91 protein-coding genes and 1 pseudogene (2 of these 92 only partly in view) are annotated in these 115,343 nt (G+C 60.3%); 45 read left to right on the top strand and 47 right to left on the bottom strand.

Features of this window, described 5'->3' with window-relative positions; genetic code table 11:
* The 4 genes from IPM54_05650 to IPM54_05635 form a co-directional block, all read right to left on the bottom strand.
* A protein-coding gene (locus IPM54_05650; GenBank protein MBK9259303.1) for a hypothetical protein crosses the window boundary here: on the bottom strand, window positions 1-1,122 show its 5' portion. 258 nt of this gene lie to the left of the window's left edge; the window shows 1,122 of its 1,380 coding nt (coding positions 1-1,122); it begins with the start codon at window positions 1,120-1,122; its stop codon lies off the left edge, out of view.
* 23 nt (window positions 1,123-1,145) lie between these two features.
* The gene (locus IPM54_05645) at window positions 1,146-2,225 is read right to left on the bottom strand and encodes a DUF1704 domain-containing protein (GenBank protein MBK9259302.1); all 1,080 of its coding nucleotides are present in this window, start codon (window positions 2,223-2,225) and stop codon (window positions 1,146-1,148) included.
* 10 nt (window positions 2,226-2,235) lie between these two features.
* The gene (locus IPM54_05640) at window positions 2,236-3,558 is read right to left on the bottom strand and encodes a PhoH family protein (protein ID MBK9259301.1); all 1,323 of its coding nucleotides are present in this window, start codon (window positions 3,556-3,558) and stop codon (window positions 2,236-2,238) included.
* Between the two features lie 223 nt (window positions 3,559-3,781).
* A complete protein-coding gene (locus IPM54_05635) occupies window positions 3,782-4,828 on the bottom strand; it encodes a hypothetical protein (GenBank protein MBK9259300.1) in 1,047 nt (348 codons plus the stop codon).
* Between the two features lie 25 nt (window positions 4,829-4,853).
* Here IPM54_05635 and IPM54_05630 point away from each other — a divergent pair, with 25 nt between their 5' ends.
* Window positions 4,854-5,486, top strand: a complete 633-nt coding sequence (locus IPM54_05630) for a hypothetical protein (GenBank protein MBK9259299.1) — start codon at window positions 4,854-4,856, stop codon at window positions 5,484-5,486.
* 59 nt (window positions 5,487-5,545) lie between these two features.
* Here the strand turns inward: IPM54_05630 and IPM54_05625 are convergent, their stop codons facing one another.
* Window positions 5,546-6,907: a sigma-54-dependent Fis family transcriptional regulator gene (locus IPM54_05625; GenBank protein MBK9259298.1), complete on the bottom strand. Its 1,362-nt coding sequence runs from the start codon at window positions 6,905-6,907 to the stop codon at window positions 5,546-5,548.
* 558 nt (window positions 6,908-7,465) lie between these two features.
* Between IPM54_05625 and IPM54_05620 the strand changes: the two genes are divergently transcribed.
* The 5 genes from IPM54_05620 to IPM54_05600 all read left to right on the top strand — a co-directional run bounded on the left by IPM54_05620 (window position 7,466) and on the right by IPM54_05600 (window position 12,406).
* Window positions 7,466-8,701, top strand: a complete 1,236-nt coding sequence (locus IPM54_05620) for an aminotransferase class I/II-fold pyridoxal phosphate-dependent enzyme (GenBank protein ID MBK9259297.1) — start codon at window positions 7,466-7,468, stop codon at window positions 8,699-8,701.
* 284 nt (window positions 8,702-8,985) lie between these two features.
* On the top strand, window positions 8,986-9,801 hold the full coding sequence (locus IPM54_05615) for a hypothetical protein (protein ID MBK9259296.1): 816 nt from the start codon (window positions 8,986-8,988) through the stop codon (window positions 9,799-9,801).
* A gap of 85 nt (window positions 9,802-9,886) precedes the next feature.
* Entirely contained in the window at window positions 9,887-10,504 is a 618-nt protein-coding gene (locus IPM54_05610; GenBank protein MBK9259295.1) for an OmpH family outer membrane protein, read from the top strand.
* Window positions 10,501-10,971: a 3-hydroxyacyl-ACP dehydratase FabZ gene (gene fabZ / locus IPM54_05605; GenBank protein ID MBK9259294.1), complete on the top strand. Its 471-nt coding sequence runs from the start codon at window positions 10,501-10,503 to the stop codon at window positions 10,969-10,971. The genes IPM54_05610 and fabZ overlap by 4 nt, the downstream gene beginning before the upstream one ends.
* 16 nt (window positions 10,972-10,987) lie before the next feature.
* Complete coding sequence (locus IPM54_05600) at window positions 10,988-12,406, top strand: SAM-dependent DNA methyltransferase (GenBank protein ID MBK9259293.1); 1,419 nt, start codon at window positions 10,988-10,990, stop codon at window positions 12,404-12,406.
* Window positions 12,407-12,496: 90 nt separating this feature from the next.
* Here the strand turns inward: IPM54_05600 and IPM54_05595 are convergent, their stop codons facing one another.
* Both IPM54_05595 and IPM54_05590 read right to left on the bottom strand, forming a co-directional pair.
* Window positions 12,497-13,228 carry an SIMPL domain-containing protein gene (locus IPM54_05595; GenBank protein ID MBK9259292.1) on the bottom strand — a complete coding sequence of 244 codons (732 nt, stop codon included), beginning with the start codon at window positions 13,226-13,228 and terminating at the stop codon, window positions 12,497-12,499.
* Between the two features lie 182 nt (window positions 13,229-13,410).
* The gene (locus IPM54_05590; protein MBK9259291.1) at window positions 13,411-15,420 is read right to left on the bottom strand and encodes a DUF4139 domain-containing protein; all 2,010 of its coding nucleotides are present in this window, start codon (window positions 15,418-15,420) and stop codon (window positions 13,411-13,413) included.
* Between the two features lie 645 nt (window positions 15,421-16,065).
* Here IPM54_05590 and IPM54_05585 point away from each other — a divergent pair.
* A complete protein-coding gene (locus tag IPM54_05585) occupies window positions 16,066-17,886 on the top strand; it encodes an AAA family ATPase (protein ID MBK9259290.1) in 1,821 nt (606 codons plus the stop codon).
* Window positions 17,887-17,899: 13 nt separating this feature from the next.
* Here IPM54_05585 and IPM54_05580 read toward each other — a convergent pair whose 3' ends face one another.
* A complete protein-coding gene (locus IPM54_05580) occupies window positions 17,900-19,309 on the bottom strand; it encodes a serine/threonine protein kinase (protein MBK9259289.1) in 1,410 nt (469 codons plus the stop codon).
* Window positions 19,310-19,709: 400 nt separating this feature from the next.
* On the opposite strand from IPM54_05580, the gene IPM54_05575 reads away from it, so the two are divergent.
* Window positions 19,710-20,522, top strand: a complete 813-nt coding sequence (locus IPM54_05575; protein ID MBK9259288.1) for a hypothetical protein — start codon at window positions 19,710-19,712, stop codon at window positions 20,520-20,522.
* On the top strand, window positions 20,519-24,574 hold the full coding sequence (locus IPM54_05570) for a protein kinase (protein ID MBK9259287.1): 4,056 nt from the start codon (window positions 20,519-20,521) through the stop codon (window positions 24,572-24,574). The genes IPM54_05575 and IPM54_05570 overlap by 4 nt, the downstream gene beginning before the upstream one ends.
* Window positions 24,575-24,599: 25 nt before the next feature.
* Here IPM54_05570 and IPM54_05565 read toward each other — a convergent pair whose 3' ends face one another.
* The gene (locus IPM54_05565; GenBank protein MBK9259286.1) at window positions 24,600-25,652 is read right to left on the bottom strand and encodes an AraC family transcriptional regulator; all 1,053 of its coding nucleotides are present in this window, start codon (window positions 25,650-25,652) and stop codon (window positions 24,600-24,602) included.
* A gap of 204 nt (window positions 25,653-25,856) precedes the next feature.
* On the opposite strand from IPM54_05565, the gene IPM54_05560 reads away from it, so the two are divergent.
* The 3 genes from IPM54_05560 to IPM54_05550 all read left to right on the top strand — a co-directional run bounded on the left by IPM54_05560 (window position 25,857) and on the right by IPM54_05550 (window position 27,915).
* Window positions 25,857-26,342 (top strand): hypothetical protein, encoded by a 486-nt coding sequence (locus IPM54_05560; protein ID MBK9259285.1) that lies wholly within the window; start codon window positions 25,857-25,859, stop codon window positions 26,340-26,342.
* 132 nt (window positions 26,343-26,474) lie between these two features.
* Entirely contained in the window at window positions 26,475-27,398 is a 924-nt protein-coding gene (locus IPM54_05555) for a hypothetical protein (protein ID MBK9259284.1), read from the top strand.
* Between the two features lie 4 nt (window positions 27,399-27,402).
* Entirely contained in the window at window positions 27,403-27,915 is a 513-nt protein-coding gene (locus IPM54_05550; GenBank protein ID MBK9259283.1) for a hypothetical protein, read from the top strand.
* 369 nt (window positions 27,916-28,284) lie between these two features.
* Here the strand turns inward: IPM54_05550 and IPM54_05545 are convergent, their stop codons facing one another.
* The 6 genes and pseudogenes from IPM54_05545 to IPM54_05520 all read right to left on the bottom strand — a co-directional run bounded on the left by IPM54_05545 (window position 28,285) and on the right by IPM54_05520 (window position 35,942).
* Window positions 28,285-28,980: a hypothetical protein gene (locus IPM54_05545; protein MBK9259282.1), complete on the bottom strand. Its 696-nt coding sequence runs from the start codon at window positions 28,978-28,980 to the stop codon at window positions 28,285-28,287.
* 188 nt (window positions 28,981-29,168) lie between these two features.
* Complete coding sequence (locus tag IPM54_05540) at window positions 29,169-29,702, bottom strand: hypothetical protein (protein MBK9259281.1); 534 nt, start codon at window positions 29,700-29,702, stop codon at window positions 29,169-29,171.
* 63 nt (window positions 29,703-29,765) lie between these two features.
* Window positions 29,766-30,215: pseudogene (locus IPM54_05535) on the bottom strand (DUF1801 domain-containing protein).
* A 596-nt stretch (window positions 30,216-30,811) separates the two neighbouring features.
* Window positions 30,812-31,906, bottom strand: coding sequence for a hypothetical protein (locus IPM54_05530; GenBank protein ID MBK9259280.1), 1,095 nt, complete (start codon window positions 31,904-31,906; stop codon window positions 30,812-30,814).
* Between the two features lie 261 nt (window positions 31,907-32,167).
* The gene (locus tag IPM54_05525) at window positions 32,168-33,385 is read right to left on the bottom strand and encodes a cytochrome-c peroxidase (protein ID MBK9259279.1); all 1,218 of its coding nucleotides are present in this window, start codon (window positions 33,383-33,385) and stop codon (window positions 32,168-32,170) included.
* 256 nt (window positions 33,386-33,641) lie between these two features.
* Window positions 33,642-35,942 (bottom strand): hypothetical protein, encoded by a 2,301-nt coding sequence (locus IPM54_05520; GenBank protein MBK9259278.1) that lies wholly within the window; start codon window positions 35,940-35,942, stop codon window positions 33,642-33,644.
* Window positions 35,943-36,230: 288 nt separating this feature from the next.
* Here IPM54_05520 and IPM54_05515 point away from each other — a divergent pair, with 288 nt between their 5' ends.
* The 3 genes from IPM54_05515 to IPM54_05505 all read left to right on the top strand — a co-directional run bounded on the left by IPM54_05515 (window position 36,231) and on the right by IPM54_05505 (window position 38,066).
* Window positions 36,231-36,884 carry an STAS domain-containing protein gene (locus IPM54_05515; GenBank protein ID MBK9259277.1) on the top strand — a complete coding sequence of 218 codons (654 nt, stop codon included), beginning with the start codon at window positions 36,231-36,233 and terminating at the stop codon, window positions 36,882-36,884.
* Window positions 36,881-37,279 (top strand): STAS/SEC14 domain-containing protein, encoded by a 399-nt coding sequence (locus IPM54_05510; protein ID MBK9259276.1) that lies wholly within the window; start codon window positions 36,881-36,883, stop codon window positions 37,277-37,279. Before IPM54_05515 ends, IPM54_05510 begins: the two co-directional genes overlap by 4 nt.
* Before the next feature lie 70 nt (window positions 37,280-37,349).
* Entirely contained in the window at window positions 37,350-38,066 is a 717-nt protein-coding gene (locus IPM54_05505) for a hypothetical protein (GenBank protein MBK9259275.1), read from the top strand.
* A 16-nt stretch (window positions 38,067-38,082) separates the two neighbouring features.
* Here the strand turns inward: IPM54_05505 and IPM54_05500 are convergent, their stop codons facing one another.
* From IPM54_05500 to IPM54_05480, 5 genes are all read right to left on the bottom strand, one after another.
* Window positions 38,083-39,969, bottom strand: a complete 1,887-nt coding sequence (locus IPM54_05500) for an AAA family ATPase (protein MBK9259274.1) — start codon at window positions 39,967-39,969, stop codon at window positions 38,083-38,085.
* A gap of 123 nt (window positions 39,970-40,092) precedes the next feature.
* On the bottom strand, window positions 40,093-41,427 hold the full coding sequence (locus IPM54_05495; GenBank protein MBK9259273.1) for a hypothetical protein: 1,335 nt from the start codon (window positions 41,425-41,427) through the stop codon (window positions 40,093-40,095).
* A gap of 206 nt (window positions 41,428-41,633) precedes the next feature.
* Window positions 41,634-42,203, bottom strand: a complete 570-nt coding sequence (locus IPM54_05490; protein MBK9259272.1) for a hypothetical protein — start codon at window positions 42,201-42,203, stop codon at window positions 41,634-41,636.
* Entirely contained in the window at window positions 42,200-43,405 is a 1,206-nt protein-coding gene (locus IPM54_05485) for an AHH domain-containing protein (protein MBK9259271.1), read from the bottom strand. The genes IPM54_05490 and IPM54_05485 overlap by 4 nt, the downstream gene beginning before the upstream one ends.
* A 178-nt stretch (window positions 43,406-43,583) precedes the next feature.
* Window positions 43,584-44,351: a hypothetical protein gene (locus IPM54_05480; protein MBK9259270.1), complete on the bottom strand. Its 768-nt coding sequence runs from the start codon at window positions 44,349-44,351 to the stop codon at window positions 43,584-43,586.
* A gap of 346 nt (window positions 44,352-44,697) precedes the next feature.
* Between IPM54_05480 and IPM54_05475 the strand changes: the two genes are divergently transcribed.
* Genes IPM54_05475 through IPM54_05465 form a run of 3 tightly spaced genes read left to right on the top strand, consistent with a single transcriptional unit; the run spans window position 44,698 to window position 45,891 of the window.
* The gene (locus tag IPM54_05475) at window positions 44,698-44,871 is read left to right on the top strand and encodes a hypothetical protein (protein ID MBK9259269.1); all 174 of its coding nucleotides are present in this window, start codon (window positions 44,698-44,700) and stop codon (window positions 44,869-44,871) included.
* Window positions 44,872-44,880: 9 nt separating this feature from the next.
* The gene (locus IPM54_05470) at window positions 44,881-45,183 is read left to right on the top strand and encodes a type II toxin-antitoxin system MqsR family toxin (protein MBK9259268.1); all 303 of its coding nucleotides are present in this window, start codon (window positions 44,881-44,883) and stop codon (window positions 45,181-45,183) included.
* A gap of 3 nt (window positions 45,184-45,186) precedes the next feature.
* Window positions 45,187-45,891: a type II toxin-antitoxin system MqsA family antitoxin gene (locus IPM54_05465; protein MBK9259267.1), complete on the top strand. Its 705-nt coding sequence runs from the start codon at window positions 45,187-45,189 to the stop codon at window positions 45,889-45,891.
* A 27-nt stretch (window positions 45,892-45,918) separates the two neighbouring features.
* Here the strand turns inward: IPM54_05465 and IPM54_05460 are convergent, their stop codons facing one another.
* Genes IPM54_05460 through IPM54_05450 form a run of 3 tightly spaced genes read right to left on the bottom strand, consistent with a single transcriptional unit; the run spans window position 45,919 to window position 49,615 of the window.
* Window positions 45,919-48,219, bottom strand: a complete 2,301-nt coding sequence (locus IPM54_05460; GenBank protein ID MBK9259266.1) for a hypothetical protein — start codon at window positions 48,217-48,219, stop codon at window positions 45,919-45,921.
* Window positions 48,216-48,986 (bottom strand): DUF4159 domain-containing protein, encoded by a 771-nt coding sequence (locus IPM54_05455; GenBank protein MBK9259265.1) that lies wholly within the window; start codon window positions 48,984-48,986, stop codon window positions 48,216-48,218. Before IPM54_05455 ends, IPM54_05460 begins: the two co-directional genes overlap by 4 nt.
* A complete protein-coding gene (locus IPM54_05450; GenBank protein MBK9259264.1) occupies window positions 48,986-49,615 on the bottom strand; it encodes a hypothetical protein in 630 nt (209 codons plus the stop codon). Before IPM54_05450 ends, IPM54_05455 begins: the two co-directional genes overlap by 1 nt.
* Window positions 49,616-49,734: 119 nt before the next feature.
* On the opposite strand from IPM54_05450, the gene IPM54_05445 reads away from it, so the two are divergent.
* Window positions 49,735-50,274, top strand: a complete 540-nt coding sequence (locus IPM54_05445) for an N-acetyltransferase (GenBank protein ID MBK9259263.1) — start codon at window positions 49,735-49,737, stop codon at window positions 50,272-50,274.
* Between the two features lie 15 nt (window positions 50,275-50,289).
* Here the strand turns inward: IPM54_05445 and IPM54_05440 are convergent, their stop codons facing one another.
* From IPM54_05440 to IPM54_05430, 3 genes are all read right to left on the bottom strand, one after another.
* Entirely contained in the window at window positions 50,290-51,558 is a 1,269-nt protein-coding gene (locus IPM54_05440; protein ID MBK9259262.1) for a hypothetical protein, read from the bottom strand.
* Window positions 51,555-52,970: a hypothetical protein gene (locus IPM54_05435; GenBank protein ID MBK9259261.1), complete on the bottom strand. Its 1,416-nt coding sequence runs from the start codon at window positions 52,968-52,970 to the stop codon at window positions 51,555-51,557. The genes IPM54_05440 and IPM54_05435 overlap by 4 nt, the downstream gene beginning before the upstream one ends.
* Before the next feature lie 372 nt (window positions 52,971-53,342).
* Entirely contained in the window at window positions 53,343-55,229 is a 1,887-nt protein-coding gene (locus IPM54_05430) for an acyl-CoA dehydrogenase family protein (GenBank protein MBK9259260.1), read from the bottom strand.
* Window positions 55,230-55,395: 166 nt separating this feature from the next.
* Here IPM54_05430 and IPM54_05425 point away from each other — a divergent pair, with 166 nt between their 5' ends.
* Window positions 55,396-56,616 (top strand): GNAT family N-acetyltransferase, encoded by a 1,221-nt coding sequence (locus tag IPM54_05425; GenBank protein ID MBK9259259.1) that lies wholly within the window; start codon window positions 55,396-55,398, stop codon window positions 56,614-56,616.
* A gap of 16 nt (window positions 56,617-56,632) precedes the next feature.
* On the opposite strand, the gene IPM54_05420 is transcribed toward IPM54_05425, so the two are convergent.
* From IPM54_05420 to typA, 4 genes are all read right to left on the bottom strand, one after another.
* Window positions 56,633-58,099, bottom strand: coding sequence for an alpha/beta fold hydrolase (locus tag IPM54_05420; protein ID MBK9259258.1), 1,467 nt, complete (start codon window positions 58,097-58,099; stop codon window positions 56,633-56,635).
* Between the two features lie 46 nt (window positions 58,100-58,145).
* Complete coding sequence (locus tag IPM54_05415) at window positions 58,146-61,706, bottom strand: AAA family ATPase (protein ID MBK9259257.1); 3,561 nt, start codon at window positions 61,704-61,706, stop codon at window positions 58,146-58,148.
* A complete protein-coding gene (locus IPM54_05410) occupies window positions 61,703-62,950 on the bottom strand; it encodes a DNA repair exonuclease (GenBank protein ID MBK9259256.1) in 1,248 nt (415 codons plus the stop codon). Before IPM54_05410 ends, IPM54_05415 begins: the two co-directional genes overlap by 4 nt.
* Before the next feature lie 423 nt (window positions 62,951-63,373).
* Window positions 63,374-65,215 (bottom strand): translational GTPase TypA, encoded by a 1,842-nt coding sequence (gene typA, locus IPM54_05405; GenBank protein ID MBK9259255.1) that lies wholly within the window; start codon window positions 65,213-65,215, stop codon window positions 63,374-63,376.
* A gap of 113 nt (window positions 65,216-65,328) precedes the next feature.
* Here typA and IPM54_05400 point away from each other — a divergent pair, with 113 nt between their 5' ends.
* From IPM54_05400 to IPM54_05390, 3 genes are all read left to right on the top strand, one after another.
* Window positions 65,329-65,772 (top strand): hotdog fold thioesterase, encoded by a 444-nt coding sequence (locus tag IPM54_05400; GenBank protein MBK9259254.1) that lies wholly within the window; start codon window positions 65,329-65,331, stop codon window positions 65,770-65,772.
* A gap of 46 nt (window positions 65,773-65,818) precedes the next feature.
* The gene (locus IPM54_05395) at window positions 65,819-66,649 is read left to right on the top strand and encodes a hypothetical protein (protein ID MBK9259253.1); all 831 of its coding nucleotides are present in this window, start codon (window positions 65,819-65,821) and stop codon (window positions 66,647-66,649) included.
* 260 nt (window positions 66,650-66,909) lie between these two features.
* Window positions 66,910-68,586: a DnaJ domain-containing protein gene (locus tag IPM54_05390; protein MBK9259252.1), complete on the top strand. Its 1,677-nt coding sequence runs from the start codon at window positions 66,910-66,912 to the stop codon at window positions 68,584-68,586.
* Between the two features lie 7 nt (window positions 68,587-68,593).
* Here the strand turns inward: IPM54_05390 and IPM54_05385 are convergent, their stop codons facing one another.
* On the bottom strand, window positions 68,594-70,318 hold the full coding sequence (locus tag IPM54_05385; protein ID MBK9259251.1) for a hypothetical protein: 1,725 nt from the start codon (window positions 70,316-70,318) through the stop codon (window positions 68,594-68,596).
* Window positions 70,319-70,810: 492 nt separating this feature from the next.
* Between IPM54_05385 and IPM54_05380 the strand changes: the two genes are divergently transcribed.
* Window positions 70,811-71,584 carry a sigma-70 family RNA polymerase sigma factor gene (locus IPM54_05380; GenBank protein MBK9259250.1) on the top strand — a complete coding sequence of 258 codons (774 nt, stop codon included), beginning with the start codon at window positions 70,811-70,813 and terminating at the stop codon, window positions 71,582-71,584.
* A gap of 36 nt (window positions 71,585-71,620) precedes the next feature.
* Here IPM54_05380 and IPM54_05375 read toward each other — a convergent pair whose 3' ends face one another.
* A complete protein-coding gene (locus IPM54_05375) occupies window positions 71,621-72,454 on the bottom strand; it encodes an MBL fold metallo-hydrolase (protein MBK9259249.1) in 834 nt (277 codons plus the stop codon).
* A gap of 175 nt (window positions 72,455-72,629) precedes the next feature.
* Here IPM54_05375 and IPM54_05370 point away from each other — a divergent pair, with 175 nt between their 5' ends.
* A complete protein-coding gene (locus tag IPM54_05370) occupies window positions 72,630-73,172 on the top strand; it encodes a YdcF family protein (GenBank protein ID MBK9259248.1) in 543 nt (180 codons plus the stop codon).
* A 19-nt stretch (window positions 73,173-73,191) separates the two neighbouring features.
* Window positions 73,192-75,528 carry a peptidylprolyl isomerase gene (locus IPM54_05365; GenBank protein ID MBK9259247.1) on the top strand — a complete coding sequence of 779 codons (2,337 nt, stop codon included), beginning with the start codon at window positions 73,192-73,194 and terminating at the stop codon, window positions 75,526-75,528.
* Between the two features lie 208 nt (window positions 75,529-75,736).
* Here IPM54_05365 and ppk1 read toward each other — a convergent pair whose 3' ends face one another.
* The gene (ppk1, locus tag IPM54_05360; protein ID MBK9259246.1) at window positions 75,737-78,103 is read right to left on the bottom strand and encodes a polyphosphate kinase 1; all 2,367 of its coding nucleotides are present in this window, start codon (window positions 78,101-78,103) and stop codon (window positions 75,737-75,739) included.
* Here ppk1 and IPM54_05355 point away from each other — a divergent pair.
* The 3 genes from IPM54_05355 (at window position 78,102) to IPM54_05345 (ending at window position 80,987) form a co-directional block, all read left to right on the top strand.
* Window positions 78,102-79,001 carry a pantoate--beta-alanine ligase gene (locus IPM54_05355; protein ID MBK9259245.1) on the top strand — a complete coding sequence of 300 codons (900 nt, stop codon included), beginning with the start codon at window positions 78,102-78,104 and terminating at the stop codon, window positions 78,999-79,001. The two genes, ppk1 and IPM54_05355, sit on opposite strands and share 2 nt — an antisense overlap.
* Window positions 78,994-79,659: a dTMP kinase gene (tmk, locus tag IPM54_05350; GenBank protein ID MBK9259244.1), complete on the top strand. Its 666-nt coding sequence runs from the start codon at window positions 78,994-78,996 to the stop codon at window positions 79,657-79,659. Before IPM54_05355 ends, tmk begins: the two co-directional genes overlap by 8 nt.
* Before the next feature lie 218 nt (window positions 79,660-79,877).
* Window positions 79,878-80,987: a VWA domain-containing protein gene (locus IPM54_05345; protein MBK9259243.1), complete on the top strand. Its 1,110-nt coding sequence runs from the start codon at window positions 79,878-79,880 to the stop codon at window positions 80,985-80,987.
* On the opposite strand, the gene IPM54_05340 is transcribed toward IPM54_05345, so the two are convergent.
* The gene (locus IPM54_05340) at window positions 80,988-82,223 is read right to left on the bottom strand and encodes a hypothetical protein (GenBank protein ID MBK9259242.1); all 1,236 of its coding nucleotides are present in this window, start codon (window positions 82,221-82,223) and stop codon (window positions 80,988-80,990) included.
* 113 nt (window positions 82,224-82,336) lie between these two features.
* Between IPM54_05340 and IPM54_05335 the strand changes: the two genes are divergently transcribed.
* Window positions 82,337-82,552 (top strand): DUF465 domain-containing protein, encoded by a 216-nt coding sequence (locus IPM54_05335; protein MBK9259241.1) that lies wholly within the window; start codon window positions 82,337-82,339, stop codon window positions 82,550-82,552.
* A 25-nt stretch (window positions 82,553-82,577) separates the two neighbouring features.
* Here the strand turns inward: IPM54_05335 and IPM54_05330 are convergent, their stop codons facing one another.
* Both IPM54_05330 and IPM54_05325 read right to left on the bottom strand, forming a co-directional pair.
* Window positions 82,578-83,144 carry a hypothetical protein gene (locus tag IPM54_05330; protein MBK9259240.1) on the bottom strand — a complete coding sequence of 189 codons (567 nt, stop codon included), beginning with the start codon at window positions 83,142-83,144 and terminating at the stop codon, window positions 82,578-82,580.
* A gap of 48 nt (window positions 83,145-83,192) precedes the next feature.
* A complete protein-coding gene (locus IPM54_05325; GenBank protein MBK9259239.1) occupies window positions 83,193-84,614 on the bottom strand; it encodes a metallophosphoesterase in 1,422 nt (473 codons plus the stop codon).
* Window positions 84,615-84,672: 58 nt separating this feature from the next.
* Here IPM54_05325 and IPM54_05320 point away from each other — a divergent pair, with 58 nt between their 5' ends.
* Window positions 84,673-86,658: a serine/threonine protein kinase gene (locus tag IPM54_05320; GenBank protein ID MBK9259238.1), complete on the top strand. Its 1,986-nt coding sequence runs from the start codon at window positions 84,673-84,675 to the stop codon at window positions 86,656-86,658.
* Here IPM54_05320 and IPM54_05315 read toward each other — a convergent pair.
* Complete coding sequence (locus IPM54_05315) at window positions 86,645-87,295, bottom strand: methyltransferase domain-containing protein (GenBank protein ID MBK9259237.1); 651 nt, start codon at window positions 87,293-87,295, stop codon at window positions 86,645-86,647. The two genes, IPM54_05320 and IPM54_05315, sit on opposite strands and share 14 nt — an antisense overlap.
* Window positions 87,296-87,459: 164 nt before the next feature.
* Here IPM54_05315 and IPM54_05310 point away from each other — a divergent pair, with 164 nt between their 5' ends.
* Window positions 87,460-89,517 (top strand): hypothetical protein, encoded by a 2,058-nt coding sequence (locus IPM54_05310; protein ID MBK9259236.1) that lies wholly within the window; start codon window positions 87,460-87,462, stop codon window positions 89,515-89,517.
* A 3-nt stretch (window positions 89,518-89,520) separates the two neighbouring features.
* Here the strand turns inward: IPM54_05310 and IPM54_05305 are convergent, their stop codons facing one another.
* Entirely contained in the window at window positions 89,521-90,147 is a 627-nt protein-coding gene (locus IPM54_05305; protein MBK9259235.1) for a hypothetical protein, read from the bottom strand.
* Window positions 90,148-90,265: 118 nt separating this feature from the next.
* Between IPM54_05305 and IPM54_05300 the strand changes: the two genes are divergently transcribed.
* The 8 genes from IPM54_05300 to IPM54_05265 all read left to right on the top strand — a co-directional run bounded on the left by IPM54_05300 (window position 90,266) and on the right by IPM54_05265 (window position 101,730).
* A complete protein-coding gene (locus IPM54_05300) occupies window positions 90,266-91,204 on the top strand; it encodes an aldo/keto reductase (protein MBK9259234.1) in 939 nt (312 codons plus the stop codon).
* Between the two features lie 49 nt (window positions 91,205-91,253).
* Window positions 91,254-92,093, top strand: a complete 840-nt coding sequence (locus tag IPM54_05295) for a 3'(2'),5'-bisphosphate nucleotidase CysQ (protein MBK9259233.1) — start codon at window positions 91,254-91,256, stop codon at window positions 92,091-92,093.
* A gap of 14 nt (window positions 92,094-92,107) precedes the next feature.
* Window positions 92,108-93,256, top strand: a complete 1,149-nt coding sequence (locus IPM54_05290) for an FAD-binding oxidoreductase (GenBank protein MBK9259232.1) — start codon at window positions 92,108-92,110, stop codon at window positions 93,254-93,256.
* A 333-nt stretch (window positions 93,257-93,589) separates the two neighbouring features.
* Window positions 93,590-95,365, top strand: a complete 1,776-nt coding sequence (locus IPM54_05285; GenBank protein MBK9259231.1) for a hypothetical protein — start codon at window positions 93,590-93,592, stop codon at window positions 95,363-95,365.
* 187 nt (window positions 95,366-95,552) lie between these two features.
* Window positions 95,553-97,493, top strand: a complete 1,941-nt coding sequence (locus IPM54_05280) for a sigma 54-interacting transcriptional regulator (GenBank protein ID MBK9259230.1) — start codon at window positions 95,553-95,555, stop codon at window positions 97,491-97,493.
* Between the two features lie 194 nt (window positions 97,494-97,687).
* Window positions 97,688-98,311, top strand: a complete 624-nt coding sequence (locus IPM54_05275) for a hypothetical protein (GenBank protein ID MBK9259229.1) — start codon at window positions 97,688-97,690, stop codon at window positions 98,309-98,311.
* A gap of 156 nt (window positions 98,312-98,467) precedes the next feature.
* Window positions 98,468-100,432, top strand: a complete 1,965-nt coding sequence (locus tag IPM54_05270) for an enoyl-CoA hydratase/isomerase family protein (GenBank protein MBK9259228.1) — start codon at window positions 98,468-98,470, stop codon at window positions 100,430-100,432.
* Between the two features lie 14 nt (window positions 100,433-100,446).
* Window positions 100,447-101,730 (top strand): thiolase family protein, encoded by a 1,284-nt coding sequence (locus IPM54_05265; GenBank protein MBK9259227.1) that lies wholly within the window; start codon window positions 100,447-100,449, stop codon window positions 101,728-101,730.
* A 160-nt stretch (window positions 101,731-101,890) separates the two neighbouring features.
* On the opposite strand, the gene IPM54_05260 is transcribed toward IPM54_05265, so the two are convergent.
* Window positions 101,891-102,709, bottom strand: a complete 819-nt coding sequence (locus IPM54_05260) for a hypothetical protein (GenBank protein MBK9259226.1) — start codon at window positions 102,707-102,709, stop codon at window positions 101,891-101,893.
* A 23-nt stretch (window positions 102,710-102,732) separates the two neighbouring features.
* Complete coding sequence (locus tag IPM54_05255; GenBank protein ID MBK9259225.1) at window positions 102,733-103,707, bottom strand: hypothetical protein; 975 nt, start codon at window positions 103,705-103,707, stop codon at window positions 102,733-102,735.
* 175 nt (window positions 103,708-103,882) lie between these two features.
* Between IPM54_05255 and IPM54_05250 the strand changes: the two genes are divergently transcribed.
* Window positions 103,883-104,770, top strand: a complete 888-nt coding sequence (locus IPM54_05250) for a CAP domain-containing protein (GenBank protein MBK9259224.1) — start codon at window positions 103,883-103,885, stop codon at window positions 104,768-104,770.
* 6 nt (window positions 104,771-104,776) lie between these two features.
* Here the strand turns inward: IPM54_05250 and IPM54_05245 are convergent, their stop codons facing one another.
* Entirely contained in the window at window positions 104,777-106,609 is a 1,833-nt protein-coding gene (locus IPM54_05245) for a B12-binding domain-containing radical SAM protein (protein MBK9259223.1), read from the bottom strand.
* Between the two features lie 122 nt (window positions 106,610-106,731).
* Between IPM54_05245 and IPM54_05240 the strand changes: the two genes are divergently transcribed.
* Window positions 106,732-107,160, top strand: coding sequence for a zf-TFIIB domain-containing protein (locus IPM54_05240; protein ID MBK9259222.1), 429 nt, complete (start codon window positions 106,732-106,734; stop codon window positions 107,158-107,160).
* A 119-nt stretch (window positions 107,161-107,279) separates the two neighbouring features.
* Here IPM54_05240 and IPM54_05235 read toward each other — a convergent pair whose 3' ends face one another.
* Window positions 107,280-108,359 carry a VWA domain-containing protein gene (locus IPM54_05235; GenBank protein MBK9259221.1) on the bottom strand — a complete coding sequence of 360 codons (1,080 nt, stop codon included), beginning with the start codon at window positions 108,357-108,359 and terminating at the stop codon, window positions 107,280-107,282.
* A gap of 375 nt (window positions 108,360-108,734) precedes the next feature.
* Between IPM54_05235 and IPM54_05230 the strand changes: the two genes are divergently transcribed.
* Together IPM54_05230 and IPM54_05225 are read left to right on the top strand one after the other, a co-directional pair.
* Complete coding sequence (locus IPM54_05230) at window positions 108,735-109,718, top strand: ATP-binding cassette domain-containing protein (protein MBK9259220.1); 984 nt, start codon at window positions 108,735-108,737, stop codon at window positions 109,716-109,718.
* 4 nt (window positions 109,719-109,722) lie between these two features.
* Window positions 109,723-110,475 carry an ABC transporter permease gene (locus IPM54_05225; protein MBK9259219.1) on the top strand — a complete coding sequence of 251 codons (753 nt, stop codon included), beginning with the start codon at window positions 109,723-109,725 and terminating at the stop codon, window positions 110,473-110,475.
* Window positions 110,476-110,478: 3 nt separating this feature from the next.
* Here IPM54_05225 and IPM54_05220 read toward each other — a convergent pair whose 3' ends face one another.
* The 5 genes from IPM54_05220 to IPM54_05200 form a co-directional block, all read right to left on the bottom strand.
* Window positions 110,479-111,636 (bottom strand): 5-(carboxyamino)imidazole ribonucleotide synthase, encoded by a 1,158-nt coding sequence (locus IPM54_05220; GenBank protein ID MBK9259218.1) that lies wholly within the window; start codon window positions 111,634-111,636, stop codon window positions 110,479-110,481.
* Window positions 111,637-111,638: 2 nt separating this feature from the next.
* Window positions 111,639-112,127: a 5-(carboxyamino)imidazole ribonucleotide mutase gene (gene purE, locus IPM54_05215; protein ID MBK9259217.1), complete on the bottom strand. Its 489-nt coding sequence runs from the start codon at window positions 112,125-112,127 to the stop codon at window positions 111,639-111,641.
* A gap of 134 nt (window positions 112,128-112,261) precedes the next feature.
* Window positions 112,262-112,864 carry a hypothetical protein gene (locus IPM54_05210; protein MBK9259216.1) on the bottom strand — a complete coding sequence of 201 codons (603 nt, stop codon included), beginning with the start codon at window positions 112,862-112,864 and terminating at the stop codon, window positions 112,262-112,264.
* A gap of 336 nt (window positions 112,865-113,200) precedes the next feature.
* Window positions 113,201-114,079: an alpha/beta hydrolase gene (locus IPM54_05205; GenBank protein MBK9259215.1), complete on the bottom strand. Its 879-nt coding sequence runs from the start codon at window positions 114,077-114,079 to the stop codon at window positions 113,201-113,203.
* Window positions 114,080-114,253: 174 nt separating this feature from the next.
* Window positions 114,254-114,817 (bottom strand): peroxiredoxin, encoded by a 564-nt coding sequence (locus tag IPM54_05200; protein ID MBK9259214.1) that lies wholly within the window; start codon window positions 114,815-114,817, stop codon window positions 114,254-114,256.
* 133 nt (window positions 114,818-114,950) lie between these two features.
* On the opposite strand from IPM54_05200, the gene IPM54_05195 reads away from it, so the two are divergent.
* Window positions 114,951-115,343, top strand: partial view of a bifunctional salicylyl-CoA 5-hydroxylase/oxidoreductase gene (locus IPM54_05195; GenBank protein MBK9259213.1) — the start only. The gene runs 1,842 nt beyond the window's last position; 393 of the gene's 2,235 nt are visible here — the first part of the coding sequence; it begins with the start codon at window positions 114,951-114,953; the stop codon falls past the right edge of the window.

The raw sequence follows: 115,343 nt of genomic DNA, 5'->3' as shown, positions 1-115,343 counted from the left end.
ATCGTAAAACTCGCCCGTCAAGTACACGTCGCCGGCAGGGCCAGTGGCGATCCCATACGCAGCATCGCTGCTTTGCTTGCCAAATAAGCGACTCGCCAAGTGCTGGCCCGAACCGCTGACGGCCAAGAAAAACGTATTGGTATCGTATAAGTCGGTCGCTATGAGGTTGTCTCCTCCCAGGTTGACGGTCCCTTCGACCTGGCCCGTCGCGACGATGTCCGGACTTTTCGAATGCATGGCGACGGCATACACGGCATCCTGATAACCGGTCCCGCCCACCGTGCGATTCCACGTCGCTTTGCCGGTATCATCGTATGCCGCCAAAAACCCGTCCTGATAACCATCGGCAACGAGGTCGGGCAATCCGGTCATGGCGAGCTTTTCAGCGAAAACACCGCCAATGGCAATGACGTCTTCGACATCGTGCACCGCCACATCCGAAATGGAGACGAAGTTTTCACTCAGGAGCACGTCGGACCATACGGGTTCGCCATTTCCATCGATACGCAGAATGAATGCATCCGTCGACGTGTCGATGACCTCGCCAAGGCCCAAATCGAGCTTGCCCCCCGTGTCACCCACAATGACGGCGCCGCCATCCGGCGTCGCAGCAAGCGCCACCGGACGCTGCTGTCCTTCGCCGCCAAAACTTCGAGACCAAACGGGGTTTCCTTCTGGATCGAGCTTCAGGACGAACACATCCGTAGCAAGCGGCGATAACGTTCCGACTCCAAAATCGACCGGCCAATTGAACGTGCCGACGACGAGCACGGATCCATCGGGGAGCGCTGCAACATCGGTCGCAGCTTCGGCGAATTCATCGCCAAAACTTCGACTGTAAACGTGTTTGCCCTGGCCATCGTATTTTACGACAAACGCTTGGTAATTATCGTTGGGGCTCGAAAGCTTGCCGCCTCCGAAGTCGACTTCGCCATAATAACGGCCGGCCATGACGACCCCGCCATCAGCAAAGGCCGCAAGACCAACGGCTTCGGAATTGCTGCTGCGGCCCGCACGACGCACCCATGTGGAAGGTTCGAGTTGACTCGGCTGGGTAACTTCAGACCCGCAACCGCCAAGAACCACCAACGAACCAAGGAAAAAAGCTCGGGAAAGAGACATACGCACCTCGTTTCCCTGTCATTTTAATGCATTTCGTTTACCCATGGACGCAAAATGTCGGCCGCGTCGACGGATACTCGGCCCGCTCCGAGCACGTCGTCGAGCGTCGGATCCGCGGCGAGCGCCGAGGCGACGCGTAAAAATGCCGGCACATAGACCACTTCGCGCCCGAGCCCACCGCCACGAAAGACCCGCGCCGTAATGCGCAGCGCATCCGGAATGCTCGCCCCAAGGCGCATCAACGTGCGCGCCGTTTCCACGAAATCGGCATCGTCTTCGAGCATCCGGCACGCGCTGTGGCGCCATGCGAGCTCGCGACGACGACGCGGGCCCAAAACGCCCGCCTGCCGCTCGAACCACAATGCCCGCCCTTCTTGATCGTCGATCCCAAACCTCGTACCCAGCGCAAAAATCCCGATGCGCTGAGCGTTCGCACGGCACCGCGGTACGACGTGGCCCTCGATTTCATGCAAAACCGTGCGCTCGACGTCGTCGACGGTCAGCATGCGATCGGCACCAATTTGCACGAATCCTTCACCGGTCGCCGCCAAAGCAGAAGAATCCCGCACCACGACGACGCGGAACGGAAGCTTGCGCGCCCCGATTTCCGCTCGCAAACGCACGAGCAGCGAACGCGGATCGCTTGGATCGTCACTCCGAAATAGGTCGGCTTTCCGAGGCAACCGTTCATCGAATGGTTCGGAAAGCCAGTCCTTCACGAGCGCATCGGCACCATCGTCGAATGCATCGCGCCAGGAAAAACGCTTTCGAGCCAATTCGCGGAAATGTCGCGTGCCCACGGCCGCACAAACGGCAGCTTCGTCCGCCAATTCTCGAGCTCGGTCGGCATGAATGGCCCCGAACGGTCCTTCGCCCAAAAGCCATTCGGCTAGCCGCTCGAGCGATCGAATGAGCTCGCCGAGGTCCTGCAAGGCCGGAAAGGAAAATCGCGGAGCGCAGGGATCGCCCGCGCTCCACTTCGCTTCGAGACGGCACAACTCGGCGGGAAGATCAATGGGGGTCGTTGCGTAAATCATTCGGACGCGCGCCGATGCTTCACGCAACGTTTTTTCAGCCTGCGATGTCCATGCAGGCGGCCTCATTTATCGCCTCTCAGAGCAAATTCGCCGCTAGCTCCGCCAGCTCGCTGCGTTCGCCCTTGGCCAATACCACGTGCCCCGCAAGGCCCACAGGCTTGAATCGATCGGCCACTACGCTGAGCCCATTGGACATGGAATCGACGTAGGGATTGTCGATTTGATGGGGATCACCCGTCAGCACGACCTTCGTTCCTTCGCCTGCCCGCGTGATGATCGTCTTGACCTCGTGCGGCGTGAGGTTCTGCGCCTCGTCCACGATGAGATATTGATTGGGCAAGCTGCGTCCACGAATGTACGTAATCGGCTCGACCTGGAGCACTCCACTTTCGAGAAGCTGCGTGAACCCGCGGCTGTCACGCGCCTTTCCGCTCGCCGAATTCGAAAACAAGAATTCGAGATTGTCGAAAATAGGCTGCATCCAAGGGTTCAGCTTCTCATCGACGTCACCCGGCAAGAAACCAATGTCCCGGCCAAGCGGAATGATCGGGCGGCTCACGAGCAGACGCGTATACACGCCATCGTCCACGGTGCGACGAAGCCCGGCCGCGAGCGCCAAGAGCGTCTTGCCCGTTCCAGCTTTGCCCACGAGCGTCACGAGACGAACGGTGTCGTCGAGGAGCAGATCGAGCGCATACGCTTGCTCCTTGTTGCGCGGACGCACGCCCATCACGCCATCACGCGAGACGCGCAGGGCGATCACCTGCTTTCGCTGCGCATCGTAACGACCGAGCGCAGTGTGGGCGGGGTTTGCCTCATCACGGAGCAGCACACCGGCGTTCGGGCTCAACGTGACGTGCTCGGGCAACGCGACAAACCCTTGCTGGAAAAACGTGTCGACGTCGGCGCCCGTCACAGGGACGTCGATGATCGGCGGCTGGTCCTCGGGATCGGGAGCTCGCTGGCTCTCGTATGTTTCACTCGTCACACCGAGCGCATCGGCCCTGATGCGCAGGTTCGTGTCCATCGTGACGAACACCGTGGGCTTGGACTTGTCCTTGTCCCGCACGTCGATGGCCGTTTGCAGAATCGCCAAGTCTTGCGAGCGCGGTTCGAGGCCCACGAGCAAGTTGGGGCGCTTTTCGGGGATCGCGATGCGCAACGTGCCGCCATGTTCGAGCGAAACGCCGGCGCTGAGGGCACCGGCGGAGCTGCGGAGGCCGTCGAGCAGCCGCGCGATCATGCGGGCGCTGCGACCACGTTCGGTGCCTTCGCGCTTGAACTTGTCGATCTCCTCGATGGCGTAGATGGGGATGACGAGATCGTTGTCCTCGAATTTGAAAATGGCGTGAGGATCGTGCAGGAGGACGTTGGCGTCGAGAACGTAGTTTTTCCGCATGTTCGAGCTTCGCTGATGGATGACGCTAGGAGGTGAAAAGCAGCCCAAGGGCGTAGCGTCGGGTGGCGCTGCGCGCAAGCGAGCCGTCTGGGCTGAAGCGCTCGTATAGAAAGTGGTTGGCACCTTCCCGTGGCTGGCACCTTTGCGTCGCGTTCGAAACGTGGTTGGCACCTTCGAGCAGCCGGTTGGTTTGTGCCAAGTAACAGAAAAACCCCTCGTTCGCTCAAACCAAACGCACGTAGCGCCCGTGACGAATGAGCGGCTCGCCATCGAGATCGACATCGGCTTCGGCGACGGCAAACGGCAGTTGTCCGTGCGAGCTCCAATGCGCTCCGGTGCGCGACGGCAGTGGATCACCAAGGCACAAGTGCACGCCGGGCATGACTTCGTCGTAGAGGAACTCCCCGAGCGGGGAAGCCACACCGATGTTTGCCCCGAGGCGGATGAGGCCGACGCGATCGTGGCCCATACCATCGGTCAGGAACTTCTTGACGTACGATTCGAGCGCAGCATCACGGCACTCGACGGACTTGACCCGTCCCGCTTCGAGCGTGAGGCGAATGGGACGATTCGAGAGTGAACCGAGTCGACTTCCGAGGCCGCCACCCATCGATGCATCGACGACGTACGTTCCCGTGACGGATGCCGGGGACGATACGAGCGCACCATAAGGAACGTTGAGCCACTGGCCTCGAGGGAGCGGGCTGCCCATGGCAAACCAGCGCAAATGCGGCGCCATTTCGACCTCCATCAACGTCCCCGCCGGCGTGCGAACTTGCAGGCGTGACTGCGGGCGGAGCGCCCCACGAAGCGACGCGAGCAAGTCGAAAATTCGTTGCGGATTCGTCACCAAACTGCCGATGAACGCCCGCCTGCTCGTGCCCACGATGTGCACGTGCCGAGCTCGCGCGCCCGTCGCTGCCGTAACGAACGCATGACGTGCATCGTACTCGCCGTCTTCGTTTGTCGTGACAAATACAGTTGCATCGGCCGATGCTGCCGCTTCGAGGGCTTCTTGCGGGCAGCGTGACCAAGGTCGGGGAGCAATCACCTCCGCGTCGACCCGGACAACCCGCGCCCCACGCTCGAGCGCCGCGAGCTCGAACGCACTGGCGATGGCATCGTTTGCCCGATCGTGCACGATCGCCACGCGCTCGTTGCGGTCGAGCTGCACGAGCTCGTCGAGCACGCGTTGCGCGGGTGTCGACAAACCTGCATCGATGGCGGATGCAGCCGCCGTCGATAGCGACCGTGGTGCACGTGTGGGCAACGGGGGCGACGAGCCTACGAAAGTCGTGCGCGGCTCGACCGAAGGTGGTGATGGTGACCCCAAAGCGCGAGGCGGCAGCGGTGTTTGTCCGGCCGCTACATCGTGTGGAGCTGGCGGCGGAATCGACGAACGAGGCACGCGCACGGGCGCAACCGCCGCACCGGTCGGAGAGGTCGACGGCACGGGAGTGGGCCTGCGAAACGCGTGCATCGCAGGCGGCGTGGGCCTGCGCGTCGCAGACGGAGGCAGCGGCGTCGTGCGCCCGTCGGCGCTCGGAGGCACCGTGGATCTGCGCGAACCGGGCGATGCCGATGGTGGCAGCGGCGTCATACGGTTGTCCGGCGGCGGTATCGTGGACTTGCGCGAAGTCGGCGACGCCGATGGCGGCTGCGGTGTCATGCGGTTGTCCGGCGGCGGCATCGTGGGTGTTCGACGCGACGAAGGCAGCAGCGTCGAACGAGACGCGCCCGCATCGTCTTCGCTGTTGCCGAAGGTTTCCCCACTCCTCGGCTCGAGCGCCGGCGTATTCAAAGACGAGCGCCGTGAAGGTCCTCGCGCTGCACCGAGCGGCGTGGAAGCATCCGGCGGACTTTTCCCCATTGTCACGAAGTTGACGTTAGTCGACTTTTCGCAACGTGTCAGGTGTTCTCGATATTGAACGTCGGTTCAGTCTCAGGCGACGTCTGCGGTGGTACTGAACGTGCCAATGCACCCACGTCACAGATCGATTTGGTATTCTTTGATTTTGTACAGCAAGGCGCGATGGCTGATCTCGAGCACTTCGGCCGCTCGCGTACGATTTCCCTTGGTTTTTTGCAGCGCTCTGCGAATCAAGATCTCTTCGATGACCCGCGACGTTTTCTTGATCGAAAGCTCTCCGCTCGTCAATTGAAGCTGCACTGGATCCCGCGCATCACGGATTCGCTCGGGCAGTCCGTCGATTTCAATGCAATCTTTTTCTGCCAAAACCATGGCTCGTTCGAGTGTATTTTCGAGCTCCCGTACGTTTCCCGGCCATCCGTATTGCAAAAGCAGTCGCCGAACCTCGGGAGAAACGCCTCGAATGTTCGTGCCGAATCGAGCATTGTTGCGACTGATGAAATAATCGACCAAAAGCGGTACGTCCTCGCGCCGCTCACGAAGCGGCGGAATCGATATCGGCAGCACGTTGATGCGATAAAAAAGATCTTCTCGAAAACGCCCCGCCTGCGTCTCCGCCATGAGGTCCCGATGCGTCGCCGCAATGATCCGTACGTCGACCTTGATGTCTTTCGAATCGCCCAAACGACGAATCGTTTCCTCTTGAAGCACGCGGAGAAGTTTTACCTGGAGCGGCAACGGGAGCTCGCCGATTTCGTCGAGCAATAACGTCCCCTGATGCGCCTGCTCGAAAAGCCCCACCCTGTCGGTCGTGGCATCCGTGAATGCGCCGCGCCGGTAACCAAAAAGCTCGCTTTCGAGCAAGTTTTCCGGAATGGCCCCGCAATTGACCGCGACAAACGGCCCATTTCGACGCGAGCTTCTCCGATGAATCGCGCGCGCCACGAGCTCCTTGCCGACGCCGCTTTCGCCCATGACGAGGACCGTCGTCTTGTAATCGGCGATCTTCGCGATCGTCTTGAAAATCGCCTGCATCGACGTGCTCTTGGCCAGAATGTCCTCGAATGCGCTGTCGCGTAGGATCTCTTGCTTGAGCGCCCGGTTTTCGCGCCGCAACGCCTCGCGCTCCTCCGCTTTGCGCAACGTCAAAAGCAATTCTTCAGCCTTGAACGGTTTTTGTATGTAGTCGTATGCCCCCGCCTTCATCGCCTCGATCGCGAGATCCACGTTTCCATACGCGCTCATCACGATCACCGTCGCCGGATCACCCTTCGCCTTCAACGTCGCCAAAAGGTCGAGGCCCCCGAGCTTCGGCATGCGTGCGTCCGTCAGGATGAAGTCGGGACCGAACGAGTCGATGAGCGAAAGCGCATCTTCGACGCCACTGGCCACCTCCACTTCGTACCCATCGCGCTTCAGGAACGTGCGCACGACCAGTCGTAAATTTTCTTCGTCGTCGACTACGAGCACACGGCGCATCGGTGGATCCTTGCAAACTTTTCTACACCCATCGGCACCACTCTGCAACGGTTGCACTCTGCGCCGGATTGGCATACGCGTGGCACCGCTCGATCACGCCTTCGCACGTGCGCGAGCAAGCAACACCGCAAGGAGTTTTTCGTGAGCCTGATGAATCGACTCGTCGAGCAAAGCAAGAAGCTCGCTTCTTCGGAAACGGTCGTGCGCCTTCTGAGCAACGACGGCGTGATGAAGGTTGCCACGGGGCTCATGGACGCCCGCTCGCGGCTCGAAGCTGCAACGGAAAAGGCCTCCGAAGCGCTCGACATCCTGCTTCATGGCCACGCGCTTCCGAACATCGATCCGGCCCTCGACGGCGACGACGACGTGGTCTCGAAGTCCGCTCCGGCCAAGGAAAACCCGGGAGCAAAAGCCGCCGAAGCCGCCGCGGCTCCGGCCGAACAGCCGTCCGCTGCGGGAGCCAAAGCAGACACCGTGGACGAAACGGCCAAGGCGCCGGCGGATGCTGCGTCGACTGCGAAGACAAACTCGGATGCCGAGGAAAAACTCGCGCAACAAATGGCTCGGCGCACGTCGCTGTCACGTATTGGCGGGCGCGATGTGTTCGACAAGTGCCGCAAGTTCATGGCTGCGGACAATGCGCGGGCAATGGGCGTTTACCCGTTCTTCAGGCCGCTCGATTTCAACAATGGCCCCGAAGCGGTCCTCGAAGGTCGTTCGGTCATCATGCTCGGATCGAACAACTACTTGGGCCTGACGACGCATCCGAAAGTGCGTGAAGCGGCAAAGCAGGCGATCGAAAAGTATGGCACGAGCATGACGGGTTCACGGCTCGTCAATGGTTCGATGCGGCTGCACAACGAGCTCGAGGAAAAACTCGCGGCATATCACGGCAAGGAAGCGGGCCTCGTGTTCACGACGGGTTATCAGGTCAATTTGGCGACGATCAGCGCGCTGCTCAGCAACAAGAAATGCGTCGCGGTCATCGACAAGGACGTGCACGCATCCATTTACGATGGCGTGCGGCTCGCGCAAGCCGCGGGGACTCGCATGGTGCGCTACCGGCATAACGATCCCGAAGCGCTCGACCAAGCCCTCACGGAGCTCGACGCAACCGAAGGAGCGCTGGTCGTGACGGACGGGGTGTTCAGCGCGCAAGGTGAAATCGCCAATTTGCCGGGGATCGTTGCGGTCGTGAAGAAACACGGCGCGCGTATGTTCGTCGACGACGCGCACGCGCTCGGTGTGATTGGTCCCGGCGGTCGAGGCACGGCGGCGCATTTTGGAATTGCTGGCGACGTCGATCTCATCGGTGGAACGTTTTCCAAATCGCTCGCTTCGATTGGAGGATGGCTCGTGGGTGATCGCAAAGTGCTCGACTACATCCAGCACTTTGCGGCGAGTTTCTTGTTTGCGGCGAGCGCTGCGCCTCCGTGCGTGGCAGCCGCGATGGCGGCGCTCGAAGTGATGCAAGCGGAGCCGTATCGCCAAGACAAACTCCGCGAGAACTTCACGTACATGCGCACGGAGCTTCAGCGCATGGGTTTCGAGCTTGGGAAAACCGAGACGGCGGTCATTCCGATCTACATTCGCGACGACTTGCGCACGGTGATGATGTGGAAGACGCTGCTCGACGAACATTCCGTGTACGTCAATCCGTTCATCACGCCTGGAGTTCCTCCCAAGCAGCAGGTGTTGCGTACGAGTTACATGGCGACGCACGAGCGCCATCATCTCGATCGGGCGCTGGAAGCATTCGAGAAGGTGGGTAAAAAGTTTGGCGTGATCTCCTGATCGAGCGCCACACCACTCGAGCAGCCAATGGTACAAGTTGGTGCGTGAACGAGGAACCACCGCGCATGCGTGGCCTGACGTTCACAGCGGACCATCCAAACCGCTTCGTGCGCACGAGAGCGCGCTGGCACGGTGCGTGTCGAGCGTTGACGTGGTACCAATGAGCAGGCGTCTGTGCGCTCGCTGCTGCGTGCCGTCGCCGGAGGGTCGTCATGGTCTTGCGTTCATACTTCGCCAAACTTGTCACACCGAGCGCGTTGTTGCTGTTGTTTGCCTCGAGCGCCGTGAGCTACGGTGGTTGTTCCTCCGGCGCAGAGTCCACGGTTAAATGCGATGCGACCGGGCAAAACTGTTTCATCTGTGACGACAATGGCTGCACCCCGGCAAATCCGACCGTTGGTCAAGGGGGCAGTGGTGGATCGGGCGGTGAAGCGGGCACGGGCGGCGTAGGTGGCGGGGGCGGAGCGGGCGGAGGTGGCGGGGCGGGTGGGAAACCGCCGTGTGACCCGAACTTGGCCACGTGTAGCTGCTTTTCGGGTGCCGATTGTCCCAAGGATACATTGTGCATCGATGGGCTATGTGTCACCGGCTGCAACAACAGCCTCGAATGCGGTCCTGCCAAGGTCTGCGTGAATGGGAAATGCGAAGTTGGTTGTAGTGCGCAAAAGCCGTGTGAGACAGGGTATTTGTGTTACAAGGGATTCTGCGTACCGGATACGGTAAATCCGCTATGCACGGGTCAAAAGCCTTGTCCATCTGGACAAGCCTGCGTCGAGGGTATTTGCCAGCCTGGGTGCATGCAGAACAGCGATTGCCCCCAGGGCGAGGTTTGCGATTATTCGAATGGCGGGTGCATTCCCACGCCTTCGCCCGTCCCGAGCTGCGGACCGAACCAACCCTGCCCCGGATCTGCGCAATGCGGTGCCCAAGGGTATTGTCTTTACTCGTGCGTCGACCTGACGGCATGCAAGCTCATCGACAGCCGCTTCACCGTTTGCGATCAAGGCATCTGCAAGACGGAAGAGGAAGTGAACCCCCAATGCACGCTCGAAAAGCCGTGCCCGATTGGAAAGGACTGCGTCTCGAACAAGTGTTTGTGACCGCTTACACAAACGCGTCGACACGCCTTACCCATCGCATCCCTTGACCCCCGAACGTTCCCCGACTACGCCTCCCATCATCCAGATGCTTCGCCGCTTCTCTCGCGCCTTCGCTGCGCTCGCCATCGCCACACTGCCGCTCGTTTCACCCTCGGTTGCTTCGGCCCAAACACGCATCGCCGTGGTCGACGTGCAGACCGCCGTGATGCAGACCGAAGACGGCATCCGAGCTCAAGCCACGCTGAAGAAGCTCTTCGACAAGAGCCAGCGTGACCTCGACGCCAAACAGGAAGAACTACAACGCGCCCGCGACGACATCGAACGCCAAGCGCGCGTCTTGTCCCGCGAAGCGCTCGCACGACGCACCGAAGACTGGCAACGCCGGATGGTCGAGCTGCAAACGCTGTTCGTCGACTACAACAAACAGCTTCAAAAGAAGCAGGGCGAGCTGACGGGGCCGATTCTCAAGAAAATGCTCGGCATCATCAACCGCTTGGCCAAGAAAAACGGCTACGACGTCATCATCGATCGATCGGCCACGCCGTACGCGCGCCAAGACCTCGACCTCACCGAACAAGTCGTGCAGATGTACAATACCGGCGGAGGCGCCGCCGACGCTCCTGCCGAAGGTGGCGGGGACAAACCGGCCGAAGGTGGCGGAGACAAACCTGCGGCTCCCGCAGCTCCGGCGCCCTCGCCATGAACGACGCCGCAAAGGTAAAACTCCCCATTCAGGTTCGCGAGATCCTCACGATCTTGCCGCATCGATATCCGTTCGTCATGGTCGACCGCGTGACCGAAGTGGTCCCGGGCGAAAGAATCGTCGGGCACAAGTGCGTCGCCTACAATGAACCTTGGTTTCCAGGGCATTTTCCATCGCATCCCATCATGCCCGGCGTGCTCGTCATCGAAGCGATGGTGCAAATCGGCGGCATATTGGCATATGCGTCGGAGCCGCTCGACATGACGAACAAGGTCGTGCTTTTTCTCAGCATCGACAAAGCTCGATTTCGGCGGCCGGTCGTTCCTGGGGACAAACTCGACTTGACCGCGCGCGTTTTGCATCGCCGCGGCCCCGTGTGGAAACTCGCGGGCGAAGCAACCGTGGACGGGCAGCGTTGCGCCGAAGCCGAAATGCTTGCGCAGGTCGCGGACAAACCGGCCGAATGAACGGCTCACGCGGGCCATGAAGAGCCGCCGGCCAAAGCAGCGCGTCGAGTTCGGCGATTGGCAAACACCTTTCGATTTAAGCTGCCAGGTCACCGAGCTCGCCCTTGCCACCGGCTTTCGTCCCGCTTCGATCCTCGAGCCCACCTGCGGTCGCGGCGCTTTTCTCGAAGCTGCAACTCGTCACTTTTCCGATGCGACGGCCTGGGGTTTCGACATCAATAGGGCCTACGTCGAGGAAGCTCGGCGTCGAATTCCCCGCGCGCACATCGAAGTGGGCGATTTTTTCCAATTGCCTTGGGATGCTATCATTGGAAAATTGCCCGAACCCATTTTCGTCATCGGCAATCCGCCATGGGTGACGAATGCCAGCATCGGAGCCGCCGGAGCGCAAAATCTCCCTGCAAAATCCAATATCAAATCCCTCACGGGGCTCGATGCGAAGACCGGGAAAGCCAATTTCGACGTGGCCGAGTGGATGCTTTTGCGGCTCATCGATATTTTACAAAATCGTCAGTTTTTCATGGCCATGCTTTGCAAAGCGAGCGTTGCGCGTCGGCTCATGCAGCACGCCTACCAGCAAGGGTGGAACTTGAACGGCGCCACGTACGGAATCGACGCACGCGCGTTTTTCGGGGCCGCCGTGGACGCCGTGCTCCTCACCCTTTCGACCATGGGTCCCGCCAAAAGATCATTCCCACATTGGCCCGTGTACGAACATTTGACGTCAAAACGTCCCGCGCGCCGCATGGGTATCGTGGATGGCCACGTATCGAGCAATGTCGAACAATTCAAAGCAACGCGGAACCTCCAAGGGCAATGCTCGCCGGAATGGCGTTCGGGCGTGAAGCACGATTGTGCCCGCGTGATGGAACTATCGCGCACGGGCGGCGCGACCATCAATGGCTTCGGCGAACGGGTCGATGTGGAGGATGAATTCGTCTTTCCGCTGCTCAAGGGTTCGGACATATCGAACGGCCGAGCTCCAGGCCAAAGGTTCGTCCTCGTACCCCAGAGAAAGCTCGGCGAAGACACGGCGGCGCTGCAAGTTCGCGCGCCGAGGACGTGGGCCTATTTGCACGCGCACCGCGAGCTCTTGGACGCACGCAAGAGCTCCATTTACCGCGGCAAGCCGTCGTTTTCGGTCTTCGGCATCGGAGATTATTCGTTCAGCCCGTACAAGGTGGCCATTTGCGGGTTGTACAAGCGGCTCGAATTCAAGCTGGTGGAGCCTCACGACGGGCGTCCCGTCATGGTGGACGATACATGCTACTTCTTGCCGTGTAAGTCGCGCGATGACGCGAGGGCGATCGCGACCGCGCTCAATGGAGAGCAAGCGAAAAGGTTTTTCCATGCCCGCGTATTTTGGAGCGAAAAACGTCCCATATCCAAAGCTCTTTTGCAAACCTTGTCGATCGAAGCGCTGCTGCGTGGGTGAAGCGCGGTCACGGAGCCTTGGCGAGGTCCAGCATGGGGTGCACGATCTGCTCTTCGCACTTCGGCCCAATCGGGCCTCTGTCGCCGTTTCTCACCGTTCGAGCTCGAACGTGATCACGAGCCTCGAGGAGACGGTGATCTGACCGGGTATCACCGTGCGCCCGCCTTCCAAAACATCGCTCGCGGGCGCGGAGAAAACAATCGGAAAGCCCCTGCCGCTTTCCTCGACCACGGTGAGCGGCGATCCGACCTGAACGCCAAGCTCTTCTGCGATTTCTTGCGCTTTGCTTCGGGCTGCTTCGACCGCAAGCGCTCGGGCAGCTCTGCGATGGATATCCATTTGGCTCGTCTGGAATTCGATGTCGTCAATGCGATTCGCCCCCTGCCCGAGCGCGCCAACCAGCAAGTTTTCGAGTTTCGTCAAGTCGGTCAATTGCACCGAAATCGTCGTGCTGGCGGCATAGGTCTCGAGGTCCGCGGAATCGAAATTCCTGTATCGCGGCTCGACGTCGATGTACGTCGTGCGCACATTCGTTTCCGGCACGCCCAGGTTCCGCACGAGCGACAAGAGTTGCCCGACCTGCTGGCGATGCTGCTGCATCAATGTGGTTAGGTTCAGGTTCCGCGTTTCGATACCGAGCTTCACGATGGCCTCATCGGGCTCGACGAGGACCCGCCCTTCGCCGACGACGCTGATCGAGCGCTGCGGTTGCACAGCGGGTGTTTCCGCAGCGGGATGCGCGTTCGCGTGGGTCATGGTCAAACTCGGAATGGCAACGGAAGCGCCAATGGCCAGCGCCGCAAAATGATACCAGCGTTTCATGGAATGCTCCCTTTCGGAACGCGCGGGCGCGCGGTTTGGCAAGCTGACGATGCACGAGTCATGCCCCGGACGAACGTGCGCGGCGGTGTCCATATTGATGAATCGATGTGTGGCGCGCAAAGCATGACCGAAAGGCGCCCCCCAATGAAGAAGAGCGCTCTTCGGCCGCCCATTTTCGGATTCTACTGCACCGTCAACGTTCGCACGTATTCACGCAATGCCTCGCGCGCTTCATGCAATGTGTTTTCCATCTGCTCGCGCTGCGCTCGAAGCTCCTCGAGCCGATTCTCTTGCATTGTGAGTCGCTCGAGATAACGCGTGTGCAGATCGCTGCCCTCGGATACCACTTCGAGGTTCGCCCGCAGCCGCGCCTGATCTTGCGCGATCTCGATACGCTCCTCGGCGATACGCGCCAATGCCCGCTCCGCCGCCGCCACGTTTTGCCGCAGCTCGGCGACGCGCACCAATTGCTCCCGTACCGCATCCGAAATCGCGGTCGTGTCGATGAACGTGCGAATCTCGTCCATCGGTGCGTCCAAGAGGACGAACTTCCGCTCCAGGAGCCGCGAAAGCACCACCGTCACCGGCTTCGTCGTTCCTTGCGGAACCTCGACGCGAAAACGATGAGCCTCCCGCGTGCTCCCGATGAGCAGGTCCTTCGGGGATTCGACGTCGTACCCTTCGATGCGCGGGTGCTCGACAATCACCACGCGATCCTCGTTTTCCGCGCCGGCGATGGTGTACATCGTGGATCGCAATGCTTTGCGGAAGACATTCAAGACGCCATCGACAATCGTCGCGCCCTGGACGACCTCCGATTGCTTCTTCTCGCTATCCACGCGCACCGCAAGATCCACCGCGTAACTCACGATTCGCTCTTCGCCCTTCGGAAGCGCGCCAAGGAGCGCATCGCCGACGTACATCAGCGGAGTGTCCGGCTCCGTCGCCTCGTAAATGGCCAGCGCGCCAGGCGGCAGCGATTCCGCGTCGTTGCTCACCTCGTTTTTGATGCGCAGCGACGCAAGCGGGTGCGGGCTGTTGCTCTCGGAACGATGCAGCGACACGCGCGTAACGGGCAATTGTCGATGGGTGATGGGTGCGAGCAACGATTGGCCACTTGGCAATGTGATCGGATTGGGGAAATGGAAAACGACCTGCGTCATGCCCTCGAGCGCCGCTGGGCGCATGAGGTCGGCAGGCGCTAGCACCGCGGATCGTGCAGCCATCATTGCCACGGCACCGTGGCCATTGCCGATGGACTCGAGCGCAATGAAGGAACCCGGATCGATGTGCGGCACGAATCGACTGAGCAGATCCACCGGGATCTCGGGCCGCTCCACGAAAAACGCCTCGTAAAGCGCCTGCCGGAACGTGAGCGGATTGCCCGAAGAAACGGCGACCTGCACGCCATTCCAATCATGCCCGCTCATGTTTTCGAGCACGGCCCAGCCTTGCAGCGTTGCCATTGCGGTATTTCCGGTCTTTGGCAGCACGAGCCGGTATGTCGCTTTCCACAGCGGCGCTCGAACCACGTACCCCACGCGGACTTGGCGCTCTCCTTGCCCCGCGATTTGAATCGAAATCGTGCGCTCGGCGCGTTCACCAAAAGCCGCCACCGCAGCCAGCGCCCGAGCAACCTCGGCCCGCAGCGTTTCGTCCACGATTTCGATGCTCCGCGCCTCTTCGACGATCACTTGCTGCACGCCGCGCTCGCCGAGCAGCGCCACGCGGTGACGAGTGATCGTGCCCGCACCTTGGGGAAGCGTGACTTTCTCCTCGGTGACCGACACGATTCGTCCCTGAATCACATCGGTTCCCACCGTGATGCGCACGTCGGCGCCTCGTAGTGCCCGCAAGAGCGCAGCGGGCGAGGAAAGGTCACTCTGCCCAAACGGCAAACCGCGAAACACCTCATCGAGCGGCGCCCGCCCCGGCAAAGTCGCCTGACCGACGCGGCCTTGGTCGTCGAACACGACGATGCTTTTCAGCACGTCGCTCACCTGGTCGAGCGGCACATCGAGCGACAGCCGAGCGTCGCCCGTCACGGTCGCCTCGTGCTCGAAATACCCGACGCCCCCAGCAGACAACATCACGCGCCGCAGCTCGAGGTCCGCGGCAAACGCGGTCGACGCAAGGGCCGTGGCTGCCATGAATCCAATCGCCATGGCGCTTCCAATTCGGATTTTTCGCATACTCCCCCTCTGCGCCGGACGGATATGCCCCGCGCAGAGAAGCGTCGAGCGAGCAGGGGGGCTTGTCAATGTGGACGGACGTGGTGCGCCGATTTACACATACGAGGAGTTACTGGAAGTTCGGGCGGTACGGGGACGCCTTTCCAACCTTGAAATCCCGACGACGACTGCCTGAAAAAGCTCGCCGGGGAAAAAACGGGAAGCTCAATCGCGCATCGACCCTTCGAAACGCGTTCGAGGGACTCGTTGGCGACCGATCGACCCTTCGAAACGCGTTCGAGGGACCCGTTGGCGACCGATCGACCCTTCGTTCATCGATTGCGGGTTTGCTCGGTCGACGCGGGAAGGGTTGTTTGGCAATCGACGGCACCCGCAATCGGCCTCGGAACCTTTTTTGGACGACTTTGGGGATGCTCGACCCGCGGGCGAGGGTTGCGGAAGCAACCGAGGAGAACACGAATTGCGATTCGAAGGTTCATTTCGAGAACGAGGGAACCGTGAATGGGCGGCTCGAGGTTCTACGCGTAATGGGGCATGGATCGTTGTTGTTTTGGCATGCAGATCGCATCCATCTGCACGTAGCCTGTTGAACACCTCGCGTTTGTCATTCCATCGTGCTAGTGTCGCCGGTGACAGGGCCGAGCCATGAAAATCCCGTATGCCAACTGCGACTTCGCCGACATCCGCAAACGAGGCTACTTCTATGTGGACAAGACGCCGTTCTTGCCGCAGCTCGAGGCCACGAGCGAGAACCACGTCATCTTCTTGCGTCCACGGCGGTTTGGCAAGACGACCCTGATCAGCACGCTGGAGAACTATTACGACATCAACCTTGCGAATCGTTTCGATGAGGTCTTTGGTGGATTGTGGATCCACGAGCACCCGACGCCCAACAAGAGCAAGTATTTGGTGTTGACGCTGGACTTTTCGCCGGTCGACACGACGGGAACCATCGAAAAGATTTGCACGAGTTTTGCGGTGCAGGTCAAGTCGGCGGTGTGGTCCTTCATTCGCCGATATGCCAAGCTGGCTCCTGCAATTGCGTCCCTCGAAGAGGTCACCGAATCGGCTGACGAAGACATGGCGGGGCTCATGACGAGCCTGCTTACGAAGCTCGAGAACGCCGGCCAGCAAATGTATTTGCTGCTCGACGAGTATGATCATTTTGGCAATCGATTGCTCGCGGACGGTCGCGACGACGTCTACCAGGAGCTCGTCAAGTCGACGGGATTCGTGCGCAGTTTTTATGCAAGTTTGAAGGCGTTTACGCGTACGAGCACCATTGCGCGCACGTTCATCACGGGTGTGTCGCCGATCATGCTGGACGACTTGTCGAGCGGGTTCAACATCATCTCGCACATTTCGCAAGACGCAGCATTCAATGCGCTGGCGGGATTTACGCGGGAAGATGTCGAGCTGGCTCTGGACACGTTGTTGCGAGAAAAACCCGAAGTCATGCAGGACGCACGCATCAGCGATCGAGCAACGCTTCTTGCAACGCTGGAGAGCCATTACGATGGATATCGGTTTACGCCCTATGCTGGCGATCGAATGTACAACTCGACGCTGGTGCTCTATTTCCTCGGGCAGCTCGCAAAACACGGTCAATATCCTCGAAACATGCTCGATTTGAACGTGCGCACCGATTACGGTCGGCTCTACCAAATTGCCCGATCAACGAGCGCCAAAGACACCGACACGCGTGAGCTTTTGGAAGAAATATTGACGAACGAATCCATCAACGTCCGGCTGGTCGAACAATTCGGGACGAAGCTGCACATCGGTCGCGAGCAAGTGGCGTCGCTATTTTATTACATGGGTATGCTGACGTATGCCGACGATGCTCCTCCGACCGGAGAAACGAAGCTCGTGATTCCGAATCGAGTGATGCGCGAATTGCAATGGGAATACATGTCGTTTGCCTTGATGGAACACGACGGCCTGCGCATCAGCGTGGACGATATGCTGGCAGCGATGCGAAAAATGGCTCACCAGGGCGAAATTCAGCCCTTGCTCGATGTTTTCCAAGAGCACGTCGTGAAAAAGCTGGGTCTGCGCGAAACGATGACGTTCAACGAGCAGATGATGAAGTTGATGTTGTTTGCCTATATGTCGCTGAGCGCGACGTTCCGATTGCGAACCGAAGTCGAAATGGCGCAAGGGTATTGCGATTTGTTGCTCGGTGTCCCGGGCGCTCGGGCATCGAACAAATACGCGTGGATCATCGAAGCGAAATACGTGCCGACGAAAGCGACCAAGACGACCATCGAAAAGACCGTCGAGCAGGGGTATGCGCAAATCGACAAGTATGCAGCGGACCGGGATGTGATCGAGTCGCTCACGCTGGGCCGGGAGCTGAAAGCAGGCGTCTTGGTATTCGTCGGGTTGAAGGACGTGTTTTTCAGGCCGTGGCCGCGGCCCGCAAAGAAGGCGGCCACAAAAAAGTCGAAGCCCAAAAAGGGCTGAGGTGGTTTTGGACTTACGGGCTGACGACGAATACCCCGTCGGGTCCCGGCAGAAGCGACAAGCCTTCCATACCCCCAATGAATGCCGGCGTTGCGCATACGCCACCAACGTATTCAACCGGCGCCCAGCTTTCGGTGCGCGCAAGGACGCCCGAAGTGATTTCGGGTTCGCCATTTTCGTGTTGGGTCACCGAAACCTGATCCACGTGCAAAGTGACGCTGATGCGAATCGCAGCATCGTCGACGAACGCATTGCACAATGTTCGCGCAATGGCGAGCAAAACACGTCGCTTGCCTTGGGTGTGGCTGAGAGAATGGCCGAGAAGCTGCATACCGAGAATCGTGTTGCTCGTACATAGCGCAATGACGAGCCCCCCTTGTCGCATCCGTTCCTCGGCGTGCTCCAGCGCGCGAGCGGCGGCGCTATCGAGCGTATCGTCGTCCAGGTTGGGCGATGGCCGGGGCCGGATCTCCACGAACAATCCAAGGGCATATTGGTCGTCGGACCTGGACGCGAGGGGCGTCGAGCCAAAGACGGCTTGGCGCAGAGCATCGAGAAATGCAGTCGCGGTGGGATAGCGGTTTTGCGGGCGTTTATCCATCGCGCGCGCCACGATTGCGTCGAACGCAGGCGAAACGGGCACTCGTTCGCTCGGGCGCGGCGGAGGTGCTTCGAGATGCAACTGGGCGAGCTCCGAAGGGGTTTCCGATTCGAATGGTTTTCGCCCCGTGAGCAATTGATGAAGGAGCGCACCCAAGGCATACACGTCGGTGCGCAAATCGACGGGTTTTCCGATAATTTGTTCGGGTGCCATTACGGAGGGCGTTCCGACTTGTTGTCCGATCGACGTGAGGCTCGGATCGCGTTCGTCGGGTTCGAGCAATTTGGCGACACCGAAGTCGAGCAGTTTGATTTTGGCGGGCATGCAGTGCGCGATGATGATGTTGCTCGGCTTGACGTCGCGATGCACGATTCCTTTTCCATGTGCGACTTCCAGCGCCGAGCACACGGGTTCGAGGACGGAGAGGACCTCGATGACGTCGAGCCGCCCCATTTCGTCGAGCAACGTTCGAAGCGTTTTGCCCTCGAGATACTCCATGACATAATACGGCACTCCGTCGTACAAGGCTCCCGCTTCTTGAATTTGGATGATGTTCGGGTGATCGAGGCGCAGAATCACGTCCACCTCGCGCAGGAATCGCTCGACCATGCGAGGCACGAGCGACAAGGACGGATGGAGGATTTTGATCGCCCCGAGCGAATTCGTCCGCGTATGGGCAACTTTGTAGACGGCCCCGTGACCCCCTCGCGCAATGAGCTCCTCGATTTGCCAAAAGCCGATCCTCGTGCCGGAATCGAATATACGCTGCGTCGTGGTCGGCCAGTGACTGCCGGCATCGACCGTCGTCGATAGGTCGCCCATCGTTCCCCCACCCGGTTGATGATTGCCGGAAGTAGAATGCTGCATCCTGGCAATGGGATTTCATTGTAGCACGTACATGGATTCTTGTCCTTTCACATCTTTCGTTTTCAGCGGGAGCTCGACTGTCGTGGTGGACGTAATGGCAAGTCGGCGTCGGTTCGTCCCCATTGATTATACAATTCGGCACCTCGATCGTCGTGGATGTAATGGTGGTCCGGGCAGCTCGTGCCCTCGACAATCGTTGGACATAATATAAAATGGACGTCTATATTTTTTTCACTTGATCTCATTCTATTCGTAATCCACAAATTTCATACTCCGAACGCGGCGTGGCATATCGTTGCAGCGCGCGTTCGGCCGGGAGGGAATCGGTATGAAGCCCACGGTATCAACGAACACCATGATCGTTGCAATCATGCTTTCCGGTTGCATGCAAACGACGAGCATCGACGAGGCGGTCGACGAAGGGTTGTCAACCGAAAACAAAAGCACGATCGTGGGCGAGAATTCGCTCACGACGAATGCGATCGACCTCAACGGTTTGTTACCAAATGCAATCGACCTCAACGGACTCGAACCGTCGTTGTTGTCCAACAATGTGCTTTTGGCACTTCAGGACCCTGGGCAGCTCGGGACGAATTCGCGCCTTCTCTACAAGTACATCGTCGGTTGTGCTCTCGATACGAACGAATCGATATCCTTTTCATGGACAGATTCATTGGGCATCCCGCATTTGGAAATTTATTGGGGCGCTCTCGGGCTTGCTTCCGCATGGAAACTCACTTCAATCGATGAATCGGCGCAACGTTCGGTATCGGCTTGCCTTGCGGCCCGAGCCAATTATTACGGAATTCCCGTGACGATTTCGATCCGTGGGCCGCAACCGTCCATCAGCGCTGTCGACGCCGCGGAACAGGCAGCATTTCCGAAGGAAGAAGGGGCGTTTTGGGGCGATCTTTTCGATGGCTCACCGCAGCTTTACGCATGCCACAACAGTGCGAACATCGCCAACTCGCGATCCAAATTTCGCGATTGCGCGGCGGGGCATTCTGACAATGGGCAAACCGTGGAGTGCGGGTACATCAAAATCGTCGGCGATTGCGATGCGCTTTGCGCTGCGCTCGACCCGAATGACTTCCATCGCCCAAACTGTTACGACGACGAAATGGGAACGACCACGACCGACGTGGTCACGGTATTTCTGCCGCAATGACACCTGCTCCACGCACCCCGCTGCTGATTGGGCGCTGCGCCGCGTGCGGCCGCCGGATTACGCTCGCCGGCTGTCCGGAGCATGGACTACCGCATTCCTATGCGACCACGTCCGACCACGGAGCTTTCCCGGCCGAAAACGGGCAGGCAGCTCCGTCGTTCCCAGGTTATCAAGTCGAACGAATCCTTGGGCGCGGCGGGTTTGGCACGGTGTATCGAGCTCGCAACGCAGAAGGTCAATGCGTGGCCATCAAAGAATCTCGCGCGGACGTCGCAGAATCGTCTGTGCGGCTGTTGCGCGAGGCGGAGGTGCTTTCTGCCGTCAGGCCGCCTCACGTGCCGACGCTCATCGAATACGGGGCATTCGCGGACGGCACGGATTTTTTGGTCATGGAGTTCGTCGGCGCCCCGCCGCTCGCCGAGCACCTCCTGCAGCGTGGCTCATTTCCGGTGGGCGAATGCCTTGCCATTGCCGCGGCCATTTTGCGTCCGCTCGCGGCAGTTCATGCGCAAGGCTATGTACATCGCGATTTGAAACCAGAAAACGTGCTCTACGATGCGACCAGCAATCGCGCCGTGCTCATCGATTTCGGACTTTCACGCGCGGAACGAGGCGTGCCGGCCGATTTGCTCGGCGAATTGACCATCGAAGGCACGCTCGTCGGCACCACGGATTACATGGCACCCGAACAGCACGAAGGGCGGCTCGATCTCGATGGAGCCGCCGACGTGTATGCCATGGGAATCATACTCTTCGAAATGCTCACGGGTCGCATTCCCTTTTTCGGTCCCGCAGCGCTCGTACGCGAAGCCCATCGTAGCCAAAGGCCACCGCGACTGTCGTCCTTCGCGCCGGCCATTTCCCCTGCACTCGAAGACATCATCCATCGCTGTTTGGCCAAATCGCCCGGCGATCGCTATCCAAACGCGGCTGCATTGGCCTCGGCGCTCGAAATGGTGCGTCGAAGCGCTCCCGTTGCCAACCAGAATCCTTCGCGTCACGCCGATATGCCTCCGAGCCGTCGAGGCGTCCGTTCGAGGTCCGAATTGCGCATGGTCAGCGTGCTCGGTTTTACATCGCCGCTCGATGGCATTGCATTGCGGAGATACTTGGAGCCGAAGGGAGCCCAAATCGTGCACATGTCGCGCGGGAATTGTGTCGTGGCCTTTGGCCCTGGAATCGACACCAATCCCGCACGCCGCGCCCTCCTCGCCGCCCGAGCATTACGCGCAGAACGGCACGCCCACCATATCTTCATCGACGTCAAGCAAGTCTCGGTTCGCCTGTCACCCAATGGTGGCTATCGAATCATTGCCCCACATCTTGCTCGGGCTGCACAATTTCCTGAAACTTCAGCGCCGCACGACATCGTACTTTCCGATGCCGCACGCACGGTTCTCGAAGCGTCCGAGCTTTCCGATACCGTGTCCGTCGTCTCGGCGCATTCCATGGACATGACAGCGGAAGGGCCGCCGAGTGGCCCTCCGCCATCGCGCGATCTTGCATTGTTCGGTCGAGACGCCTTGCTCGACGCAATCGTGTCCGCAGCCAGCAGAGCCGTCGAGGCCATGCGTCCGACGACGGTGGTCGTCACTGCCGAACCGGGCCATGGCAAAAGCCAAATTCGCCGAGCGCTTTCAATTCGTCTGCAAACCAAGGTGCCCGCCGCGGTCATCGTGAACGTACATGCTCATACTCCTGCGGACGGGAGTGGGCATGGCACGATGCGCGAGCTCTTGCTCGGTGCGCTCGCATTGCCGGCGTCGATCCCCGAAGGCACGTGGCTCGAATTGCTCGAATCGCGTTTGGGTACCGAGACGAACCCTGCCGCCATCGCAGCGCTTGCCTTGGCCATTGGGTGGATCGCACCCGGCGAGGCGCTTGGTGAATCGGATGTCGCGCGTGCGCTCGCCGGGCTGGAAGCTGCGCCGGGCGCGATTCGCATGCAATTGGTGGCTGCAGCGGCGCGGGCATTGCGGCGGCGGGCGCACGAGGCGCCGCTTTTCATTCTGCTCGACGATGCGCATTTCGCAGACGATGCCACGATTGCCATTCTGGAGCATGCAACACGCGGGGACGAGAGCGCGCCCATTTTCGTATGTGCCCTCGGCCGCCCGACGTTGACCGAGCTTCACCCAGCGTTTGGCACCCGCGCAGGGCACCACGAGGTGCACACGGTCGCGGCGCTCGATCGCGCGAGTGCTTCGAACTTCTGTCGCGAGCTCTTGCGGCCCGTCGAGAATGTTCCCGCGTCCGCCATCGATCGAATCGTGGAGCGAGCGCAGGCGATTCCACTGCTCATGGTGGAGCTCGTTCGAGGTATCAAAGCGGCGGGGCTCGTCCGGGCGAATCCATTCGGCGGTGGATATTATCTTGCAACGGACGAAATGGATCGCCTGTCCGAGCTTCCGCTCATCGAATGGCTCGTGCATCGTGAGCTGGATGGTTTGCCCGAGGGGGCACGGGCACACGCTCAGCTCGCGGCGGTGCTCGGCGTGGAGGTCACGAACGACGAATTGGAAGGCGTACACGAGCGGCTTGATCGCGTGGGATTGGGTGACGACTTTCCGCTCGATGCACGTATCGGTTCGGAGCGACTGGTTGCATTTGGGCTTTTCGTGCGTGCGGGTCCCGATCGGTATCGATTTCGTCATGCGCTTTTGCGCGACGCCATTGCACGTACCGTCGCCGACGACGTGCGACCGAGCCTTCATCGTGCGGCGATGGCCCATTGGCGAAGCGTCGACTCGCCTGGCGATTCGGCGGCCCTTGCGAAACTCGCACACCACGCGGCACGTGCGGGCGAAAAACACCTCGCGGAAGCAGCGTCGCTCTCGCTCGCCGAATCGGCTCGCGCCCGCCACGATTACCTCGAAGCAGAACGGTGGTATACCGAAGCGCTCGACCCTTCGGCCCATTCCGACTTGGATGCCGCGCGCAGGCGCCATGTATTGCGCAGCAGGGCTCTCATGCGATATCGCCTGGGTCGTTATGCCGATGCGCGCGTGGATTTGGCGGCTGCGCGGCGGAACGCGGAGCGTGCTGCGGACAGGATTGCCGAAGCAGAGATACTGCTCGACGAAGCGACGGTTCTCGATTGGATGGGCGAACATGCAGCGTCGGCGCAATGTGTGGATCAGGCGTTCGACAAGGCGTCGCAGCAATACGTGTCGCCACTGCTCGAAGCGCGATTGCTCTTGGGTCGTGGTCGCTCATTGCATCGCGCGAGTCGTGAAGAGCAGGCGCGCGTCGAGCTCGAGCGAGCGCTTGCCGTCGCGGATCAATTGGGGGAGGAGGCCTACGAGACGCGCGTGATTGCGCTGCTCATGTCGAGTTTCATTTTGCAGGGGCTCGCGCGATTGGAAGACGCAGCCCGAGCGCTCGATCGGGCGGTTGCAGCTTGCGAAGCCCATGGCGACCTCTTGCACCTTGCGAGCGCGGTGAACAATCGAGCGCTCTTGGCCGGGTGCCTTGGCGACAAACCAGGCATGGTCAAGGACTTCGAGCGTGTCATCGCCCTCGGCCGGCATCTCGGACAAGACGCCATTCAAATCGCAGGGCATCACAATCTCGGCGAGTATCTGTATTTATGGGGCGACCTCGAAGCGGCATGGCCTCATGCGGAGCGCGCATTGCAGCTCGAAATGATACGAACGTCCAATTCTCCGCGTATGGAAATCGAACTATTGCCTGCACGACTCGCTTTGCATCGCGGGGATCTCGCGACTGCGCGGGACGTCGTTGCGTTCATTCGGGCGCGAAAACGAGCGTCCGAACCGGCGCCGGCCATCGACGTGCTCTGCACGATGGCCGAGTATGCCAGCGGCGACGTGAACGATGCTGCGTGGGAGGCGCTCGAGGCGCGGTCGGCGCAGTTTTCCATTGGGCAGGAACGCATCGAAGTCATCGAAGCTCGAGCGGTCTCCGCATTACGACGCGGCTTCGTGGACGAGGCGCGGCGGCACATCGTTCGGGCCATCGAAACCGCGCGCAGCATTCCCAACGTCATGCACGAGCGCTTGGAGCGCTGGATGCGCGCGTTGCCGAATTGACGTGCGCATCGTCTTGCCGGCGATCCTATTCGGCGCTCGAAGCTTCGCGACGGAAATCCGTGGGGGAACGACCATACCAACGCCGGAACGCGCGGTGGAACGCGCTCACCTCCGAAAAGCCGAGCAACCTTGCCGTTTCATTCACGGCGCGCCGCTCGTCCAGCAAATAGCGACGTGCCAGCGATGCGCGAACGTCGTCGAGCAATGCCTTGTGCGACGTTCCAAGCTCGCTCAGCTTGCGCGACAGCGTGCGGACCGAGATCTGCAGCGCGTCGGCAATGTGACTCGCATTGGGATTACCATCCTCGAGCTCGGCGGCAATCAATGCCCGAATCTGATCGACGAACGATTCGAGCGGCGGTAAGCTCGCGAGCCGCTCCTCGGCGTGCCGCTCGAGGCTCGTCAAAAGCGCCGCATTCGGGCAGCTCATGGCGACCGAAAGATCCATTGCATCGAGCACGATTGCGTTTTCATTCGCAGCGTACGTGGGCGGGATGGGAAGAATCCGATTTCCCTCGACGAGGGAAGCAGGAGCCGCGTGGGCAAAACGGATTTCGCGCGGCTTTACCGGACGGGTCGTGAGCTCGTGAATGATGCGAGCGATCAATCCAAGAATGAATTCGGAGAAGCTCCGAGGAATCGAGGGCATGCCGACGACGCGATGGCGCACGTAAACCAGGTTCCCCGCGCGCTCGACGACAATTTCGGAGCCATAAAACGTGACTGGGAAATACCGAGCAAAACGAGTGAGGGCCTCGCCGAGCGATGCACTCACGGCGAACACTTGCAGAACCACCCATTCGGTTTCATGCGGCACGCGTTCGAGCATCGAGATATCGAGACGTTCGAGTGCTCGTAAACCAACATTGGGGTCGCCGCAGCGTTCTTCGGCTCGGCGCCACACGTCGAGCAATTGCGGGTAAGGAACCGTAGCGCTCGAATCGAAAAGGCTCGTAGGATCAATGCCCGACTCGGCAAATAGCAGGGCTGTATCATGGCCAGCGGAGCGGAGGTATCCCGCGAGCGGGCGCAATGTGCGAAGCGCAGCGCGTGTATTGTGACCTGTGGGGGGATGCATTGAATTGGCGTTCGGTCGCAGACGATGACACTCGGGGCAGATGGCCTTGTCCAAAGTGCTTTGAACGGGCAAAGTTGTCAACGGTTTTGAAGGTGGCGGGAGCAATCGCATCAGCGCAAGTCGGTCTTCGGCGCGCCGAGCGCATTGCGCAAGATTCGCCGCCTGAAACTTGACCAGCATAATCCATCGTGTTGCCATCCTCGTATGAGGCTCGCTTTTCGCCCGTTTTACTATTTCATCTGCCCTTTTCTCTTCGTCGCATCGCTGCTCGGTTGTGCGGGACCGATGACGCTCGAATCGCTCCATGCATTGAACCCAGCCGCGTATGCCGGTCGCATTTGCGCTGCGCCCAAAGCACTGCCTCCGGACACGCGGTTTTTGGCATACCAGATTGCCACGAATACGTTGATGGGCGACCAGGACCGCGAGCGCCTCGAAGCGTTTGTCAAGGTCGCCGATTCCATCCACGAAGTCAGCGCGGATGCGCCGCGAAGCAGCGCGTCGACGTTACCGCGATCGGTCGGTCTTTCGTGCGCCGATCGAGGTGGTTTGCCCAGCCCAGCGGAGGTCGAAGCGGAAAGGCGCGCTTGGCCATGCCTGCCGAATGCGTGCAACGCTCGCGGCGATCTTGGCGCAATCGTGTTCGGCAAATACGCGGCCGGATCCACGATACGTAGGGCAAACCCATAAGGATCAACTGCTGCCCTGGGTACAAGCTGGTCATTGCGGTCTTGAAAATGGGCTGTCGAGAAACCATCGAGCCCAGAGCAAGCACCGGCAGGTCCGCAAGCACGCCAGATATTGCCCCTGCCGCCGCTCGTCGTGCAAAAGCCAGTCGTCGAAGAGACCACGACACCGACGGTCGAACACCCAGTGGCGCAATTTAGCGGGGGATTGGCTGCGGGTGCAGTGGCTGGTGTGGTGCCACTCGGTTCGACGACTGTCGAAGTCGGGATCCAATTGCGACTGCTTCCCAATGGCACGTATTGGGCGCGCGTCGGGCGCGCATGTGGCGAGATAGGCGCTGGCGTCGGTCAAATCGCGCTCGGTTGTGCAGGCATGAGCGCTGGGGCGGGCATGACCAGCACGGGCGGCGGGGCCGTCGTGGGCGTGCCGGTCATCGCCGAATCGTTTGCCATTGCCGTCAATGGCTGCGCAACGCTCGCCAATGGCGTGCGCAATGCGGGGCAGTTGTTCCGCGAAGGCGCGCCACCGGAAGCCGAGCCTCCGCCGTCGCAGGTCAAGCTGCAACCGAAGGCGAAACCGGCCACGCAAGCGCCGTCCGCGACCACGACGACGACGCGGGTCAAGGATGCGTCAGGGCGAACGGTCGTTACGGTCAAGAAGAGCAGCAATGGCACGACCACGACGACGCGGACGAAGCCGCCGCCTGCTGGCGCGCAGACGAAACCGGTGGCAAAGGGTGCGATGCGAGGCCCGAAGACGGATCCAGAAGCGCCACACAACGCGGCGGTGAGGAAGGAGGCGGCGAAGTTGAAGGCGGAAGGGAACGAGATCATAGCTGGTGGTAGACAACAGCGTGAGCAGCTGGTCCCAACGGTTGGAGGGAAAAAATCAGGACGCCGCCCCGATATCATTTACAAGACGCCCGATGGAGCAAGGCGAGGTCGCAACGTTGGAAAGACCAACGCCGATGGCACGCCCATCAGACGCGAAGTCGACGCACTCGACGACCTCAATAAACACAGTGATACTCCCACCGATTTCGTCCCCTACGACAGGTGAACCCATGACAACGTTCGCAACGGACTTCCATGCTACCCCCGAAGAACTCATCGAGCTCGTCGGCAAGTGGATGACAGAATACCCCATCGTCGCGACCGCGTGCGCATTTCCTCCTTCGAGCACGTCGCCTGTCACGCTGGAGAACTTCCGTCAGGTTCTCGCTCGTCCCGATGTGTGGGAGGTTATCTTTACCGAAGGGCCCGTAAAGCCTTCAGCGAGCAGCAACTTGGACATCTTGGATGAGCACCCTGGTGCTCTGTGCCTCCAAATTTATCACGTGGCACCACGTGGCCTCGAGCAAGCGCGACTCACGACAATGGACGCCAATCCGATGTGGAAAAAAATCAACCGCGAGCTGAAAAAGTTGACAACCGCCGGAGCAACGCTCTTGTGGGAGGATGGCCGGTCTGCATTCGATCGCAACGCCCGATTTACCGCGGGCGCGAAGGCATTGGCCGCATCCGGCGTGCCCCTACGGCAATTCCACCAGTCGACATTCGTGTACCAGCCAAAGTAGCGCGAACCGTGAGCGCATACGCACCCTGGCGGAGCATCGGGCGAGCGTCGTGGGGCTTATACGCGCGCCTGGAAATCCGCTCGCTGCATGTCCGACAGCCCTTTGCAAAGCTTGCAAACGGCGTTCTGTTGTAATTGCGCATGCTTTTCCACGTGTGCAAACGCCTTTCCGACGTGCGCCTGGCGTTTGCAACGCTTCCAAGCAGCTCGCGGACGATCAGAATTGCGTTTGCATCGTGCGAGAAAGCGTCTCGCGCATGTCCGACAGGCGCTTGCAACGCTTGCAAACGGGTGTCGCACATGCAGACAGCCCTTTGCAACCGTTGCAAACGGCTTTCTCACGAGCTGCGTGGCGTATTCTTTCGAGCAGTCAGGTGCCCGTGCCGGACGATTCGGCGTTTTCGCCGTCGTCGTCTCCGCCGTCGGCTGCTTTACGCGTGCTCACGCGGAAGAATTGTTTGGGCCAATCACGCGGCAGGCCCCTTTCACGCGCTCGAGCCGACAAGGCATCGTAAAGCCCGTCACGCTCGCGGGTGAGGTCTTCGGCCAACTGCTCGCGCGCGATGCGCGCAGCGCCTCGAACCATGGCAGCGCTCGTCGTTTGCTCGATGGACGCCGCGGCGGCATTCGACCACGTGGTCAAGGGCGTGCGGTGTTTCTCGACGATGTCATCGTTGACTTTGGGATCGAGCCATCCTTTGACTTTTTGCACTTGCTTGTCGAATCGCATTTTGACGAATCGACTGACGGCAATCGAGAAAAATTGCGTCCAGCGGGGCGATTCTCGATTTTTGTCGACCGCCAGATACAGGTCGTCTCCGAATCTGGTGCAGGAGCGATCGAGGTGAAAATTGCTGACGACGCGCGCGGCCGTGGCATCGGTTTCGGCGATGCGTGCCTGGCGATCCTTGGCACGAGCCGCATCGACGAGGGCGAGCCATTCGTCGGTCAAGTACAGCAAGTCGGCGGCATCGGGGTCGGCCTTTATCGTGCCGCGCGTGAACGTGACTTCGTCTTCGACATCGTCGAATGGCATCTTGACGGTGACACTTCGAGCTGAGGACATCGCGGGTACCTTGTGGTTGAAAGCCGGAAGGACCGTAACAGGGGACGACGAGAGGGCCAAGAACGTTGCGCGATTTTTTGATCGAGGCGAGAAAGGCTTCGCAGAACCGGCGCACGCACGACGGAGGTCGGCACAGCCAAATGAATCAATCCGCGATTTGGTGAGATGTGTTCGAGTATGGGAATACGCTACGCCGATGTGAGCGTCTCGCCATTCTCATCAGATGCTAGGCTCAGCCAGTGCTCAATAGGAAAATCAGTTGCAAGTCGTTTTAGCTCCTGAGCCGCAGAACGAAGGGCCGTCGATGCGTCGACAGCCGAGGTTGCATGAACCGAAACTTCGTGAACGGTATGCATGTGCGAATGGTCGTCAGTGTGTGAGCAATCGGCAGCGACGGAAGCTTCAACGAACCAAGACAGCGCCGACGATCTTTCACCAAAATACCAAGACGGTCGGAGCTCGAGACGGAAATCGACGCAGCCTGTTTGCAAGCAGGTGCCAACATGACTACGAATAGCCATCTGTCCGGATTCCATCCAAGTTAGATCCAATCCGGTTCCTCCCCATCCAGCACGTTCGTAACCGAAATAACGGGCGACGCCAATTAAGATTTCGTCAACTTCATCCAAGATCGCTCGTATACTGACATCGTCTTCAGCCGAAATAGCTCCCAGTACTGCCTCTAGGTGCGGCCGATACTTTTTCAGGGATGATGATTGCATTTCTTGGCGAGTCTACATTATCCGCACGATTGATCATTCTCTTCTATCTGATGCGTTCCGGTCTTACGTCGCTGTTGCGTTCGTCGTCGAAGATGTTGTCGTGAACCCGTATCGTATCGCCGCTTCTAGTGTTTCAATGTTTATATCTTTTAGCGTTTTGAACCTGATGCAATACCCGGTCACGGTCGCCTTGCCGATGTCTTTACCATACGCCTCGGCCAGGAATTTTTATCTGCGATACCCATGATGTAAACAGAGATCCCCGTTTTGTTCGCGCTCAAGCCTGATTTGATAAAACTCTCTCGCGGTCCCGTCGGCATATTTCATGGTGTAAAACCCATATCCGATATTGGGATTGGAAACGACCTTGCCTTCATCGTTTCTACCGTCGAGAAACCACAATTTACAGCCGGGTTTTACTGCCAGAATCGTGCGGTGCAGCTCCTGCATGTCGCTGCGTTTTGCCGTTGGCTGGCTGGTAATATATGCGTTGATTTGTTCCGATACGCTCATTCTAGTCCGTGCCCTTTTTTCTCAACCACTTCGGTTTGTACTGGTTCCCCGAAAACGTGACTCGTTGCGGTGTAATGCATCGACCGGAACGACGGCCGGCGCATTGACCGTCACGGTCCAGACAGAAACACCTTCACCGGCCGGGGACGCTGAACGTGATCTCGTCTTCGACATCGTCGAACGGCATTTTGACTGTGACACTTCGAGCTGAAAACATCGCGGGCACCTTGTGGTTGAAAGCCGGAAGGACGGTAACAGGGGCCGACGAGAGGGGCCAAGAACGTTGCGCGCGATGCGTGCAGCGCCTCGAACCATCGCTGCGCTGACAGTTTGCTCGATGGACGCCGCGGCGGCATTCGACCATGTGGTCAAGGGCGTGCGGTGTTTTTCGACGATGGCATCGTTGACTTTGGGATCGAGCCATCCTTTGACTTTTTGCACTTGCTTGTTGAATCGCATTTTGACGAATCGACTCCGGAGAACAGCACTTGCTGTCACGTTCGCGAGGCTCAGCAGGACGTCGTGACATTGCATTGGAACGTGTGACGGTGCCGTGAACGTTACCGCTACGGCACCACTATCAATCGAGTCCTTTCCTAGAAGTAGTACCCCACGGTCAACCGACCGCCCGCGATCCGCGCCGGTTTGGGTGTGGCCGGCGCGCTGGGCATGTTGCCGCGTGCGAGGCCGTAGGTGCCCGCGACGCCCAGCACGAGGTTGCTCCGGGCCGTGTAATAAAGCCCAGCCGACACGCGATGCATATTCGATTGGCCCGTATCACCCGCCGTGACGTCCGCTTTCGAGCTCGCGGCGACCGGAACCACGCTTCGGTCCATGCGGTATTCGACCATCGCCCCCACCGGCACAATCGGTGAAAGATCGATCGAAGCGGCCGTACCTGCATAAAGCGTGCGCGGCTGCGAATCGATGCGACCCTGGATGGCATTGCCTCCCGTGACGCGCGAGCCCTCGCCGCCGATTTCCACCTGCACACCCGCGTGCCGGCCGATGTTCTTGGCCGCGCTGAGTGACACGCCTCCGCCAACCAAACTCATCTCGACGCGCCCTGCTTCGACGGCGTTCACAGCTTGCTGCGTGACCCCCCGTTGCGCCCTGGCTTCGATGATGCCGGCTGGACGCGAGCCCATGACCTGCGCAGCCATTCCGTAGGCGCGCAGGGCGACGGCGATCCCGTCGTCCTGGTCATTGACGAGGCCGACTTTGATCCCCGGGCGCGCGTCGAACGCGACCCCGCTCCCTGCCTGGAGGGCGCTCGGACTGTTCATGCCGCCGTAGCTGGTGACGCCGCCGTCGAGGCCGAGGCTCAGGTTTGGCGACAACGCGACACCCACGCTCGTGCGCTGCTGCAAAGCGCCGACGCGCAAGTCATAGCTGGTGGGCGCACCTGGAATCTGGACATCCGGCTTTACGGCGCGTTGTCGCACGGCCCCCATGGCGGTTTCCGTGCGAATATGGCTCGTGATGAATGGGCCCTCCAACATCGTCGGCGGCTGAAAGACGAATCCTCCAAGCGCGCGCGGGTTGCCCTCGAGCGACTTGACTTGCGTCGTCGAGAGCGCGCCAGTGCCCGTCTGCCGAACCTGCGTGGAAATTTGGGCCGGCGTCGAAACCCGGGCCGCAGATTGAGCGCCACTGGCTCCGGCCATAGCCGGAAAAGCCAGGATAGCCATGGATAGAGTCCCCGCCAGGGCACGTCGGATCGTGCCGATGCCACGGTCTTGTCCTTGCATATCGTTGATCTCCCCAAACACTTCATGCGGCCAACAAGCGGGCAGCGGGAGCCTGCCGTAGGAACGTATCAGCGCGGGGGCGGGTCACGGGGAAGCTTTGGGCCGAAATGAGCCTTTTTCTGTGATTGTATTGCTCCGGGTGCGCCGCCATTATCTGGAAACGGCCCGGCACGCGCGCGATTTGCGATCGAGGCGCCCCGCTCAAGGAACGAACGGATCGGAATACTTCGGGTCCGCGAGGACCTCGGCGTCCGTTAGCGTCTTCATGAATGCAACGAGCGCCGCTTTCTGCTCGGCCGTCAGGTTCAGCTTGCGCGGCGCCGGAGGCATCGAATTGGGATCCAAAAGGCGCGGATCGAGGTTCGGATGCATTTTCACGCCCGAATTGTAATGCTCCACGACGTCGTCGAGCGTCTCGAAGCGACCATCATGCATGTACGGCGCCGTCATTGCGACATTTCGCAACGACGGTGACTTGAACTTGCCATCATCCTGCGGATTTCCCGTAATCTCACCGACGCCCTTGTCGTCCGTCGGCGCGCCCTGATCGACACCATTGTTGACGGCAAGATCGATGTAAAAGATGGCCTGGTTCGGCGGCGGCCCGGGCGGGAGCGGAGGCGGTCCGGCGTCGAGGTGACAACGGCCGCAACCTGCTGCCGGACCCAAAAACAGCGCCTTGCCTTGGTTCTCCTGTTCCGTGAAGTTCGGAAACGGAGCCCCCGGATTACCCGCCTGCGCCAAACCTTCGTCATAACGCGAACGATACGAAACAATCGATCGCACGAATTGCGCCAGAGCGCGCGAGATGCGATCCGACGTCACTTCCGAATCACCAAACGCCTTTTCGAATAGCTCGGGATAATATTCCTTGGACTTGACGCGTTCGACGAGCTCTTCCAGCGTCAAGCCCATTTCGACCTCGTTCTGGATCGGCATGAGCACCTGGTCTTCGAGCGTCTCTGCGCGTTCATCCCAGAAGAAACGCCCATTGAGGTAAAACCGCGCATTCATGAGGCTCATGCTGTTGCGGCCGGTGAGCCCCCCGTCGAATCCTTTGCTGAATTGGTTCGGATCCGTGAATGCATGCGCCTGCTGATGACAGGAAGCACATGCAATCGTGTCATTGGCGGAGAGCGCCTTATCGTAGAAAAGAACCCGGCCAAGCGTTGCACCATCGTTCGTGACCGGATTGCCCGCGGGCGTATTGTCGTGCGCCTGCGCATTCGGGTTCGTGAGCGACGGCGGCAGTTGCGGATTGGCGTAATCGTAGGGAGTCTCCGGCAATTCGAGCGGTGATGCGACAGGGAGCTCTTCGTGAGGGCTCGTCGTCGATGCCGCGTTGTTGTCATCAGGCGCACCCGTGCAGGCCGCAACGAGGGCAAGACCGGACAGGAAGCACAAGGTCGTCGTTCGCATGGGATTCTCCCTTTGACTAGCGAGTCGAAAGCGTTCGCTCGATGGCCATGGCAACGACGGTGCCAAATTGAATCATGCGAATTTCACGGGATTCATCGCTGCAAGTGCGGCGCCCGCAGTGCGAATTCCGCAGTTGGACGTGCGAACTTCGCAGCCTTGGGTGCTTCCGGCTCCCCCTCTCCACGCAGCGAAGCGGAGTTGGAGAGGGGGTTGGGGGGGTGAGGCGTGAGGCGGACTCGATATCCCGTAGCAGTGACTACGGCTGCGCGTTCGTGTTGGCCGACGGCGGGACAGCGGCTTCTTGGACGGGCCACGCGTGGAGGTACGGCGCAAGGCCCGCCGGATGCGGGAACTTCGCGCCGACGTACCAGTAAATCGCAATCAGCGCGACCGCATTCACCAAGACGAGACGCACGCGTTGACGCCTTCGCTCGGCGCGATCCTCCGCCGTCTCCAATGTGTCGATGCGGTCCAGCACCGCGCCTGCTGGCAGGTGGGGCGTGAACGTGAAAAGCCGAGCGACGCCGCGGTTGATGGTCATCGTGATGTTCATTGCCCAACCACTGGCCTCGAAGATAAGGCTCATGTCGCGCTTGCGCAGCTTCAACCAGCCAATCAGCGCGGACAGACCGAGAACGACACCAATGATCCCGGCAATGGCGAGAATGCCCGCAAGGCTCGTGAACAAGCCAAAGATAGCCCCGAGCGCTGAGGAAATACCGGCAACGGCAATGCCGCCGCCGAGGATCAACGAGTTGACGTCAAGACCCTTTGCTTCCGCCTTCGGAGCGCCCGGGGCCGGAGCTGCTGCGGGCGGTGGAGCTGCTGCGGGCGGCGGAGCCTTTGCTGCCGCCACGTCTTTCGCGGCTTTTTCGGCGCCCTTTTGGGCATCCACCACCGCTTTGTCGGCGCTCGCCGTCATCGCTTTTTCCTGGTCAGCCTGCGCCGAGCCAATCCAATCCTCGATTTTCTTCGACACCATTTGCGAGAGCTTGCGGAACGGCGCAAACATCGCCTCGACGACCGAAATGGGGTTTTCGGCGATGTGCGTGATTTGAGCGTCCCACTCTTTGCCCTTGATATCGATGAAAATGCCCCGCTTGCCCACGCGCAGCCGCCCACGCCCGCCCGCCGTGACGGGCGCAACGACGGTATAAGCGGGCGCCGCCCCTTCTTTGTCCGTGATGCTTGCGTAAACGAGGTAAATGAGGCTCTCTTCCGCCAGCTTCTTATGGGCGTCCGTATTTGCAACCTTCAGGCAGAAATCCAGCCGTCGACCATCGATGACGAGCGATCCCATTTCGACGAGCGCCGTCGCTTCGGGGTGGTACACGGATGAGAAATTGACGAAATTGTTGACCATTTCGATGAGCCATCGCTGCATGACGATGAGCTTGTCGAGCTCGGCCAACTGCGCGATGTTGTCCGCGACCGCCTTGTCGACATTGATGAAATGGACAATGCGTGCCGGAATCGGGCCAGCGAGAAGAGCCTTCAGCTTGTCCTCACCAATCGCGTCGAAGGGCTCCGCCGGCTTGTCCTTTTGCCATTGCATGAATCCAGCGAAAATGGCCTTGGTCTCACGCCACGCCGCGCGCGTCAGCTCCCGCGACGCAGGCCCGATGGTCTTCGACAAAACCCCCGCGCGAAGCGCTTCCAATGACGCGCGATAGACGGGGTTTATCTGCCCGCCGTCGCCGAACGCGAGAATTCCGGTCCCGACAGGCGTGGCCAGCGGTGATTCGGCCATGTACTTCTCAATCGCCGCGGCGTCCTTCGCGCTGAGCGCACGCAGCTCGTCCTCTTTCAGGTGCAGCGCTTCGGTGCCCTGTTGTCGTAGCAAATCGCAATGCCAGAAAAATTCCTCGATTTTGCCATCCAGCGACGCAATCATCGCCGCTGCAGCCTCGGTCTCGTCGCCCCACGGCACGACGCTCGCCCGCTTCGCCTTCCACTCGAGCCACACGTTTGCGCGCGCGACGAACTTGTCCAAGTCGGCCTGCCCGACGCCGTCGGAACCGCTGCCGTCCTTGCTTCCGCCGGTCGTGGCAACAATATCCTTGATACACTGCGCCACTTCTGCTTCCGGCACCACCTCGGGCGGGACGATGCCATCGCCGTTTTCGAGCGTCTTCATGACGGCCTCGCGGTATGCCCGAAGCTCGGTGAGCGGCAGCTTCGCGGTGTTCTCGAGCTTCCGCGCCTTGATCACGCGCTTGGCCGCAGCGCGAAGCTTCGCCCCAGCTTCGCTCGACGTATCCACGTGGCTGAGCGTCAGCGCGTCGCTCTTCGCGGCGAGACCTGTGCGCGTGGAAAGGCGGGCAAAGAGCCAGTCACGCGCGCCGATCAGTTGCGAAACGCGAACGCGGCCAGTGCCGTCGGGGTCGAGCGCCGTGGCGAACGCGGGGTCACACTGGAAATCGGCCAACGGAGCGCTCGTCGCGGCCCAGCGCGCCGGATCGAGTGCGTCGATTTTCGCAAGGTCTGCGTCATCGCGCACCATGAATTGAAATGTGCCGGCAAAGTTGGCAAAACGCATCGAATTGGGCTTGGTCATCACGTTCCTACGCTGCGCCGGTGACATCGGTCCCGTATGGGCGACGATGCCGCATGCGCGGGTATCGCCCTCACATATGGGCGTCTTGGGCGGAGTTCGTCCGACCGTACATCACATGCGTGTCGCTTTCAACCAGTTCGGCACGGATCCCGATCCAGGCGCTGACGCGACCCGACCTTCGCTCCTATGTCCACTCTGAATATTTGGATTGTGCATAGCGACCAGGCCGCGTATGCTCGTTTGGCGCAGCGGCGCTGAAGTGGGATCTGGGCGGGAAAGGTGGTTGGCGTGAGCGGTGGCAATGATGACGAGCGCTCCTCGTCCCTTGGCCAGGTTTTGGACGTGGTGATGCAACTTGCGGCCGGTGATTTCAGCGCTCGTGCGAACGTGTCTGGGCGCGGCGACGAGATGGACGCGCTCATGGCGGGCGTCAATATGTTGGCGGAGGAAATGGCGTCCAAGTTCGAGGACAATGCTCGACTCGTCCGAGCGCTCGAGGAAAACATGGAGGCAATGGCGGTTCAGCATCGGACGATCATGTCACTTTCCACGCCATCGCTTCTCGTGTGGAAAGGGATTGTGGTATTGCCATTGATCGGGATGCTCGACGCCACACGAGCTCAGAATCTCAGCGCGGAGCTTTTGAATCGAGTGGAGCGATATGCCACCGACGTGGTGATCATCGACGTCACGGGTGTTGCCGAAGTGGATACGACGACGGCAAACCATTTGCTCAATGCTTTTGCGGCCCTTCAATTGCTCGGTGCGAAATGTATCTTGACGGGGCTTGGCCCCGCGAATGCTCGAAAAATGGCGACGCTCGAAGTGGACCTGAGCTCGATTGCCATTCGGGGGACGCTTCATGACGGATTGAAGCTTGCATTCTCGATGACTGGACGGCACGTCCACGAGCGAGGTGCGCGCGAGGGAGGAAAGCCATGAGTGGGGATGACGGGAAAAACATACTTCGGAGTGGACCCATTAGAGTTTGGCACGACGACGCTCACGGCATTATCGTCGCAGACTTCGATCCGCGAGCCGAGCTCACCCTCGAACATGCGCGTGCGTCCACCGAATCGATGCGTCGATTGACGAACAATGTTGCACGACCGTTGCTCGTCGATTTCACGAACATGAAGTCGCAAACGAAAGAATGTCGCGATTATTTCGCGAAAGATCCGAACCACATTGCCACATATACGGCTGCGGCCCTGTTGGTGAACAGCCCATTGACGCGCGTGATTGCCAACTTTTTCATCGGCATCAACAAAGCGGCGAAACCAACGCGATTGTTCGACGATCGAAAAAAGGCGATCGAATGGCTTTTGGCGCAGTAGAGTCGCAATCGCCCATCAATGAAGTGGCTCGCACGCGCGGCAAAGAGCATATGCATTGGGGCACGAGACGATGACGACGCATGACCTCAGGGAGCAGCTCGCCGATTACGCGAGGGCGTTTACGACTGGACAGAAGCCGGCGCAGCCCATTCCCGGTATCCAGGGACGCCTCTGCCGCCGCAGGGATGGCGATCCGGTGCGGCTCAGCGACGATCCCTGCCGGCGCCTTGTTTTCCTCGGCGATCACCGCGTCTGCCACCGCATCATTGGCCTGACCGGCTATCAGATTGTCACATCGGTGCTGGGCTGGGATGCGGCGTACACAAGGAGGAAGGTCGAAGCCGGGCTGAAGTTCGATCTCGTCGTCTTCCCCGAAAGCAAATGTAAACTCGGCACCTGGGACAACTTGCTCGACCTCGTGCAGGAGGCGTACCCCGAGATTGGCACGAAAATCGCTGGCCACCGCGCGGCCCTCGTCGCGATGACGCCTGCGAGTCTCGTCGAAATCGAGCGCCGGCAAGGTTATCGGTTCCTCGACGTGGACGAGCTTGGGAGTGGCGATCCGCGATTCATGACGCTCGAGCGCTACGTCAATGCGCCCGACACCGCGGACGCCGCACGTGCATTTCTCTATCACGTGATTTACTGCAAAGAATACTACGGCGGCCAGGGGTATACGCTGGATGGACAGGGCAATACGGGAGTGGCGGAATACATCATGCCGAACCGGCCGCTCGAAGAGCTGGGCGCACACGTCGTGATCCCGGTGGATGTCGCGATTCCGTGAGCGCCTGAAAACGTCGTCACCCCCGCTTCCGTGTGCGTGCGCGCGAGTCCTTCTTCGCCCCCGCGGTCTTCTTCTTCGCAGCCGCTTTTTTTCCCCGTCTTCCAACCATCTCGACCCGTTTTTCCGGTACATCGTCGGGCCATGAGCGAAACAGGATCTTGTTCGTCCCGACGAACACGAGCATGCCGCATTTCAATTGATAATCCCCCACGAGCAGCGGCAGGAGCGTCGGGTCTTTCGAATACCGCTCGACCTGCGCCGCGGCGTCGGCGAATGCCGCATCGATTTGCGCTTCTTTCGCATTCGCCTTGACATATTTCAATTCGAGCAGCCACGAATAATTCAAACCGGGGACGTTCTTCGCCGCCGCGAGGAACAAATCACAATACCCTTGCGAAAACTCCTTTTCACTCAACGCATAAAACACTTTCCCCAGCGACACGAACATCATCAGCAACAGCTTGATCGTCTTTTCTCCGAGCTTTTGCGTGTCCTTGATGCTGAAGTGCTGAAGGACCTGTTCGTGAAATACCTGCAAGAGCGGCGCAATGTCCCCTCGGATCGAAAGGGCACCGAGCGCAAATTCGATTTGACGCGTATCGATCTGTAGATTTTCCTGTTCTTTCAGTGTATGACCAAGGTGCTCCCATTGCAGTGTTCGGATCACCCGGTTCGGTATCTCCAGATCGTAGAACACACCAACCCGAGGTACGTCGCGAAGCGTCAACATTCCCATGTAATAGAGGAGCGAAATGAACGATGCCGGTGACGACAAACTCTTCACGCCGAATCGATCCACGATGTCGCTCTGAATCGACGGCTCGTTCAGGATCGTTTCGAGTAGCTCGCGCCGCTCCCGCGCCGCAACACCTCCCAAGACACCAATTCGCTGCAGGTGCTCGTATGCCGTACGCACGTTCCGATCGAGCAGGTCATCCGGTAAGCGCAGTTTGTCGTCCAGCTCGGCCAAGAAATAGAGCACCATGTCCGAATTGAAGATTCGCGCTGTCGCGTCGGGAGAAAACCGGTAGCCGTCGTAATTCACCTCGAGCGTTTCAAGAAGTTTGTCACGATTGACGAGCTGACCCGCAAGGTGCGGACGCCCCGCGACGAATTCGTCCAGTGCGCGTTCGACGTCCATTCGAGTAAAACCAGCAAGTTCATTGAAACGACGGCTCATCGATACGTTCTTCGTCACATTGAACCCGCTCGACATGTCGTCCAGCATGAGCGGCGTGACGCCAGTCAAAAAAAGCCGAGCGACCGTACCGAACGTCGTGCCCGTTTTCAGCGCTGCATAGAAGGTACGCACGAAGCCGGTCTTGGTTACGATCGAGCCATAAACATTCTCGAGCCCCTCCGAGAGCAGCCGATTGGCAAAGTGATCGTATTCGTCGATGAGGATGTAGAGTTTGGGATGGTTGCCACCAATGGACGTCAAGAGCGCATTCATGATGCCCGATGCGTCGCCGTAGCTTTCGAGATTTTCTTCGAGACGCGCGAAGTCGGGCACTTGCCCGCGGTATTTCACGAGAAACCGCCGCACGCAGCTTCTCACCGTCTCCACGAAGCTATCCCGAATATCGTCGATATCCCCGGTCGTCTCGACGGCGGAAAAGTCGAAGGTGAGCACCAGGTACTTGTTGCGTTCGTCCGTGGGGTGTTCGTGAACCCAAAGGCCACCAAAGAGATCGTCGAATTGGTTTGCCCCGTCGATGTCGTAGTAGCGAGACATCATACTGACGAGTGTGGACTTGCCAAACCGCCGTGGGCGGAGAAAAACGAGGTACCGGTAGCCGGACTCCGCACTTTCGAGGTCTGCGAGAAACCGAGTCTTGTCGGCGTAGAAGTAACCTTGCCGGCGGATCGTGGCGAAATCGGCTTGACCGTAGGGGATTTTCATGCGCGCCGGGCAAAGCTTACCATGAATTCGCCGCATGGGCAGCGTGGAAGTTCAGGCGTTTCTGGCGCAGCGAATACCAACCTCGCCCGGCACCTCGTAGCAGCGTCGGTGCTGCGTGCCGCCTTATTTCGCGTCTTCGAATCGACCCAGTACCGCCGGACGCGATTCGCCCTCGGGCCACTGAACGATGAGCTTGTGCGACTTGTCGCTCCAAGTGAACAGCGCTTCGAGGTCCGTGCCGGCGCCGACTTTCACCGTCAGGTTCATCGCTCCGTCCGGTGTTTCGATGCGCGCGTCTTCGGGCTTTGCGCCCTTGACGAGCTCGATTTTCTTCGGCTTGCCGCCGCTCGAATTGGTCGCGCTGCACGCGATACGCATCCAGCCGCGCGTCATCTTGCTCGTGCAATTGTTCGCAAGTCCGCGCTCGATGTTCACCATTTCCGCATTGGCAAATTCCTCGCGCCCCGGAATGTCCGCGAAACCGTCGAATCCACCGACCCGCGTGGGCAAGGCTGCACCTGCTGGCCACGACAAATTCAAGGTTTTCTTTCCAATCGTCGTCCACTCGAACGTCGCCTCGATTTCGCTGCCTGCCGCAAATGGCGTCAGCAGCGTCATGATGGCTCCATTGGTCACCCAGATCTTCGTGGAACCCTCTTTTTTGCCGCGAACGACCTCGATACCTTTCGGTTTGCCCGCCAGCGCGCTCTGCGTCCCGCATTGAACCATGATCCAATCGTTCAACGTGAATACGTTGCAACCAAGCTCGACCGCACCATTGACGACGGCCGGCTTTCCATTGGCCTCGACCTCCTTCGGAAGAGGATGCGACCTCGACCCGCTGAAACTACCGCTCACGTCCTCGTCGCGCGTGCCGCTCGCCCTGTCGATGGTCAGCGTGGACTTGCCGTCGGACCATTCGAGCTCGGCCTCCAATCGAGTGCCGTCGGCGATGGGCGTATAAAGCTGCAACACCTCGCCCTCGCGCACGGTCACTTTGGTTTTACCCGGTACGTCACCCGTCTTCACCGTCAGCGCAACGGGCTTTCCGCCTTGTTTCGTCTCATTACAAATGACGCGCAACCAGCCCTTGACGAGCTTCGTTTCGCATCCGAGCGCGCTCGAGCCGGAGACGCGAATTTCCTTGGCCGGACCGAATTCCTCGAGCGACGGCATCTCGTCGCTCACGGTCGCTGCGGCAGGTTGGTTTTCGGCGCTTGGAGCAGCCTCGGCCGTTTTTGCAGGCGCAGTCGCGACAACCGTGGCGGCGCTGGCAGACGCGGAGGGCGACGCTTGCGCAACGGCGGACGACGTCGCCGTGGTGGGTGCAGGTGGCAACGACTTGGAGTCGCATCCTGCGGAAAGCATCGTCATAGCGACGCACAACGAGCCAGTTCCGGCTGCCGATGCGAGGTTTGTCCACAGGGTTTGACGGGTGCGAAATCCAAGACCGAGCATGATGGCTTCGGCTTCTCTGCCAAAATGGCCCCCGCGTCAAGCGGTCATCGATAGCGCCAGACATAGCGGCCTTCGCGCGCAAGCTCGACACGCCCGACGTCGTCGCACCACGCATCTGAGATCGAGCGAATGATGCGCCGGACCGAGATGTATCCATAGGTGGTCGCCTTGCATGCGACTCGAGTGGCGCTGTTGACGGAGGGAATCTATGCGCCCGATTGCGCAGACTCGTCAGACGACCACAGCTTGATGAAGTCGGTGCCCTTCAGCTTGGCCGCTTTCACGCGCTCGACGAATCGGTCGCTGAAGAAGAGGCTGTGCGCGCCGGGAATTGGCATCCGAAAGATGTCGATGCCGCGGATCGCAGTCTCGATGAAGACATATTTGCGGATCCAGAGGATATTCGTTTCTGGTACCTGCTCGAAGATCGATCGCTCCCTGTCGAATGCATCGATGACGAATCGCGGGTTGAACACGAACAGTTCGACGCCATCGCTCGTCGCAAGTGGGAGAACTTCGCCATGCGCATCGATGATGTCTTGCAGCGCATCCACCGCCGAGCGACGCAGGACGAAGGCCGTAGGTGAACATGTAAGGTCCGACGGTTTGAAGCCGCGTCGTCGTGTTCCACGAACGCGTTCTACGAGGATCGGCTTCCAATCATGCTTCCGTGATGAACCGCCGAGAGCACGAAGCGCATCGCCATCCTCGTAGCCACCAACCGTGTTGACGATCTCATACCCGTCGGGGCGCAGTGCATGGTAGATTGCAGTCACGGCATGATTCCTCTCTCGAGCTGGCCTGCGATGAACCGAAGTGCCTGAATCGCTTCGCCTTTTGTTTTCGCGTTCCCTAGCAGGTTCTCCACCGCCATATAATATGCGTCCGTATGCACCTTCGAGTGCACCGCCTTTCCGAGCGGGTTTGGCGATTTGGAATGACCGGGCAGATACACCCCATTGACCGCATCGTCAACACCAATACCAAACTTTTGCAGAATCGCAAGCGCCTCCTTCGCCTTCTCGGCACCGTGCGCAACGATGTGATGGGCAAACTCGCCAGGCAACCTGGCCATGTGCGCCAGTTTCATGTTGCGCCCGAGCGCCCGCGCGGAACCCGTCACGACTGCTTTCACGGCCGCACGCGGCGCAGTCTTGAGAAAAACCCCTGCACCAAGCCCACCCACGGCGCCTGGAAGGAAAATGGGCATTCGGCGCAGACCGATCAACGAAATCCGAATTCCCCGCGTCACCGCAACTTCGATGAGCGGTAGGCCTGCCATGATCGCCGATTCCACAATGGCGATAGCAAACTCGATCATCATCACGCGATGCCAAACCTCGTCGGCCCCCTCGCCATAACCCGTGTTGAATCCGCGCCACGCCGCTCCCGCAAGCCACGGATCGTCGTACACCGGAGGCGCCTCGAGTTTGTCGAGGTCCTTGGCGCATCTCAAAAACTCCGCTTCGAGCGTGTCGGGATCGATATCATTCCAGCCCGCAAGGGCATTCACCGGCTGACGCGCAAGCTCCTCGGTGATCCTCTCGCACGTCGCCAACACGAATCCGACGCGGTGCCCGAAATCCTTGGCAATGCGGTGCGCAATTTTCCATTCCTGGTCTTGCAACAAGCGCGTCGCATTCTGCGGGCATGTCGGTTGATTGATGCCCAAACCCTGTTTCGAGGGGAATAGCTCAAACTGCCCCAAATAGGCCTTGTGCCCACGTCCGTTCCGAGGGGTTGCAGGTGGCGCTTGATTGCGTTCGCAAAAGAACCCCGGTGGAGGCAGACAATACGGCTGGCCAGACTTACCGCCGCTCGTATCACAGGTATTGACGGGCCGTTCTCGTGGCAACGTCGACGCACACGCGGGCGTCGATATTGCCAAAAAGATACCGAGAATCAACAAGCCCAGGGTCGTGCGACGAGCTGCACACCAAAGAATGAAGCCGCGCAAGAACAGCCATATCGTTTGCATGTTGAACCCTTTCGCCGAAGCATATAGGGTTCAAGATACCGGTTTCCTGATTTTATGGAAGTGCTCTGGTCTGGATGGCAGCGCCGACGCGAGCCTCATGCGCCCCGTCGTTTCGCTCGTGCCCGATCCCCCTCATAGCATCAAAGCACGGTGCGCCATAGCGAAGTACGGCGCGATCTCACGGGACCTCTTCGGCATTTTTCTTGCGCCGCGTGGCGCGCGATGCTTTCTCCATGGCCAATTTATTCAAAGCATCCTGCAGCGGCTGAATCAATTCACGGCTCTCGGCCATCTTCGCCTTGTCCGAACGCGGCGCACGCGCATCCAGATAGCGCCGCAAACGCACCGCAATCTCGACGAAGTCGTCCTCGGCATCGCGCCCTTCTTCCACATGCGCCGCTCGCGATTCGCGTGCTTCGCGCACGTCCGCAAAAGCCACGTCACTCTCGGCGAGCGCCGCTTCCCATTTCGTCGTCCATTCTGCCGGTAATCCAATGGCCGTGACCGTCGCCGCGTGTTCGGGTGACCGAATCACCGCAATGGCCCCTCGGCATAACGCATTTTCGTCGGGGATGTATGCATCTACATACGATACGCCCTCCGGAAAAGCCGCATCATACAGCGCACCTGCTGCCTCGACGTTGGGCCCCATGCGCCGCCGCGCTTCGATGCCAATGAATGCCTCATGGTGCCGAAGCCACGTATCGACATCGCAATCGGCCATTTCAACGCGCAAGAGCCGCGCCTTGCGTGCGGCATCCGCTTTTGCCTTTCCCTCGACATGCACGCCGAGTCGCACCGTTGTATCTTCGAGCTGTGGAATGAACGAATCGAGCAGATCCTCGTTCGGACCCTTGTTTGCACGAGCGACAAGGCGCGCCAATAGCGCCTTGCCGACGTCGAGCTTTGCCGATCGTGACAATTCAGAAGCTGTTGCGTTGGCCATGACACTCCCCTATGACGAGTTTTGTTTGGCCGCAAGCTAAAAATGGAGCGTCCGGGTCGAGCATGTCGTACGATGATTTACATAGACTCGTTCGATGCATGTTCGCCGTGAATGCTCAAGGTCATCGAGGCGCCGAGATGAGGCGTCCGGCGGTCGGGATTGGCGTTTTGGGCAGGTGAAAAGTGATGTCGGATCGATGGGAGAACGGTCTCGAGGTGTCGAGACGACCATTGAGCCGAGCCAATGGTAGGTTCGAGGAGGTGAGAACGATTGTCGGAACGTTCGGTCGACACTTTCGAGGTGGCGGAAAGCGATCTTGGAGCACTCGGACGACGTGTCGAGACGCATGGGAAACGCTGAACGGTTGGCGGGACCGCGCGCCCGTGACGCTGGGACGATGGATGGAGCGTTCGGAGGTGAGGTGTTTGGGGTCGAGGCATGCCCTGGCGCTTTTTGGTATACTGAATTGCTTTCGAGCAGCGTGTCGAAGTTCTTGACGTGGACGTTCGAGACGCAATAGGGTCCTCGGGTGGAGAAGAGAAAGCCTCACCACTCCCTGGAGGCCATCAAAGCCGTGTTTTGCACTCCAGAGAAGCTGAACATCACGAAAACCGCCCGGAACTGCGCCCGATCGCTGGGCATCAACCTTGATCAGGTAGTTGCGATCGTACAAAGTCTCTCGGCGAAAAACTTTTACAAGTCCATGACGAGTGACTTGAATTCGAGTATTTGGCAAGATGTTTATCACGTCGCCCATGGCAAGACCGAGTTGTATGTCAAATTCACGACCGACAGCCGAGGTTACCTTTTGATCTCGCTCAAGGAGAAATAAGCGATGAAACGCCAAGCCCAAACGCAATCGTGCCCGGTGTGTGGGTCGGTCATGGTCTACGAGCGGCGGGACGATCTCATCGAATACAGGGGGCATGAACGCACGATCAAAACGCTCGGTTTTTGGTGCAACAATTGTGGAGAAGGTATTCTGACCGGAAAACCACTATTAGCGTCAGAAAAGGCGTATCTCGCGTTCAAGGCAGAGGTCGACGAATTGGAGAGACGTGCCGCGACCGCAGGTGAAACATTGGCGCGTTCACGTCGAGCTCGCAGACGATCGCCAATGTCGGAGCGACTCGCTGCAATGGTGATTGAAGCGTCTGCAAATCCGATAATACTGGCCCCCGAGGAAATCGCTCACGTGCGGAAAAAGCTTCGTTTGAGCCAAAAGCGAGCATCGGAGCTGCTCGGCGGAGAGCACCGTGCATTCCACGAGTATGAATCGGGTAAAGTCCCAATCAGTGTACCAATGAGCAACCTTCTGCGTTTGCTCGATAATGACCCCACGCGGCTAGAAGAGCTGACCGGACCGGCACTCGTCAAAGCGCCACGGACGAGTTTGGCAAGCAAGACACCCGCCCACTCATCCGAAAAACCTCGCACCGTCGTCGCCGTGTCGCAATCAGACGTTCGCAGTCCTCGTCGATCACCGCTGCCAGTCGGGCGCTCCCGAGCCACGACGCGCCGTACTGGAACCGATTCCTGAGAGCGCTCGAGGCAAACCGCCCAACCCCTACGAAAGCCCGCCTCGCCGCCTTATCACCCAATGCGCGCCGCAAAAGAGCGCCGCAGCGAGCGTCCATCCCCACGGCGGCATGATCGGCGATACCCGCCTTTCTATCGCAATCTGCGTCGCCGAAGGCAATGGCACGCTGCCAATCTCATCCACGGTGACCGCTCGCCCCCCCGTCGCCGCCGCCATCAATTGCAACCGCTCCGGATCCGGACGCGTGTCCGCCCATTCGTCTCCACCGCGCTCGCACGCAAAGTCCCGCCGCGTCGTCGGCCCGCGCCGCGCTTCATCCGGCTCGCCGCCCGCTTCATCCCGCGGCGTAATCTCGACCGTCGCCGAATACCCACCCGCTTCGAGCTTCCCGGCCTTCATCTCCACCGGCAAACCCTGACCATCTAGCGGCGCGGACAACGTGCGCACAATGTCAGGACTGCCCAATTTGCGAATGATGATTTTCGCGTCGCCCTTTTGTCCCGGCAATGGCCGAAGCGATAACGTCGTTTCTTCTCCCACCAAACATCCATCGGGAAGCTCGACGACGGCAGGCTCGAATCGAGGGTCACGCATCAGCCAGCCGAGCAAACCATCCCAAAACGCTCCATGCGCGCGGCCCGCCGAATTCTCCGCAAAACTGCTGAAGAGCAATCGATGCGACCCATCCACCGCAAGCGATATCGTGCGACCACTGCCGTATTCACCGAGCGCCAATATCGGCATCGCCGCGCCGCTCGGCGTTCGCCGCGTCGGATGCTCGAGCAGCACGGTCGTTCCACTGCGCGCATCTCCCACGACGTTCGCCCCCGCCATTTCAGGCCACTCCTCCCCAATGAGCTCGTGCAATGGCCCGAGCACCGGAGCCACCCGGCCCGCATCGGTCAATCGCGGAACGAACGACGCCATGTCCACGCCCTCCGCTTTGGGCGCCCCATCGAGCGCCACGGGCAATACCGATGCGAGCGGCGTGCTGGCGTAATTGCCCGGAACAAACGCTTCGGGGCCGCCCACCATGATGAGCCCCCCGCCCTTGTCGACATACCGCGCAAGCGACTTCAAATGCTTGGACAAACCATACGGGTCGGCATTGAAATCCTGCAAGACGACCGCATCGAAGCTCGGCAAATGCTGATTGAATAGCTCGTCGACCGGAAACGGAATGAGCGCCAGCTCGTCCGGAGGCGCGACGACGTCGTCCGCGACCATTTCGCGCAAAATGAAAAATGCCACCACATCCACGGACGCGTCGGACTTCAGCCACATCCGCAATGCGCGCACGTCGTACGTGGGTCGCCCCGCGACATGCAGCACGCGCACGCGATCACGCGCAACGTCAATCGCCACATAACGCGTGTCGTTGTCGGGCACCGCGTCACCCGCTGGCGCCTGAATCGCAACTTCGATGATGCGCACGCCCGCTCGATCCAGCGTCACCTCGAATTCGAGCGTCGCCGCACCACTGCTCGCATTCGCGCGGCCCGACGCAAGCGCCGTCGGCTCACCCGCTTCACGCAGCTCGCGCAATGAAACCGGCACCGACGTGCAATCCATCTTGCCCGCACAGCCAATCTCCACGCGCAGCGATAGCGGCTGATGCGCAACCGCCGCACCGGCCGCTCGCACGAGCCGCACGCTCGCATCCTGCGGAGCTTCCGTCGCAAGCGCCACGGTGTGCAGAGGTACGTCGAGCGTCCCGAGCGACGCTTTGATGGTTTCTCCTGGTTGAACATCGCTCGGCCGATCCAAGCGCCCATCGGACAAGATCACGATCGCCGCAGGGCGCTCGTCGGCCGCTCGAGACACCGCTTCGATGGCGCTGGCGAGATCCGATTGCGACATGGGCCTAGCCGAACGGAGTGCCGGGCCAAACCGACCCTCGATCGGCGGCGCAGATTCCGCTGGACCACTGCTTGCAGCGCCAAGCGGCTGCGGTGAGCCTTTGCCGAACGTGAGCGACGAAAACCGGACTTCGCCGCCGCGCTTCTCGAGCTCGCCCAGCGCACGAATGGCTTCGTCTCGACGGGTTTTACCTGGTGCAATCGGCAGATCGATCGACCGCGAACCGTCGACGAGGACCACGACACGCGGGCCTACGAAGCTGCCTTTGCCTTGGATCGCAACGGGCCGGAGCACCGCACACAAGAGCGCGAGCGCCGCAAACACGCCGGAGATGAACACGGACAGGCGTGATGCACGCGACCGCCGCAATTCGATGGCGAGCAGGATCAAGCTGAGCAGCACGAGCGCGCTGGCCGCGATTTGGTACGTGCTCGAAAGGTCACCGGACGCCGCAAAGCTCGTCGTCACCGAGCCTCCGAAGCCCTGCGCCGCATGAGAAACGGCGCGTGCACTTGGTCGTCCTTGTAGTTCGAGCAGAGCACGTACATGGCGATGTTCACCGCAAGACGCATCGCTTGCTCACGCCCTGGCTCGCCTCCCGGAATCACCGCGAAGGGATGCGTTCCATTGGGCGATCGCGCAAGCGCACCGAGCAAATCATGCGACGAGAAAATGACCTGGGGCTGGCCCCCTCGCATGATGACTTCGAGCTTCGGGGACGCTTCCACGCGACCGACGGGCCGACGCAAGAGATAGAACGAACGGAACAAAACGTTTTCAGGTCCAACGGGCACTGGAGCACCGTCGGGCAGAACGCGCGTAAGCTCGCGTTTCGCAGCCTTGCCGAACGCACCGACCTCGGGGGCGAAGTCGTCGACGAACATGACGCCACCGAGCGCGATGAAGCGCTTGAGCCCCGCGACCTCGCGCGACGTGAGCGGCGGAATGTCGGTTTCGCCGGCCCACACGACGAACGGCTCGGCAAGCAGCGCAGGCGCATCGGCGCGCACCGTCGTGGGAATCAGCCGCGCCGGAGCGCTCGTCCGGCGCACGAGCTCTTCGGACCAGCGCGACGGACCCGTCGTACGCGCGCCTTCCCAGCGCGCCGTTCCCGAGAGCAAAATGCGCGGATTGAAGGCGCCTTCTTCGCCGAACGCGCGTGACGAACGCGGGACGAGCGCCAACAAGACGACCGCGATGGCCAGGACAAACCATGACGAAATACGCGAAGGCATCAGTCGAAATCCTCGACGTGCCACACGCCTGCTTCGCGCCGCAGCTTGACTTCGTGCCCACCCGGAACCTGCACGGTGGCTCGATCCCCGGACAGCTCGACCTCCAACCCTTCAGGGTTCTCGAGACCCGTCACGAGCGATCGCAGGTCGTTCTCGACGGCGCTGCGGGTCGATGGTGAAAGCACGCGCATGAGCCCAGCGTAGCTGCGCCTCGCGAGCACGCGGCGAAGCGCGGCGAGAGCTTGCGCAGGCGTGCGCGCGCCGACGGGCAACGCATCGGCCGAAGAGATGCGGAAGCCTTCTCGTTCGAGCTCGAGCGTCGCGTCTTCGCCGTCGGCAAAACGCACACGCGCGCGAGCTTTGATCACGGTGGCGGGGCTTTCGAGCGCCTTGGCTTGATCGGTGAGCTCAGCCTTTTCGTCGATGACGATGCGCGTGACTTCTTGCCGCGACAAACTCCGACGTCCCTTCTCGCTGAGCATGCCGTAGATGGCGTCGGCGTCCCCACGCGCGGCTGCCTGCGCGTATGCACGTACGGCATCTTTCGGGTCGGGCACGGTGGAAGCGCCACAGCCACAGACGGCGACGGCAGCAGCGATGAAACACGCTCGGTTCACGAAGCGAAACACGCGGGCGAGCCTAGTACAAAATCGGCGCGCCGGAAGCCTCGGGCACGCTCGTTCGCAAAAGATCCTTTCTGTGGTGCACCCGCACGAGTACTAAAAGGGCCCAAGGAGACGGCTCGTTCATGCAGCAGCTTCCCATACGCCTTGCGGATCGCGCAGACGCTGAAGCATATGCCGATCACGTCGTGCGGCACGCAGCAGAGAGCGGGCGTGATGGCATGCCCTACTTCGCGCTGTCGCGCACCGTGGATCGACCGAGCGTCGTCACGGGCGCTCGTGAACGCTGGGAGCGCTCGATCGCCGAAATACTTTGGGGTCGAACGTTTTTGCTGATCGATCCCGCGAAGAACTGGGTCGTCGGGCACTTGGAGCTGCGTGGCGGACGCGTCGCAGCCGAGTTTCATCGCGTGACGCTGGGCATGGGCATCGAGCGGGCGTACACGGGGCGAGGCCACGGACGTCGGCTCATCACGACGGCGGCCGATTGGGCTCGCAAGACGGGGCTTTCGTGGATCGACCTGGGCGTCTTCGAGAACAACGAACCGGCGCGCAAGCTGTACCGGCGGATGGGGTTTGTCGAGAACGGCGTGCGCGTGGATGCGTTTCGAGTGGACGACGACGTGAGCATCACGGACGTGTCGATGTCGTTGAAATTGGATTGAGGTTCGTTGGCGACGCTAAGGCACGCCCGTGCCCGTCAAGTTCGTCCGTACGAACTTTTCGCCGCCACCCGGCGTGCGATACACAATGGCCCAGCCCGCTCCATCGGCATCGATACCCGCCTGGTCATAGGTATCTTCCGATGGGGCATCGAGGCATTTCCAATCACCGATAGGATCGCCTTTGGAATCGAGCGGGCGAAATTCGGCCGAACCATCCGCGCGTTTGGCGACGAGGCCCAGGTTATCGCCCATTGCCGCAAGATCCATGGCAAAGCTCGTCCCTAGATACCGCCGAGCCGAACCGACCACGTTGCCGGCGCTATCGAGCATCACGATGATGGTATCGAACGTCAGCCCCCCCGAATGCAAGAGAAGCGCATACCCAGAGGGCGTCGTCACGAGTTTGACCAAGTAATGCTTGTAGGCATCGCCCGTGAGATCGACGATGGAGCCCACGATTCCTGTTTTCGACAAACGGACAAACCGACCTCGCGCAACTCCATTGTCCATGCTGCTCCAAGCAAAACCGAATTCGTCGCCCGATCGAGCCATCGACGTGACGATCGCGTTGGTGGACGAGCCCTCGGCGAATGCAAACGGAGCTTGCGCATTGCCGCTCGAATCGACGAATCGTCCGTGCATGGTCGTTCCATCGGCCCATACGACGAGCGATCCACCCGCCGAATCACCCGCAATGGCAACGCCCGCGCCAGACGCACTACCCAGCACGACGGAAAGGCCCACGGGCGCATCATTCGAGGAATATCGTTGAAAGCGGATGTCCGTCCCATCAGCGGCCACGAGGCCAATCGTATTGCCTTCGGATGCAACGAGGTCAAAGTCGGGATCGATTCCCACGACGGCGGCACTCGGCGCACTTCCATTGATACCAAACGTCACGAATCCAGGCACGTAGCGACCGCCCGCAAGGCGTTTGCCATTCACCGTGGTCAGCATGCCAATGGCCGGCGCATTCGACATGTCCGGGTATAGCTCGACCGTCGTGCCCACGAGGTTGTCGCAAGCCGTGTCGGGCACGTCGATGATTGCAATGGTGCCGAGTCCTCCATCGCCACCATTTCCACCACCTCCACCCATTCCGCCTGCGGCGCCCCCTGCACCTCCCTCACCGCCCATTCCGCCCGTCGAGCCACTCGAGCTCGATACAGATGTCGACGTGGTTTCTCCACGACGCGGGTCGTCGGATTCACCACAACCAACCGCAAGAGTGCCAAGGGTCATCACCAAGGCGACGCTGGAAATGGTTTGGAGTATTAGCATCATTCTGCGGGTGGGCACGAGTACGTGATTTGCCAATGATTGACCTTTGAGCCTTGGGTCTCGTCCGTCGTCGGATTCATCGTGATTTGCAATTCGAGGAATGCGTTACGCGCTGCGGAAGAACCGAAGGTCGTATACAAATTGATGGGGCATTCGGCCGGCCCAGCCATCGAGCAGATTTGTGTATTGGGCAGGGGCGTCGCTTTGGCCGTACCAAGCTCGACATACGACGCGGCGCCGAGCCCCGCATTGGTCGTCGCCGTACGGGCCTCCCAGAGCACACTGGAATCGAGCGGCGTCGTGGTATCCCACGTCAAATATCCCCATTGCACGCGACTGCCGCTAGGACAATTCGCCTCGTACACCAAATTTTTGACGATGGGATTCGCTTGGTAGACTTGCATGGGCTGACAGGGACTCTTGGCGGTCCCTTTCCACACGGTCCAATTGTTATCGCATGAGCATTCCGGTTTGTAATCGGGGTTATCGGGCAAATTGCCCACGGCCATGAATGGCCCGTTGACCATGATGGTTCTCACCCCATTGCCGGGAAGATACGCCGCGCAACTCGACACTTCGACGCATTCCCCCGGCTTAATGGGTGGCGCCCCATTGGGAATGTGACAAATACTAGGGTCCTTGTCAGGTTCGCACTTCGGAAATTGCGTCGAGTTCCCAGGGAAAACGTAGATTGTGACGGGTGGCACGAGGTCGGCATATCCTCGATTGCACACGGGAATGATCTTCGTCCCGTCCGGCTTGGCGCACGCCAAACCTGCCGATACATCGGGCAATGCGCACGTCTTATCGTATTCGCCAGGCTTCCAGGGCATGCAGCAATTGGCTGCGCCATCTTCACACGTAATACCATGGCTCCCCGTGGGTAAACAGTGGGAATCGAATTGGCAATCGGCCTGCTTCGTGCATGGGGTCTTGATGCCCTTGTTCACGAATCCACCAGGCAAACCATCGAGCAACTCGTAGAACGAGCCCGCATGCCAAACGGTCGTGATTTCGGGAACGACCTCGTAGCCCGCATCAACGGGCGGCGTTTCCTCGAAGTCCTGGCAATAGGGGTCGCAAGGATTGTTCTGGCACGGCCCCGCGTCACTCAAACCCAGCGCCCGATATTCGCCCGGAACCCATGAGCTCGCTTCGTCGCTGTGAGGCAAGCTCTTCGACGAAAACTCGCCTACGCACGGTCCCCATGTCCCAGCGACACACGTACGCTCACCGTGCAAACAAGTTAGGACGTCGTTTTCTTTTCCAACTGTAATGTGACATTCAATTTTCGTTCCGTCGGCACATGGTCCAATCGGATTGTTTACACCGCTGCCCGAACGGATCGTTCCGCCGCCAGCGCCAATGACGTTCGAGCGCGGACGCGATTCATCATCCACAACGCAAGATGCCATCGTCGTTACGACCGCACCGATTGCCACCATCGCTGCAATTCCCGCTCTCGTGCGCAACCGCATCCGCGAATTCGGATTGCGGGAACATTCAACCATGGATTTGGCGCGGGAATCGTTCAAGACGTGACTCTCCGTTGCGTGGCCATCGAGCGATAGCCAATGCGTCGTTGCCGAAAGTTGATCTCGTCCGGCAGAAGCGTTTTTCCCCGTTGAGCACGAAAATCATGCACACGGGGTTCTCGTGGACGAGGGCAATTCAATTATAGAAAGATTTGCCGTACCGCGTCCACCGAAAAGCCGCAAATACACCGCTGGCGCCCGCGACACAAAGGCGCGCGGTGGTCATTCGAGAGTGCACCCTGGTCAAACGATTTATCGGTCGACGGCGCCGATCAGCCCGAGAATCCGACTGCCCGTGGTCGTGATTTCCTCGTGCACCGCCCGCGCTCGCAATTCGGCTCTATCGAGGAATCGCTCGGCCAATTCACGACGCGCCGGGTGCTTTTTCGCTTGCGCCACCAATATTTCCGCAATGGCTTCGTCTGCGCAAATACGCGTCAGCCGCTCGGCATGCAGCATTGCGAGCGAAAAATCACGCTTGGGATCCCAGCCCTTCTTCAGCCAGTTCCGCCAATCCGAAAGCGGCAAATCCGATAACGCTCGAAGCTTGCCCGCCGCGGTTCGCGTCAAGAGATGCTGCTGCGCCGAAAGCGACAAACTCTGGATACGCGCCACGCGACGATCCAGCACGTCCGGCGCGCGCAATGCTGCGAGCCGCGTTTCCGCAATGCGTGACAAGAATTCGCTCGGACGCTTGATCGCCCCCGTGAGCGTATCTTTCATCACCATGAGCGCCTGAATTTGACTCGTCCCCTCGTAAATGGGCATGACCACGGCATCACGCAAAAGCTTTTCGACGCTGTAATCTTTCGTGTACCCCACCCCACCATGAATTTGAATGGCTCGGCGCGTGATTTCAACGGCTTTTTCGGCAGCGAGGTATTTCAAAAGCGGCGTGAGCCTACGCGACCGCGCCCTCAGCCTTTGCACCTCGCGGTCTTTTTCTCCGGCCGATCCTCCCGCAAATCGGCCAAAAATGATGCGCTTCTGCGCAATCTCCTCGCACCACGCGGCGTCCACTGCGAGCGCTCGCAATACCTGAATGTCGGTGCTCATTTCATCGAGCATGTCCGCGATCATTTCGTGCTGCGCAAGGGGCTTGCCCATCGAATGCCGCTCCTCGGCATACGCAAGCGCCGTACGATACGCATTTTCCGCAAGCCCAATGCTTTCGAATCCCACGCCGATGCGCGCATTGTTCATCAGCATCAGCATGTACTTGAACCCCTCACCACGTTTGCCAATCAGCTCCGCAGGAGTTCGGTCGAAGGACAATGCCGCCGTCACCGATCCGTGATGCCCGAGCTTTTCTTCGACGCGGTCGATCGTAACAAATCGCTCACGCGTACCATCCGGGCGATCTTCATACGCCTTGACCAAAAACATCGACAGCCCGCCAAGACCCGAAAACGGGTCTTCCGCGTCAGTCGCCTCTTCGGTTCGCGCAATGACGAAATGGTATTTCCCGTGCCCCGACGTGATGAAGATCTTTTGACCGGTCAAGTAAAACCGACCATCCGAACCAAGCTCCGCGCGCGTGCGCAACGCCGCCATGTCACTGCCCGCATTCGGCTCGGTAATATCCATGCAGCCCCATGCATCACCTCGCGCGATTTCCTCGATGTAATTCGAAAACCGCGTCGAAGCGATTCGCGAGCCGTCGAACGTTGTCGTTCCCTCGTGAATGGAAAACGCCAGCATCGCCATGGCCATTCCGCCATGAAACGAATGGTGCGTCATGACCGACACGTCGGCACGCGCAATCAATTCACCGGAAAGGAAATAAGCGAGCAGCGGAACGTTCAGACCACCGAGCTCCCGCGGCAAGCACATACGATGCAGCTCCGCATCTTTGATTGCCTGCATGATCGCCCGCAGCGCGGGTTGCTCTGCCGGCTCACCACCTTCGAGACGCGCGCCTTCCCGATCCATTTGCGCGGCACGAGGCGCGATTTGCGTCGCTGAAAGCTCCCCCACGGATTCGATCGCGTCGCGGTAAAATGCCACGGCTTCGTCCGTTGTTTTGAAGCCTTCATCGCTACGAAATCCCAGCTCGCTGATTTCCACGAGCGGCGCCCAATCGATCGCCTCCTCGAAATGAAACCGCAGGTCCTGGTTATCCGTGAAGAAATTCGCCATCTCGCTGAACCTCGTAGCCCCCCAATCGCGCGTACCAGATGTTTTCGTTACGGTCAAGCAATAAATTGACGTATGGACCCAGCATTGGGTTTCCGGATACCGGTCCAACATTTGGACCATGAAAAAATGGCCGCGCCCTCATCGCAATCGTGCTAGGGTCGCGCCCATGCCCATCGACATTCGCCTCGTAGGCCCCGATCGCATAGAAGACTTCATACGGCCCATCACGACGGCGTTCGGCACGTCGGTGCACCCCGAGCGCCTCGAATACTTGAAACGCGTCACGGAGCTCGATACGCGAATCGGCGCATTCGATGGTGACAAGCACGTCGGATCCGCGGGCGTGTTCGCATTCGACATGAGCACGACCGGAGGTCACGTCGTCAAGACTGCAGGGCTGACGATGGTCGCCGTCATGCCGACGCATCGCCGACGCGGGGTCCTGAGCGCGCTCATGCGAAGGCACCTGGACGAAGCCCGCGCACGAGGGCAAAGCATTGCCGCATTGTGGGCGTCGGAAGCGCCAATCTACGGCCGATATGGCTACGGACTCGCGTCTTTTGCAGGAGACATGTCGATTGAACGCGACAGGTCGGCATTCGTGGGCGTCGTTCCGCGCGCGGAAGCGCGTTTCGTGAGCGAAGAAGAGGCGATGATCATTTTGCCCACCTTATGGGACCGCGCGCGGCAAATCGCTCCAGGCATGCCATCGCGCTCCGAATCGTGGTGGAAAAACCGCAGACTCCTCGATATCGAAGCGGCTCGCGCAGGCTTTGGACCCCTGCAACGCACCCTGTTCACCATCGATGGTCAACCTCACGCCTATGCGCTTTATCGCACCCGAATGAATATCGAAAAACACGACATCTTGGTGTCCGAAGTCAAAGTGCTCGAAGCCATTGGAGCGACCCCCGAAGGGACTCGAGCGGCTTGGCGATATCTATGCGACCTCGACTTGGCGGGACGCATCGAGGCATCGAACATCCCCGTGGATCACCCGCTCTTTTTGCTGCTCGCCGAACCTCGAAGGGCCCGCTATACGGCGCACGACGCGCTTTGGGTACGCATCGTCGACGTGGAAACGGCGCTTGCATCGCGCGCGTATTCGTCGTCGGAATCGGTCGTGCTGGAAATCGAGGATACGATGTGCCCCTGGAACAGCGGTCGGTTTCGATTGGATGGCGCATCCGGGCGCGCGCAGCGCACACAAGAACATGCCGATTTGCGCCTGCCCATATCGTCGCTCGGTTCGGCCTACCTCGGCGGCATTTCATTCTCGCGCTTGGCCGAAGTAGGCTCGGTCGAAGCAAAAACCGAAGGCGCCATCGAAAGAGCGGATCGCATTTTCCGCTCGGCACGTGCGCCGTGGTGCCCGGAGATTTTTTGATCGTACGCAATGGCGCTCAATTACATGCCGCAGCGTCCTTCGGCACATCCAGGTCCACCAAGTAATTCGTCACGGCCGTATCGATGCACGTGTTTCCGCGCATGAACGACACGTGCCCATGCCCCTCCCGCGTGAGCAGCACGCCCGACGACAACTGTTTGGCCAGTGAAACGCTCCACTCGTACGGCGTCGCCGGATCACTCGTCGAGCCCACCACGACAATCGGCGGCGCTCCCTCCGCTGCAATGGGTTGAGCCTCTCGCCAGCTCGCAATGGGCCAGCGCGCCGATGCCAGCGCCGTAAACGGGAAATACGCTCCGAGTCGCGGCGTGTCCATTTCGAGCTTTTTCGTGAGCGTTTCGTAAACCGACATTTCCTTTGGAAATGGCAAATCAATGGACAACACGCCGTAATACACCTCCAGCGAATCGCCATAGGTGCCACTTCCTTTGCGATCGACGTATTCATCGGCAATTTCGAGCAATCCCGAACCGTCTCCCTTGGCAGCAAGCTCGAGCGCCTCGGCAAGCGTCCGCCATTGACCAGGTCGATAAAGAGGAGCGGAGACGGCATAAGAAAATTCACCCGGCCCGAGGAAGCGACCACCGCCCGCAGGCATCGGCGACGCTTCAATCGAAGCTCGAATGGCATCGTATGCCGCCCCCGGATCGCCTCCGGAATGGAACGGGCAGGTCGTCTTCGCCGCGCAATCGGCAAGAAATGCCTCGAGCTCGGCCTCGAATCCCCGCGCCTGCCCCTCGATGAATGCAGCACCATCCAGCGTCGGATCGAGCGCGGCATCGAGCACCAATGCACGCACGCGATCCGGATACGCGTTCGCGTACATCGTTCCAAGAAAGGTTCCGTATGAAAAACCCAAATACGTGAGTTTGTCGTCCCCAAGCGCCTCACGCAAAAGATCCATATCGCGCACGATATTGTCCGTCCCGACAAACGGAAGCAATTCACCGCTGCGAGCATTGCAGCCTTCGACGAGCGCCGCCGTTTCACTCTCGATCAATTGCAACTCCACTGAATCCGCCGGCGTGAGATCCATACCAACGAACGGTCCGAGATCATCGATGCAATCAATCGAAGGCGTGCTGCCCGCCTGGCCACGAGGGTCGAAACCAACGAGGTCGAATCTGTCCAAAATGGCCGAAGGCACTACGAGCCAAGCCCCAAGTACCCACGCTTTGCCCGAGCCGCCAGGCCCGCCAGGATTCACCAGCAGCGATCCAATGCGAGCATCCGGACTTTTCGCCGGTCTTCTCACGAGCGGAAGGGAAAACGTCCGTCCGTCGGGTGCGTCGTGATCGAAAGGCACTTCGAATTGGGCGCATTCGAATCCGCCCCCGCAATCCTCCCAAGGGATGGCCGCTTCTGGCGGCGTCTGTACACCGTCGTCACTGCATCCAACGACGCTGGCACTCAGAACGAAAAAGAATAACAATTGGCAAGCGAAGGCGCAACGGGAGTGCATATTTCGATATCATACCTCGTCACGCGAACTTCCGAAAGGGGAATTCTCACGACTCGGTAGGCCTCACCCGCGCCGTCTTCGATAGCTCGTCCAAATCATGCAAACAAAGTCCGCCCGAGGGCACCGCATCGCGCGCCAATTCCGCCACACGCGCATGATGCGTGAAAAAGAGCACCTGCGTCCTTCTCGACAGCTCTCCCAACACTTCGAGCGACGCGCGCGAGCGGGCATCGTCGAAGTTGACCAGGATGTCGTCCAGAATGAACGGAATCGGCTCGTTGTGCTCGAAATATCGTTCCAAACTCGCAATGCGTAATGCAAAGAAAAGCTGGTCCCGCGTGCCGTCGCTCAGACCATCGACCGTGACGTGAACACCTCCGGGGCGCACGCATTCCAATATCGGCTTGCCTTCATCACCTTCGTTGTCCCCTCGAACGCCCACGAAGGATCCCAAGGTCAGCCGCTCGAAAAGCTCCGACGCTCGACGAATGATCGGCCCCTGGTTTTTTTCTCGGTATTGCTTGATTTCGTCTTCCAAAAGGCGATGCGCAAGCTTTGCCCGTGCATACTCTTCCACCAGCACCGCCATCGCCGCCAAATGTTGTTCGGCTTCTTCCGCCGCTTCGGCCGCGCGCGCACTGCCGTCGACGGACGCGAGCCGTTCGGCAAGTCGCCCCATTTCTTGCTCGATGGTTGCCTTATTTTCGTTTGTCGCAGCAATCCTTTCCTGCACCAATTTCAATGCTTCCGCCACATCGTCGCCCGATAACCCGTGACATTCCAAAACGAGCGCATCGATACCGATTCCCTCCCCAAAATCGAGAAGCTGGCGTTCGACGGTTTCGAGCCGGCTGCGCAAATCGCGAACTTCTTTCGATCGTTCTTCGGCCATTGGAAGATCCGCCGCCGAATTTACGCGCGCGGCCATTCGGAGCGATTCGATTTCGCTCTCCGCCGCCCGACGTCGCAAGCCAATATCGGAAAGCTCACGCCGTTTGTCCTCGAGTTGCCCCAGAAGGCCGCGACGCGCCACGTCGTCGCGTTCGGCTGCGCGAAAATCGTCCACGACCGCTGCCGCAATTTGCTCGATGGCCGTGCCATTCAATGCATCTTTTGGCAACTGCGCAATCTCGAGCGTCCTTTCGGTAAACGCCTGCGCTTCCCGTTCGATGTTCGAAAGCCGGCGCCGTTTGTCTTGCGCATCCTGCACGCGCTTGCCAAGCTCCGAAAGCACGCCCAAAACTTCCTCGGCCTCGGCATGTCCCGTTTCGATCGGCAAACCCATATCGACGAGCGCTTTTTCCCAAACCGACGCCCAATGCAATAGCTCGCCCTTTTCGCGCTCCAGCACCCGCCGCGCTTCTTCGAGCACCGAGACGGCTCGCTGCATGTCCCGCGCATGCGCCTCACGCTCCTTTTGCGCGCGCTCCTCGCGTTCGCACGCTGCCGCCGCTCGCTCGATGAGCCGCGCCAAACCTTCGCTAGGTGCAGCGTCTGCGAGCAACGATGCCAATGCTTCGGCATGATCCGTTGCGCGATTTCTGTCCGCCTCGAGCGCCATTTCCGTTTCGCGCCACCTGAATGCTTCATCCGCCAGGCGGTCGTACACGCCGAGAAAGTCCTTCATTTCCGCCGGCGAAAGCGGCTTGACCCCACTCGGTTTCCACGCATCGAGCCACCGCGACCACGCATCTTCGCGCTTTTGGCAGAGCGCCGTACGACTTCGCTCGAGCTCCGCCATTTCGCGCTCCAAAACGTTTTTTTGCAATGATAACTCGGCAATGCGCGCCACCCTGTCCGCTTCGCGAAAGAGTCGATCGGCGATGTCATCCGCACGCCTCACCGCTGCTTCGTATTCGCTCAGCGCTTCGATGCCATACATCACCGGCGGTGCTCGAAATGCGGCCACCGATTCATGCGATTCGGCGGGCGCCTGTCCAAAGAGCACTCGCCGCACGGCAACCCACGCGGCATTTCGCGCCGTTCGCGCCGCCTCCAAATCGCTTGCCGTCGGAACTTCCCCGCCTCGCGTCGCAACCGCAATGTCGCCTGCCATTTTTGCCAAGCTTCGTTGCCGTTCGTTCAGCACGCGATCGATATTTCGCAATTCGTCGTCCGTGGACGTGAGCTCCCGTTCGAATCGTTCGATGGTTTCTCGTGACGGCATGGGCAAGGTGCCAATGCGATCGAAGGGAAAACCATAAAGCTCGAGCGATGCGTAACGCGCTCGCACGCGGCTACCTAGTTGATCGGCCTCTTTGGCGCGTTCACGAATGCGTTTGTCGAGGTCACCTTCGCGTCGCGCCGCTTCGAGCGCCATGGCGAGGCGATCCAAGGAAACCGCCGCCGGCAGTGCCTCGCCGCGATGCCTTTCGGCCGCCAAGCGTTCTTCCGCGACATGACACGTTTTCGTCGCTTCCCGAATACGCGCATCCACTTCGACCCGCTGCTTGATGAGCCCTCGGACGCGCTTTTCGAGCGCCACGGGGAGCACCGCGCCGGCGTCATTTCCGCGCATGAATTCCGCTTCATCACGCCGGAGGCGTTTGCACATCGTCCGAATCTCGTCTTCGATGTGCCGCATGGCCGTATTCAATTGAGCCGCTTCGGCCATTGCTTTGCGGTAACTGCCCAGATCCTCCGCCAATTGGCGCACGCTCGTCGCCTTGTCGAGCAGCTTTTCGGGCACCGAAAGGCTCGCCACTTTCGCTTCGATTTCCGCAATTTCAGCCTCGAGCTGCTCCTGCCTTGGATGCGCCTCGCGAATGACTTTTTCCGCCGCCCGACGGTCTTCCGCCGCCGAATCGGGCAAAACGACATCGTCCCGCCGCAATTCGAGCGCTGCCAGGATTTCGCCACGTTCGGCGATGGGTCGCAATGCACGCTTCACCCGCGAAAGCCGCCGCTGCTCACGCCCCAGCGTGTCGAGCTCCGTCACGAGCGCCGTGCGCCGCTGCTCGAGCGCACTGCGTTCCTTGTTGAATTCTTCCCACGCGCGAATCGATTGCGACGTTTCTTGCTGAATTTTCCTCGCCGCCTTCCAATTTTCGATGACGTGATTGAGTTTCTTGACGCGTCCACGCGGCACGAATATGTCGTCAGCGCGTTGTTTCAATTTGTTCAGAATCGAGGACAAACCCGTTTGCCCGAGCCCCGCGCCGAAGAGACTTTCACCGAGGTCGCCTTTTCCTTGCACGAGCGCCCGGCCGCCTTGAACGAGCCTGTCGTGCGAAAGCCCAAACATCGTCTCGAACTGAGACTGTTCGATGTTGCCCACAAATCGACGCAATCGTTCTTCGTCGATGGATTCGCCTTGAGCATCTTTCAGCGTATTCTTGCGACCCTTGCGACGCACGAAAACGAGCTCCGCCCCGTCCTCGGAAGCGATTCGCCCACCAAGTCGTAAATCGTCTTTCTTATGGCGATGATCGTCCGTCGTGCGTTCAGGAATGCCAAAAAAAAGCCCCGTAACCGCTCGCAGCGTCGTGCTTTTGCCCGCTTCGTTCGACCCCACCACGAGATGCAATGCTCGCGGAGGCGACGAAAAGTCGAGGTGCAAGTCGGAAAAAGGCCCCCAGCGCAAAAGTTCAAGCGATAGAATCTTCACGGCGTCTCACCGTCGCCGAGAAGCTCGGGCAAAAGATAATCGGCCATTTCAGAAACGATGCGCCGAACGACATCCATGTCTTTGACGTTGAAACTTCCTAGATGCTGACCATACTCGCTTGGAAGCTTGGATCCGATTTCATCCAGCTCTTCGGCCAATTTGCCCAATTGTGCGTCGTCGTTTTCAAGCCAGCGCAACTTTCCGAGCAGCGCGCCGATGGGATCGTCCCGTTTGACGAGCGTATCCAAGTCGGCCATCGTGCGTGAGCGAATCGCCACTTTTTCAATCCAAACGTCCCCGAAGTCATTGGCAAGCGTGCAAAGCTCACCGCGAAACTTTGCCGGATCACGCGCTAGCGCCGCGTGCGCGCGCGACGCACCCGTCACCACGATACGCGCACAAAGCGCTCGCCCCGCAGCGGTATCGACTTCGCGCGCCAAAGCTCGACGACACAGCTCGAGCACGTCGTACGGCGTCGTTGCGGGCGACGCGTCGACCTGACAAACCGCCCAGCGAGCAACATCCAGAGTGCGATGTTCGACGGCCGTGATGCGGCCATCCTCGACCGTCACGAGCGTCGCGCCTTTCGGGCCCGTTTCGCGAGCATGCCTTCCCTGCAAATTGCCAGGAAAAACGATCCACGGTTTCTCGTGCAATATTTCGCGTTTGTGAATGTGACCGAGCGCCCAATAGTCGTATCCCTTGTTGACGAGCGCTCCCAAGTTGCATGGCGCATACGACGCATGCCCCTCGCGCCCCTCCGCAGCCGTATGAAGCAATCCAATGTTGAATTGATCACGGCGCGGTTGTGGATACGATTGCGACAAATCTTCGGTCGTTTCCACGCGTGCATAACCGCGCCCGTGAATACAAACGCCGATGTCTTCGAGCGTAATGGATTCGGCCCGAGAAGTAGACAATTCACGCACGCCCTCGGGCAAACGCAATATTTTGCTTTTCGCATCGTGATTGCCCCGCACGATGAAAACTCGAATCCCAGCATCACGAAGGCGCGACATCTGCCTAACGAAAAAAATGCCCGTGTTGTAATCCGTCCAATCGCCGTCGTAGAGATCTCCGGCAATGAGAACGAAGTCGACATTTTCCGCAATCGATTGATCGACGAGCGCCTCCAGAGCCTTGCGCGTGGCTCCGCGAAGTTTGTCCACGGGCGCTCCGTCGTAGCGATCAAGGCCGCAAAGGGGGCTATCGAGATGCACGTCCGCGGTGTGGAAAAACTTCATGCTCGGATGCGCAGGTATAGGCAAGCCAACGGGCGATGACAACGACGAAATTGATGCCGGGCCATGGTTTGTCCGCTCGCTTCGCGCGCGTGGGACGTGCCGTTTTGAAACCGGGCCAGAATTTGCACCCTCGCTTCGCGCGCGTGGGACGCGCGCTTCGCGAGGCCAGTCACGATGGGGGGCTCGCAGGCGGCTCTATAAGTCTTTTGGGTCTACGACCCAAAAGACGAGCCGACTGCTCTGCCCCCCATACCCCCCGAATTCGAATCGCAAGCAAGTCAAGGTTGCATGTCGCATTTTTTCGGCGCTTGCGGGGGGGCCCCACTGTTCGAGCCCGCGAAGCGGGCGAGTTTGGGGTCCCGCGAGTGCCGAAAAAATGCGATGCGACCGGGCGTGCGAAAAATGCGACCTGCGACCGGACGCTTACTCCACCGACTGCGCCGACTCGATCGCGTCCGCACGACGCTCACGAATGTTCGTCGCCAGAACCTTCTTGCGCACGCGCACCGCATCCGGCGTCACTTCGACGAGCTCGTCAGCGTCGATCCACTCCATCGCCGTTTCGATCGTCAAAAGCCGCGGGCTCGCCAAAAGGACGTTTTCATCCTTGCCATGATTGCGAATGTTGCTGAGTTTCTTCTCCTTGATGACGTTGCAATCCGTGTCGTTCGGCCGATTGTGCTCACCCACAATCATCCCCTCGTACACTTCGATGCCCGGCACGATGAAGAAATTGCCGCGAGGCTGAAGATGATGGAGCGCATAAGGCGTCGCTACACCCGCCCGATCCGCCACGATCGCACCCGTGGGACGACGCATCATGGGACCACCCCACGCGATCCATCCGTCGAACATCGTGTTGAGTAGCCCCGTTCCACGCGTTGCCGTGAGGAATTCCCCGCGAAACCCAATGAGACCGCGCGAAGGCACGCGAAATTCGAGACGTGCCCGGCCAAACCCAGGGTTGGTCATCTTCACCATGCGCCCGCGACGCGTGGACAAACGCTCGGTGACGATTCCGACGTACGTGTCCGGAACATCGATGACCACGAGCTCCACAGGTTCGCGAATTTCACCGTCGAAGTCCTTCGTGATGACCTCGGGATTCGAGAGCTGCATCTCGTACCCCTCGCGACGCATCGTCTCGACCAGGATCGCGAGCTGCAGTTCACCACGTCCGAGCACGAGGAACGTATCGGGCACCTCGGTCGCCTCCACTCGAATGGCCAAGTTCCGGCGCGCTTCGCGCTCGAGGCGGTCTTTCAAGTGGCGACTCGTCAAATATTTCGACGTCTTCGCCTTGCCCGCGAAGGGCGACGTGTTGACGCCGATCTTCATCTTGATCGTCGGTTCCTCGACGACGATTCGCTGCAAAGGCTCCGGATGCTGCGGATCGGTGATCGTATCGCCGATGTTGGCCGTCTCGAGCCCCGCAATCGCCACGACCTCGCCAACGGAAGCACCGTCCGACGTCGTGCGCTTCAACCCTTCGAACGTGAAGAGCGCCTTGACGTTGCCTTTGGTGATCGCGCCATTTTCTCCGACGATCGCAAGCTCATCGTTTGCCTTGACAGACCCTCGCGCAATGCGACCAACGACGAGCTTGCCGACGTAGTCGTCATGCGTCGTGTTGCAAACGATGATTTGCAAAGGTTCGTCCACGTTGCCCGACGGCGCCGGAACCCGCGCGAGGATCGTTTCGAAGAGCGGCACCAAATTCGTCAGCTCGTGCTCGATCTCGCGCTTGCACTGCCCAAGCTTGCCGATCGCGTAGACGACGGGAAAATCCGTCTGCGCATCGCTCGCTCCGAGATCGCAGAAAAGATCGAAGACCTCGGAGAGCACTTCATGCGGACGTGCATCCGAACGGTCGATCTTGTTGATGACGACGATGACCGGAAACCCTCGCTCGAGACACTTCGACAGAACGAAGCGCGTTTGAGGCAACGGGCCTTCGGCAGCATCGACGAGCAAGAGAGCTCCATCGGCCATCATGAGCGTGCGTTCGACTTCTCCGCCGAAGTCCGAGTGTCCTGGCGTGTCGACGATGTTGATCTTCACGCCTTTCCAGCGGACGCTGGTGTTCTTCGCGAGGATCGTGATGCCTCGTTCGCGCTCGAGGTCGTTCGAGTCCATCACGCGCTCGGCAACGACTTCGTTGTCCCGAAACGCTCCCGCTTGGCGGAGCATGTGATCGACGAGTGTGGTTTTGCCGTGGTCGACGTGAGCGACGATGGCGATGTTACGAAGGTCCTGCCTGGGCATTTTTGCGGGCGGCCTACTAGCACGCACTTTCGGACATGGCGAGTCGACCTACGCGACGATCGTCGGAAGAGCTTGGCAAGCGTGGAGTGTTTCGGTCATCGTGCGCGCCGTAAATGGTGCACCTGGACGTATTGCGACAACTCTGCGAAGAGTTCATCCCGTTCAACAAGTGGCTTGGCGTCAAGGTCGAGCACATCGATCGTGGGCACATCACGCTGAGCATCCCGTGGCGCCCCGAATTCGTGGGAGATCCGACGGTGCCGGCACTTCACGGAGGCGTGATCGCAGCCGTTGCCGATGCAGCCGGTGGCGTCGCCGTGTGGACGGGGCTCAAAAATCCAGCATCGAGGTTGTCGACGGTGGACTTGCGCATGGACTACCTCCGGCCCGGTCGAGAAGAAAAGCTCATCGCCGACGCGAAAGTCGTGCGCGTCGGAGCGCGTCTCGGTTGGGCCGACGTGCAGTGCTTTCATCCGAGCGCCGAAACGGAGCTCGTGGCTTCGGCGCGTGGCGTGTACGCGATCAAAAATCCGAAACAACCGCGCGCGGACGGATGATGCGGAGACTTGGCCCTGCCTAGAAAATCGCGGTAACTCTGAGTGGATGCGATTCTTGACGTTGGCGCTTTTCGGGTGCCTTTCGGGCGCCGCATGCGTGACCGCGGCGGGTCAGTCCTGGGTACAAGGCGAAGGTGACCCGACCGAAGGTGTGGAGCACCGAGGTTGGTCCGCGCCTCGAAGGACAAACACTTCGACGCCGGAAGAAAATCGCACTGCGCAAGGAACGCTCGCCACGGCCTCGCCTGCCGCGACCCCATCGGAAGAACCGGCAGAGCTCGTCTTGCAAGGATCGGGCAAAGGCTTGGATTTTCGGGCTGGCGAGCGGTTTCGCAACACGTACTACGACTTTCCCAAGGAAGACGCTGGGACGAAGGACACCGCGCTTTACGACGCCACTTGCAAGCTCATCACCAACGTCACGCGGGACTTCCACGATCGCCTCTGCGTGCAAGGCAGCGGAAGATTGTCCACCGGAGAAACGGTCAGCTTTGCGAAACGCAACTGCGATTGCGCGGAAATATGCCCTCGCACCAATCAAAAAATTTGCTTCGAACGCCTCGATCCGGCGCGGTTTCCCACCGGCCGAGGTGCATTGGGCAAGCCCATCACGCCCTTGCGATCGGTGGCCGTCGATTCGTCGGTGATTCCCCTGGGCACCATCCTTTTCATTCCTGAATTCAAGGGATTGGACGTGCCCGGTGGAGGTCGACACGATGGCTGTTTCATCGCCGAAGATCGAGGTCTCAAGGTGGTTGGGCGACAAATCGACATCTTTACGGGAGACCCGAATGTCACGACGCAAGTGAACGCGAAAGTACCGTCGAACAAGGGCGTGCGTGTCTACCCCAACGATCCACGGTGTCGCTCTCTGTAGTTTGAATCCAGGCCAGGACTTGCACGCTCGCTTCGCGCGCGTGGGACGCGCGCTGCGCGAGGTTTTGTTTACGATGGGGGGGCCGAGGCTCGCCTCCCGGTGTTTTTGCGCTTCGCACAAAAACACGGCGAGGCTCGGCCCCCCCATACCCCCCGAATTTGCCTTATTTCAAACCAAACGGTGCACTGGCCCATCATCAAACACGCACGTTGCGGTTTAAACAGGCTCCTGGCATTCTTGAACTGCTAGCGAAACGCTCCATGCCTGCCTTCACCGCAGCACGCACCGTGCTCGACGTCCCCAAAGGGCAAACTCCGGCCGCCGAAGGGACGCTGGGACAAACCCCGCTCGTGCATCTTTACGTATACCTGCTCGACAAAAGCCTGACAGGTACGATGGTGCTCACGCCGCCGGCGGGCTTGACCGTGGGGCTGTTCGTTCAGGACGGTGGTCCAACGCGGGCGCAACTGCGTGATGGAGTGCTTGCAGAAGATCGCGCAACGCTCGAGCGAGCGCTCGTCGACTTGTGTTTGTTGCCGGTCGACACGCGTTACGGATTTTATCCGCGCGAGGACTTTTTTGCGGCGACGGGAAGCACGCCGATACGTATCGAGCCTTTGGCGACGATCATGGCGGCCGCGCGGGCGTGCGGGGCCAGTACGTTTGCTTCGTCGACGTTGCGCAAAGTCGCAAAAGCGCCGGCGATCAAGCTTGCGAGTAACGCTGCGCCAGAACGATTCCGGCTGTCGCCGGAAGAACGAGCGCTCGTCGAACGATTGCGAAAGCAAGCCCTTTCGCTCACGGACCTCATTACGACGAGCGGCGTGCCCGAACAAATCGTACGTGGCGTCATCTATGCTTTGACGATTACACGCCACCTCGATTTCGGCATTCCGGCGCGTCCTCCCGTGGGAATCGATGTGCTTCCGAGGGCCGCAGCGAGCTCGGCCGGATCCTCTTCGAATACGGGAGGGATCACGGGCGTCCCCGCATCGTGGACGCCCATGCGCGTAGGCGCGGCGGCAACGGTTGCCGCAGACGCCGCCGTGCCACGCATGCGACTGTATTCCGAGCCGGAAATGGTCGAAGCTCCGCCGTCGTCGAAGGTGCCTGCATCGCATCGGGCAGCCGAGCCGGTTTCGAGTGACAAACGGCGTGCCGATCTCGAAGCGAAGCTCGCCAAATCCACGAGTGAAAATCACTTCGAAGTGCTTGGCATCCATGAAAATGCCGCCGTGCTCGAAATTCGCGATGCCTATTTCGGAATGGCGCGGATGTTCCACCCCGACAAACTTGCGGACATGCCCGACCTGAAGCCTCGGGCCCAAGCGGCGTTCGCTCGCATCACCGCCGCGTACAACGAGCTTTCCGATGACAAGCGCCGAGCGGCCTATTTGGCGAAACTGAAAGCCGCGGCGGAAAAGCCGGGAGCGCTGCCCGAGCCATCGAACGCGGAGGAGCAAGCAGCGGTAAGTCGGGCGGTAAACGCTGCATTCGAGGCACAAAAGGCCGAAGTTTATTTGAAGAAGAACGAATTGACGACGGCGGAAGCGCACGCGCTGCTCGCCGTAAAAGCTGACCCGGACCAACCCGCGTACGCAGCGCTCCTCGTGTGGATTCAAGCTCAAATGCGCCCCGTCCCCACGCTCGAGGAGGGAAAACCGAGCCATGTTTACGATGATCTCATTACGTCGCTCGACCAAATTCTGAAGAAAGAGCCAGACTTCGAGCGGGCGCTCTATTATCGCGGCATATTGCTTCAGCGCTCCGGTCAGGCCGATCGAGCTTTCAAAGACTTTTCGCGTGCCCTCGAGTTGAACCCGCGGAACATCGAAGCTGCGCGTGAAGTTCGGCTCTACAATTTGCGCCACAAGACCGAAGACAATACGCAGGCCAATCGCGGCGGCGGACTGCTCGGCAAACTCTTCAAGCGTTGACTGCCCGTCATCGTGACGCGGCAGCCGCGGCACCAATCACACGCAAACTCCGACAAACCGCCTCGTCTTGGCATGGGCCCACGCGCCCCCCGTGCACCGTCCACGGAATTGGGTGCACGAGCGACGCGTCGCGTACGTCAGGGCCACGCCATGGCCCAAGCGCCCGCGGCAGACCGGCTTCACGCTCCTCCGCGGACGGCAACGAAATGGTAATTTGCGGCAAAATGCCCACTTTTTGCACGGGCGTTCCGTCCGGCAATGCGAAAAGCAGCGTCGTCAATCGAAGCACGCCAGCATGAGCTTCGTCGTCGAGATATTCCTGCGCGCAACCTTTGCCGTACGTCCGATCGCCCACGACGACCCCGCGACGATAACTCGCAATGGCCCCCGCAATCATTTCGGCAGCGCTCGCGGAATCGCCATCCACGAGCACGCCAAGAGGCCCCGTCCAGCGATGCTGGAGAGGAATCTCCGGTGCTCGCTCGATTTCAATGCCACCATCGCGCCGCCGCATCGGGAACAACGTCGCCCCCGGCAAGAAATGCCCCAATGCAGCAATCGCTCCGTCCGTCGACCCACCACCATTGGCACGAACGTCGAGCAACACGCCACGCGCATCTCGCGCAGCACGCACCCGCGCGAGCGCCGTCGTCATTCGGTCACCGAGATCGTCGGGCACGTCGTGAATGGCAATCACGGCCGCTCGACCGTCGCCATAACGAATCCAATCGACCTGCAATTCCTCGGCTTCGATCGCTTGCGACGGGACGTATTCGACCGGCGGAGGTTGCACGACGAGCTCGAGCGGCGCGGTCGCCCCCGAACGCAAAACCTTGACGGATACAGCCGGACCATGGGGCCCATCGGCAACGATGGCCGTCTGTTCAGCTTGCTCGACGCTCATCCCTGCAAGCGCGACACCTCGAACGGAAAGCACGACATCATGCTCTTGCAGCGGAGCGAGCGCGCCGTGATCGATGCGGACACCGAGCGCCGTACGCGTCATCTCCGACCAGAGGCGCAGCGGCGGGTGCGTTTCGAGGTCCAGGTCGTAGATGGAGATCTCTTCTTCGAGCGGAGCCCATGCACCATGCGCGTCGATCTGCGGGACATACGCGCGCACGGCCGCAGCGATCACGACACGCCCCCACGCTTCGGCGGACAGCTCCGGGAAAAGTCGATCCTGTGCGGCCGTGACAAACGGATCGAGTGACGATCCGTAGGCCGCTCGTGCAATGGCAACGTCGCGCCCGAGCTCGCGCGCGAGCTCTCGGCCGCTGCGCGTGATGGGGCCATCCTGAAATGGCCCACGACAAACCGTTTGCCATGCTTCTTCCGTCGTTTTCGGCGGCGCCCCTTCGAGCTCCAAACCCTTCACGAACGCAGCACGCAGCTCCTTCATCCAATCGGCAAGAGCACCTCCGACGGTGATCGCGTGCGGGCACGAGCTGGATGTCGATGTGTCTTCGAGCTCGCGCAAAAGCGCCTCGCCGTCGCGTTCGAAAAGCGATGCGATGGGGGCGTCGGGAGCGGCCGACCACAGGCCGTGCGGGTCGAGCCAGTCCGCAGCGCCGCCGGCAAACTTTGCGGCATCGACGGGTGCTGCGACAGCCGCGAGGTTGTCGCGCACCTGAGCGACGATCATCCGGGCCGATTCGCACGAAAGAGACGCGGGCGCACCCGTAGGCAGCGACAAGCCCCCACCTTGTTGCGTGCCACATTCGGCGCCCATCGCTTCGTCGTCTTCTTCTTCGGAGAAATCGAGGACGCGGAGCGACCAGAGCGCAATGCCACGTTCGGCGACCTTGGGCTCCTCCGTAGGTGGATGAGCCGCAAGCAGCGCCAATGCGGCACCACCGACGATGTACGGAAGCTTTTTTGCGTTACGCCTGCCCACGCGCCGTTCAGGCATACCACGACCCGCGTGCAGAAGTGAAAACGACGCCGAGCGATTTTGAACTCTCGGCCCAACGTGCTCGTGCCTCGGTCGCCGCGCACTTGTCCAGATCACGCAAACGTTTCGCTTCGTAAGGCGATCCCGTGAGGTTTGCGCGAATGGGCGCAAGAACTGCGGCGCTGACCAGCGATTTCTGCGCGGCACCAAGTCTGCATACAGCGTTCGCGCGCGCGGGCGATGTCTCGACCAACTGCGGCGGAGGCACTCGCGCACGCGCAAGGAGACACGACCATGGCCAGCCGCCAACGCGATGACGTTCTGTTCGGGATGCGCAAGGTCGAAGTCGAAAAGAAAACCCCGCTCACGCCTGCGCAGGAGGTGGAGCTTTCGGCACGCTGGCGCGATGGTGACCGAAGCGCAGGTCAGGAAATCGTCGAAAGGTGCGTGCCCTTCGTCATGACAATCGCGCTCGAGTACCGCAGGTGGGGCACGCCCATCGACGATCTCCTGCAAGAGGGCAACATCGGCCTGCTCAAAGCTGCCGAACGATTCGACCCGTCCCGCGGTTGTCGTCTCGTGACGTACGCGGCGTATTGGATCCGAGCGCAGATCCGCGAATACGTGGCGCAGCATTATCGCATCGTCAGGCTCGGCTCTTCCAAGGGCGAACGGCGCATGCTCCGGATTTATCGACGCACGAACGAGCGCGATCCGGACGTGCTCGCGGCACAAACGGGCCTTTCACGCGAGCGCGTGCTTTCGCTGCTCCCGGTGCTGGGCGCGCACGACGTGAGCTTGGACAAGAAAAACCTGGACGGCGACGCCCCGATCGACCGACTCGCATCGACGTCACCCACGCCGGAAGACGAAGCGAGCACCAAGGAAGAACGCAAGCACGTCAAAGCGGCCGTTCGGCAGGCGATCGCGGAGCTTCCTGCGCGGGAACGAAAGATCGCCGAGAGTCGCTGGCTCTGCGAAACGCCCGTGACGCTCGAACAACTCGGCGTGGACTTCGGCGTGAGCAAAGAACGCGTGAGACAGCTCGAAGAGCGAGCGAAAGAGCGCGTACGCGAACGGCTGATGGGGCTCGTTGCGACGTAGTTTTGGTTTTTCCTTGGAACACCAACAAATCGCGCTTTAGATCTCGATGACCATGCCTTCGCGTGCGGCGACGGTATTCGGAAAAAGCTCGCGCGCTCGTTTTTCCTTCTCGCGCACCATCGCATCCGTCTGGCTCGGATCGTGATGGTGCAGGACGAGCTGCTTGACGTTTGCAGCCGCCGCGAGCTCACAGCCCGCAACGAACGTCGCATGGCCCCATCCGGTCTTGGGTCCGCCACCAGCCTGCCCCGCATATTCTTCGGGCGTGTACATCGCGTCGAAAATGAGCACATCGGCGTCCTGAGCGAGGCGGCGCAACTTCGGATCGACGATCGCGTAATGCTCGGAATCCGTGATGTACACGAGCGACTTGCCTTCGTGCTCGATGCGGTACGCGTAGACACCGTTGGGATGATTGCCACGCGTATTCGACACGCGGACGTCCTGCTTCTTCCCGATGGAGATGACCTCGCCTTCGTAGAGGTCACGGAACGTCATGTTCGCGCCCATCTCCGACAGGTGTACCGGAAAGCTCGGATAGTCCATCTGGCCCGCGAGCGTTTCTTCGAGGGTGCGTGAAACGTTATGACCACCAAAGAGATGAATGATGTTCTTACGGACAAACGCGGGCGTGAAAAATGGAAAACCTTGGATGTGATCCCAGTGCACGTGGCTGAAGAAAAGCCACGCTTCGATGGGCATTTCAGCAAGCAGACTCTGGCCCAAGAGCCGCAGTCCCGTGCCGCCATCCAGAATGATCAATGTGTCGCCGGCCCGAACTTCGTAGCAGCTTGTATTGCCGCCATACTCGACCGTATCGGGTCCGGGCGTGGGGATGCTTCCGCGGACACCCCACATCTTTAGTCGCATCCTGATCGCCCTTCCGCCCCCACCGTGGTCCGATCTCTGGTGATAAATGGCTTTGGGCGGCGAGGTCAAATAAAAAGCCCAAGACATGACTTTCCTGATCGCGCGTCTCTTGCGGCGCTTGCGGCGCGACATCCACTTCGTTGCGCTCGGCCTGGCCTTGGGTTGACGTTCGGCTATGGTCGGCAGGATGCGGGAGCACGCCGACGCCATCGTCGTACTCGGATGCCGCGTGTTGCCGTCCGGGCGGCCCACGACGACCGCAGCTCGTAGGGCCGCAAGAGCTGCCAAGGCCTACCTCGAGGGTATTGCGCCGCACGTCATCGCGAGCGGAGGGCGCCGCTGGGGGTCGCTCATCGAGGCGGACATGTTGCGGCACGAGCTGCTCAGGGCGGGCGTTCCAGCGTCGGCTGTGACGCGCGAGCTCTGGTCGCTGACGACGCACGAGAACGCGATCTTCTCGGCGGAGCTACTTCGCCGCATGGGAGCTCGAAGCGTCGCGGTCGTGACGTGCGAGTGGCATGCGGAGCGTGCGATCGCGAATTTTCACGCAGCCGGTGTCGACGCTTGGCCTCTGCCCTCGGCAGGGATACGTCGAGGGATCATGGGCCAAGCGTATCGTTTTGGGCACGAACGGATTTGCACGTGGCTCGACGGTCGTGCAATGAAGCGCGCTCACGCGCTGACGCGTGTCCTTCGGACGAACCCGAAAAATGAGTAAAAAGCGGGGAGCTCGCGTCATGAGAACAGGTAAGGCCATACGCTGCTGCGCGCTCTTGGCGTTTGTCGGGGCAGCACCCTTTTTGGGGTGCACGTCACCCTCGGCCACAAGCGACGCCGGTGCAGATGCGAGCACCGATGCAAAGGCCCCGGTCGACGAAGCGAAAGAGCGCGAAGAAGCGCTTTTGCGTGCCGAGCTGCGAAGAAGCGCCGCCGAAGTGACGCCAACGGATCAGCAGAATCGATCGGTGAGCGTGCGGCGCTCAGCGGCGCGAGCGCTCGCGCGGATCGGCGGAGACGAAGCGCGACCGGGGCTCTTGCGAGCGCTTTCGGACGAAGATCCCGAGGTCGTCGCGTGGGCTGCGTACGGTCTCGGCTTTTCGTGCAAAGGACACGAAAAAGCAACGGTTGCGGCACTTGCAGCACGATCGTTATCGTTTGACGTGCAAGCATCGGAGGAAAAAGCAGTCGATGCGGGCGCGGCGTCGAGCGGTCGTTTGGATCCACAAACCGCGATGGCCCGTGCGATGGGGCGATGCGGGGCCGAAGAAAGCGAAGCAACGCTCGTCGCGTGGCTGTCCGGTTCGCCTGCACGAGCATCCGCGGCAGCTCTGGCGCTTGGGGACTTGGCGTCGACGAAAGAACGGCTGCGCGAAGAAACGCTCGCGGCCCTGCTCAACGTCGCGGCGGGCAGCGCATCGGCACCACCTGCGCCCGAGGGTCTGTTTGCGATCGGAAGATTGGAGCACGTGCCCGTGACCGTAATGGCGCGCCTCCGGGAAGTCGCTACGGCGCGGCTCGGCGAGCCAGGCGAGCTGCGATTGCTTGCCGTGAGAGCGCTCGGGCGCGCGGGCTCGGAAGCAGCGCCGGATCTCGATCGGGTGTTGCGATCGGCAGACGTGTTTTCAGCATCCGAACGAGCCGAAGCAGCGCGTGTGTTGAAGCGTCTAGGTTCGTCCGGACAACGCATTCTGCAAGCGGCGATCGGATCGCTCGTGCCAGCGTCGGATGCGATTGGTTCGACAGCGATGGGTGACGAGCTCGGGGTGCTTCTCGCAGCGCTCGGTGCGGTCGAAGCTCCGGGCAAGGCAACGAAAGAGCTGAAAGCGCTTGCTGCACTGGCTCCGCCGCCGTCAGCGCCGGCCGCGGTGCTTCGGCGTTTGTCCTGGATACGTTGCACGGCCGCGGCGCTCGTGGCTGGGTCCGATCCACGCGATCGATTGCTCGCCGCATGTGATTTGACGACGATGACGGAACAGCCGGCCAACGCAGCAGATGCGGGTCCCGGCGATGCAGGCACACCTGATGCAGGCGTGAAGCCGCCGGGGCAGCCGGGATCCATTGGAGCTCGAACGATTGTCCATGTGCTTGATCGAGCGCTGATCGAAGGGAAAAACCTCGCGCTCTACAAGACGTACGTAAACGGCGGTGATCTTCGAGCGAGACAAGCTGCCGTGGAACTGCTGGCCAAGCACGAGGAGCTTTCGGATGAAGCGAAAGAGATCCTCGAAGCAGCTCTCGCGGCGCCGGAAACGGGGCTCGTGGCAACGGCGGCGGGTGTCATCGCGGGCAAGCCGACGCTGGCCAACGAGCAGGACAAACCCAAGAAAAAGAAGCGCAAGAAGCCTCGTGATGAGGAAGGACAAGAGCGCTCGGTCAAACCGGCTGCATCGATCGTGAAGCAGCTCCTCGCGATCCTGGGTCGAGCGGACGCGGAGAACGACATCGAGCTGACGTCATCGGCGATGGAGGCGCTCGGTGCACTGGGGATTGCCGAAGCGAAACCGCGACTCGAGGAGCTTTGTGGTTCGTCATGGCCAGAGATCCGCAAACGCGCATCGAAAGCGTTGGGCCTGCTATCGAACAAAGCGCCTACGTGCGCGGCACCTCCAGGAGGAGGCCCGCTGCCGGCAGAAGCAACGCAGCCGGTAACAAGCGAGGTCACGCTGACGCTGGACACGGATGCGGGACAGATGACGTTGACACTGGACGGGCGCATCGCTCCGATGGCGGTCACGCGCATCGTGGAGCTTGCGCGGGCTGGCTACTACGACGGCATGGTGGTGCACCGGGTGGTACCCGGGTTCGTCACGCAGCTCGGGGCGCCGCATGGCGACGGCTACGGCGGTCCGGCGGGGAAACCGTCGCTGCGATGTGAAACGTCACCAATTGCGTTCGACACGCTGTCCGTGGGCATCGCACTTGCGGGGCGCGACACCGGGTCGAGCCAGTTTTTCGTGATGCACGGGCGGCACCCGCACCTCGACGGCCAGTACGCTTGGGTCGGCCGAGCGACCGGGTCGTGGGCGTCGTTCGTCGATGGAGACCTCGTTCGGAAGATCACGGTTTCACCGTAGCTGCAACGGCAAACGGAATTTCTAAAATCCTCGACAAAACGTTCGGGGAAACCTCACCCACGTTGGCGGTACGCATGGTGGCTCACTGGCGAAGACCTGGCGGCGCAAGCGCATTCCCGCCATGCGCCGTCAGTGCCTTGCCATACGTACCGCCAACGTGGGTGAGCTTTCCGCACGGTATTTTGCGGGATTTCGTCCCCGCACGACCTCACCCCGAATGCGCCCCTCGCTTCTTCTTCCCGTTCTTGCGGCGCAGCTCTTCGCCTTCCCCGTGACCCACTTGGAAAATGTGAAACCGCCCGCCCCGACTCAGCACGTCGCCCGGCTTGTGGCGTTCTCGAGCTGCCTCGATGAACCGTTGCTGCGCGCGAATCGGAGCCGCTCCCGAAGGTGACACCTTCGTATACCGACCATCCGCTTCGAGCGTCCACGTCTTCACGTTGTCGCTCGCAAGCACGTTGAGCATGTCCTCGGCACGCGCTTTGGCCACGGGATCCAAGAGCGGCACGAGCACTTCGACGCGACGCTGGAAGTTCCGCGGCATCCAGTCCGCGCTCGAAAAGTACACCTCGTCGTTGCCACCGTTCGCAAATCGGAACACGCGCTTGTGCTCGAGGAACCGGTCGATGATGGCGCGCACCGTGATGCGCTCGGACAAACCCGGAATGCCTGGCTTCAAGCAGCACACGCCGCGTACGATGAGGCGAATCTCCACGCCAGCCTGACTTGCTGCGTACAGCGCGTTGATGACGTCCACATCCACGATCGCGTTCATCTGCGCGACGATCTCGGCTTTCCGGCCCGCACGTGCATGCTCCGCCTCGCGCGAAATCAGCCCGAGGATCGCTTCGTGCAAACCGAGCGGCGCCACGACCAGACGATTCCACCTGGGCGGAGCGCTGTAGCCCGTGAGCAAGTTGAAGATGGACGTCACGTCCTCGCCGATTTCGCGGTTCGCCGTAAACAGGCCGACGTCCGTGTAGAGGCGCGCCGTCTGCTGGTTGTAGTTGCCCGTCGCCAAATGCACGTAACGCCGCAGCTTGTCCTTCTCGCGCCGCACCACGAGCAGCGCCTTCACGTGCGTTTTGAGCCCCAACAATCCGTAAATCACCTGCACGCCGTTTTGTTCGAGCGTTCGGGCCCAGCGAATGTTCGACGCTTCGTCGAATCGAGCTTTCAACTCGACGATCGCCGTCACCTGCTTCCCGTTCTCCGCAGCACGCGCCAGCGCCTTCACGATCGGTGAATCACCGCCCGTTCGGTACAGCGTTTGTTTGATGGCCAAAACGTTCGGGTCGTCCGCCGCGCGCGAGATGAACTCCACAACCGGATCGAACGAATCGTACGGATGATGCAAAAGCACATCGCGCTCGCGAATGACCGCAAACAGGTCCTCCGTATCGCGAAAAGCACTCGGAACATGCGGCGAGAAAGGTTCGTCCCGAAGCTCGCGCCGCGGATCGTCACCCACGATGGCCACGAGATCCGCGATGCTGAGTGGCCCCGATACGCGATACACATCGAGCTCCGGGTCGATACCAACGGCACGACACAAGCGCTGAACACTCGCCCCAGCTCCGCCCCCGCCACTGATCTCGACACGTACCGCATTGCCTCGATCGCGACGACGAAGCTCGGCTTGGATCGTTTCCAAAAGATCCTCGCCCTCCTCTTCGTCAATTTCGAGGTCCCAGTTGCGCGTCACGCGAAATGGGTAGGTTCCGCGAAGACGTGAGACCGGGAAAAACTCTTTCACGTGACGAGCGATCAAATCTTCGAGCAGGATGAATGCACGAGCGCACCCATCGACCCTCACGCGAATGAGGCGGCTCAGCATGGGAGGAACTTGGATCACGCCGAAGCCAGGTTCGTCCTCGTCATGTTCACGGCTGAACATGATCCCCAAGTTGATGCTCTTGTTGCGCAGGTGCGGAAATGGATGGCCCGGGTCGATTGCGAGCGGCGTCAGGATCGGAAAAATGTCGGTCCGAAACCGTTCGTCCTGCGCCGCGAGCTCGGTCGGGTCGAGTTCTTCCGGACGCACGATACGAATGCCCACGCGCTGCAGCGCCGGAAGGATCTCCGCGTTCCACAAGCGATACGCACTGTCGACCAGCGCATGCGCCCTGGCGCTGATGGCAACGAGCTGTTCCTGCGGCTTCAGGCCATCGGGCGGAAGCTCGGCGATGGTCCGGTGCGTTTGGGCTTGAAGGCCCGCGACGCGTACCATGAAAAACTCATCGAGATTCGAGAAAAAAATGCCGAGAAACTTCAGGCGTTCATACAGCGGGACTTCGGCGGATGCGGCTTCGGCGAGCACACGGCCGTTGAATTCGAGCCACGAAAGCTCGCGGTTGAGATAGTGCGCCGGATCGTACTGATCGGAAGGACCAGGCAGAAGCGACGATGTGCGGGCTGACGCGATCGGCGTTGCCTCGGGTGTGGGGGGTGTCTCGAACGTCACGGGGTCGAGTCTAGCAGGCTGGATCGCCGAGGTCAGGCTGTGGATGGGCCGCGTCCGCCCGCCATCCGTGCAAGCGCGCAGCGGAATTCTTTCTGCTAGTTTGAGCGCCATGGACATCTGGCGCTCGGCTGAGGCGTTTCGTCATGCCTGCGATGAAGCGCGACGTCGCGGCGAGCAAGTGGCGCTCGTTCCGACCATGGGCGCACTGCATCATGGACACCAAACGCTCGTTCAGGAAGCAAGCAAGCGAGCAGCGTTCGTCGCAGTTTCCGTGTTTGTCAATCCGACCCAATTCGGCCCCAACGAAGATTTCGCACGTTATCCACGGGACCTGGACGGCGACGTACGAAAGAGTCTGGAAGCAGGAGCTCGAGGCGTATTTGCTCCGCCGCCAAATGAAATGTATCCGCCTGGAGATGAAACGCGGGTTCGTGTCGGCGCACTGGCAAGCGAGCTATGCGGACCGCACCGACCAGGTCACTTCGAAGGTGTCGCCACGGTCGTGGCAAAACTGCTGATCGTCACTGGGCCGTCCATCGCATACTTTGGACGCAAGGATTATCAGCAGCTCAAGGTCATCGAACGCATCGTGAGGGACCTGTTCATTCCGGTGGAAATCGTTGGAGTTCCAACGGTGCGCGAAAAAGATGGACTCGCGATGTCTTCGCGTAACGCGTACTTGTCCGCGGACGCGCGAGCGCGTGCGACGGCGATCCCTCGAGGCTTGTCGGACGCAGCGCGAGCGTTCGCGGCGGGCGAGCGTCGCGTTCGAGAGCTCGTGCGGCTCGTGAGGGCGCGCGTCGAGCCCATTGCAGACTCGATCGATTACGTCGATGCTGCCGATCCGGAGACGCTGCGGGTGTTCGGCGGGGATCAAACCGCCCCGGAACGAACGCTCGTGGCGCTGGCGATTCGCACGAATGGCGCGCGGCTCATCGACAACATCGTTCTCGGGGAGGACCCGGCCCCAATCAAAAGTGAAGGCGAAGGAGATGTCGGCGATGCGTGACGGCGATGATGGCAACGACGGACTGTTTGTCGTTTTCGAGGGGATCGACGGTGCGGGGACGACGACGCAAGCCGCGAGGTATGCATCGTTTTTGCGCTCGCGGCGAAGGCTCGTGCACGTCACGGGTGAACCGAGCGGCGGGCCGATGGGCTCGTTGTTGCGGCTCATGCTGAAGCAACGCGTGAACTTGCCGTCACAACATCGAGAAGCGGCGCTCACGCTGCTTTTTGCGGCCGATCGAATCGACCACCTCGAAAGCGAGATTTGTCCGCATTTGCGAGATGGCTACGTGGTCATCTCGGACAGATACGAGCTTTCGAGTATCATTTATCAGTCGATTGGTATCGATGACGATGTCGAAAGGAAGAACTTCGTTTCGTGGATTCGCGAATGTAATCGATTTGCCGTGCAGCCCGACATCACCATCGTGATCGATGTCGATCCGGACGTCGCCGAGCATCGACGCAAGATGCGTGGCGGGGCAAGTGATCTTTACGAGGAGCCGGAGCTTCAGGCGCGACTGGCGCGGGCATATCTGAAGGCCGAAGATCTCATCGGCAAGGATCGGTTGATTCACGTCGACGGAAACGGTGACGTCGATAGTGTGACTGCGGCGGTCGCGAAAGCGCTTGCCGAATACGTTCGAGCAGCTCCATAGAAGAGTTCGTCACGTCCACACCCCACTAATGAAATTCGACGCATTGTCATCCCACTCCGCGTCGAAATCCATCAAAGTGCACCATCCTCGCTCGCGGTCGGGCTTGGCAATTCATGCTTATTGCCTGAACGTGCCGATTTGCCCGATTTTACAATTTGGCAGGGGGTGCCATGTTTTTCCAATTGCGAAGCAATGCCATCAGGAGCTGCGCGTTCGGTGTGTCGTTCGTCCTCGTCAATCACTTGGCTTGCAGTGCGATCACGGATGACCGCGCCACACCAGCGGCCAATTTGACGATCGCCGGTTCTGGCGGGGCAGGCGGTGGAGGCGCTGGCGGAGCGCCGCATTCGGAAAATACCGGAGGAGGCGACGATCTGACTTTCAATCCGGGCATGCCCACCGAGGAAGAGCTCGATGCTTGTGCCCAAACAGGAAGCGCAGCGCAGCCCGTGGATTTGGATATCATCGTGCTCCTCGACCGTTCGGGAAGCATGTACGGTGCCAATTGGCTCGGTGCGACGACCGCGTTGAAGCAATTCGTCCAAGATCCTGCGTCGGACGGCATTCGCGTAGGAATCCTCTACTTCCCCATCGATACGCCGCCCGACGCGTTCGTCTGCAATCCACTACATTACCAGAAGCTCTCCGTTGCGCTCGACGTCCTGCCTCAAAATGCACCGGCTTTGGTTGCTTCGATCGATTCACAGTTGCCCAATGGCGGATCGACCCCGATGTACGGAGCGCTCGAAGGAACGTTATGGGCAGCAGCCCAAGAACAAATGGCGCAGCCGAATCACAAGGTCATCGTCGTCTTCGCCAGCGACGGCGATCCCAATAGTTGTCCAGCGCAACAAAACAACATTGCCGTCATCTCCCAGGCCGTCAAGACCGCGTACGAATCCAGCTCCGTCGAGACGTACGTCATTGCAATCAACGGCGCGAGCATTCTGAACCTCGATCAAATTGCGGCCGCGGGTGGAACGGGCAAAGCGTACGACGTCACGGGAAACATCAATCAATTCGCGCAAAAAATGGCGGAGATTCGAGCCACCGCCTTGGCTTGCGAATACGTGATCCCCACTCCGCCCGGAAACGAGCCTCTCGAGCTCGACAAGGTGGTCGTCAAACACGTGGCGGACGACGGCACGCAAACCGAAATACCTCATGCCGACAACGTAAACGATTGTGGGCAATTGCCCGGATGGTATTACGACGATCCGATCGCCCCAGAAAAAATCAAATTGTGCCCCGCATCTTGCGACTTGGCGCGGCAAGACAAACAGGGCCGCATCGACGTCTTCTTCGGATGCAAACCCATCATAAACTGATCAAGGCTTCTTCTTCTTCAAGTCCTCGAGCGCCTCGCGAAGCTCGTCTTCGGTAAACGGCATCTTCGCAAGCGCCGCTTTTTCATCGGCAAGCGCCATTTCGAGCGCCCGTTCGGCCTCACGCGCCCGCGATACCCACGCCGATGATTCCCCCGTACGATCCGCCATGCGCACCGTCCCCTTCATCATGTCGAGGCCCTTTTCGAGAAGCACACGATACCGAAGCCGCATCGCCCCCTCGAAGAGTTGCTTCTTTCGTAACGTATCCGCTTGCTTCGGCGGAGGCGCTTGCATCACGTCTCGATACAAATCCTGATAAAGTTGCCCCAAACGGTATCCCGCCATCGCCGTCCAGCGTGCGTCGAGGCTCCGCATTGCGTCCGTGTACGCGCGTTGCGCATCGAGCAACCCCTGACAACGCCGCTCGAGCGTTTCGCCATAATTGGCAGGCGACGGAACGAATACGATTTGCTCGCTCTTCTTCCGACGGACCTCGCCCAGGGCAAACCATACCACGGCAAGCTCGATGGGCGGTTTGCCCGCCTCGCCAAACCTTTCCCGCTCGATGATGTCCCGCGCAATCGACACTTCCCGCAATGCCTCGTCCACCATGTCCTGCTCGACGAGCCCGAGACCGCGCATTCCTCGCACTTCCACCATTTCGAGCCGCGCGAGATCCGTTCGTAGAAGGAGCCTGTCCATAACCGCCACGAGCTCGCTCCATCGCTCCACGTGCGCGAGAATGCGCCCCGTGCGCATGAGCGCATTGCGCTCGAACGCGTAGCCCGGAAAGCGCCGAAGCACTTCACGAAGACGCGAAAGCGCATCGTCCCAAGCGCCAAACGATTCGTACGCAATGGCCGCATTGTACAAACACGGCGCCTCGACGTCCGTACCCGGTCTCGCCTTGGCGAGTTTGTCGAATATCTCCGCCGCCGTTCGATATTCGCCCGCCAAAAGCAATTTCTGCGCACGCTCGAACTCGGCCTTGATCTCTTCGTCCCCGAGCGGCGTCACGACGACGGTCGGCACTTCGATCACCTGCTCGGGCTTCTTGTCCTTTGCCGACTTCACCGAGGACGACTGCCCGGCAGGCGTGCATGCAGCAGGCAACGTCAACATCGTGACGATCAACATCATTGGCGCGCGAACGAGCGCATCGTGGACGAACCCCACGTCGCGGTGTTGCAATGCCCCTCGACGAACACCACGGTGAAAAGAGGATCCTGCCAGCACGAGTCTAGGATATTCTCGAAGTCTCATGAGCGCTCGCCCAGGGTGCGGTGAGTGGCTCGGTGGACCAGCAAGCGGGCCCATCGCAACGCGCGGGGCCCCATCTGGAGGTGGGCATGACGAAGCAGGTTCAGTTGTCGCAAGGAGCCGAGTCTGGGGCCGACCGCCTGAGCGAAGTGGAGGCGCTTCACCGATCGCTCGATGCACGGATCCAAGAGCTCGCACGCCGCGTCTACCTGACACCCGCCGAGCAAATCGAAGTCGCCGACCTCAAGAAGCAGAAGCTGAAACTGAAGGACGAGATCCACGCTCTTCGCATGGGATCGTCCTGATCAGGTAAGCGTGCTTTTTCCGCGCCTACTTGGGTGACCCAGCCGGAGGAGCTGCTGGCATGGGCGCGCCAGGCGGAGCTGCGGGCGCACCAGGCGGAGCTGCTGCAGACGCATCGGCAGGTGGCGTCGCTGCACCATCAGCAGGCTTCTTCTCGTCCTTCTTTACGTCTTCTTCGAGGCTTTCGGCCCCACCGTAAACGTCCTTGTTCAGATCATCGAGCGACTCTGTGAGACGCGTCTTTTCTTCGGGCGTGAGGCCTCCGGGCGTCTCTTTTTCGATCGCTGCGGCGATGGCGAGCCAATGGCGAGCGTTTGTCCGGTACGCCTTCTTGGGATCGGCCGCTCCGCCGGTCACGTTGGACGTCAGCGACGAGCCGGCGAGTCGATAGTCCGTCATGCCACGCAGGTACGCGTATTGTGCTTGTTCGCCCGTGGAGAGCGAATCGATGTCGGGTTCGAGCACGCGGAAGAGCGCGAGTGCTTTCTCGTGCTGGTTGGCGTCGTAGTGAGCGCGCGCTCGCATGAGATCGTCGTGATACGTCGCGCAGCCCAAAGCAGCGCTGCCGAAAACGATGCAGCCAACGAGGGCGATTTTGGACGCGGTCGAAACGAGCGAAACCGAGCGACGCATGGGCGGAGGTTATCGTTGCCTGCGCCAAGCGATCAAGAGCAGAGTCGCGAGCCAGGCGAGAGGCTGTGCTGCGGTCGTGGAAGACGCGGCGCCGGGGAGCGAGCAAACACACGCCGAAGCACTTCGTTCAACGGGGCGCGGCGTGGTGGATGCCGGTTTTTCGTCAGGCGAATTGCACGACCACTTCTCGAGACCCTTGAACGAGCAGCGCTCGATGATGCTGCCGCTTGCCCTTCGAGCGTCGATGCTCACGGTATCTCCGTCGACGGCGACTTCGAGGTAGTGGTTCACCGACTCGAACTTTTGCGTTTCGGGAGTGCCTTTTCCGCGCGAGTAAAGCGGTGCCCCCGCGCCTCCGGACACGATGTACTTGATGCCTTGCCCCTCGCCGCGGTCGTAGAGGTGATCGTGCCCGGCGAGCACGAGGCTCACTTTGTGGTCGCGCAAGATGTCGACGATTCCGTTGCGATGCAGCCGGACGTTGTTGCCATGTCGGCCGCTGGAGAACGGTCCGTGATGGAGGACGACGATGCGATGCACGAGCCCGGGTTCGTTCATGGCCGATGCAAGCTCGCTCTTCAGCCACTCGCGCTCGTCGCCCGTCCACGTGTCCATGGCGTTGAGCATGAAGAACCTCGTGTTCGCCCAACGAAACGATCCGTAAAGATGGGGGCGCTCGCGTCCGTCGTCTTCGACGCTGGCGAAGTACCGCAAAAACGTGACTTGCCCCGTGGGATCGGGCGTCGTCAGCTCGTGGTTTCCGACGGCGACGAAGATGCATCGACTGGCGAGGAGCTTGTTTTCGATCTGGAAAAACTCTTGCCACTCGCTCGCGTTGTCGCCCGTTTGCACCATGTCGCCGGTGTGCACGAGGAAATCGGCGGGAGCTTTTTCGATCATCCGCACGATGGCGGCGTGCGTCGAAGCGTCGGATCGGTTGTCCCCGTAAACGACGAACTTGAATGGCTTGTTTTCCGCGGGGGCCGTGGTGAAACTCGCCGAAGCGCTTTCCGTGCCGCTCGCCGTTACTTTGTAGTCGTAGGTCGTGCCTGGCGACAAACCATCGATGCGTACCGAGTGAAACCGCTTGGCGGACTCGGACGAACGCGTCGCTTTGAAATTGGCCGGCCCCGTGACGTCGATGGTCACGGTTTCGGGCATCGACACTTCGAGTTTGATCGTGACGGCCTTTTGGCCGAGCGCTTGCAGATAGGGGCCCTTCGTGATGGACGCCGCATGCGCTGGGTCAGGCCCGATCGCGATGACCGCGCCGGCGACAAACGGGCACGCGATACGTGCAAACCGCGTCCACTTGCCTATCGAGAAACGCTCCGCGCTTCTTCTGCTACTGCCACGCGTCACGCCTTCGAGAAGCGTCGCCGTGCCCCCGCGCGATCCAACGCGGAACTTACTGTAAGAATCCGTCGACATTACGCACCGTCATTGGCATGATGCACGCCCTAGCCGTCGGAATCCAGGGAACGCATCGATGGTGCAGCAAGCGGATGGAGAGCCCAAAGAAAACTTCGGGATAGTTCCGCCCGCAGCTACGGAAAATCTGCCACGTCAGTTCGGCAAGTACACACTTCTGCGCCGACTCGCATCCGGCGGAATGGCCGAAATCTTTCTCGCGCTGCAACGTTCCGCGGGCGGCTTTGAAAAGCTCATCGTCATCAAGCGCATCTTGCCGTCGATGAACCAGGACAAAGCGTTCATCGACATGCTGCTGCACGAAGCGCGCGTTGCAGCGTCGATGTCGCATCCGAACATCGTGCAGACCTTCGACGTCGGTCAGGTCGACGGCACGTACTTCATCGCCATGGAGCACATCCACGGTGAAGACATTCGCTCGATCGTGCGGGCGATGCGCAAGAAGAACTTGTCCGAGTTTCCGCTGGAGCATGCGGTGGCGATCGCGACGGGGATGTGCGCGGGTCTCGCGTACGCGCACGAAAGGCGCGACCTCGAAGGGCGGCTGCTCAACATCGTGCACCGCGACATCTCGCCACAAAACATCGTCGTCACATTTTCCGGCGACGTGAAGATCGTCGACTTTGGTGTCGCCAAGTCTTCGTCGCAGTCGGGCGAAGACACCAAAGACGGGCAGCTCAAGGGCAAAGTTCCGTACATGTCGCCCGAGCAAGCAGCGGGCGGCAACATCGATTGGCGCAGCGACATCTTCGCCGTGGGCGTGCTTCTTTTCGAGCTCTCGACCGGAAAGCGTCTCTTCAAAGGCGCGAGCGAGTTCGAGACGTTGAAGCTCATTTGCGACAAGGAGTATCCGCATCCGAGCGCGGTCAAAGCTGGGTTCCCTCCGGCGCTCGACCGCATCATCATGAAGGCGCTCGAGAAAGACCGCGAAAAGCGGTACCAGAGCGCGCGTGAGATGCAGAGTGATCTCGAAGCGTTCATCCGTGAAGAACGCATTCCGGTTTCGCAGATCAGCCTCACGCAATGGATGCAGTCGCTGTTCGAGGACAAACTCGCACAGCAGAAAGAAGTTCTTCAGGACGTCAAACAACTCGCCGACATCATCGCGATGCAGCAAGGCGCGTCGTTCGAGGGCCTAACGAGCCCAGGCACGATGTCGGCCACGGGCGGTACGACGACTGCGCCCAAGCGCTCGAGTGTGGGGCTTTGGATCGCGCTGGTTTTGGTGACGGGAGCTGCCGTGGGCGGGTTCTTGTACATGCGGCAGCAAGCGGCCGAGCGTGATGCTGCGAATGCGGCCCTGTTGAACAAGCAAAACGAAGTCAAACCCCCGGAAGTCAAAGGGTCGCTCGAGCTGAAGTGCGGCGGCAACGAAGGTTGTGCCATTTGGATCAGCGGGGACCTACGCAAAGATGTGACGCCCGCAGTGATCGACGGCTTGCCGCTCGATACGGACATCCAAGTAAAACTCACGCAAGAGGGTTTCGAGGCGTTCCGCGAAACGGTGAAGCTCACGGAAGCTCAGCCCAAGCGCACGATTCAGGCCGTCATGAAGGCCGGTTCGGTGACGGTCGTCCTCAAGATCATTCCGCTCGCCAACGTGTGGCTCGACAACAAGCCGCTCAAGGGCAACCCCACCAAAATCGAAGGGCTCAGCGCGGACGAAGAGCACAAGTTGGTGTTCCAAGCAAATGGGCACGTCCCCAAGACGATCACGTTCACCGCCAAACAGGGCGAAACGAAACTCATCCAGGAAACGCTCGCCAAGCTTGATCCGAACGCCAAACCGGGAGAACCGCAAGGCGGCGGCACGCCATCGGGAGGTGGCGGCGGAGGCACGGGCAAAGTGCGTGTGACGTCCAAGGGCGGCTTCTGCAGCGTGACGATCAACGGCACCGGATACGGCGCAACACCGGTCGAAGCGGTCGTCAAAGAAGGCACCGCGCGCGTCACTTGCAAGCCTGACGGCGGTGGAGCTTCGCAGTCGCAAGCGGTCCAAGTGAAAGCGGGCGAGGTCGCTCGGGCCGCGTTCAAGTTGAACTGACGAGCGGTCGCTTTCGGTAACGAAGTCGCGTCACTGGAAGGCCGTCGGCGATCGCACGATGCTCGCGCGGACTTCGCGCTCCGTACGGGTTTTCTTCGAGCCGCGCCGAACCTTCGACGTCGCCCGCAGGCTCGAACGCTTCGTGCGCTCCGATTTGCGCTTCGTACTGCGCGGCGCGTTCTTCGACGTCGGTCTGCACGTACAGCTCACCGCCGGGCCGCAACAAGCGCGCGAGCTCTGCAAGCAGCTCGGGGTTCATGACGAGACGCTTGGTGTGTCGCTTTTTCCACCAGGGATCGGGAAAGTGCAGGAAAAACGTGTCGATCGAGCCATCGGGACGCAGTCGCACGAGCGCTTCGCGCGCGTCCGCGTTGAGGACACGTGCGCGTTCGCCGAGACCTTGTTTTCGCAGTCGTTCATCCACGATGGCCGACCACTTCAGGCGAATTTCCAGGCCGAGCAGCCGGCGATCGGGCGCAGCCGCAGCGCGCTCGAAGAGAAAGCCCCCGCGCCCTGGACCGATCTCGATTTCGATTGGACCCTTGCCCGGCATGAGCGAATCGACGTCGACGTCGCCTTCGCCGGGAAAACGGGCTGCATGTGCGTAGGGATGGTTGGCTCGCGGCTGAAACACCATGGCGGGCGCAAAACAAGCACAGCGGCGCGCGGTTGGGTAGCGCTTGCGGTGATATCGTCGCGCCCGTGACGACGCCCGAAGGAGCGCCCGAGCAAGCCGAGACGGCTGTGACGAACGAGACGGCATTGCCCATCGCCGCGCCGACGCGACGAGCGCAGCAAGCCATGAAGCTCGTACGCGCGCTCGGTTCACGCATGCGTCCGTACGCCTTCGCACTGCTCGTGAGCGGCACGATCGGGTTCGTTGCGATCCGCAAGATTTTCGAGCGAGCGGGTCACCCTGCCCTACCGCTCGATGATTCCTTCATCCACTTGCAGTACGCGCGACGTTTGGCGGAGGGCGAGTTTTTCTCGTACGTCGCTGGCGAAGGGTACACGACGGGCGCAACGAGCTTGCTCTGGCCGATCTTACTCGCGCCGTTTCATTTGCTCGGGCTGCACGAGCTGTCGCTCGCGTGGGGCGCTTGGTTCTGGGGCACGCTTGCGCATGCTGCGCTTGCCGTGGAAGTGATGCGTTTGTCGCGACGACTGGCGGGCCCCGAAGTCGCGACGGCGGCGCTTGCCATGAGCCTCGGGTTTGGCGGCTTCGCGTGGTTTGCGTGGAGCGGGATGGAGACGATTCCCTTCACGTGGTTGCTCGTGCGCACGGCGCGCGCGTCGGCGGAGCTCTGCGAACCCGACCCGGACAAACCGCCCGTTTCCCCGATGGAAGTCGCGCTGCTCGGCGTGGTCACGCCGCTCCTTCGGCCGGAAGGTTTGCTTGCTTCGGGCATCGCGTTCCTGGCGCTCGCGTTTCGCGCGCTTTCCGTGCGTGGATGGCGGAGCCGCCTCATGCCGCTCGTGCCGCTCACGGGCCCGCTCGTCGTTCCGGCGCTGCATGTGCTGTTTGCGGGTCATGCGACGTCGGCGACGACGATGGTCAAGTGGTTGCCGGCGAACCCCGCGTACGACCGCGCGGGAGCGCGTGCGTTCATTGAATCGAACGTGCGACTGCTCTTCACGAGCGTGCTCGATGGCGGCGACTGGACATGGCTGTTTGTCCAGGAGGGGCATCTCTACGTGGTGCTCCTGGGGCTCGGCGCGCTCATCGTGTGTGCGTGGCGTGAGCGCATTTCGATTCACGCCCTGTTCGTGTTCATCCTCGTCGTGGCGACGGTGCTCCCATGCACGTACTTGAGTTTCTTGTGGAACCGAGTGCGTTACGTGTGGCCGTTTTTCGCCACGCACTTCGTGCTCGCGGCGTGCCTTGCGCGTTTGTTGGGCGACGCCGTCCAGCGGTTTGGCAAAACGAACTTGCCCGTCGGCACCGTCATTGCGGGCGTGTTTGCCGGTGCGCTCGTGGTCAAACTTCCTCGGGCACTCGCGGATCTTGCCGAGAGTGCGCACGCGATCGATAGGCAACAGGTTGCGCTTGGATTTTGGGCGCGTGAGCACCTGCCCGCGGATGCGCGTATCGGCGTGAACGACACGGGAGCCATCGCATACTTGTCGAACCGCAAGACGTTCGACGTGTGCGGTTTGACCACGGAGGGTGAGGCGTTTTACTGGACGCACGGCGCGGGCTCACGCTTCGAGCACTACGAAAAACTGCCGGTCGAACGCCGTCCGTCGCACTTCATCGTGTACCCACAGTGGATGTCGTGCGAACCCGTTCTTGGCGACGAACTGCATCGAGCCACGGTCACGGATCAATCGATCCTTGGAGGTCATACGATGATCGCCTACGAAGCCAGGTGGGATCGCATGGGTTCGGGCGCACTTCCGCGCATCGCGTTGCCGCCCGAGGCCAAGGTGATCGACGAGATGGACGTGTCCGATCTCGAATCGGAAAAGGCACATGGATACGCGCTGTTCGGAGGCTCGGATCACGACAACGTGGCCATGCTCGGGGCTCCTCCTGGGGCGAACGTGCAGGAAGTCGAATCGCCTTTCGAAGTTGCCGATGGTGGTCGCCTGCGCCGACGTGCCGATAGCTTCGTCGCATCGTTCGCGCACCCGAACAAACCAGCGAAGCTCGTCATGCGCGTGTCGGCAGAACAGGACACGGAGCTCGTCGTGCGTGTCCGAGACGCCGAAGTTGGGACCACGATGATTCCCGGCGGCGAGTGGGTGGAGCGCGTGGTGAACGTACCTTCAGTGGGCGACCACGATGCGACCGTCGAGGTCACGACGAAGAGCGGCACCTCGACGTTCAACTCGTTTCACTACTGGATCGTGCAGTAGTCGTCACGGCGTGGTCGAGGCACGTTGCCTGGCCTTTTCTGCGGCGCGGTCGAGCGTTGCGGCGACGGCGCGTTGCAAGGCTCCAGGCTCGAGTTGCTTCGGTTTTTCCGGAGCAACCAGCGCGCAGACGCCCAAGACGACGAAGTAGAGCGTGGCGACTGCCAACAGCCACTTCAGCGCATCGCGTCGACGATACGGCTCGACTTTCCCTGCCGTCTCGATGTTCACGACACGAGCGCGGATTTGCACGGAGCCGAGCACGACGACGGCTCGATCACCTTCGGCGATGTCGAGATCGACAGGGCCCATGAGCAATCTGCCGAGGCCGTCTTTTCCATGCGTTCGTGCACGTGCTCGCGGGGGAACGTGCAGCCTGCATTGTCCGTCCACGACTTCCGCGACCATCGATGCGCCGCCGTAATCGCTCATCGGAATGTTCGCGATCGACGACTGCGCAGGACCTACCCAGCACGCGCCGCCTTCGAGAAGGTGACGCACACCGAGCACGTCGGCGCCACGCGTGGCGACGACTTCCAGGGCGCGTAGCGAGCCCACTCGCGCAGGCCTTTCGCACGGGACTTTGCCTTGTCGACCCAGTGTGCGTGATGCGCCGCCGACTTGCTTCCTCATGCGCACTCCTATCGAAGTGCATCTCTTGGGCCCGCACCTGGCGACCGGAAGCTCCGAACCGTAACGAGCTTCGTCTTGCGCGATGGACGGATCACGACAGGCGTTGTAGATCCGGCACGTGCGCAAGCGCTCTCTCGGTAAAACCGAAATGCAAGTCTCCGAGCTCGCCCTTGGTACCTGGGGCCTGTCCGGAGATGGCTACGGACCCATGGTGTTTGCCGAGGTCGATCGCGTCATCGACAAGGCGATCGCGAGTGGCATCAACCTCTTCGACACGGCCGATGTGTACGGCCGTGGAGCCATGGAGAAAAAGCTCGCCGAACGTTTGTCCAAGGACGACACCTACGTCGTCACGAAGATCGGCACGGACCTCGACAGCAAGCCTCCGCTGAAGCACTTCGATCCCAGCTACTTGCGAGAGGCGCTCTTGCATTCGCGAGACAGACTCGCCCGCGAGCCGATCGACATCGTGCTCCTGCACAACCCCACCGAACGCACGTTTGTCGAGACAGACACTGCTGCGTTCATGAAGGAAATGGTCGACGAGGGGTTCATCCGAGCGTGGGGGGCGAGTGTTGGCAGCGCAGCCGTGGGCACCGCAGCGATTCGAGCTGGGGCGCAGGTGATCGAGCTGGCGTACAACACGTTCATGGCTGCGGACCTTCACGCCCTTTCGGCGGAGATCACGCAGAACGGCGTAGGCGTTCTTGCGCGAAGCGTGCTCGCCCATGGGCTTCTGACGGGTCATTGGACCGCGGAGCGCGAATTCGAAGACGGCGATCACCGAGCACATCGTTGGACGCGTGACGACCTCAGGCTGCGCATCAGCCAACTCGATGCTCTCAGGCCAGCCATGCGTGACGACATCGCGAGCTTGCGTTCCGTGGCGCTGCGATTCGTTCTCGCAAACCAACTGGTCTCGTCCGCGGTGCTCGGGCCTCGTTCGGTTTTCCAGCTCGAACAGCTCGTGCGCGATGCCGGCGCGCCGCCTTATCTGAAAGACACGACCATGGTCGAGCTTGCAGGGCGTCTTGCTGCAGCAGGTCTCGACGTCTGACAAACGTATCTCGCGAGCCCCACACGACTGCGCGAGGAGGGAGCACATCATGCAGGGCGATTCCAAAGACACCGAGCTTGAACAGGTTCTCGAGATTGCCCGCGAAGCTGCCGCGATCGTTCGCGCGGTGTACGCAACGCCGTTTTCGGTGGAGATGAAGGGACCGAACGATCCCGTCACGCGGGCCGATCGCGAAGCCAATGCGCTCATTTGCGAGCGTATCGAGCAGCGGTTTCCAGGAGCTGCCATTCTCGCGGAAGAGAGCGTTCCGGAAAGCCCCGACGAGGTTGCGCGACTCCTTCAAAATGAACGTGTCTTCTTCGTCGACCCGCTCGATGGGACACGAGAATTTGCCGACAAGATTCCCGAGTTTGCCGTGATGATCGGTCTTGCGGTGCGCGGTCGCCCGACGCTCGGCGTCGTCGTCATGCCCGAGCAAGGCGATGCGTTGTGCGGGAAGCTTGGTGCACAAACGATTGCGTTTCGTGAGACTGCAAGGGGAGAGCGGCATCCGCTTCGCGTGTCCGAAGAGCATGATCCGGCGCAAGCGACCATGATGACGTCGCGTTCGCACAGGCCGCCCCTCTTGGATCCCCTCGCTGCGCGGCTGGGCGTGCACAAGCAACTGCCTTGTGGGTCGGTGGGGGTGAAGGTGTCGCGCGTGGTGACTGCCGTCGCGGAGATTTACGTGCATGCGGGCAGGGGCGTGAAGCTCTGGGATACGTGCGCCCCCGAAGCGATTCTGCTGGCAGCAGGCGGTCGATTCACGGACCTCGACGGGCAGCTCATCAACTACGCCGCTTCTGACATTGCGCTGCCGAACGGGCTCGTCGCGACGAACGCGGCGCTATTCGACAAGGTCCTCGAAGCCGTGGCTGCCGTGCGCTAGAGGCTCGTTCAAAGATGCGCGATCAAGCCAAAGTCGTGATCGTCGGTGGCGGCATCATGGGGTTGTCGATCGCGTATCACCTCGCGAAAAACCACGGCATCACGGACATCGTCGTGCTCGACAAGGGCTACCTCTGCGGTGGTGCGAGCGGTCGCAACGGAGGCGGCGTTCGAGCTCAATTCGGCAGCGAAGAAAACATTCTGCTGATGCGTGAGAGCATCCGCATGTGTCGCGATTTTGCGGCCGAAATGAAGATCAACGTGTGGTTTCGGCAGGGCGGATATTTGTTTTTGGCTCGTACGGACGAAGCTCGAAAACGTCTCGAAGCCAGCGTGAAGATCCAGAACGACTGCGGGCTCGGAACGAAACTTCTCGAACCGAAGGAAGCGAGACGCGTCGTTGCCGAGCTCGACACCGACGGCATTCTTTGCGCCAGCTACAATCCCGATGACGGTGTGGTTTTTCCGTGGCCCTTCGTGTGGGGTTACGCCGAGTGTGCAGCGGCGCTCGGTGTGGACATCGCGACGTTCACCGAGGTGACGGGGTTTCGCACGCACGGGCGACGGATCGAAGCGGTCATCACGTCACGCGGGGAGATTCGGACGAACCGAGTGGTCAACGCGTGTGGTGCTTGGAGCCCCAACGTTGCCGCGCTGCTCGGGGTGTCCTTGCCAAACCGCCCACATCGTCACGAGATTTGTTCAACCGAGCCGCTCAAGCCGTGGCTCGATCCGCTCGTCGCCGACTTGTCCGACGGCCTTTACTTTTCGCAGTCGATGCGCGGAGAAATCGTGGGGGGCATCTCGAACCACGATGTCCCCGAAGGGCTCGACATGGGTTCGTCGCATCGTTTTCTGGCGCTTTACGCCCGAGCGCTCACGCGCACCGTGCCGGTGCTCGGCCGCGTGAAGGTTCTCCGTCAGTGGGCGGGTTGCTACGATCTCACGCCGGATGCGAATCCGATCGTCGGGCCCGTCGACGAGGTGGACGAGTTTTACCAGGCGTCGGGGTTCATGGGCCACGGCTTCATGATGGCGCCGGTCATGGGCAAACTTCTTGCGGAGCACATCGCGGAAGGGACGAACCTTCCGATGTTCGAGCGCTGGAATTTGCGGCGGTTTGCCGAGGGCAAACTCTTGGCCGAGACGATGATCATCGGTTGAAGATGTTGACAAGGCGTCTGTCGTCGGTGGGACACACTACCGTTTCGTCGTCACTTGGAGCGACGTTGCATCGATTGCATCCATCGAATTGACACCCAAGTCCGTGGAGAATAGCGTGCTCGGCACGATCGCAAGCGGGTTGAGTCGCTTCCCCACTCATCCGGGGGGCTCGCCTTTCGGTGGGGACTGCGGCTTCTACGTTCCTGATCTTGCGATTGATTTCGTTACGCGCCGAGGTGGTTCTGGTTTCGCCGTCACTGCGGGCAAGTTCGCAACCAAGACGGGCATTGGAGCCATGCCGAGGCCGCTTCTGAGGGAGCACCGGAGGAAGACATGTTCCGCACAGCACGCTCAATCGACTCTACCCTTCGCTCACTGCTCGCGGGGGCTGCCCTTGCCGCGGGGCTGACCGTGGCCACTGGCGCCATCGTTGGCTGTAGTGGCGACGAAAACGACCCGATGACGCACGTGAAGAAGCTCTCGGATGCGGGCACGCGCGTACCTGCCGTCAGCCGCCTCGTGCAGTTCTTCGAAGACGCGATGACGAAGGACAACAAGGACCGCAACGGCGCGAACGTCAAGCCGCTGCTCGACAAGATCGTCGAACCGCTGTCGCAACTTTGCGTCGCTGGTGATCTCGACGAGAAGACGCAGTCGAAGGTCGTCAAGTTCCTGTCTGACGCACGCGATCCCCGCGGCGCGCCATGCCTCATCAAGACGCTCAAGGACTACAAGCCGGACAACACGGAAGAAGACGTGCGCGCAGCCGCTCGTGGCGTCGGCGCGATGAAGGCCAAAGACGCGGCAGGCCCGCTCTTCGAGGCGTTCACCAAGCTTCGTCACTCCAAACCCAAGGCATCGCTCATCACGCGTGACGTGCACGATGCGCTGCTCGACCTTGCGGATCCGTCGTGGGAGGCGCAGTGCGTGACGATGATCGGCAAGCCGATCAACGACCGCAAGGACATCAACGTCCTCAAGGACGAGTTCTACTGGCAGATCACCTGCTCCGAAATCCTTGGGAATTTGAAGGCTGCGAACGCGGTCAAACCGCTCATCAAGATCGTCTTGTCGCCGGTCAAAGCCGATGGCCAAGCAACGGCCATCTACGCGCTCATCAAGATTGGCAAGCCGGCCATTGCGCCTCTCGTCACGCTTCTCCAAGGCGGCGATGCGGACCTCGTCGAGTACGCGAAGCTCGAATACTTGAAGGCAAACCAAGGCCCCGATGGCAAGCCGCCCGAGGCTGCGACGAAGGCTGCTCCCACGGCGTACGTTGCGCCGGCCGCACTCATGCTCGGATCGATCGGTCGCGAAGAGGCCATTCAGCCGATGATCGACGCCATCGCGAAGGCCGACGAAACCGGCAAGATCGTCATCGGCCGCGAGCTGCTCAAGTTGCCGATCAACCAAGCAGCAGTCGATACCGTCAAGACGCTCTACGAAAAGACCTCGATCACGATGACGATCCCCCCGGGCGTCGGCGCTCGCGATCAGCTCCTCGAAACGATGGGCTACCTCTTCGACGCCAGCATGGTTCCGTGGATGGTCAAGCAGGCGCTCGACGCGCGAGGTGAAGACGGCGACGTCGAGCCGCTCCGCGCCTCCACGCTGCTCACGGTCATGAAGCTCATGAAGCATGATCAGATCGCGGACGTGGACAAACTTGCCGAATCGAAGATCACCGGCCCCGACGGCAAACCGTCGACGCTCGGCAAGGGCTACGAAAAAGAATACAAGATGACCAAGGACCTCTTGACCGAGTGCGCGGACAAACTCGACTGCTACTATAAGAAGCTCGAGGATCCGAACTCGCACGTCGGCGACAAGCAGTTCATCGGCATCAAGAGCGCGTACATGGTCGGCGTGCTCGGTGGCGAAGCCGCGCGTCCCAAGCTCGTCGAGCTTTTGCCGAAGATCAACAATGCTGCGGCGAAGTTCGTCACCGTGCAGGTCATCGACCGCCGTTCGGCCAAGGGTGACGCCACCATCGCCGCTTCGCTCCAGAAGATGGTCGACGAGGCGGATGCGACCAAGGACGGCAACAAGATCGCGTCGGTTGCGCCGTTCAAGACCGTCATCTATCGCCTCAACGCCCGCGCGCAGTAACGCTCCAAACCCTACCAATCGAGGGTTTCGTGCAGGCGTCGCGAGCGGTGCGAAGCTAGGGAGGACGGCGGTAGCGTACTTCGTACGCTGAGCAAGTCCGACCGACGATTCGCAACGCGCAGCAGCCTGCGCGAAACCCTCTTTTGATTTCAGGTACGCCTCCGCGGGCGTACCATCCGGACGCTTTATGGTCGTGTTCGAGGTAACTCAGGGGCTCGCCACGGGCCGATCGTTCGAGTTCAGCGACGAGATCGTTCACATCGGTCGCGCCCCCTCCAACGATCTCGTGCTCGACGACACGCACGTCTCTGGCCAGCACGCACGTCTCGTCGTTTCTGGCGATCGCGTCGTCCTGCACGACTTGGCCTCGACAAACGGCTCTTGGCGCATACGGGGCGGCGTGCGTGTCGTGATCAAGCCCGAATCCGGTCCTGTCGACATCGAATCTGGCGACATCGTCGAATTCGGCACGGGCGAGAGCGTCACGGCGCTGCGCGTCACGCTGTCGGACGATGCGGACAAGGCGCAAGTCGTCGCCGTGAGGCCGCTCGATCAGCTCGTCCCCGCGGCCGCCGCCATCGAGCAGGATCCGAATCGATTGGGCAAGCTCTACGCCGCGCAGAAGCGAATCGGCGCAGCCGTCGATCTGGATCAAGTCCTCATCGAAGTCGCCGATGCCGCGCTCTTCCTCGTGCCGATGGCAACGCATGCAACGGTGATCCTTCGCGACGACGAAGAAGGCCGCGACTCGTCATCGGCAGCCTACGTTCCGATCATGACGCGCGTCCGCTTGCCAAGCGGCGTTGGTGGCCCTCCTCGAGGTCCCATACCGGTTGCACGCAGCGTGTACCGCAAGGTCGTCAAGGAACGCGCTGCAGTGCTTGCGGCCGATGCATCCACCGACGTTGGTCACACCGAGTCGATCATGGGTGCATCCATTCGCAGCACCATCGGTGTGCCGCTCTTCCGCGGTGACGACATCATCGGCGTCCTGCAGGTGGACAATCGCAGTGCGCCCGCGATGCTGCACGCGAGTGACGTCGAGCTGCTCGGGGTGCTGGCGTATAACGCATCGCTTGCCGTCGCCAACGCGCGCCTCATCAAGCGATTGGTCAACGCAGAAGAACGTTTGCAGAAGGAAAACAGCTTCCTGAAGGGCCGCGAAGAACGCAGGCGGGGCGGCAAAGACGTCGTGATCATCGGCCAAAGCGAGGCGATGAATCGCGTGATCGGGCAGCTCGAAAAGGTCGTGGACACCCGCGTCACGGTGCTTCTCGAAGGCGAAACGGGAACGGGCAAAGAGGTGCTCGCCGCGGCGATCCACTACCGCTCGCGTCGGCGAGACAAACTGTTCGTCGCGCAAAACTGTGCGGCTCTTGCCGAAACACTGCTCGAGAGCGAATTGTTTGGGCACAAAAAGGGTTCCTTTACCGGGGCCGTCGAAGACAAGAAGGGCCTCTTCGAGATCGCCGATGGCGGAACTTTGTTCCTCGACGAAATCACCGAAACTCCCCTTTCACTTCAATCAAAGCTTTTGCGCGCCCTCCAGGAGGGTGAAATCCGGCCCGTGGGTGCAACGAGCCCCAAGCACGTCAACGTGCGCATCGTGACTGCGACCAATCGTAACCTCGAGGAAGAGGTGAAACGGGGCCGTTTCCGCGAAGATCTTTATTACCGACTCAAAGTATTTCCCATTCGCTTACCGCCCCTGCGCGAGCGGCGTGAAGACATTCCGCTCCTCGCTTCGCACTTTTTGCAGCGATACGCAGAGGAGCTTGGCAAGCACGTGGGTGGCTTCAGCCAACAGGCGATGGAGCTGATGGTGGCGTACGATTGGCCTGGAAACGTTCGCGAGCTGCAGAACGAGGTTCAGCGGATCGTCATCCAGCTCGATCCTGGCGCATTCGCGACCCCCGACCTCTTGTCACCTCGGATTCGTCAGGTCGAAGGCTTGATCGAACGAGCAGGCGTGACGCGAGGAAACCTCAAGGAAATGATGGACGTCGTCGAGAAATACCTGCTTCTCGAGGCGCTACGCGAACACGGCAACAACAAGACCAATGCCGCCCGCACGCTTGGAATCACGCGCGAAGGCCTGCACAAGAAACTCCGACAATTCGGCATTTGAGCCCGCGTTTATCTGGACAATGCACGTTCGTCCCAGGCACATGGGCAATGCTGTGGCCTGACCGTTCATTCGGCACACAAATTTCAAGTGGGATGGGGACCCTTTTTTGATGACGGACCGCGTGATCGCTCATCGGGGCCACCTGAGCGCTTGAACGGGGTGCGCGTCGTCGGCTACCCTCACGACCGAGAGCGATGTACACGATCGAGAGCAAAGTAGGCAGGCTCATCGAGGTTCGGTTTTGGGGTCCGATCCTCGGCGAGGAGCCCGGAGCCTGGCGACGTGATCATGAGCGAATGATCGCGGCGATGCTCAACACGTACGTGTTCTTCGTCGACTTGGCGGACGCTCCGGTTTTTCCTCCCGACATGATCGAAGCTTTTTCCGCGACAATGCGCAACGAAACGCGTCTCTTGCGCACGGCGGTCCTCTTGGGATCGAGCCCGACTTTGGGGCTGCAGATGCAGCGGATGGTTCGTGATGCACAACATCCGCACCGGAAAATTTTTCGCGATGCGCGCGAAGCCGAAGCGTTTCTGAGCGATATTTTGACGTTGTCGGAACGCACGCGTCTGCATGAGCTCGCGGCAGATCGCCGTAGCGATTTTTCGGGACCGAGCAGCCAAGTGCCGGCCAGCGTCGGCGTGCCTCCGAGCGTTGCGAGCTCGGGTTTGTCCACGCCGCCTCCGAGTACGACGACGATTCCGCCGAGCGTTCGCAGCCCTGGGCCGAAGAGCGTCCGGTACACTCCATCCGGACCGGGAAGTATTCGATTCGGAGGTGGGCGACCACCATCGGGGAACAACGGCGATACTTGAATTTTTCCCGATTGGCACGCGGCGCCGCATCATTCGATAACAATTGATTCAACTATCTCATTGACCCTTGGCAAAAGGCGTCTCGAGTGATAATTGGCGCGCACCTCGAAGGCTCGGCAAAGCGCCCGCGCCCGGGAGCGTGAAGGAGCTTCACTCATGATCGTTGGCGTGATCGGGTCGGGATCGATCGGACCGGACCTGGCGTATGGTTTCGTCTCTGCCATCGCCAAAGAGGGCGGCCGTGTGTATTTGCACGACATCAAGCAAGAGGCGCTCGATGCCGGCGTAGCGCGCATCCAGGGTTACGTGCAGAAAGCCTTGGCGCGCGGAAAATTGTCCGAATCTGCTGCGCGGGCCGTCAAAGATGCGCTCGTTCCTACGCTCGACATTTCGGACCTCGCCGCGTGCGACTATGTCCTCGAAGCTGCGACCGAGGACCTCGTCATCAAGCGCAAGATCATTGCGACGCTCGAGGGTGTCGTTTCTCCTGATTGTTTGATTGGGTTCGCCACGAGCGGCATTCCTCGGGCCGAAATCGCTCGTGACGCCAAGGTGCCCGCGCGTTGCTTCGTCAACCATCCGTTCTTTCCGGCATGGCGCAGTCTCCCGGTCGAAGTCGTTCTTTCCGGCGACGCGGCGTTGGGTGACCGGATGCTCCGTACGCTCGAAAAGCTTGGAAAAGTCCCCATCATCACGGCCGACGCTCCGTGCTTTGCCGCAGACGACATCTTTTGCAACTACGTCGCGGAAGCCGCTCGCATTGCCGAGGAAAAGGTTGCCACGCCCGCGCAAATCGATGCCATCGTGCACGCGGCCATTGCCGGTGGCGGACCGCTCAATGTCATGGACTTGACGCGAGGCAATCTCTTGACGGTGCATTGTCAGGAGCTCATGCAACACGCTCCGACGGGCAGCGCGTGGTTTGCTCCGCCCGCCATTTTGCGCGAAGTGGGCAATCGCTCGTGGCACGACCCGAAAAACCCCGGCGATGCTCGCTATGATGCGGCGCTCGGCAAAAAAGTCTTGGACCGCATTTTGGCGGTGCTTTTCGCGCGAACGTACTTCGTCGTGGATCAGGGCATTTGCGCGCCGTCGGACCTCGATTGGCTCACCCGCATGGCGCTCGGATTCCGCAAGGGTCTCTTGTCGCTCGCGGAAGAATACGGCATCGACCGCGTGCACGCGGTTTGCGCCGAGTATGCCGCGAATCACCCGGGATTCGTCGTTCCCAAGAGCATTGCGGAGAAAAACCTTCCGGCGTTCCGGAAAAACATCGTCGTATCGCGCGATGGCAACTTGGGCATCGTATCCGTTCGCCGTCCGGAAGTGCGCAATGCATTGAATCGCGACACGCTCGGAGAAATCGCCTCGGCCATGAAAGAACTCGGGGCGGACGAATCGGTCGCCGGGATCATTTTCACGAGCCAGGACGGCGCATTGGCTGGAGCAGACATTGGCGAGCTTGCTTCGCTGAAGACGCCCGCCGATTGCGAAGGAATTTGTCATTTTGGGCATTCGGTGCTCGAAGTGATTGCATCGATGAACAAGCCGGTCGTTGCGGCGCTCAATGGTCCGGTGCTTGGAGGAGGTGCCGAGATTTCGATGGCTTGTCACGCCCGTGTCGTCGGTCCGGACCTGATCGTGGGCCAGCCGGAAGTGAACTTGGGAATCATTCCGGGTTATGGTGGCACGCAGCGTCTTCCGCGATTGATTGGATTGGCCAAAGCGGTGGACCTCTTGCGCACGGGCCGTTCGATGATGGCCAAAGAAGCGCACGCATCTGGCTGGGCCACGACGGTGCCGACGACCGACTTCATGGTCGCGGCGAAAGCTTTGATTCGCAAGCACCTCGCGGGAGAAATCAAGCTCGCGCCCGTCGACCCTGCACCGATTGCAGTGCCGGAAACCCTGCCCGCCGTGGACCTCGGTCACCATTCGCGCGTCATCGACGCAATTCTCGTTTCGGTGCTCCGGCGTGGGCTCGTCTTGCCGCTTCGCGAGGGGCTTGCCATCGAAGCGCAAGGTTTTGGGCGCTGCAAAGAAACCGTCGACCTCGACATTGGCATGAAAAACTTCGTACAAAACGGCCCTCGCGTACCGGCCGCTTTCCTCCACGAATGAGATCGGAGCTTCCCATGGGCAAGGAAAACAGCATCGTCATCCTCGACGGCGGCAAACGCACGCCACGCGCCGACATTCTGGTGGACAACAAGGTTGCCGGGCTTTTCTCGTGTTTTTCCACGACGCAGCTCGGCGGAATGGCCGTCAAAGCGACGCTCGCCAATACGAAACTCGACCCCGCGCTCATTGGCCACGTGGTCATGGGCATGGCGCAACATAGCCATCGCGATTCGATTTACGGCGCTCAGGGCATGCGCTGGCGCGGCGGCCTCGGCAATGACGTCCCGGCGCTCACGGTCGCTCGCATTTGCGGCAGCGGTGCCGAGGCCATCTGCGTTGGCTCGGAAATCATCCTCGCGGGCATGCGCCACGACGAAGACCGGCCCTTCATGGTCGTCGGCGGCGCGGAGAGCATGCAATACCCATTTTCGCTCTACGGCGTCCGCGGGCAAAAGGTGGGCGCTGCAGTGCAAAAGTACGGTCCCATCGATACCAAGACGCTCCCGGCGGGCACGCATCTGCAAGACATGCTGCTCATGAGCCTCTACGATCCGAGCGCCAAGCTCGCGATGGCGAATACGGCCGAAGAGCTCGGTCGGCGTTATGAAATTCGGCGCGAGGAGGCTGATGCCTTCGCGCTTCGATCGCACGTGAATGCCAAGAAAGCGCGCGATGCTGGCCATTTCGACGAAGAAATTGCTCCCGTCACCATCGCGTCGAACGACACGGGCCGAGACGTCGTCGTGAAATACGACACGCACATCATCGAAGAGCCGAGCCTGGCAAAAATGGCGAAACTTCCGCCGGCATTCGAGCCGGAAGGCATCATTACCGCCGGCAATGCCAGTGCCGTCGTCGATGGTGGCGCGGCCATGGTCATTGGCAAGGAATCCGATGCGGAAAAACACAACGCCAAACCCATTGCCCGCATCGCCGGCATGGGCGTTGCCGCCTGCGATCCGCGCATCATGGGCTGGGGTCCCGTACCCGCCGTGCGTAAAGCATTGAAAAAAGCCGGCATCGAAGGCAAGGACGTCGACGTCGTCGAAATCAACGAAGCGTTCGCACCTCAAGCGCTCGCGTGCATGCGCGACTTCGAGAAAATGGGGATCGACCCGGAGCGCGTCAATCCGATGGGCAACGCCATTGCGCTCGGTCATCCGCTCGGCGCGACCGGTGCCATTCTCACGCTCACGTGCGCGTACGCGCTGCGCCGCAACAAGAAGCGTTATGGCATCGTCACCATGTGCATCGGTGGCGGCCAAGGCATTGCGCTGGTACTCGAATCGATGAGTTGAAGCCTGGCCTGGAGTTGGACACTCATCACGTCTTAGACGTGAGGCCGAAGCCCCAATTTTCCGGCGCTCGCGAGGGGCCCCGCTGTTTGAGCCCGCGAAGCGGGCGAGTTCGGGGAACGCGAGTGACGGAAAATTGAGGCTTTGGCCGGGGCTTCAAACCTCAATACTCGTCTTTCCCGCCCGTCAGCAGCGCTTCCAGCTTGTCGGCTTCTTCGGCAACCGCCATCGAAATCGTCACGAACTGCACACGATCGAGCATCTTCAGCGGGTATCGCGCCACGATCGTGTAGTGATCCTTGCGCAAACACAATGCGCCAATATCGAGCGCTCGACTGCGCCGCAGCGCCTCCTCCGGCGTCAGCCTATTCCGCGGACAAACCGGACTCTCGAACGTCACCCACGTCGCACCATTTTCATCGAATCGCGGCTGATGTGCGTGAAACAGCATCCCCTGCGTGCGCAGCACGGGCTTTTGCCAAGCAATCGTAACGCCAAACGCCCCCTCCTGCCGAGCATCCATCCCGTAAAGCTTTTTCGCCCGCCTCGCAAGCTCGTCGAAATTCACCGGCGGCCGATGCGGATCCCGATCCACGTTCGCCGGCTCCTCGTCGTCGTCCTCGGCCCCCGCAGCCACCGCCGCCAAATCCCGCAATTCCCCGAGCATCGCCTCGGCAATCGCAAAGACAGCGGGCAATGCCTCGAACGCTTGCGCCGTATCCACCATGAGCGCTACGGTTTGTCCGTCGAAACGAACGCCGAGCGTCCCCGACATCAACTTGTCGTCCCCATCGCGCGACCATAACGACGGCCCAAGCTCGACGTCCACCACGAGAGCCTGATCGTCCGGGTTTTCCATATCGATCGCGACGCGTTCGACACGAGCCTCCGGGAACAAGTCAATGGCGTTCTCCAGACTCCGCAACGCATGAGCCGGCGAAAACCGAGCATACGGCATTCTAAAACAAAACGGACGCGGCATCTTTCATTTCTCCGATTCGTCGCTCACGCGTTCTCGAGGATCCCTTGCTCGATTGCCGAATTCAGCATGTCGGCCTGCTCGGCCAATGCAATGGCCATTTCCACGAACAACGACCCATCCACCGACCTCAGCGCAAAACTTTGCGACATCACGTACGTGTCTCCATCGAGCGACAGCGGAAAATCCACTTCAGCATTCAGCCCAGCAGCTACGTCGGGCGCCAGATTGGGCATCGGACAAACCGCACATTCGATCGCCACCCAAGACGCTTGATCCCCCTGCCCCATCGCCACCGTCGGAGCAAACGAACGCACGCGCACTTCTTTTTTGGCCGGAGGCTCTTCCCACGTCACGTGAAAAATGAACGAACCCTCGCCATCGAGTTTTGCCCCGCCAAACGTATCGTGCGCCATGACGCGAAGCTCCTCGAATGCCTCGGCAGCGTCCCACGCTTCGCCTTCCTCGCCTTCAGCATCGCCCCCCTCGTCCTCGAATTCGTCGTCGAAATCCCCCTCGTCTTCCTCGTCGTCGAATTCCTCGTCCTCCCCCTCCTCGTCGTCCTCGTACTCGTCTTCTTCCTCAGCGCCGGCATCCTCTTCTTCATCCTCTTCTTCGTCGTCACCACCGGCCACTTCGAAGCGCTGCAACAAATCCTCCACGATCTTCACGACCGCAGGCATCACATACGCATTGCGCTCCAAGTTCACATTGAGCGTCGTCTCGTCACCGTCATCCACCAGCGCGAGCTCCGCTGACCAAAACTCCTCATCCTCGTCCGGCAATTCCGGATCCCCCGGCGCCTGACAAGCCTCGACAAGACTTCGATGCATCGTGATCTCGACGACTGCCGTGGCCGGATCATCCGCCAAAAGCGCATCGAGCTCCACGAAGGTCACGCGCGCGCCGGGCATGCCTGCCAAAGTTTGATCGAGCGTCAAGAGAAATCGCGGGAGCTCTAAACCCGCAAGAGGCAAGGGAAACGTCGATGTATCGCTCATTGCGCGCGAGAGCATACACCATTCGGCACGAACGTACAGTTTTCGAGGGAGCATATTTCGCCCTGTAAAACTACGTGCCCAGCCGAAGACATTGTAATGCAGATCCTATTCACCGACGATCAATTCTCGTTTCTGCGTAGCACCAGGAAATCGTTTTGCCGTAGAATCGCTCATCATGCAGCGACATACCCTTTTTGCTACAGCCGCACTCGCACTTGTGCTCGGCGCCTGCACCGGCGTCATCAGCGATGTCACGGATGGTCCCGAGGAGGAAAACCTCGGCGGTGAAGGTGGCGCACCGGGCAGCTCGTCGAGCACCGGCGGTCAGGCATCGAGCGGCAATGGCGGAATTGGCAACACGACATCGAGCAGCAGCGGCGAAATGTCCAGCGGCGGGCAAATGTCCAGCAGCAGTGGCGACATGTCGTCCAGCTCGTCATCTTCGAGCAGCAGCGCGGCATCGTCTTCGAGCAGCAGTGCCGCGTCATCCAGCAGCAGCTCCTCGTCGTCATCCAGTAGCAGTAGCAGTAGCAGCAGCAGCGGCGGTCCCGTTTGCGGAGACCTTACGTGCGACATGGGTGAAACCTGCACGAATTGCGCGAGCGATTGCGGCAAAGGTTCGGGGCCACAAACCACGGGACTCGATTCCGAAGAACAAGCATTCCTCGCCATCATCAACGACTATCGCGCCCAGAATGGCCGCGGGCCGCTCAAGGCTTGCGCAACGCTCAATCGAGCTGCCCAAGGGCACAGCGAAGACATGCGCGACAAGAATTATTTTTCGCATACCGGCCAGAATGGCTCGACGTTCACCAAACGTTCGTGCGATGCCTGCTACAAACCTGCGTGCCCCGTGCAAACGCCAATGGCCGAAAACATCGCCGCCGGCAACTCCACAGCCTCGGCGACATTCAACCAGTGGAAAAACTCGTCTGGACACAATGCCAACATGCTCGGTGCCAACTATACCGTCATTGGCATTGGTCGAGCCACTGGTGGCGGCACATATGGAGTGTACTGGACAAACGTCTTCGGCGGAGCCGACGACGGAACGTGTGAATGAACTGCTTCACGTAACGACGCGCAGCCGCGTCCTTGGCTGAAACGAGGCGAGGCTGCCGGCTTGCGGCACGCGCATTTCATGGCCCTCCGCCCGAGCATCCGATTCACCCCAATTCGCAAAATCAGCCGCAAGCGCACCGGGCAACATCGGCTGCACCGTTCTTTCGAGCAATTGAAAGTCCGCATGCGCTTCGACATCGAGCGGCATGTTGCGCAAAGGCCCGGCTTCCGCGAGCCACGCTTTGACCTTTTGCACGTTTCGAACCAGCACATAGTGCTGCGGATCCTTTTGCCACGCTTCCGTGAGGAGCTGCTGCATCTTGGCGTATTCCTTCCGCTGACACGCGACGGCCGCCAATAGATTCAAGCACAAACCTGGCAATGGATGCCCGAGATCCAATGCTTTTTGAGCGTGCCCCGTGGCCGCATCCAAATTGTCTTCCCGATAATGCGCGACGGCTGCATCGAGGTGCGCGGCGTGATGCGCCCCAAGCCGCCCGACGATCGCTTCGCATTCCGCCGCCGTTTCTCGATAAGAGTCCCGAAGCCCGCTGTTGTTCCGAAACCATTCGCTCATGAGCTGCGTGTCTTCTTCGGAAGCATCGAACGGCACTTTGAGCTCCTGAAAATCCCCCGTAAAATACGTCTCCGGATCGAGCCATCCAGCAGAAGTCGCTTCGTCGTAATCACGCGTGCCCGGGTATATCGACAAACATGAAAAGATGTATTGGTGAGGTTTTGCTCGGTCGAGAAATGACAACGTCTCTCGAAATGTCTCCGCCGTCTCCCCGCGGTTTCCGAGCATCATGAAGTAACGCACTTTGATTCCGTATTTTTTCGCCAGCTCGGTCGATTCGATGATTTTTTGCACCGTGATCTTCTTGTCCACCTGCTTCAAAATCCGCGGCGAACCGCTCTCGACGCCCAAGGACAACCGCTCGCACCCTGCCAAACGCATTTCACGCAAAAGGTCTTCGCCGAGCACATCCACGCGCGTGTCGCAGCTCCAAAGAAAACGAATGTTCCTTTCACGAATACCTCGACAAAGTTCCAGCACGCGTTTGCGGTTCGTCGTGAAAGTATCGTCCTTGATGAGTAACATCTTGACAGGCAGCCGCGGAACCGTCTTTTCGAGCACATCGAGCACGTAGTTCACGGATTGCCCGCGGAATCCCCTTCCCCAACTGTTTTCAGCTCCGCAAAACGTGCACGCCCAGGGGCATCCGCGCGATGTCATGAAAATATGCGTGTCGTAAAGAAGGTGCGGTGATGCGAGCGTATCGAGGTCCTCGATCGAGGCGCGATCGGGGCCCATTTCGACTCGCCCGTCCACTCGATACGCTGCCCCCGGAAGATTGCGCATGCTCCGACCCACCGCCAAACGATCGATGATTTCGAGGAACGTCAGCTCGCTCTCGCCCACCGTCGCGATATCGATCGCCGGATGATGTTCGAGCATCTCTTTCGCGAGCGGCGTTGCATGAGGTCCTCCAATCACGATGGGTGCATGTGGACGACGCGCTCGAAGGGCTTTTGCCACGAGCGCCACGCCGCGTCGGTTTGCCGTCCAGCAGGACATGGCATAAAGATCCGCATCGAGCGCCGACAAGACATCTTCCACACGCGCCCACGGATACGCGGATAAATTGAGAATTTTGACTTGATGCCCGGCCCGTTTTACCTGAGCGGCGATCGATAAGAGACCATACGGAATTTGATAAAAGTCCGCATCGAGGTCACCTTCGCGGTATTCCGCCGGCGGCCCGTCGCCATTCGTATCGGGCGCCTCGCCTCGTGCAGGGATTTTCCAAGGGGGTGGGTACAGAAGCGCAATACGCATGACGTCGTGCCTCGACGATGAGACCTATCAGACGCGAGGCTTCGATTCAAGCCGTTTGGGCGCAGAACCGCAGATGCTGATTTTTCTTCGCCCTCGCAACCTGGCCGAGTATCATGCCGCGCATGGATTGTCCCCGTTGCAAACTCGCCTTGTCCTCGACCGAGCCTTATCGAGGGGCCGAGACCAAACATCGACGCGCGGAAGCTCTTCGCACGATCAAGCACGCGACCGGCGTGGAAATCGACGAGTGTCCCGGTTGCGGCGGCGTTTTTCTCGACGCCGGAGAGCTCAGGCAAATTCAATCCGCAGCGGCCAAGACCAAGTCGAACGTGACGCCACCATCGCACATTCAGCGAGTATACGACCGCGGGCGGCAGCGGGCCGAACACGGGGATACCCCTCCGACGCTCACGTGTCCGTCGTGCGGAGGGGAAATGGCTGCTCGTGATTGGGGATTCGGCACAGAGGTGACGATCGACACGTGCCTCGAGTGTTTCGGCGTGTGGCTCGATTACACCGAATTGGAGGCACTCGAGGAGGTTTTTCGCTAGAGTGCCGATCTATTTGAATCCAGGCCAAGATTTGCACGCGCGCTACGCGAGGCCTAGTTTACGATGGGGGGGCCGAGGCTCGCCTCCCCAAACCCCCCGATTTGCCTTGTTCCAACGTATCAAGCGGCTTCAGACATCCGGGCCCAGTCTTCCACTTCGTACAAGAATCGCGTTCCGCCGATGAGTTTGCGATTGTACGACGTGCTCTGCACGAAAACGACGTACTTTTCCAGGCTCGCGGGCTTGATCCGCACGGTGGCTCCCGGGGGCAAACCGAGCATTTCGCGCGCCCTTTCGCCGCTGTACAAATCGCCCGTCTTGCGATCCATGAGCACCACTTCCTTGTGGCCCTGGATCGTTTCGGTCTTCATGAATTCGTAGAATCCGCGGCCGGCCTTGAACGTGAGCCCGTTTTCCAAGACAAACTGCTTGATGGGCATGTCGCGATCGACTTCGAGCGCCTGGAAACGGCCCGGCGGAACGGCACGCAAATCGGTGTCGCCATATTCCGTCGACGCTTCGCGCTTCATCATCGTCCCGAACATCTTGTCGAGGCCGCGATTCATGCGTCCTTGCTTCTTCACTTCCTTTTCGTAGTCCTGCAATTTTTCGTCCGACGATTGCTTCAAACAAACGGCAAGGACCATGTCGATCACGTAAGCGAATTGATCGAGGCCGATGTGGAAACCGCCGCTCGTTCGCGCAAGCTCGGCATAAAACGGCGTCGCGTGGCGACGATTGAGGCATTGCACGCCATAGACCGGGATGCCCGCCTTGCCGAGCGATTCGACTTCCGAGCGCCAATCGAGTCGCTTGGGGTTTTGGTTCGGCCCGTGCGGAACGTCGTCGCCAATCAAGACGAATACCTTTTTGTAGTCCTTGGTCCAGGACAGACTCCGCGCCTCGTGCAAAACCAATTCGTAACATTCCGGCGCGTCACCGCCGCCCGTGGGACCGACCTTTTCGACGAAACGCACGATGGCATCACCGTCGTCGGTCAAATCGAGCGCTTTCGTGACGTACGTCGAACCCGCGTCGCAATAATCGCCGTGCGCGATGATTCCAATTCGAATCCCCGGGATTTCCTTCATGAGGCGCTTCACCGTTTCGCCAATCTTGCGCCGAACCTGCGTCAAACAAGGATACATGCTGCCCGTGGTGTCAAAGCTGAAAACGACCTCGATGCGATTGTCGATCATGTCAAGTCCTCCGATTGTATGGGCCGCGTTTGCGTGCAACTCAATGTGCGACCTTTGGACGCGTTCGTCTAGACCCAATTCACGTCGCTATGACAAACAATGTCCGCCCATATGGACGAAACGAACACCTCGAGCCATTGCAGCGAGAATTCAGGCGAATTTGTCGATCATTTATTGGTGGGACAATCAATGTCATACCATCCGACGATTTTGGTGGATCCTGTGAACATCCGCCCGAGACCCCAAAAAGGCGCAAGAGCCGCACGTCTTCATCAAACGAGGGTCGGTCGATGAATGACCGCTTGCGGCGTTCGGGCGCGGCAACTATGAACGTAGCGCCGATGTCTCGGCTCGGCGAAAGCGTGCACAGAAGCGATGAGCTCCAACGACGTCATCGAAGTTCGAGATCTCGTGAGGCGCTTCGGCGATGTCGAAGCCGTGCGTGGCGTGAGCTTTTCCGTCAGCGAAGGAGAAATCTTCGGCTTTCTCGGACCCAACGGCGCAGGCAAGACCACCACGATCAAGATGCTCTGCACGCTCCTCGAGCCCACGAGCGGCTCGGCGACGCTTGGGGGCTTCGACGTGGCAACGCGTCCGGGCGACGTGCGTCGCACGATCGGCGTCATCTTTCAAGACCCGTCGCTCGATGATCGACTCACCGCACGCGAAAACTTGGAGCTGCACGCGGTCGTTTACGGTGTTGCGCGTTCCGAGCGTGCAGCGCGCCTCGATGAAGCGCTCGGTTTCGTCGAGCTCGCCGATCGCGCCGAAGACCTCGTGCGCACCTTCTCCGGCGGCATGAAGCGGCGCCTCGAAATCGCTCGCGGCCTCGTACACCGTCCACGCATCCTGTTCCTGGACGAACCCACGACGGGACTCGATCCGCAGACGCGCAAACGCACCTGGGAAGTGTTGCGATCCCTCCGTGAGCGTCATGGTCTCACGCTGTTTTTGACGACGCATTACATGGACGAAGCCGAGCATTGTGATCGCATTGCGATCATCGATCACGGCCGCATCGTGACCGTGGGTAGCCCGAACGAGCTCAAAAGCAAGGTCGGAAAAGACGTCGTTTTCGTTCGTACGGACGAACCCGAGACGGTCGCCGACGTATTGCAAGAGCGGCACGGTATAACGCCGGATCGCACGGACGATGGTTTGTGTTTTCGAGTGACCAATGGTGAATCTTTCGTGGTGGACCTCGTGCGAGAAGCCCAAGTGCGGCTCACGGGCATTGCCGTGCGGCGTCCGACGCTGGACGACGTATTCTTGGCGCTGACGGGGCGGCAGATTCGGGACGAATCGGGCGACAATGGCGTGGGGCGCGAGGCTATGCGTGCGATGGCGAGAAGGAGGTGATCGGTTGCGCGTCGAAGTGATTTATTATTTGTGCCGGCGCGACGTCATCAAGTTCTTGCGCGATCGGCAAACGCTGGCGGCGAGCATCGTGCGACCGCTTTTATGGATTCTCGCCGTGGGATTCGGGCTGCGTGCATCCTTTGGCGTGGGACCCAAAGGCGTGGATTTCGTGTCGTTCCTCGTGCCGGGCATCTTGGCGATGACGGTGCTTTTTTCGAGCATGTTTGCATCGATATCGATTGTCTGGGATCGTGAATTCGGTTTTTTGAAAGAGCTCCTCGTTTCACCCGTGCCGCGATGGGTGTTCGTGCTCTCGAAGATGATTTCGGCCACCGTGATCGCACTCATCGAAGTGAGCGTGACGCTCATCGTGTCCCCGCTCTTGGGCGCGAAGTTCTCACTGCTCGGTGCGCTTCTGGCCATTCCGCTGCTCGCCATCTTCGGCATGGGCGTTACGGCGCTCGGCGTGGTCGTCGCGTCGCGGATGAAGACGTTCGAGGGGTTCGGGGCGATTGTGAACTTTCTGATTCAGCCGCTCTTTTTCTTTTCAGGAGCGCTCTATCCAGTGGAAGGGCTTCCAGCCGCGCTGGGCGTGGTCGTGCGCCTCAATCCCATGACCTACGCCGTGGATGCGGCGCGATCCTTGTTCGTCGGAGTGCACCATTTCCCGCTCGTGCTGGATATCGGCGTCATTCTATCGACCACGACCATTCTGGGCGTGCTCGCGGTGCGGTCGTTTTCAAAAATGCAGGCGTGACCTTCACGGCCGCGACGAGAGAGCTGCTCGTGCCGCCAATACCCGCGCTTCGGCCTGCTCCACGGTATCTGCCATGGCCACGAGGTGCCCCATTTTCCGGCCCGCGCGCGCTTCCGTCTTGCCGTACAAGTGAATCTTCACTTCCGGAAAACTCGCCGCCGCCGCCCAATTCGGCTCGCCATTCGACCAGAGGTCTCCCATCAAATTCGCCATTGCCACCGGACGCAAGAGCGTCGGGTCCCCGAGGGGCAAACCGCATACCGCCCGAAGCTGCTGCTCGAATTGGCTCGTAACGCATGCGTCGAAACTAAAATGCCCGGAATTGTGCGGTCGAGGTGCGAGTTCGTTCACCACCAAATCACCATTTGGCAAGTGAAACATTTCCACGCCCAAAACGCCCACCACATCGAGCGCCCGCGCGACGCCGCACGCAAGCTCGCGCGCTCGCGCCCGCGTTTCTGCACTTACGCGCGCAGGCACGAGCGACACATCCAGGACATGTTTTTCGTGTCGATTTTCCGCAACTTCGAAAGGCACTACGTCGCCCGATTGCGAACGCGCCACGACGACCGACAATTCGCATGAAAATGGAACGAATGCTTCGAGCACCCCGAGCTGTCGTCCCATCTGCGTAAACGCGCTTTCAGCGAAAGACGGTTCATCAATGCGTACTTGACCTTTCCCGTCGTACCCGAATTCTGCCGTTTTTAGAATGGCCGGTGTTCCCAGCATCTTCAACGCATTCCGCAGATCATCTGGAGAACGCACTGGAGCAAACCCCGCCACGGGAAAACCATATTGTTTCAAAAATTCCTTTTCGCGCAGGCGATGACGACACGTATCGAGCACCTTTGGCGAAGGAAAAACTGGACGCAATTCCGCAACGGCAGCCAATGTTTCAGCCGGTACGTTTTCGAACTCGAACGTGACGACATCCACCGCGGCGGCAAATTTTCGGGCGGTTTCGATATCTTCATACGGCGCGACCCATTCCACGTCTGCCACTTGTCCAGCCGGACCATCTTGCACTGGATCGAGCGCGTGGACGCGATATCCCATGCGCCGGGCGGCAATGGCGAACATTCGCCCGAGCTGTCCTCCGCCGAGGATTCCAATCGTCCCGCCGGGCAAAGTGGGGGAGTTTGTCGCAAAAGACCCCACGGTCAAACCTCGCTCTCGAGCGCTGCGCGCGTTTGTTCCGCGCGAAACTGGGCAAGCCGCTCGCGCAAGGCGGGATCGTGGAGAGCGAGGATTTGAGCTGCAAGGAGGGCTGCGTTTTTCGCGCCTGCATCACCGATTGCAAGCGTACCGACGGGGATGCCTCCCGGCATTTGCACAATGGAAAGGAGTGAATCGACGCCGTGCAGCGCATGCGACAAGATGGGCACGCCGAGCACTGGAACGAGGGTTTTGGCGGCGATCATGCCGGGCAAGTGCGCGGATCCTCCAGCTCCGGCGATGATGACGCGAAGACCTCGTCCTTCCGCTTCTTCTGCATAACGAAACATCAGGTCGGGCATGCGATGCGCGCTGACCACGCGTTTTTCGTACGGAACGTCGAGTTTGTCGAGCATTTCCGCCGCGTGACGCAAAGTCGGCGCGTCGCTTTTGCTGCCCATGATGATGCCAACGAGGGGAGGCCTGTGCGTCATGCTCGTCTCTCTACTCGGTTTTTCGGCGTTCGTCACCGAGTTCCAGCAGACGAGCATCACGAGAAAGGAAAGCGGTCAAGCAAGCCGGGCCCGCGCCCAAGAGAGGGCGCGGGCCTTTCTGGCTCAGCTCTTTTTCACCACCAGGCGCCGGCACAGGCCGGAGGATTGTAATTCAACCGGAACGGCCAGCCATCGATGTAGACCACGAGCTTGTCGATGTCGAGCTCCTCGGCGACGCCGCCGTAGCAAGCGTCTGCGGCGAGAGGGACGAGATCGATACTGGTTTCGTACCAACCATCGCGCATGCGGAACGCAAGCTCGTCATACGTCGGGATGGCGTCGAAGTAGACGGTGTCAATGCGGCCCTGCGGCGGCACGACAACGCCCCCTGGCAGCGGCAGAATGGGCGGCAATGCAGGAGGCAGGAAGCCCACGCCGCAATCGTCTACGAAGCCCACGGGCGGGAGCAACGGCAGTGCCGGGTACAGGCATTCCGCGGCGCCCCAAAGATCCGCCGACACGATGATTTTGTCACGCAACGCTCTGGGAGCGTGGATCGCGAGGCGCAAGTCGCCCGTAAAGTCGTCAACGCAAGCCAGGATTTCGCGAACTCGGACCGCGCCACTGAATCCTGCGCGTCCCCACCAGCAATCGTCACCGGCTGAAGCTTGCCCCGAACCCAAGAGAATCGAAGAAGCGACGAATGCAGCGGACAAGAAACCGTACTTGCTCTTCATGAAATATCCCCCTTTGGAAGCATCCCGCCTCACGCGCTAACCATTGAGTGCGTGAGACGCCGGTGATGATTATTCAGCGCGCTTCTCACCGGCGCAGCGCGCGCCACCAAGCAATGCAAGGCATCGGCCGCCTGGTTCGATCGCCCCGAACAATGGCGTCGTGCGCTCCGTAGTCGCTGGCAGCAGTCTGGGCGGGGCAGAGATCCAGGTTGAGCCGCGGACGCTTTTGACCGTGCAACGGACACGCATTGCGTGTGGGAACGTGAGCATCCGAGGCAATGCTCTATGCTCCCGGCACAACGAGACTGCACGCGGACAAACCAATATCGCTACAAATCAATCCAGAGCGGTCTTTTTCATCCAGGTCCCAAGATCGTCGATGGCCGCTTGGCATTCTGGAAAGTACCCTGCGAGAAGGTAACAATTGTGAACCATTCCGGGAATTTCGTGGAAAGTCAGCGGCAAGCCAGCCTCTTTCGCGCGCTGACCGAAAGCTCGCACCTGATCGAGGAGCATCTCGGCGGTGCCGATGTCGATGCGAATCGGAGGCAAATCGCGCAAATCAGCAGAAATGGGTGACACGAGAGGCGCGCTGGGGTCCCCGGTCCCGACGTAATGTTCGAGCCACCCATCGAAATCAGCGGGCGTGGCCCAATCATACGGCTCGTGTTCGAGCATGCTGCCCTTTCGATTCGATAGATCCACCCAAGGTGACAGAGCAGCAATGCCTGCGGGTAAATCGATTTTCTCGTCGCGCAATGCCAATGCAAGCACGATCGACAGGTTTCCGCCAGCCGAATCGCCGCAGACGATCAAGTCGCTCGGATGAATGCCATCTGCGAGCAGCGCTCGATAGACGGCGCGACAGTCGTCGAGCTGAGCCGGGAACCGATGTTCGGGCGCTAGACGATAATTGGGTGCGTAAATGCGTGCATCGGCGGCCATCGCGAGCCGCATGATCATTTCCCCATGCGTGCGACTCGACCCGGCAACGAAGCCGCCGCCATGGATGTACATCACGACGCGTTTCGGAGTTTTTCCTTTTGGGACGAACCATTCTCCATCCACGCCGCCGATTTTGGCTTCGGTGCGCGTGACTTTCGATTGCATTCGCTTGGCTTCTTGGTCGCCCGCGATTTCTTGAAGTCTTCGCTGCTCTTCGATGGGGAGCTTACCAACGGCGTCGGCACGCAATTTCAGCAAACGCGTGGTCATTTCGTAGGAAAAGCTCCAGCCGGGGAACATGGGGCCGCGCTTGAAGCGAGAACGAATCGTCGTTGAAAAGGCGCGAAAGGCGAGGGACGCGAGCGAAGGCATCATCGAGGGCGCACGGTAGGGGACGAGCGCCAGTTGGACAAGAGGCTTCCAGTCGTTCCGGCGTGCGTTGCCTCAACTCTTCGCCGCCGCCAAGATCGCGGCCGCGTGCTCCTTCGGATTCACCTCGAGCCACACTTGCTTGATCTTCCCATCCTTGCCAATCAAAAAGGATTGTCGCGACGCAAAGGTGAGGCGCGTTGGAACTCGAAATGCCTTGGCCACCGAGCCATCCGTGTCGACGACGAGCGGAAACGGCAAATTGTATTTGTCAATGAATGCCTTGTGACTCTCGGCATCTTGCATCGATACGCCATACACCTCGAGCCCCGCGGCCGTGATGTCCGCCCACCCATCACGCAATCCCTGCGCTTCGACCGTGCACCCAGGCGTGTCGTCCTTCGGATAAAAATACACGAGCACCTGTTTGCCCACGAGATTGGAAAGACGAACCTCTTTGCCATCGTGCAACTTCAGCGTGACATCGGGCGCCGCATCGCCAACTGCCAGCGGTTTCGCTTCCGCGTCCGCCGCAGGCGCGCTTGCCTTGGTGTCCGATGGCGCAGGCGCTGCATTGTTGTTGCATGCAGGAAAAACCAGGAAAGAGCAGACGAACAACGTGACGAAACGTGATGACATCCTCATGCGCCGAGGATGGCAAAGTTGCCAGCGCGCGGCAAGCGTGACGATTGTGTCACTCGCCTCTTGACTCGGTCGCCTTCGTGGTTTCCCCTCCCCAGCGCGGAGGAACGATACGGTGAAGATCACGTGCATCGGTGGCGGGCCAAGCGGCTTGTACTTTGCAATTTTGACGAAGAAGCGCGACCCATCGCGCGAAGTGACGGTGTACGAACGCAACCGACCCGATGACACGTTCGGGTTCGGCGTGGTCTTCTCCGACGCGACGCTCGACAACTTGGCGGATGTCGATCGCCCCGTGTACGACGCGATCCGCGCGAGTTTGGCGCATTGGGACGACATTCACACGTTTTTCGAGGGCGAAAGGCGCGTGTCGACCGGCCACGGTTTCAGCGGTTTGTCTCGACAAAAACTGCTCTCGATCCTCCAAGCCCGCGCCAAGGAGCTTGGTGTCGTCCTACGCTTCGAGGACGAAGTGCACGATACGGAAGCGCTGCGTCGTTCGTGCGATCTGCTCATCGGCGCC

It is taken from the genome of Polyangiaceae bacterium (genome assembly GCA_016715885.1).
Lineage (GTDB): Bacteria > Myxococcota_A > Polyangia > Polyangiales > Polyangiaceae > Polyangium.
The sequence above is the reverse complement of the archived record's forward strand: the minus strand, read 5'-3'. Positions and strand labels throughout refer to the sequence as shown.

Excerpts from the sequence above, each read along its gene's own strand:
- IPM54_05645 (MBK9259302.1), bottom strand. The coding sequence starts at position 2,225 with ATGAGGCCGCCTGCATGGACATCGCAGGCTGAAAAAACGTTGCGTGAA.
- IPM54_05640 (MBK9259301.1), bottom strand. The coding sequence starts at position 3,558 with ATGCGGAAAAACTACGTTCTCGACGCCAACGTCCTCCTGCACGATCCT.
- IPM54_05625 (MBK9259298.1), bottom strand. The coding sequence starts at position 6,907 with ATGCGCCGTGTGCTCGTAGTCGACGACGAAGAAAATTTACGACTGGTC.
- IPM54_05620 (MBK9259297.1), top strand. The coding sequence starts at position 7,466 with ATGGCTCGGCGCACGTCGCTGTCACGTATTGGCGGGCGCGATGTGTTC.
- IPM54_05610 (MBK9259295.1), top strand. The coding sequence starts at position 9,887 with ATGCTTCGCCGCTTCTCTCGCGCCTTCGCTGCGCTCGCCATCGCCACA.
- fabZ (MBK9259294.1), top strand. The coding sequence starts at position 10,501 with ATGAACGACGCCGCAAAGGTAAAACTCCCCATTCAGGTTCGCGAGATC.
- IPM54_05600 (MBK9259293.1), top strand. The coding sequence starts at position 10,988 with ATGAAGAGCCGCCGGCCAAAGCAGCGCGTCGAGTTCGGCGATTGGCAA.
- IPM54_05595 (MBK9259292.1), bottom strand. The coding sequence starts at position 13,228 with ATGAAACGCTGGTATCATTTTGCGGCGCTGGCCATTGGCGCTTCCGTT.
- IPM54_05590 (MBK9259291.1), bottom strand. The coding sequence starts at position 15,420 with ATGCGAAAAATCCGAATTGGAAGCGCCATGGCGATTGGATTCATGGCA.
- IPM54_05585 (MBK9259290.1), top strand. The coding sequence starts at position 16,066 with ATGAAAATCCCGTATGCCAACTGCGACTTCGCCGACATCCGCAAACGA.
- IPM54_05580 (MBK9259289.1), bottom strand. The coding sequence starts at position 19,309 with ATGGGCGACCTATCGACGACGGTCGATGCCGGCAGTCACTGGCCGACC.
- IPM54_05575 (MBK9259288.1), top strand. The coding sequence starts at position 19,710 with ATGATCGTTGCAATCATGCTTTCCGGTTGCATGCAAACGACGAGCATC.
- IPM54_05570 (MBK9259287.1), top strand. The coding sequence starts at position 20,519 with ATGACACCTGCTCCACGCACCCCGCTGCTGATTGGGCGCTGCGCCGCG.
- IPM54_05565 (MBK9259286.1), bottom strand. The coding sequence starts at position 25,652 with ATGCATCCCCCCACAGGTCACAATACACGCGCTGCGCTTCGCACATTG.
- IPM54_05560 (MBK9259285.1), top strand. The coding sequence starts at position 25,857 with ATGAGGCTCGCTTTTCGCCCGTTTTACTATTTCATCTGCCCTTTTCTC.
- IPM54_05550 (MBK9259283.1), top strand. The coding sequence starts at position 27,403 with ATGACAACGTTCGCAACGGACTTCCATGCTACCCCCGAAGAACTCATC.
- IPM54_05545 (MBK9259282.1), bottom strand. The coding sequence starts at position 28,980 with ATGTCCTCAGCTCGAAGTGTCACCGTCAAGATGCCATTCGACGATGTC.
- IPM54_05540 (MBK9259281.1), bottom strand. The coding sequence starts at position 29,702 with ATGCAATCATCATCCCTGAAAAAGTATCGGCCGCACCTAGAGGCAGTA.
- IPM54_05530 (MBK9259280.1), bottom strand. The coding sequence starts at position 31,906 with ATGGCTATCCTGGCTTTTCCGGCTATGGCCGGAGCCAGTGGCGCTCAA.
- IPM54_05525 (MBK9259279.1), bottom strand. The coding sequence starts at position 33,385 with ATGCGAACGACGACCTTGTGCTTCCTGTCCGGTCTTGCCCTCGTTGCG.
- IPM54_05520 (MBK9259278.1), bottom strand. The coding sequence starts at position 35,942 with ATGACCAAGCCCAATTCGATGCGTTTTGCCAACTTTGCCGGCACATTT.
- IPM54_05510 (MBK9259276.1), top strand. The coding sequence starts at position 36,881 with ATGAGTGGGGATGACGGGAAAAACATACTTCGGAGTGGACCCATTAGA.
- IPM54_05505 (MBK9259275.1), top strand. The coding sequence starts at position 37,350 with ATGACGACGCATGACCTCAGGGAGCAGCTCGCCGATTACGCGAGGGCG.
- IPM54_05500 (MBK9259274.1), bottom strand. The coding sequence starts at position 39,969 with ATGAAAATCCCCTACGGTCAAGCCGATTTCGCCACGATCCGCCGGCAA.
- IPM54_05495 (MBK9259273.1), bottom strand. The coding sequence starts at position 41,427 with ATGCTCGGTCTTGGATTTCGCACCCGTCAAACCCTGTGGACAAACCTC.
- IPM54_05485 (MBK9259271.1), bottom strand. The coding sequence starts at position 43,405 with ATGCAAACGATATGGCTGTTCTTGCGCGGCTTCATTCTTTGGTGTGCA.
- IPM54_05480 (MBK9259270.1), bottom strand. The coding sequence starts at position 44,351 with ATGGCCAACGCAACAGCTTCTGAATTGTCACGATCGGCAAAGCTCGAC.
- IPM54_05475 (MBK9259269.1), top strand. The coding sequence starts at position 44,698 with ATGGGAAACGCTGAACGGTTGGCGGGACCGCGCGCCCGTGACGCTGGG.
- IPM54_05465 (MBK9259267.1), top strand. The coding sequence starts at position 45,187 with ATGAAACGCCAAGCCCAAACGCAATCGTGCCCGGTGTGTGGGTCGGTC.
- IPM54_05455 (MBK9259265.1), bottom strand. The coding sequence starts at position 48,986 with ATGCCTTCGCGTATTTCGTCATGGTTTGTCCTGGCCATCGCGGTCGTC.
- IPM54_05445 (MBK9259263.1), top strand. The coding sequence starts at position 49,735 with ATGCAGCAGCTTCCCATACGCCTTGCGGATCGCGCAGACGCTGAAGCA.
- IPM54_05440 (MBK9259262.1), bottom strand. The coding sequence starts at position 51,558 with ATGATGCTAATACTCCAAACCATTTCCAGCGTCGCCTTGGTGATGACC.
- IPM54_05435 (MBK9259261.1), bottom strand. The coding sequence starts at position 52,970 with ATGGCATCTTGCGTTGTGGATGATGAATCGCGTCCGCGCTCGAACGTC.
- IPM54_05430 (MBK9259260.1), bottom strand. The coding sequence starts at position 55,229 with ATGGCGAATTTCTTCACGGATAACCAGGACCTGCGGTTTCATTTCGAG.
- IPM54_05425 (MBK9259259.1), top strand. The coding sequence starts at position 55,396 with ATGCCCATCGACATTCGCCTCGTAGGCCCCGATCGCATAGAAGACTTC.
- IPM54_05420 (MBK9259258.1), bottom strand. The coding sequence starts at position 58,099 with ATGCACTCCCGTTGCGCCTTCGCTTGCCAATTGTTATTCTTTTTCGTT.
- IPM54_05410 (MBK9259256.1), bottom strand. The coding sequence starts at position 62,950 with ATGAAGTTTTTCCACACCGCGGACGTGCATCTCGATAGCCCCCTTTGC.
- typA (MBK9259255.1), bottom strand. The coding sequence starts at position 65,215 with ATGCCCAGGCAGGACCTTCGTAACATCGCCATCGTCGCTCACGTCGAC.
- IPM54_05400 (MBK9259254.1), top strand. The coding sequence starts at position 65,329 with ATGGTGCACCTGGACGTATTGCGACAACTCTGCGAAGAGTTCATCCCG.
- IPM54_05395 (MBK9259253.1), top strand. The coding sequence starts at position 65,819 with ATGCGATTCTTGACGTTGGCGCTTTTCGGGTGCCTTTCGGGCGCCGCA.
- IPM54_05390 (MBK9259252.1), top strand. The coding sequence starts at position 66,910 with ATGCCTGCCTTCACCGCAGCACGCACCGTGCTCGACGTCCCCAAAGGG.
- IPM54_05385 (MBK9259251.1), bottom strand. The coding sequence starts at position 70,318 with ATGGGCGCCGAATGTGGCACGCAACAAGGTGGGGGCTTGTCGCTGCCT.
- IPM54_05380 (MBK9259250.1), top strand. The coding sequence starts at position 70,811 with ATGCGCAAGGTCGAAGTCGAAAAGAAAACCCCGCTCACGCCTGCGCAG.
- IPM54_05375 (MBK9259249.1), bottom strand. The coding sequence starts at position 72,454 with ATGCGACTAAAGATGTGGGGTGTCCGCGGAAGCATCCCCACGCCCGGA.
- IPM54_05370 (MBK9259248.1), top strand. The coding sequence starts at position 72,630 with ATGGTCGGCAGGATGCGGGAGCACGCCGACGCCATCGTCGTACTCGGA.
- IPM54_05365 (MBK9259247.1), top strand. The coding sequence starts at position 73,192 with ATGAGAACAGGTAAGGCCATACGCTGCTGCGCGCTCTTGGCGTTTGTC.
- IPM54_05355 (MBK9259245.1), top strand. The coding sequence starts at position 78,102 with ATGGACATCTGGCGCTCGGCTGAGGCGTTTCGTCATGCCTGCGATGAA.
- ppk1 (MBK9259246.1), bottom strand. The coding sequence starts at position 78,103 with ATGGCGCTCAAACTAGCAGAAAGAATTCCGCTGCGCGCTTGCACGGAT.
- tmk (MBK9259244.1), top strand. The coding sequence starts at position 78,994 with ATGCGTGACGGCGATGATGGCAACGACGGACTGTTTGTCGTTTTCGAG.
- IPM54_05335 (MBK9259241.1), top strand. The coding sequence starts at position 82,337 with ATGACGAAGCAGGTTCAGTTGTCGCAAGGAGCCGAGTCTGGGGCCGAC.
- IPM54_05325 (MBK9259239.1), bottom strand. The coding sequence starts at position 84,614 with ATGTCGACGGATTCTTACAGTAAGTTCCGCGTTGGATCGCGCGGGGGC.
- IPM54_05320 (MBK9259238.1), top strand. The coding sequence starts at position 84,673 with ATGGTGCAGCAAGCGGATGGAGAGCCCAAAGAAAACTTCGGGATAGTT.
- IPM54_05315 (MBK9259237.1), bottom strand. The coding sequence starts at position 87,295 with ATGGTGTTTCAGCCGCGAGCCAACCATCCCTACGCACATGCAGCCCGT.
- IPM54_05310 (MBK9259236.1), top strand. The coding sequence starts at position 87,460 with ATGAAGCTCGTACGCGCGCTCGGTTCACGCATGCGTCCGTACGCCTTC.
- IPM54_05305 (MBK9259235.1), bottom strand. The coding sequence starts at position 90,147 with ATGAGGAAGCAAGTCGGCGGCGCATCACGCACACTGGGTCGACAAGGC.
- IPM54_05295 (MBK9259233.1), top strand. The coding sequence starts at position 91,254 with ATGCAGGGCGATTCCAAAGACACCGAGCTTGAACAGGTTCTCGAGATT.
- IPM54_05290 (MBK9259232.1), top strand. The coding sequence starts at position 92,108 with ATGCGCGATCAAGCCAAAGTCGTGATCGTCGGTGGCGGCATCATGGGG.
- IPM54_05285 (MBK9259231.1), top strand. The coding sequence starts at position 93,590 with ATGTTCCGCACAGCACGCTCAATCGACTCTACCCTTCGCTCACTGCTC.
- IPM54_05280 (MBK9259230.1), top strand. The coding sequence starts at position 95,553 with ATGGTCGTGTTCGAGGTAACTCAGGGGCTCGCCACGGGCCGATCGTTC.
- IPM54_05275 (MBK9259229.1), top strand. The coding sequence starts at position 97,688 with ATGTACACGATCGAGAGCAAAGTAGGCAGGCTCATCGAGGTTCGGTTT.
- IPM54_05270 (MBK9259228.1), top strand. The coding sequence starts at position 98,468 with ATGATCGTTGGCGTGATCGGGTCGGGATCGATCGGACCGGACCTGGCG.
- IPM54_05265 (MBK9259227.1), top strand. The coding sequence starts at position 100,447 with ATGGGCAAGGAAAACAGCATCGTCATCCTCGACGGCGGCAAACGCACG.
- IPM54_05260 (MBK9259226.1), bottom strand. The coding sequence starts at position 102,709 with ATGCCGCGTCCGTTTTGTTTTAGAATGCCGTATGCTCGGTTTTCGCCG.
- IPM54_05255 (MBK9259225.1), bottom strand. The coding sequence starts at position 103,707 with ATGAGCGATACATCGACGTTTCCCTTGCCTCTTGCGGGTTTAGAGCTC.
- IPM54_05250 (MBK9259224.1), top strand. The coding sequence starts at position 103,883 with ATGCAGCGACATACCCTTTTTGCTACAGCCGCACTCGCACTTGTGCTC.
- IPM54_05245 (MBK9259223.1), bottom strand. The coding sequence starts at position 106,609 with ATGCGTATTGCGCTTCTGTACCCACCCCCTTGGAAAATCCCTGCACGA.
- IPM54_05240 (MBK9259222.1), top strand. The coding sequence starts at position 106,732 with ATGGATTGTCCCCGTTGCAAACTCGCCTTGTCCTCGACCGAGCCTTAT.
- IPM54_05235 (MBK9259221.1), bottom strand. The coding sequence starts at position 108,359 with ATGATCGACAATCGCATCGAGGTCGTTTTCAGCTTTGACACCACGGGC.
- IPM54_05230 (MBK9259220.1), top strand. The coding sequence starts at position 108,735 with ATGAGCTCCAACGACGTCATCGAAGTTCGAGATCTCGTGAGGCGCTTC.
- purE (MBK9259217.1), bottom strand. The coding sequence starts at position 112,127 with ATGACGCACAGGCCTCCCCTCGTTGGCATCATCATGGGCAGCAAAAGC.
- IPM54_05210 (MBK9259216.1), bottom strand. The coding sequence starts at position 112,864 with ATGAAGAGCAAGTACGGTTTCTTGTCCGCTGCATTCGTCGCTTCTTCG.
- IPM54_05205 (MBK9259215.1), bottom strand. The coding sequence starts at position 114,079 with ATGACCACGCGTTTGCTGAAATTGCGTGCCGACGCCGTTGGTAAGCTC.
- IPM54_05200 (MBK9259214.1), bottom strand. The coding sequence starts at position 114,817 with ATGTCATCACGTTTCGTCACGTTGTTCGTCTGCTCTTTCCTGGTTTTT.